Here is a 115343-nt window from a genome sequence, read left to right as displayed (position 1 = left end):
CTGCCTATGCTTTGGATTGGTACGGTTTTAACGGGGCTATTTTCAGTCGCAGCTCAAGTACTTATTCCCTTTGCTACCATGGCGGTTTCTCAAAAGAAAATTGGTGAAGTTATTGGCTTGCTCATGAGTGGTTTATTGGTTGGTATTTTATTATCGACAAGTTTGGCAGGATTACTTTCCAACCTATACAACTGGAAAGTAATTTATTTTGTTAGTGCTATTTTCATGCTGTTTCTGGCAATTTTTTTAAAGAAAAAGCTCCCTATTTTGCCTATTTCAAAACTGCATTATGGTGAAATTTTACTCTCCATGGGGCAACTACTAAAATATGAAAAGCGCTTAGTATTTCGTTCATTTACAGGTGCATTTGCATTTGCTTCTATGAGCGTATTATTTTCAACTATTGCCTTATTACTTAAATCTAAATTTTATTTGTCCGACATGCTTGTTGGTGTTGTGACATTAGTAGGGGTATTTGGTGCACTTTCCACTAAAAAAATTGGACAATTTGCAGATCGTGGCTTTACCCAAAAAATTACTTTACTCGGCTTATTGACGCTTGCAATTAGTTGGATTTTTCTCTATTTCGGAAAGTACTCATTAATGAGTTACATTTTGGGCTTTGGCGTAATTAATTTAGGTTTAGCTCTTATCCATACAAGTAATCAAAACATTGTTTTTCGCTTAAAAGAAGATGCAAAATCACGTATTAATTCCATTTATATGACGATGTACTTTTTAGGTGGTGCTACAGGTTCAGCTTTAGGCGTTTACGCATGGCAACATGGCGGTTGGGACACAAGTTGCATAGTTGGATTTAGCTTAGTGCTTTTATCTGCATGTTTTGCATTTCTAGATAAATATTGGTTATTTAAAACCAATCAGCCTTAACGCTTTTCATTAAAACAAGCTTTACCTAAAGGTACATATCTTTTATTAGCAATAATAAGTTTTTTATTATTTTTAATACTAATATCTGTAAAGCTTTCCCCTGGTAACATATAGAAATGGTTTGGATCATCATCTATACCCTTACAACCATTTGAATAATCACACGAAAAAAAGTATTTCCTGTATTTTTTATAATTAGCAGAGAATTCAGAAAGGATTGGATTTTAAGACACCAAATCAAATGATAGAAGACTTTTATAGGATGGCTGCCTAGAATCCCCCAAGTGATGTGTCCTCTTATTCCAGCACACATCACTTCCAAATGTACTGCTTTTATTTTTGTGATAATATTGCGCGCGATTGGTAACTTCTTAATTAAGAGCAGAGAGTAGCATTTCGTCCTTCTGTACTCGCTACCGACTTCATCCAAATATTTATCCATGGCATCAGATCAATCGACTTTTCTTTGCCAAGTAAAATGTCAGGATTTTCGTGAATTTCGACCTCTCTTTTCTTAACCTAGTTTTCAGCTCGTCTCTTTGAGTGAGATGTTTTACTTTCAGAAAAAATAGGAAAAGCCTTTTCGATTAATTCGAATTGCGACACGATAGTTAAATTTACCATTCGCACCTTTCCTTACAGTAATTAACCTCATTATTTACACCACAAACTTTTTTTCATTATGGTGTAAATGCAAACCAACCAACCCACCTAAACACAAGTTAAAATAGATTCGCGCAGGTTGCGAAATACAGATTAAAGGTATGATTTTTAATGACTATCATCAAAAACATTGAAAACACTCAATCTCCACGAATCAGCGTAGCTCCCATGATGGATTGGACAACAAAAGACTATCGTTTTTTTGCACGTTTATTTAATCCAAATATCATCATGTATACCGAGATGGTTACTACGGGTGCAATTTTATTTGGTGGTGCAAATCGTCATTTAGACTACAACAATGAAGAACACCCTATTGTTCTACAACTTGGTGGTTCAAACCCGAAAGACCTTGCAACCTGTACAAAAATGGCTCAGGACTGGGGCTATGATGAAGTAAACTTAAATGTAGGTTGCCCTAGTGACCGCGTACAAAATAATAAGATTGGCGCATGTTTAATGGCGGAACCAGATCTTGTTGCAGAGTGTATTGCGGAAATGCGTAATGCTGTCGATATTCCTGTTACAGTAAAACATCGCATTGGTATCGATGACATGCAATCTTATGAAGAAATGTTGTACTTTGTAGATACCGTAGCAAAAACTGGCTGTGATAATTTTATCGTGCATGCACGTATTGCATTATTACAAGGCTTATCACCAAAAGAAAATCGTGATGTTCCGCCTTTACGCTATGAAGATGTATATCGTTTAAAGCAAGATCGCCCAAATCTTCTAATCGAAATCAATGGTGGCGTAAAAACATTTGCTGAAACCCAAGAACATTTAAAGCATGTCGATGGTGTAATGATTGGTCGCGAAGCATATCACAACCCATATTTATTGGCAGAGTTAGGTCAATTGTGGAATTTAGATATGCCTGATCGTTTTGAAATTATGGATCAAATGATGCCATATATTGCAAAACGTATGGAAGAGGGTGCGCCTCTTTCAATTATCACACGTCATATTTTAGGTCTATTCCAAAACCTACCAGGCGCACGTAAATGGCGTCAATCTTTAAGTGGTGGTAATGCGAAAACTTTTGCCGATGTAGAAAATGCAATTGCCAACATTAAAGAAGCGATGCAGCGCACAGAAGAATATATTCAAAATAAACAAGCTGAAACATAAATAGTTTTTATTAACCAATAAAAAAATCGAAGCTTATTGCTTCGATTTTTTTTGATCTAGCTTTTTTAGTACTTCCGCAACAGCAACCATTGCAAAACTAGATGTCACCACAACAGCAGAACCATAGCCACCACAGCGTAAACCTGCACTTGGGCAAACATCCGCACTCGAAAATGGATTATCGATAGAATAGACACAAGTAATGCCAAATTTTTCTTTTGGCTTTTTACAAATACCCTTACTACGTAGTTGAGTACGTAGTTTTGCAAGCATTGGATCTTGTTCAGTTTTAGACAAATCTGCAACTCGAATTTTCAAGGGATCAAGTTTCCCCCCTGCTCCACCAGATACAATTAAGGGAATTTTATTAAAGCGGCAATGTAACATTAAAGCGAGTTTTGCTTTAACGTCATCAATACAATCTAAAATTAAATCTGGCGTATTTTCTAAAATTTCTTTGATGTTTTCAGGCGTTAAATAATCATCAATTAAATTAATTTTAATTCTTGGATTAATTGAACGGCAACGCTCAGCCATGACTTCAATTTTTTCATGCCCTAAAGTAGAGGTCATAGCAGGTAATTGACGATTAATATTAGATGCAGCGACTACATCCATATCAACCAAAGTGAGCTTGCCAATTCCTGTTCTTGCTAAGGCTTCAACAGCCCAAGAACCCACGCCACCAATTCCAATCACCATCACATGACTTTTTTCATAATGATTAAAGGAATCATCTCCATAAATTTTGGCTACACCAGCAAAACGGCGATCGTATTCATCATCTTGGAGAAGTTCAGTCATTGCGCTATAAAATCTAAATTAAAACTATAGTTATTTTACTGTGTTTCGCAGCTTTCGTCTTGCTTATCCACTTCATTATCGAGTGATATTCAAAGCTTCAAATGAATTGTGCCACAGTTGTTCTGCAAGCTTTTCTATATCTATATTTAAAGTTTGTGCTAAACCCTCTAATACAAAGGGTAAATTTGCTGGTGTATTCCTCGTTTTTATTCCATCTAAAGACTGACAGCATAATGGTGTCATATCAGGACAATCTGTTTCTATAACAAGGTTTTCAATACCTATTGCATGCACAACTTGATGCAGTTTTTTAGCATTAGGATTGGTAATTTGCCCCGTAACACCTATTTTAAAACCTAATTTAACAAATGCTTTTGCTTCTTCTACACCACCACTAAAGGCGTGAGCAATACCACCGTTTTTAAAATGATGTTGCTTCAACATTGCCAAAACATCTGCATGTGATTTGCGAATATGCAATAAAATAGGCTTATCAAATTGCTGAGCGAAATTGAGCTGTATATCAAAGAAATCTTTTTGTTTTTGATACATTTCAGGTGCTTTATGTTGCTTCAAAAAAGTATCTAAACCTATTTCTCCTATTGCAACACAATGCTCATTTCTCAATAATTTTTCTAAGACATCCAAATGCTGAATTTGATGATCTTCAATATAAAAAGGATGTAGACCAGGTGCAAAATGGCTTTGTGGTGCTAAATTTAGTGAATTCAAAAACTGATGTGTTTTCAATAAATCATGAAATCTAGATTCTAAAAAACCAATTAAAATTAAATGCTCAACACCTCGGCTTTTTGCAGTATATGCAAGATGTTCCCGATCCTGGTCAAAATCTGGAACATCAAAGTGCGTATGTGTATCAAAAAGCCGAATGCTCATGTGTCTTATTTACTTTCTTTGACTGCAACTTCGCTTGCTGCGGTCTTTTGAGTTTCTGTATTAGGTAAGTACTTAGCTTTTAGAATGCCTTGTAACTGATCATACGGAATAATTAAGCGTGGTAACCCTACAACATAAGGACCTATTTCATATTCACCATATTGTAAAATTAAGCCTTTTTTATCCAAATTAAAATTGTCTGATAATTTAAACTTCCAAGCCTGCTCATACTCATCAACATTTGTTGCAATTTCTGACTCTATAATCCAAGCCTTAAATGCCTCATATGCTTTTTCATCAAGTTGTTTTAATTTATCTTTTTCAATAATATCCTTTAATTGAACTTGTTTTTTAGTATCTAAATCGAAGTTCAAATAAGTTTGAGAAGTAGACCCATGTGCACCACCCAAATAATGACTACTATTAAGTACAACAGTCACTAAAGAACCTTCAGATTTTAAAATTTTTGGTTTAATCATTAAGCTAACACTATGATTGGCACTTAATGCTTTAATTTCTTCATCTAAGCTTAAAAAGGCTTTGGTATAAGGTGCAACTTTTTGTTCAAGCTCCATTTTAGGTGTTTGCACATCCTTTATACTGAGCTCTGAACTCGCTTCAGCAGTAGATGCACTTTTTTCCTCTTGTTCTTGGTTTGGAGCAAGTGTGACTACCTCTTTTAAGATCTCCAAAATTTTCTGATCAATGACTTGATCAATAAAGTTCTGATTACTACTTAAACGATAAATATCAAGCTCAGGACAGTTCTTTTCTTTGCATTCAGGTAAGTTTAGAGATAGCTTTTCAACATTACCTACAAGTTCCATTTTTTGCTGATCTACTTGCGTCTGTTGAGAATCTTCTTTTTTTTCCGTTTGTTTAGGCTGACAAGCACCAAGTGAAATTGCAACTGCCAGCGCACTCATAACGAATATAGTTTTGTTTTTTAACATTGAGTAAACCTACTTTTTTATCTCTCAATTATTTAATGCAATATCAAATAATTATTCAGACCTGAAACTAAAACATATTTTTATAGATTACAGGTTTTACAACTTGTTGAGTTTGTGCCTTAGTTAAGTAAATATCAAGCTGTTGTGCATCTTTAACGATTTCATTTGTTCTAAAGTGTAACCCCAAGCCTTCATGATCGAAAAACCAATCTGCCTGCCCCCATAATAATTTTTTAGGTGCTGTGCTTTGTACCGATAAAACTTGCTTTTCCAACCATTCCTGATATGCCTTTTGTACAAAATCATTCATATTAACTTGCTGCTTTGAATCAATAACATCTAATATTTTCAACGCTTTTTGCTGTTTTCGATCTGCTGCAAAAAAGTAATATCGCTCTGTAATATTTGTACCATCTTGTTTGGAATCCAAACCTATTTGTAATAAAACATACTGATTTCTTTGGTAAGCCATGCGTGTATAAATTGCTAGCTCATAGGCTTTATTTGTTTTTTCTTCTGCTTGCCAAGCATCAGATTTTTTTACATAAGCATTAATTGCTTGCTGTAAATTCATATCTTGCTTTAAACCAATTTGATCTTGAATAACCAGTGCCTGATTTTTTTCAATCCAAGCATTCATCCATTTATCTTGAGTGCTAATGGTTTGAATATCAATCTCAATACAATTTTTAGTTTCACAAAATGGTAAGGCAAAATCGGCACTTTGTTGCTTCATATTCAAATAAGGCAATATATCTGGATTCTCTGAATTTATAGATGCATCCATGTCCTGATCTAGTTTTTCTTTTTGTTCAGATGATGAATCACACGCGCTCAAGGTTAAACCTATTGCAAAAATCATTGTAAATGAAAGCTTTTTAAACATCTAAACTTCTCTTATCCATTTTTAAACCATACTACATAATAAAACAGCTTCCATTGGAAGCTGTTTATTTTTTATATCTAGATATTAGTGTTCACGCGTATTACGGAATTGAATATCTGGATATCGTTCTTGCATTAGCTGTAAGTTTACACGGCTTGGTGCAAGATAAGTTAAATGACCACCACCATCTACAGATAATTGGTCATGTGCTTTTTTCTTAAATTCGTTAAATTTCTTTTCGTCATCACAAGCAACCCAACGTACAGTATTAATGTTTACAGGCTCGTATACGCAATCGACCTTGTATTCTTCCTTCAAGCGATACGCAACCACTTCAAACTGAAGAACACCGACAGCACCTACAATTAAGTCATTACTGTTTTGTGGCATAAAGACTTGCGTTGCACCTTCTTCCGAAAGTTCTTTCAAACCTTTTTGAAGCTGCTTAGATTTTAAAGGATCTTTTAAGCGAACACGGCGGAACATTTCAGGTGCAAAGTGAGGAATACCTGTAAATTGTAATTTTTCACCTGAAGTGAAAGTATCACCAATTTGAATAGTCCCGTGGTTATGCAAACCAATAATATCACCTGGCCAAGCTTCTTCTAAATGCTGACGATCGCCTGCTAAGAATGTCAGTGCATCACTAATACGGACATCTTTATCTAAACGAACATGCTTCATTTTCAGACCTTTTTCATAACGACCTGAACAAATACGCATAAATGCAATACGGTCACGATGTTTCGGATCCATATTGGCTTGAATTTTAAATACGAAACCTGTGAAGCCTTCTTCTGTTGCTTCAACTTTTCTATCTGCTGTTGGATGAGCTTTAGGCTCAGGTGCATATTTGCTAAAAGCATCTAATACATGGTCTACACCAAAGTTACCTAAAGCTGTACCAAACAATACAGGTGTTTGACGACCCGCAAGGAATTCGTCACGATCTAACGGATCATTTGCCATTTGTACAAGTTCTAAAGACTCTTCAAATGCAGCCCAAGCCAACTCACCTACTTTTTCACGTAAGTCAGCATGATCATAACCATCGCGTACTTCAATATCTGTAATCACAGAACCAAAGCCAGCTTTATAAACATAAAACTTTTCTTCGATTAAGTTATACACGCCTGCAAAATCACGCCCTGTACCTAAAGGCCATGTTAATGGAACGCATTTAATTTTTAAGACATTTTCAATTTCATCTAGAAGTTCCAATGGTTCACGAATTTCACGGTCCATTTTGTTCACAAATGAAATAATCGGTGTGTCACGCATACGACACACTTCCATTAATTTAATGGTACGATCTTCGACACCTTTTGCACCATCAATAACCATTAATGCAGAGTCTACTGCTGTTAATGTACGGTAAGTATCTTCAGAGAAGTCTTCATGCCCCGGTGTATCAAGCAGGTTGATCATTTTGTCTTTAAATGGGAACTGCATTACAGAAGTCGTAATAGAAATACCACGCTCTTTTTCCATTTCCATCCAATCTGATGTTGCAGCACGATCAGACTTACGGCTTTTTACCATACCCGCAACTTGAATCGCTTGACCCCACAACAACAGTTTTTCTGTCATTGTTGTTTTACCAGCATCGGGGTGGGAAATAATAGCGAATGTACGTCGTTGCGTGACTTGTTCCGCTAGTTCTTGTTTAAAGCTCATGAAATACACCTACTGCTGAAAATCGCAGTGCAAAGATCAATACGATCAATATGAAAAATTGGCGATATTGTATCTGATTATCGATTTTGCATCCACGACGTTATGTATGCAAAAATCGCGTTTTTATTAGGGTCTATTTTTTTAATCGTTCTAAATCTTGTACTGGCATTGGCTTACCTAACAGAAAACCTTGTAACTGATGACAACCTAAGCGCTTAAGTACCTCTTTTTGAAAGTCTGTTTCAACACCTTCAGCCGTTATGGTTAAACCTAAATTACTCGCTAGCTTAATAATGCTTTCCAAAATAAGCTCATCTTTACTGTTTTGATCTAAGTCTTTAATAAATGCACGATCAATTTTAAGTTCGTCTACAGGCAGCTGTTTTAAATACAAAAAACTAGAATGACCTGTACCAAAATCATCAATGGCAAGCTTAATTCCCATTTGACGCAAACGAAGGAAGCTACGCAAGCTAGTGTCAATATGATGCATTGCTGTGGATTCAGTAATTTCTATCATTAAGCGGCCGCTTTTAATGTTATAGCGACTAAATAAGTTTTCCAAAATTGAAAACAAATGCTTATGTTCAAACTGAATAGCCGATAAATTCACAGCCAATGGGAAAAATTCCGTTTGCTTATTTTCTTCCCAAATTTGGATTTGTTTACAGGCTTCTTCTAAAACCCAATATCCGATTTGAATAATTAAGCCTGTTTTTTCCGCCCCACGAATAAACATATTCGGACCTAATAAACCATGTACAGGATGATTCCAACGAATCAGCGCTTCAACACCACAAATTTCCTCTGTACTTGTCATAAATTTAGGCTGATAAAACAATGTAAACTGTTGTTCTTCTACAGCTTTATATAAATCATTAATTAGCTTCGTTTGGCTTTTTGACTCAGATTGCACATCACTATAACTAAAAATACTATAAGTATTACGACCTTGTTTTTTAGAATGCAACATTGCCGAATCAGCATTCATCATTACATCTTGTAGGTTATTGCCATGTTCAGGGAATAAGGCTATTCCGATACTAACGGAAATATTAACTTCCTTACCTACAATTGAAAAACCTTCTTGGACAATTTGATGCGTACGTTCTGCAGTGTAAGTTGCATACTCGACTGTTGAATCTTCAATAACAAGTAAAAATTCATCGCCACCAATACGCATAAGCTTTTCATTACTTGCAAGTTGCTTATGAATTCTGTTGGCAAATTGAACAAGAAGCTGATCGCCTATATGGTGCCCAAATACATCATTAACAGCCTTAAAACGGTCTAAATCTATGTATAAAAATGCACTTTTACCCTGATTCAAGCGCTGCTGTGCAAAAAGAAGATGTGCATATTCAGTTAAAAATAATCGATTCGGTAATTTTGTTAAATTATCTTGGAGAGATTGGCTTGCAAGCTCTCGATTAGCACTTAATAACTCTTTGTTACGCTCTTCTAATCTTTGCTCAAGCAATGCAATAATAAAAGAAACCGCCAATACAAGGCTTGTAACAAAGACAATTAAAAAGAAAATAATACCCTGACTTTGCTGAGCAACAACATCTACATTAGATACAGAATTTAAGTGAAATGAAACAGCTGTCATTCCTGTATAATGCATACCAACAATAGTCAGCGCCATCATCACAGCTAATAAAAGCTTATACCAAGATTTATTTAAAACAGCATTTTTATACTTAAACCACAACCAAAAAGTAATGCCCGAACCCAAAATGGCAATAACGACAGAGAACGTAACAATTAATAAATTATAAAAGCCACTATAGCCTTCTATCACCAACCCCATCATACCTAAATAATGCATTCCAGAAATACCTAGCCCCATAAGAACAGAACCTAGTACTAATTTAGGAATGGTAAGGGTGTCTTGCGTTGTCAACCAAACAGCAAATGACGATGCAATAAATGCAACAAGTAATGAAACAATAGTTAGGGTGTAATCAAAATAATAACCACTCGGTAAGTGACATGCTAACATGCCAACAAAATGCATTAACCAAATAGCAATTCCAAAGAAAAAACCACTTAATACAATCACTATTCTTTTATATCGAGCACTATTTTTAACATTTTGTGAAACTGTGCTTTCTACAGACAAAGCAATATAGCAAGCCAAAATAGATACAACTACTGACCCTATTACCAAATCGACATCATAGTGGATTGGAAGCATCGCTCGCCTCTGTCGTTATTTTATTTTTGTTTTGCGCCACATTCACTTGTATGCACTCATCTATACGTATATTAACTATCATCAACAATTATAAAATACTCAACCTAGAATGTTATACAAGTCACTGAAGGTCAAGCACTTATCTCATTTTATTTCCAAATTTACACACCTTATAACTTAAAAATATCTCAAGAGTAAATACATAAAATGAAGAAGACCAGCATATTGCTGGTCTTCTTCATGTATTACTGAGTTACTGCTGTTTTATTCAACTGATTATAGTCTAGTAAAACATTTGCAGCTTCTGTCACAAAAGTTTCTTCTTCTGCCAATGGAGGACGTTTATTCGCTTTCATTTTTGCTCTAGATTCAGATAATGCATCTAAAGCAGCTTGGTAACTTTCCCAATTTGCATACGGTTTTAAACCTGTCTCCTGACGACGTAAATTTTCAGCAGCTAAAGTTTGAGCTTCAATTTCTTTAAGTTCAGCTTTGCGTTGGGTAATATCTAAAACAGCTGTTTTTTTATCATCAGCTTTTTTCACAATTGCAGTACGCTCTTCTAAATACTTAAATTGAGGATCGACCTTCACACGTTGCTGTGACAACTTCGTTAATTCAGAAATATAAGGTTGAACCGAACCCTCTCGTTTAAATGGTGCCGTTGGAATCGTGTCCCACTCTAAAGCATTTTTAGATTTACGCTCTCCAAATGCTTCATTATAAACATCTACCAATTTAATATCAGGCACTACGCCTTTGTTTTGCGTACTTCCACCAGTAATTCTATAGAACTTACGTTGAGTTAAAGTTGCTTGACCATGTGCCAAGTTATCCAACTGAACTTGCGCTGTTCCTTTACCTGTTGTTGTACTACCAATCACGATCCCACGTTCATAATCTTGAATTGCCGCAGAATAAATTTCACTTGCAGATGCAGATGCCAAGTTAATCATTACAGCCAATGGACCTGCATACGTTTGAGTACCGCCATCGGTATCTTCAAAAATATTTACATTGCCATTGCCATCACGAATTTGAACCACAGGCCCAGACTTAATCACTTGTCCAAGCATACGTGCAACTTCTTCTAACGAACCCCCTGGGTTATTACGTAAATCAATTAAAATACCATCTACATTTTTAGCGGCTAAAGACTTTAATGCGTTATTCGTGTCTTCAGAAACTGAGCGATACTCTGTACCCGCTCTACGTGCACGGTAATTTAAATAAAATGATGGTATTTCAATTACACCAAAAGTATGTTTTTTCCCATCTCGGGTAATATCAATAGTACGTGAGCGTACACCAGCATCTTCTTCCTGAATAACATCACGCACTAAAGGAACTGTACGTGCCTGATTCATAGATGCACCCGCACCAAGCAACTTAATTGTAACTTTGGTACCACGTTTACCACGGATTAACCCGACAATTTCATTGCTCGGCCAACCAATAACATCAACCATTTTTTCGCCATCTTGAGCAACCCCAATAATGCGATCTCCTGATTTAATTTGACCCGATTTACTTGCAGGCCCACCCTCTACAATAGTTTCAATTTTGGTGTAATCTTCATTGCCACGTTCAGGGCGAATAGATACACCAATACCTTCTAGTTGCAACGTTGTTTGACGATTGAGCTCCATTGCATCAACTGGTGGGAAATAATTACTATGCGGATCATAAGTCAATGTCATCGCATTTAATGTTTTATCTAAAACATCATCACTTTTAATACGACTCATTCGCTCAAGTTGACGGGTGTAACGCTTCGTTAAGGTTTGAACAGGCGTCAAATCTTCTGGTCCTGTTAAATCTTGACCATCTGCTAACTCAGGATTGTCTTTTAATGCTTTTTGTTTCGCCTGCTCTTCTTCTTTACTAATTGTTAAATTAATTAGCTGAGAAACAAGCATTTTATTCCAATGCGCTTTTTGCTCTGCTTCTGTTTTAAAGAATGGTGATTTTTCTCGATCAGTTTCAATTGTGACATTGGGTTGATTTAAGTTTTGCGGCTTTTTCAATTCTGCCAACATATATTCATAAAACTGCTTTAAACGATTACGATACTGCTCATGAATTGCATATGGAGCAGTTAAATCGCCAGCTTTTAATGCGACACCAAAATTATCACCGTACATTTTTTGATATTTTGCAACTTCAGGTGCTAAAAATAATGTGTGTTCAGGATCTAGACTATCTATGTAAAAATCTAAAATACGATTAGACGTTTTTGCATCTAAACGCTGATTTAAATAGTGTTGTCGATCTACCAAAGTCGCCAATTGACGAGAAACTAAAGCCTGCTCTTGAGTCGGAACAATTTTTTTCGTTGTTGCTATAGTTTCAGTTGCAGCTACAGCTTCGTTAACTGCATGGGTAAAGAAAAATCCCCCCATTGCTATTGCAACAGCACATGCGATTGTTTGAAGTTTCATAAATAATTTGTACTTCCTTGGTATTTGACCAAATTTCTTTGCTCATTTTGACTTGAAATTCGATAGATTCAATGACTTAAATAGCTTAAATTAGTTTTATAATGTAGTTTTATCATAAACTGTGCTGACAAAATGTAGCAAATCATTGCAAAATTCGGTTATTGTTTTTCCTGAAAAATTCCAAAAACGGATACCGATATGATTGGCGCATTGATGCTCGACATCGCTGGCACAGAACTTACTCAAGAAGATATTCAACTATTACAAGCTCCGCAAGTCGGTGGTGTCATTTTATTTGGGCGAAATATTGAATCGCCAAAGCAAGTTCGTGCATTAACAGACCACATGCGACAAATTAGACCTGAAATTTTAATCGCAGTCGACCAAGAAGGCGGACGAGTTCAGCGTTTAAAACAAGGTTTTACGCTGCTCCCTGCAATGGGACGCTTTGGCGAACTCTATAAAACCAATCCGAATAAAGCATTAGACTTAACAGAACAATGTGGATGGCTCATGGCAACAGAGGTTCTTGCTGTAGGCATCGACTTTAGCTTTGCACCTGTTTTAGATTTAAATGATATTAGCGATGTCATTGGTGATCGTAGTTTTGCAACCAATATTGATGACATCATTCCACTTGCTGAAGCCTTCTTAAAAGGTATGAAACGTGCAGGAATGGCATCTACTGGTAAACATTTCCCAGGTCACGGTTCAGTAAAAGCAGATTCACATGTTGCTGCTGCTATTGATTCAAGAAGCTTTGAAGAAATCCAACAAAAAGACATGCAAACATTTATTCAACTTAAACCACAGTTGGATGCATTAATGCCTGCACATGTAATTTACGACAAAGTAGATCCAAACCCTGCTGGTTTTTCCGAGTTTTGGATTCAACAAGTTCTACGCAAAGATTTAGATTTTGATGGTGTACTTTTCTCAGATGACTTAAGTATGCAAGCAGCATGTGTTGTAGGGGGTGCCGATTCACGTATTCAAGCTGCCTTAAAAGCAGGGTGTGATATGGGCTTAGTCTGTAATAACCGAGAAGCGCAATGTATTGCTTTGGAAGGAATTGTAGACTTACCTCTGCCAAATCAAACACGCTTAGAACGTATGCGTGGTCGTATTCCTGATATTCACATTGATGGTGAGTTATCACTCGGTACTGAATGGGAAAAGGTTCGCACCAATATTACCGAGTTTAAAAATTCAACAAATGCATAAAAATGAAAGCACCTTCTGGTGCTTTTTTTATTGACTCTAAAAGCAGATTGCACATATTTGATATTTCACATGAAATAACAACATCTCATCTATAGGATACTGATTTTTTATATTTTTCTTTTTTCCTGCTTCATTGTCCTGCTTAGGGCTGTTAATATCGAATAGAAATTTCTAAGTGATCAAACCGCTATGCAAGAGTCTATTGAACAATATATGCAAACGGTAGGACAGCAAGCTCGTCAAGCATCACGTGTGCTTGCAGGTGCGTCTACCCAAGTAAAAAATAATGCTTTATCTGCAATTCATGCAGCTTTATTAACCAATGAAGCGGCAATTTTGGCGGCAAATAAAACAGATATGACTAAAGCACATGCCAACAATTTGGACAGTGCCCTACTTGATCGCTTAGAACTAAACCCCGTACGCTTTAAAGGAATGCTTGATGGCTTAAAAGATGTCATCAGCCTTACCGATCCTATTGGCGAAATCACAGATTTAGCTTTCCGCCCTTCAGGTATCCAACTTGGTAAAATGCGCGTGCCTTTAGGCGTGGTGGGTATGATTTATGAATCACGTCCAAACGTAACGTTAGAAGCCGCCTCTCTTGCACTAAAATCAGGTAATGCCATTATTTTACGTGGTGGTTCAGAAGCACTCGAATCGAACAAAGCAATTGCTGAAGCGGTTCAGCATGGTCTTAAAGTTGCGGGCTTACCTGAAAATGTCGTTCAAGTAATCAATACATCTGACCGCGCAGCTGTTGGTCAACTCATTACTTTAACCGAATTTGTAGACGTGATTATTCCTCGTGGTGGTAAAGGTTTAATTGAACGCATTAGCAAAGAAGCACGCATTCCTGTCATTAAACATTTAGATGGTAACTGCCACGTATTTGTTGAAGCTCAAGCAGATTTCAATAAAGCACTTCCAATTGCTTTAAATGCAAAAACACACCGTTACGGCGTATGTAATGCAATGGAAACTCTACTTGTAGATGAAAAAGTAGCAGCCGATTTCTTACCTCTTGTCGCTGAACTTTATGCAGAAAAACACGTTGAGCTTCGTGGTTGCCCACAAACTCTAAATATTCTTGGAAGCACTGTCGTTACAGCAACAGAAGAAGATTGGTACACAGAATACCTAGGACCAATTTTAGCTGTTAAGGTTGTTTCAGGTATGGATGAAGCAATTGATCACATTAATAAATATGGTTCACATCATACAGATTCAATCATTACTGAAAACTTCAGCCTTGCTCGCCAGTTTCTTGCACGCGTAGATTCAAGCTCAGTGATGATCAATGCTTCTACTCGTTTTGCTGATGGCTTTGAATATGGACTAGGTGCTGAGATTGGTATTTCTACCGACAAAATTCATGCACGTGGTCCTGTTGGTTTAGAAGGATTAACATCTCAAAAATGGATTGTTTTTGGTGATGGTCAAATTCGCCAATAGATCAAATAAAAGACAAATAAAAAGGGTTAATTCTGAATTAACCCTTTTTTTATTTTTGAAAAAATTAAGTTTATAATTCTATGAAAGTTTATTAAAAAACCACTCAAATTTAACAAAAAATAATCACATAAAGTTTTTATGGATATTTTACAAACTATGCTATGTTAAATGTGTAATTCACTTGAAATGGTAGTATTTCAATAATAAATGAAATCTATAACTTCATAAATTTTAATTATTATTGGGTATTCGGTCGATTGTGCTTAAGTCTAATCTCCTAAAGTCTATCTAGGACAGGAAAACAGCACATGATACAAATATACACAGATCAAAAGATAATGAATATCAATGATCAAGGGTAATACAACAATTCAAGTACGATAATTTTTAGTTAAGGGAAAGGTTATGCCTAAATCAGTACTCGTAATCAATTGCGGCTCATCTTCAATTAAATTTGCACTTTTACTCGAAGATCAAGATTTCCGCATTCACGGTTTAGCTGAAAACTTAGGCACACCAGAAGCCCGAATTAAAGGCGTCACTATGGGTAATGAGCCTGTAGATATTCGTATTCCTAATGCTGACCACAGACAAGCTTTAGAAATTGGCTTAGAGCGTCTTGCAAACTATAAGCCTGATGCCATTGGTCACCGTATTGTACATGGCGGAACAATTACCAAAGCCGAACTCATTACAGACGATATTATTCAAACCATTCGTGAAGCAACACCACTTGCACCACTTCACAATCCAGCTCACTTAGTCGGTATTGAAGCGACTCAACGCCTGTTCCCAGACTTACCACAAGTTGCTGTTTTTGATACCGCATTCCACCAGACTATGCCTGCACATGCATATCGTTATGCACTACCTAAATACCTTTATACACAACACAACGTACGTCGTTATGGTTTCCACGGTACAAGTCATGCTTATGTTTCAGAACGTGGTTCGGAACTTGCTGGTAGCTTCAAAAAAGGTGGTTGGCTGACCGCACACTTAGGTAATGGTAGCTCAACTTGCGCTATTTGGAATGGTCAAAGTGTAGATACATCAATGGGCTTAACGCCACTTGAAGGCGTAGTAATGGGTACGCGTAGTGGTGATGTTGACCCAAGTATTCACAGTTTCCTTGCTTCAAACTTAGGTTGGGATATCTATAAAATTGACAAGATGCTCAATAGCCAAAGTGGTCTTTTAGGTTTGTCTGATCTTTCAAATGATATGCGTACACTCATTGAAGCTTCAGAACAAGGTAATGAAGATGCAACGCTTGCTATTGAAGTATTCTGCTACCGTTTAGCAAAATCTCTTGCCGCATTAAGCTGTGGTTTACCGCAACTCAACGGTTTGTTCTTCACAGGTGGTATTGGTGAAAACTCTGCATTTATTCGTGAAAAAACGCTCGCTTACTTACCTCACTTTGGTTTCAACTTAAGCAAAGAAGCTAACGACAGTTTAAAACGTGGAACTGAAGGTCGTATTGATGCAGGTACAGGTCCTCAAATTTGGGTTGTACCAACAGATGAAGAAGGACGCATTGCAAAAGAAACTGCTTTTGTTGTTCAAAATGAGGTGAATTCCATAACTGCAAAAAAGCTTGAGGCTGTATCGGCTTAACACATTAAATTTAGCTCATTTTTATTTAATTTTAAGATTTAGACATATATGAAAACGATTTTATTGGTTCCAACAGGTGAAGGCGTAGGTTTAACATCTGCGTGTTTAGGTCTCATTTATGCCTTAGAATGCCAAGGGATAAAAGCGGGTTTTTTAAAGCCCTTCTCTCAAGAGGCTCAAGCTAAAACTGAAGATCGTACAACAGCGCTTTATCAACATTTATTTAAAGATGAAACTGTTGAACCAATAAGTTTCGAAGCATTAACACAGCGTTTAAACTACGGTGAGAATGACGAGCTCTTAGAAGATGCTGTTCGCTTACATCGTGAAATTGCAAAAAAGCATGACTTAATTATTGTTGAAGGTATCGTACCAACCAGCAGAGATTCATTTGCAGCTGAAATTAACACCGCACTTGCAAAAGCACTTGATGCAAAAGTAGTGATTGTAAGCAATGCAAATATTCATCAAGCCCCTGCATCTGCTGAAAAAGTTGAAAATCTACTTCGTCAATATGGTGGTATTTCGGGTGGTCGCCTTTCAGGTGTTTTATTCATGCGTACCAAAGGCTTGTCAGAAGATTCTGCACAAATCCCTGTTACGTTAGACCCAAGCTTACGTTTAGTTGATGAAACCCAAAATTTCGTTGCACAAATTCAAAAAACACATGCACACATTGGTACTAAAGATTTACCCGTTATTGGCTTAGTTCCTTTTAGTAATACGCTAAGCGTGCCTCGTATTTCTGATCTTGCATCTCACATTCAAGCAAGCTGGATTAACCGTGGCGATGCCGATCAACGTCGTGTTTTACATAGCAGTTTAATTGCCTCAAACATTGAACATGAACTAACTAAATTTATTGCAGGCGAACTGATTATTAGTGCATCCGACCGCATTGATGTACTTTTAGCAAGTAGTCTTGCAAGTAGTAATGGTATTCCTCTTGCAGGTTTAGTTCTTACAGAACATCACCAACCCAACAATCAGGTTCTAAATTTCTGTCAATCTGCAATTAAGCTCGGCTTACCCATTTTACACACTACATTAAGCACGTTTGAAACTTCACAACGTCTTGCCAATTTCAGCAATGAAATTCCTGTAGATGATACAGAACGTGCAAAACAAGTGACTCGCTTCGTATCAAGCCATATTCATCCAGATTGGCTAACAAGTTTAATTAATGGTAAGCATCAACAACGTCTTTCGCCTTCTGCATTCCGTCATGAATTAGTACAAAAGTCGATTGCTGCGAAAAAGCGTATTGTACTTCCTGAAGGTGATGAACCTCGTACCATTCAAGCTGCGGCTATTTGTCAATCTCGTGGTATTGCACAATGTATTTTATTGGCTAAACCTGAAGCTGTACTTGATGTTGCCAAAGCACGTGGCATTGAACTACCAAGCGATTTAGAAATTGTTGATCCTGACCTGATTCGTGATAATTACGTTGGGAAAATGGTTGAGCTTCGTAAAGGTAAAATCAACGAACTTCAAGCAACAGAACAACTTCAAGATACCGTTGTTTTAGGCACAATGATGTTGGCTTTAGACCAAGTTGATGGTTTAGTTTCAGGTGCAGTTCATACAACAGCAAATACGGTTCGCCCTGCCTTTCAACTCATTAAAACAGCACCTGATTATTCACTTGTATCATCTGTTTTCTTCATGTTGTTACCAGATGAAGTTTATGTTTATGGTGACTGTGCAATTAACCCAGATCCAAATGCTGAACAGCTTGCGGAAATTGCAATTCAGTCTGCCGATTCTGCAAAAGCTTTTGGTATAGATCCACGTATTGCCATGATTTCTTATTCGACAGGGACTTCTGGTGCTGGTGCAGATGTTGAGAAAGTGGCTGAAGCAACACGTATTGCGAAAGAACGTCGTCCTGATTTACTTATTGATGGTCCACTCCAATACGATGCAGCATCGGTTGAATCTGTTGGACGCTCTAAAGCACCAGACTCTAAAGTTGCAGGTCGTGCCAATGTATTTATTTTCCCAGATTTAAATACAGGTAATACAACATATAAAGCTGTTCAGCGTTCTGCGAATGTAGTGAGTGTTGGTCCAATGTTGCAAGGTTTAAATAAACCTGTAAATGACTTGTCACGTGGTGCTTTGGTGGATGATATTGTATTTACTATTGCCTTAACGGCAATTCAAGCAGAGCAACAGTCTGCTTAAGCTTTACAAATTAGCGTCTCCGCATTCCCCACCTCATCGAAAGATGGGGTGTTTTTTTATTGACAAACAAAACTCTGAGTTTTACAAAACATTAATTCTTATCTTTCCAATATTTATACAAATTTGCTTTTCCATCCAACCGAACAGGTACATATTGAATTAGAACCTTTTGTTCATTAATCGGTTTTGCTAACTCTTTATATACAGCTTGACTCGACAACCCAAAAGGCTCTGCTTCTTCATTCGAATATGCATAATTTACTTCTGTAATTCCCGCTAAATGAATCGCAGCTAAACACATCGGACAAGGATGTCCACTTGCATAAACAGTACAACCATCTAAACGACTAGAACCCAAAATTTGGCTAGCTTTTCTAATAGCAGACAATTCAGCATGTGCAGTCGGATCATTCGTTGTCAAAATTTCATTAATACCAGAGGCAATAATTTTTCCATCTTTGACTACTACAGCCCCAAATGGTCGACCACCTTCATCCGCATTTTTATAAGCTAAATTCAACGCTTCTTGTATGAAAGATATTGTCTTCATTATTAACCTCTCCAAGCTAGTCATAGAATACATACTCTACCATCAAAGTTTTCAGGTATATGGCTTGTTCTGTAACGTAATAGGATTTGAGATTTGAGATTTGAGATTTGAGATTTGAGATTTGAGATTTGAGATTTGAGATTTGAGAAGAATATTATTTTTATAAAATTTTAAGCAAAAAAAAGAAGATAAAGCTTAAGCTTGATCTTCTTGCTGACCGTAGAACCACGTTGCTGCGATAAACATAGAAAAACCAACGACTGAAACAACTGCTGTAATCATAATTTCATACTCTAACTTTGATATAAACATTATCTTAAAGTTTTATGACAGTTATATGACAAATATGAAACATTCAAATAAACCGTTATAACAATGTAATTCAATAACTTAATACCAAAAAACACATTAAACTCTGTCATATATGACAAATATCGCATGAAATATGACAATCAATGCATATTCATTAGACAAAAAAATAGGAGCATATAGCTCCTATTTTTCATATTTTTTAATTATGCAAAGAACTTCAAAATTACTTGAATAACAGTCGCATTAATCAAGTCTACGAAGAATGCACCACATAAAGGAACAATCAAGAATGCTTTATGTGAAGGTCCATACATATTTGTAATTGCTTGCATGTTGGCAACTGCTGTTGGTGTTGCCCCCATACCGAAACCACAATGACCCGCTGCCAATACAGCAGCATCATAATTTCGACCCATTACACGGAAAGTTACGAATCCAGCATACAACGCCATTGTTAGCGTTTGTGCACCTAAAATCACAACCAATGGACCAGCCAAATCTGCTAATTGCCATAATTTCAATGAAAGTAAAGCCATTGCTAAATACAAAGACAATGAAGCATTACCAAAGACATCAATTGCACGATCAAAAATATGAACTTTGAATATGCTTTCAAGCACGTTACGTAAAATTACGCCACCAGCCAACGTCCAAACAAATGTTGGAAGTTCAAACCATGTTCCCTTACTAAAGCCAGTCATAAAGTCAGCAAATGCAAGACATGCAGCAAACATACCTAAAGTCGTAATTGCATTATCGGCAGTAATTAAACGAACTTGATGTGGAAATTCAAACTGAGTAAATTCAGCAGAGTCTTGATTTTCTGTTGACTCATTATCTTTAGTCTTCTCTTGACTTGTCATTGGTTGAGCAAGATTATGACGGTTAATCAATAGCTTAGCTAATGGGCCACCAATAATACCACCAATAATCAAACCAAAAGTAGCACTTGCCATACCAAGCGCTAACGCGCCTTGAATACCGTGCTGAACTTCTAAGATTTCACCCCAAGCACCAGCAGTACCATGACCACCAGTTAACGTAATAGAACCTGCGATTAAACCAATTAAAGGGTCAATACCTAACAAAGTCGCTAAACTAATACCAACAAAGTTTTGAACAATAATAAATATTGATACACAGACTAAGAAAATAACAAGACCAAGACCGCCTTCTCTTAACTTGGCAAAGTTGGCACTTAAACCAATAGATGCAAAGAAAATAAGCATGAAACTCGTTTGAAGTTCACTACTTGTAGTAAGACTGAAGCCCCAAATATTGTGTACAACCAAAGAAAGAATTGCTGCAACTAAACCACCAGCAACAGGCTCAGGAATATTATAACGTTTCAAAAAATCAATTTTATTGACCAAGAAACGACCTAATAAAAGTACAATCGTCGCCGCTATGAGCGTATAGAACGCATTAAAACTGAATTCCATAAGTATTTTCCATACAGTTTTGGAATTGTTCCAACTCTAAGATTTTCTGCCCTTTAATACAGCAAAAGACATTATCTATAAAAGTAAAAAAGAACAAATAGAAGAAGAAATTAAAAGAAATAAAGCAATGAAAGCTTATGATGATTTGATGGAACTTGAGTTAATACTATTAATGTTATTTTTATATTAAACAACCAAGTACTTACAAAAACTCATCAAAAACTAACGCGTTTGTCCATTTCAATTATATCTAAAATAGATAAATAAATAAATATACCCTCCTACTTTGTTCAGAAGATTAATAATTAATCATAGTTTTTACTACTTAATTGCATGAAATTTAAAAATAAATACTGCATTCTTTTGCGATTAAAAAATAAACAATTTATTCATTTGAGATTTGAGATTTGAGATTTGAGATTTGAGATTTGAGATTTGAGATTTGAGATTTGAGATTTGAGATTTGAGATTTGAGATTTGAGATTTGAGATTTGAGATTTGAGATTTGAGAAGAATATTATTTTTATAAAATTTTAAGCAAAAAAAAAAGAAGATAAAGCTTAAGCTTGATCTTCTTGCTGACCGTAGAACCACGTTGCTGCGATAAACATAGAAAAACCAACGACTGAAACAACTGCTGTAATCATAATTTCATACTCTAACTTTGATATGAACATTATCTTAAAGTTTTATGACAGTTATATGACAAATATGAAACATTGAAATAAACTATTATAACAATGTAATTCAACAACTTACCACTAAAACTCACATTAAACTCTGTCATATATGACAAATATTGCATGAAATATGACAATCAATGCATCAAAAAACCATCAAATATGACAGCGAAAATCACAATTATGACAACACATTAAACTTTCGCCCAAAGCTTGATCAAAACACCCACAAAACCTGCTTTTTATCTTATAATTTAGCCCGCTAGCTAACAGCCCGCTCAAGAGATTTTTGTATGACTACTATTATCAAGCAAGATGACTTGATCACATCGGTTAAAGATGCGCTTCAGTTCATTTCATACTATCACCCACAAGACTTCATCCAAGCGATGAGCCGTGCGTATGACCGTGAAGAAAACAAAGCTGCAAAAGATGCGATCGCACAAATCTTAATTAACTCTCGTATGTGTGCAGAAGGACATCGTCCAATCTGCCAAGATACTGGTATTGTAAACGTATTCGTTGAAGTGGGCATGGACGTTAAATTCGATTTAACGATGAGCTTAGACGACGCGATTAACGAAGGTGTACGCCAAGGTTACTTAGAAAACTCTAACGTACTTCGTGCATCTGTACTTGCTGACCCTGCATTTGGTCGTAAGAATACGAAAGACAACACCCCTGCTGTGATCTACCACAAACTTGTTCCTGGTAACAAAGTAGATATCACTGTTGCAGCAAAAGGTGGCGGTTCAGAAAACAAATCTAAACTTGCAATGCTTAACCCATCTGACTCAATTGTAGATTGGGTACTTAAAACTGTTCCAACGATGGGTGCAGGCTGGTGTCCACCAGGCATGTTGGGTATTGGTATTGGTGGTACTGCTGAAAAAGCCATGATGCTTGCAAAAGAAGCATTGATGGAAGAAATCAACATGGACGAATTACTTCGTCGTGGACCGCAAAGCAAACTTGAAGAACTTCGTATCGAAATCTTCGAGAAAGTAAATGCTTTAGGTATTGGTGCTCAAGGTCTTGGTGGTTTAACAACTGTTCTAGATATTAAAATTAAAGATTACCCATGTCACGCTGCGGGCAAACCAGTAGGTATGATTCCTAACTGTGCTGCAACTCGTCATGCACACTTCACATTAGATGGTTCTGGTGTTGCAAATATTATTGCACCTAAACTTGAAGATTATCCTGAAGTAACTTGGGATTCATCTACTTCTAAACGTGTTGATTTAGACAACATTACTCAAGAAGAAATGAATGCTTGGCAACCAGGCGATACATTACTTCTTAACGGTACCATCTATACAGGTCGTGACGCTGCGCACAAACGTATGGTTGATATGTTGAATAATGGTGAAGAACTTCCTGTAGATCTTAAAGGTAAGTTTATCTACTACGTTGGTCCTGTAGATCCTGTTGGTGATGAAGTAGTTGGTCCTGCTGGCCCAACAACTGCAACACGTATGGATAAATTTACTCGCCAAGTTTTAGAAGCGACTGGTCTTTACGGCATGATTGGTAAAGCTGAGCGTGGTCCTTCTGCAATTGAAGCAATTAAAGATACTCAAACAACTTATTTAATGGCTGTTGGCGGTGCTGCATACTTAGTGTCTAAAGCAATCCGTGAAGCAGAAGTTGTTGCATTTGCTGACCTTGGTATGGAAGCAATCTACAAGTTTGTTGTGAAAGACATGCCTGTATCTGTTGCTGTAGACGTAAACGGTACATCTGTTCACGCAACTGCACCAAAAATTTGGCAAGCAAAAATTGGGAAAATTCCAGTAACGGATGCTGCTAAATAAGTTTTAGCTCCGTAATACTAATGCTACCTTTCTTCGGATCGGTAGCATTTTTTTTGATTAAAGACATAAAATGACATTCGCTTTACTTACCCAAAACGCTACTATTCAACTAATAAGAATGAAAGATGAGCAATGATAAATGACATATTCAACAATTTTAAAATCAACTTTATTCAGCTTATGCTTTTTGGGCTCAATAAACATTTATGCCACTACAGCAACAGATTCAACCATTAATAAATTTATTCAACTGAGTGAGTTAAATAGCACGTTGAATAAAAATATTAATGAACTACAACCCTACTTTGACAGTCAAGCTGAACAAATTATTCAAAGTATTTCTCCAAATAATGAATTAGATGCAAATGAAATAACCATTTCACTTAAGCTCAGTCAAAAAATGTTTGATATGACAAAAAAAACTATTACGAGCCCTCAAGCAATAGCAACTGTAAAAAAAATTATTAAAAACATTTATACAGAAGAAGAAATTCAGGCTTATAACAAGTTTTTATCAACACCTGAAGGTAAATCAATTAACGAAAAAAGTACTCAAGCCATGATGGAAATTCAAATAGCAATTGAAGATCTTGCAACACAAACTATGAAAAACTCAGATTATGAAAAAGAAATTATTAAAATTATTGAACCCTTAGCACAGCAATAAATAAGAGCAAAAAAAACGCGCCTGAAGGCGCGTTTTTTAATACAAAAATTTAAATTAAGCAGATTTATTGACTAACTTAAGGTCAGCTTTTACATCTTCTTTAACTTCATTTTGCTTAGGTTGACGCTCAGCTTTAAGCTCTGGCTGAGCATTGTCATTAATAACCGCTTCATTCACCACAACAGTGCCAACATCTTCACGACTTGGTAAGTCATACATCGTTTCAAGCAAAGAGTTTTCTAAAATTGAACGTAAACCGCGCGCACCTGTATTACGCTCAAGAGCCTTTTTCGCCACCGCACGTAAAGCAGACTCTTCAAATACTAAATCTACATTTTCCATGTCGAATAAGTATTTATATTGACGCGTTAAAGCATTTTTTGGCTCAGTCAAAATTTGCAATAAAGCATCTTCATCAAGCTCATCGAGTGTTGCAATAACAGGTAAACGACCAATAAATTCTGGAATTAAACCAAACTTCACAAGGTCTGTTGCTTCAACTTGACGGAACAAATCAGACAGCTTTTTAGTTTCATCTTTTTTACGCACTTCTGCTGTAAAACCAATGCCACCCTTTTCTTGACGCTGTTGCACAATTTTCTCAAGACCTGAAAATGCACCACCGCAAATAAACAAGATGTTTGAAGTATCAACTTGAATCAATTCTTGTTGAGGATGCTTACGACCACCTTGAGGTGGAATTGCAGCAACTGTACCTTCAATCATTTTAAGTAAAGCTTGTTGAACACCTTCACCAGACACATCACGTGTAATTGATGGGTTTTCAGATTTGCGTGTAATTTTGTCAATTTCATCGATATAGATAATGCCCTTCTGTGCTTTTTCTACATCGTAATCAGCTTTCTGAAGAAGCTTTTGAACAATATTTTCAACATCTTCACCTACATAACCAGCTTCAGTTAACGTAGTTGCATCTGCCATTGCAAAAGGCACATCAAGCAAACGAGCAAGTGTTTGTGCAAGTAATGTTTTACCTGAACCTGTAGGCCCAACAAGCATGATGTTACTTTTCGAAATTTCAACACCATCTTCTGCTTTTTGACCGCTATTTTGCACTTTTAAACGCTTATAATGGTTATATACAGCAACAGATAAAGTCTTCTTCGCAACATCTTGACCAATCACATATTGATCTAACGCAGCACGAATTTCATGCGGTTTTGGTAAAGGCTTAGTCGCCCAATCACTTGATTCTACTTGCTGACTGGTTTGAACTAAATCTAGGCATACGTCCACACATTCATTACAGATATATGCGTCCTCACCTGCAATCAGTTTCCCGACTTCAGACTGCGTTTTACCGCAAAATGAACAATGCTTTTGTCCTTGAGGATGTTCGGACATATTTACTCCAATAACTAATCTTTTTTAAATTGATGGACGTTTAGATAAAACTTCGTCCACTAAACCGTATTCTTTTGCTTGCTGTGCAGTCATGAAGTTGTCACGATCTGTATCTTTAGCAAGACGTTCATAATCTTGACCGCTGTGTTCAGCCATTAAACGGTTTAAACGTTCTTTAATAAATAAAATTTCACGTGCGTGAATTTCAATATCAGATGCTTGACCACGGAAACCACCTAGTGGTTGATGAATCATTACACGTGCATTTTCAAGGCAATAACGCTTACCTTTTGCACCAGCATTTAATAGGAATGCACCCATTGATGCCGCTTGACCCATACAATAAGTCACAACATCAGGTTTAATAAATTGCATAGTATCGTAAATTGCCATACCTGCAGTTACAGAACCACCTGGTGAGTTGATATATAAATGGATATCTTTATCTGGGTTTTCAGCTTCTAAAAACAACATTTGTGCAACAATTAAGTTCGCCATATTGTCTTCAACTTCACCTGTTAAAAAGATGACGCGTTCACGTAAAAGACGTGAATAAATATCAAAAGAACGCTCGCCACGAGATGACTGCTCTACCACCATTGGAACTAAAGCGTTTTCAATTGTTGGAACATACATACGTTTATTTATTCCTAAATTTTTTGTGAGTTAACCCATAGCGACAATATGAGGGATATTTATCAAAATTGCAAAATATTCGAGCTTAAATAGTAGATTTTTTACATCAGACATATTAAATAAAAATGATTTCGATTATTCATTTTCATAAAAAAAGGCGCCTAAAGCGCCTTTTTTCTTTCAGCTAGAAATTAGCCTTGTTGACGAGCTTGTTGCTCTTTCAATAAGTCTTCATAGCTTACTTTTGTATCAGTTACTTTAGCAGATGCTAAAATATGATCTACAACTTGATCTTCTAATACAACAGCTTCAATTTGTTGACGTTGTTGCGCATCGTTTTTGAAGAATTCAATTACTTCGTTTGGATCTTCGTAAGAAGAAGCCATATCAGCAATGTAAGCTTCAACGCGAGCAGCATCTACTTCAATTTTAGCTTCAGCTAAAACGCGGCTTACTAATACGCCAAGTTTAACTGATTTTTCAGCTTGTTCTTTAAACAAGTCATCTGGAAGCATGCTGCTGTCAAATGCTTTAGCGCCTTGAGCACCAAACTGTTGAGTGAATTGTTGAATCATTTGTTGACGTTGACGGTCAATTTCTTGAGACAACATAGACTCTGGAATTTCTACTTCGTTAGCAGCTACAAGCGCATCAAAAGTTGCACCTTTAACTTGGTTGCGAAGACCGTTTTTAACTTCACGTTCCATGTTTTTACGAACGTCAGCTTTAAGTTTTTCAACGCCTTCTTCTTCAGTTAAACCAAATACTTTTAAGAATTCAGCATCAATTTCTGGAAGCTTTTGTTTTTCAACAAGCTTAACTGTAATTTTGAATTGAGCAGCTTTACCAGCAAGGTTTTCAGCTTGGTAGTCTTCAGGGAAAGTTACATCAATAACTTTCTCTTCGCCTTTCTTCATACCAACGATACCGTCTTCGAAGCCAGGGATCATACGACCAGAACCTAATACTAGTTTGAAGTCTTCAGAAGAACCACCTTCAAACTTCTCGCCATCAACAGAACCTTCGAAATCAAAAGTTACTTGCATGTCTTTTTTAGCCATGCCTTTTGTTTCAGTCCAAGAAGCGCGTTGCTTTTGAAGATTTTCGATCATTTGATCTACATCTTTATCATTTACTTCAGTTGCTTTACGTTCAACTTCTAAACCGTCAAATTTAACATCAACTTCAGGATAAACTTCTACAGTTGCTTGATAAACTAAAGCATCATCTTTCATTTCAGTTTTATCAATATTTGGCATACCAACAGCGTTAATTTTCTCTTGTTGGATTGCTTCAAAAACTGTGTCACGAATAATGTCGTTAACAACTTCTTGATAAATACCAGCACCGTATTCACGGCGAACAACGTTCACAGGTACTTTACCCGCACGGAAGCCGTTAATCTTTACAGTTTTGGCAGTGCGTTTCAAACGAGCTTCAAATTGCTCATTAATACGGCTCGTCGGTACAGATACGTTTAAACGACGGGCAACGCCCGAAACCGCTTCAGAAGTTACTTGCATGGCTTCCTCGATATAATTGGAAATAACAGTTTTTTAAAAAGTGCCACATTATATGACAACATTTAAAGATATACAAAAAAAAGGATTATAGCACCTTTAGTTAAAGTCTTTGTACAAAGCACTAGCTCATATTTCTTATGAAAGAAATCAAGATACGTTTGTATATATTTCATTGCAAATGATAATGTTTATCGTTAATATTGCGAACAATTATTATTCAAGTCTTTTTTCTCGTCCATTTTTGGAATTCTTTTATGAGTAAGTTCAACCTACATCCTTTATCTATCGCATTGCTTGGGGCAATGACAACTTCAGTTTTTGCAGAAACATCTACAGAAACACAAAATCATCAACTATCTACAATCGTAGTTTCTGCATCTGGTTTTGAACAACAAATTAAAGATGCACCTGCTTCAATCAGTGTAGTCACAAGAGAAGATATTGAACGTAAAAATGCCACTAGCATTGCAGATTTATTAGTAGATATTCCTGGGGTAGATGTTCGTAATGGTGTAGGAAAAACAGGTGGCTTAAATGTTAGCATCCGCGGTATGGCGGCAGATGATACATTAATTCTCATCGATGGTCGTCGTCAAACAACATCAACAGATGTAACACCAAATGGTTTTGGAGAAACTTCTACCAGTTTTATGCCCCCTCTGTCCGCTATTGAGCGAATTGAAGTCATCCGTGGCCCTATGTCAACTCTTTATGGCTCAGATGCTATGGGAGGTATCATTAATATCATCACTAAGAAAATATCTGATGAATGGAATGGAAATATCACTGTTAGTGGCAATGCTATGGAAAGTGGAGCAGAAGCAGATTCGTGGAAAACTAGCTTTTTACTTAATGGCCCCTTAATTAACAATAAATTAGGCTTACAACTGCGCGGTAGTTATTATGATCGCGGACGATCAGAACGAATTGAAGGCTCTACTGGTCGTGACCCACGCCCAACTACAGCACACAATTATGATGTTGGTGGAAAACTAACATTTAAAGTTGATAATCAAAACTCTTTTTGGTTTGATTCTTTCCACTCAAGTCAAAATTTTAAAAATGAAGATAACAGACTAGGAACGCTAGATTGGACAACTGAATCCAATATCGGCACTCAAGGGTCTCCTGTATATATTCCATCTGCATCTGGATACAAAGACGAATTAATTTTTAATCGAAGTCAATTTTCACTTGGTCACGATGGAGAATACAACTTTGGTAATTGGAAAACATATATCAGCCATTCTGAAACGGAAACAAAGGGAAGAACTATACCAACCGAAGCATTTCCAACAAATCAACAAGCAAATAATTCTATTATCGGAAGTGACCGCAAGCTTAAAAACACAGACTTGATTCTCAACAGCCATGTCATTTCTCAAATTAATGCTCACAAATTAACAGCTGGCATAGAGTACAAAAAACAAACGATAAAAGATAATATTGCCAAACACAAAAATGGTATAGATGAATTTGATCAAAACTCATTTTCTATATACGCTGAAGATGAATGGTCACTATTAGATAATTTAACCTTAACCTATGGCGGGCGAGTAGAAGATCACTCAGGATTCGGTTCTCATTTTAGCCCACGGGCCTATTTAGTTTGGAATACCAACGATATCCTAACAATAAAAGGTGGGGTTAGTACTGGCTATAAAGCTCCCTCTGCAAAATCTTTATCCAATAATTTAATTGGTATGGGACGTCAAGGTCGCTCTTTGACTTTTGGTAATCCAAATTTAAAACCTGAAACATCAACTAACTATGAACTTGGGTTCAATTTAGAGCCAAATGACAAGTTAAACGTCAACGTTACAGGTTTCTACAATCAAATTAAAGATGCTATTGTTTCCACAAATTTACCAATGTCAACTGAGTGCGTAACAGCTACAACATGCTCAAGTAGTATAAATGCAAATGAGGCTAAAGTTTATGGTGCTGAAGCTAGTGTAAACTATTCAGTATTACCAGAGTGGGATATTAAAGCCGCTTACACGTATACAAAAAGTAAGATTACCGATGGAGAAAATGAAGGTACTTATTATAATAACCAACCTAGAAATGCCTTCAATTTAACATCTACCTGGCATTTATCACCAGTTGTTGATTTATGGCTACAGTACGAATATAAATCAGAACGTCAACGCTTCTTAAATACTCCAAATATAGATGGTGTTGCTGTTGGACAAGGCTCTAGTGATCAAGAAGAATATAGATTATTTGGAGATAAACTCTCAGGCTATAGCCACTTTAATCTAGGTGCAAGCTATATAATATCTGATCAATTGCGTCTGAATGTCGCTGTTAACAATTTATTAGATAAAGATTTTACTGATGGTGCTCAATCTTATAACTACATAAGTAATAATGCCTCTCAAACTACAACTGGCTATAAATATTTAGATGTAGGATCTAGTACTTCGGGTACATATTTAGCTGGTCGTAACTACTGGCTATCTGTTTCATACGACTTCTAAGTTATCTACCTCAAATCCTAAAAAACCTGCTTCGGCAGGTTTTTTTATTAAAGCTTCTACATTCATATTCTCAATAATTAATTAAACTTAAAATGAAAATTCCTATTTTCTTAAAAAACATAAGTTTAAATACAATTTGTTACATTATTTCATTCAAACTTCCATATTATCTCCATTTGAGAATCGCTATTACCAATTCAAATTAAAAGACTTTATAAATAGGAATCATTACTATTTGCACTCAATAATCATCACATCCTTTGGGTTTGAAATGGCTTTCATCAAAACGCGTAAAAAAATCGTATCTTCTGCGATTGCTTCGTCTCTAAGTATTATGGCTGGACACGCAATTGCCCAAGATCAAGCAACTCAACTAGAAATAATTCATTCAGAAGCATCTTTAGAACAAAAACAAAGCTTAAAAGTAGATAAGTCTGCAAATACTAAATTTGTTGCTCCCCTACTAGATACACCAAAATCAGTATCTGTAATTTCACAACAATTAATTCAAGACACACAAGTTACAACACTAAGTGATGCTCTTCGTACAGTTCCTGGTATTACACTAGGTGCTGGTGAAGGTGGTAACCCAAATGGTGACCGTCCATTTATTCGTGGTTATAACTCAGAAAGCTCTATCTATGTCGATGGTATTCGTAATTCAACTTCACAAAACCGTGACATGTTTGCGGTAGAACAAGTTGAAGTAGTAAAAGGTTCTGGCTCATCTTTAGGTGGTGCTGGTTCTGTTGGTGGTAGCATCAACATGATTACCAAAGAAGCAAAAAAAGGAAGTTTCTTACAAGGTTCTGTTGAACAAGGTACAGATGATTACCGTCGTATTACATTAGACGGCAACAAAGATTTTGGTAATGGTATTGCGGCTCGTGTTGCTGTATTAGGTCATGAAAATAACAAACCTGGTCAAAGTAATGGTGCTGAATACAAACGTGCTGGTATTGCACCAAGTATTACTTTTGGTTTAGATACAGATACACGTGCTACATTAAGTTATTACTACTTAAAATCTAATGACACTCCAGATTCAGGTGTACCTTATTGGAATGGCTCTAAAGCTGAAGGCACACCACTAGATGTAAAACAAGGTGTTTACTATGGTTGGAAAGATCGTGATTTCCAAAAACAAGAAAATCAAATTGGTACAATAAAACTCGAGCACGACCTTACCGATAATTTAACAATTAAAAATATTGCTCAATATTCAAAAGCAAAAAATGATTATATTTGGACACAGCCAGATGATTCAAAACTAAACATTGCAAATGGTAGCGTTGCAAGACGTGCAAATACACGTATTACTGATACGAGTACATTTACAGATCAACTGTCTTTGGCTGGTAAATTTAACACTGGAGCATTTAAGCACTCATTTAATACAGGTGTTGAATATAGCCATCAAAAATCTGATAAAGGAAGCTATAATCTTACAAGCTTAGGTGTTACAACATCTACCCTTCCTAACGGAACACCAAACTTAAATAACCCTGATGCATGTAGCGGACTTATTGGTTCTGCATCAGACTATTGGTGTACTGATGCGTATAATCCAAATCCAAATGATCCATGGTTAGGTTCAATTACAGCAAATCGTGGTGTCACCACAACTACAACTAAAAATACATCTATCTATTTCTTAGATAATATTGAAATTAACCCACAATGGTTATTAGATTTAGGGGTTCGTTGGGATAAATTTGATACATCTGCTTATTACAACAAAACATCAGGATCAATTGCAGCAGGAACAACGTATAGCACAAAAGATGATTTCTTTAATTATCAAGCTGGTTTAACATTCAAACCAACTGAAAATGGTGCAATTTATATCAGCTATGCCACTTCATCTAACCCTGTTGGCGTTGATGCTGGTGATGGTTCTGAAAGTCTTGGTTCTGTTGGTAAAGGGACTACAGCAGCACAAGCCATACAAATCAACAATTTAAAACCCGAACGAACAAAAACATATGAATTAGGTACAAAATGGGACTTATTACAAGATCGTCTTAATTTAACAGCAGCTATTTTCCGTACAGAAAAGAAAAATACTCGTGTACTTGTTGATGCAAGTAACTATGCTAATGCTGGTGAGAGTAAAGTTGATGGTTTAGAAATTGGCGTAAATGGTAATATTACTCCTAAATGGGCAATGTCAGCTGGCTATACATATCTAGATAGTAAGTTAACCAAAGCAGCTTATGGTTCTAGTCAAGATGAAGGTAGACAGTTACCAAATGTACCGAAAAATTCAGCAACACTTTGGACAACATACCAAGTATTACCACAACTTATGATTGGTGGTGGTGCATATGCAATGGACAAAGTTTATGGAGCAAATACTGCAACTACTCAAAAATTTGTACCTGGATATGTTCGTTATGACTTAATGGCTCGTTATGACGTAACTAAAAATGTTAATTTACAAGTAAATGTAAATAACTTAACAGACAAACGTTACTTCACTAAAGCATACGGTTCACACTATGCAACAGAGGCAGATGGTCGTAATGCAGTATTATCTTTAAACTTTAAATACTAAGTTTTAAACATTAAATCCCATATTAAACCTATGGGATTTAAGCTAAAATAGCCTCTAACAATAGGGGCTATTTTTATATAGAACTGCTATAAATAATTCCATTATATTTTCAGAAGGTATTGCCGTGATTCATCATATTCCCAATGTCTTAACAAAAGAACAAGTTCAATATTTCCGCTCAGAAATGGATAAAGTCAATTGGGTTGATGGTAAAGTTTCGACAGGATCACTTTCTGCAAATGTAAAACAAAATCAACAATTACCAGAAGATCATCCTTTAACACATCATTTGGGCGATATCATTTTAGATGTGCTCTCAAAGCACCCTCTTTTTGTATCAGCAGCCTTACCACTCAATATTTTGCCACCTTATTTCAATCGCTATGAAAATGGTGAAACTTTTGGCTTTCATGTTGATAATTCAATTCGTTGGATTAAAGGCACACAGCAAAAAATACGTACAGATTTGTCTTGCACTATTTTCTTGAGTGAACCTGAAGAATATGAAGGTGGCGAGCTTGTTGTTGAAGATACTTATGGCTATCACGAAGTTAAACTGCCTGCGGGAGATTTAATTTTGTATCCATCTACTAGTGTTCATGAAGTTACACCTGTCACATCAGGATGTCGTGTAGGTTCTTTCTTTTGGCTACAAAGTATGATTCGTGATGATGCCGATCGACACATGTTATTTAATTTAGATCAAACCATTCAAAACTTAAGAATGCAATTGGGCGATGCCCATGAGGAAGTGGTTAAACTCACGAGTTTGTACCATAACCTCATGCGTAAATGGGCTGAAATTTAATTCACTATAACCGTCCCTGCTCCAAGGATTCCTCATGAAAAATAAAACTATTTTAGAACCGCTAACTCAAATTCCAGCGTATCTTCAAACCATTCATGATTATGAAATTGAAGCAGAGAAACACCTTTCAGAAATGGTATGGAGCTACTTACAAGGTGGCTCAATGGAAGAACATAGTGCTCAAGAAAATCTGACACTATTTAAAGATATTCAGCTTTTACCACGTGTATTAAAAGATCTTACACATGGCAACACAGAATGTGAAATTTTAGGTCAGCACTACCCTCACCCTATTTTTTTAGCACCTATTGGACATCAGCAACAGTTTCATCCTGAGGCAGAAGCCGCATCTGCTTTAGCCGCTGAAGTGATGGGCAGCAACATCATATTAAGCACCTTTACTAATACAGATATGCGTAGCCTTAAACAAGAAAATCCATACAAATGGTTCCAATTGTATTGGCAAGGTGATCGTGAAAAATCTTTAGCTTTGGTCAAAATGGCAGAAGCCCATCACTATAAAGCCATTGTGATTACAGTAGATTCTCCACATACAGGTATTAGAGATCGAGAACGTAAAGCTTTTTTCCATTTACCTGATGACATGCAACATCCACATACACCTACACATATTCCTCTACCTGAGTTAAACAAAGGTGAACACCCTGTTTTTAATGGGCTTATGCGTATAGCACCCACATGGGAAGATATTGCCTACATTGTCAAAAATACTGAGTTGCCCATCCTTTTAAAAGGAGTAACACATCCACAAGATGCTTTATTGGCTATTCAATATGGCGTTAAAGGTTTAATTATTTCCAACCACGGTGGACGTGTTTTAGATACGTGTATTTCACCACTTTTAGCCTTGCAAATGATTAAAAAAGTCGTACCTAGTAATTTCCCACTTCTTTATGATGGTGGTATTCGACGAGGTTCTGATATTTTTAAAGCGATTGCATTAGGTGCTTCTGCTGTATGTATTGGTCGTCCACAAATTTATGGATTGGCAAGTGCTGGAGCTTTAGGTGTTGCTCATGTCCTTAAAATTCTAAAAGAAGAATTTGAAATTACTATGGCACTTATGGGAACAGCTACCGTATCAGATATTAATAGTGAATATATTTTTCAATATTAATTAAATTATGAAAATTTTTGTCATATATTTTTCATTTAATGCAAAATACGGAATTTTTTCTCGGAATCAATCTATTAAAATTAAGTTATAGATTTACAAGATACATGGTAAAGCTAAGCGCTAAAAATACAAAAATATTTTTTACGACTTTCGCCTAACTCCATCATTATCACACTTGTAAATTGTTAAAATAGACACAATCTATATTCATAGTACCTCGCGTTATCCACGACAATTATTAAGGTGCTATAAAGGAGTTTTCACATGATGTTGGCAGATCCAAGCAAAAAATACCGTCGTATGTATCAACGTGTTGACTTACCAGACCGTCAATGGCCGAATAATGAAATCAATAAAGCGCCTATCTGGATGAGTACCGACCTGCGTGACGGTAACCAAGCGATCTTTGAGCCAATGAACATTGAACAAAAATTCAAAATGTTCCAAATGCTTGTGAAAATTGGTTTTAAGCACATTGAAATTGGCTTTCCTTCGGCATCTCAAATTGATTTTGACTTCACACGTAAATTAATTGAAGAAGGTCATATTCCAGATGATGTTTATATCGAAGTTTTAGTACAAGCACGTGATCACTTAATCCAACGTACTTTTGAATCTTTACAAGGTGCAAAACGTGCAATTGTGCATATATACAACTCAAACTCTCCAACATTCCGTACTAAGGTGTTGAATGTAGATGTTGCTGGTGCAAAAAGTTTAGCAATCAATGCCGCAACAAAAGTAAAAGAATATGCAGCGAAACAACCTGAAACTGAATTTATTTTCCAATATAGCCCTGAATGTTTTACAGCAACAGAATTAGAAGTTGCTAAAAATGTTTGTGATGCTGTGACTGAAATTTGGGAAGCATCCCCAACCAACAAAGTAATTTTGAACTTGCCTGCAACTGTTGAAGTTTCAGGACCACACGTTTATGCAGACCAAATCGAATGGATGCATCGTAACTTAGCACGTCGTGATGGTGTTATTATTTCTGTTCATTGTCACAACGACCGTGGCTGTGGTATTGCTGCTTCTGAACTTGCAATTATGGCAGGTGCAGACCGTGTCGAAGGCTGTGTCTTTGGTAATGGTGAACGTACAGGTAACGTAGACGTAGCAGCAATTGCTTTGAATATGTATACCCAAGGTGTTGCACCAGAATTAGATTTTTCAAACATTAATGAAATTATTGCAACCGTTGAAGAATGCACAGGCTTACCTGTACATCCTCGCCATCCGTATGCCGGCGACTTGGTGTTTACAGCATTCTCAGGTTCTCACCAAGATGCCATTAAGAAAGGTTTTGAATTCCAAAAGAACGAAGAAATTTGGGACATGCCTTACTTACCAATCGATCCTAAAGATTTAGGGCGCGATTACGATGCTGTGATTCGTGTGAACTCTCAATCAGGTAAAGGTGGTATTGCTTACTTGTTAGAATCAAATTACAACGTGGTATTACCTCGTCGTATTCAAATTGAATTCTCACAAATTGTTCAGCAAAAAACAGATGAAGATGGTACTGAAATTTCAGCACAAGCAATTTGGACATTGTTCAAAGACACTTATGTTGCAGCTAAAGATACTCACTATTCAACTAAAAACTACAAATTGTCAGATGAAAATGGCAACCAAGTGATTGAACTAGACATTGAAGTTAATGGTCAAGTACAGCACTTACGTGGTGAAGGTAATGGTCCAATTTCTGCAATTTTAGATGCATTACAACTTCCAATTGACGTATTAAGTTATGAAGAACGCAGCATTAGTTCAGGTGCACATGCAAAAGCATTGGCATTAATTGAACTTCAAGTAAAAGGCAGCGGTAAATCTGCATTTGGTGCGGGCGTACATGACAACATTGTTACCTCATCAATTGATGCAATTATTGCATGTACCAATCGATTAATTGATCAAGGTGTTCTTAGCACAGATCAAGTGATTGCTGCTGCAGTTTAAGCGATAAAACTGTTTTAAAAAGGATACCCCAAGTGGTATCCTTTTCTTTATTGATCCCAAAGATTTAAGGCGAATTATTCCTGTGTCTTTTCCAGCCGACTCAGTGGGTTTAGTTACCCCGCAAAAGTTCATTTTCGAAGAGCCTTTAGCGCTCGAATGCGATCGAATTCTTCCACGTTTTGAACTAATGGTTGAAACTTACGGCGAACTTAATGCCGATAAGTCCAATGCTATTCTTATTTGTCATGCGCTTTCTGGTCATCATCATGCTGCTGGCTATCATCATGAAGATGACAAAAAACCAGGTTGGTGGGATTCTTGCATTGGTCCAGGTAAAGCAATTGATACATCAAAATTCTTTGTTGTTGCCTTAAACAATATTGGCGGATGTAGTGGCTCTACAGGCCCAACATCACCAAATCCTGAAAATGAAAATCGTCCTTATGGTCCAGACTTTCCACTAGTCACCGTTCGTGATTGGGTAAAAACTCAAGCACTATTATCAGATCGTTTAGGTATTGATGTTTGGTATGCTGTCATTGGTGGCTCTTTAGGCGGTATGCAAGCTTTACAATGGTCTGTGGATTATCCTGACCGTTTACAAAAATGCGTTATTATTGCAAGCGCACCAAAGCTATCTGCACAGAATATTGCCTTTAACGAAGTTGCACGCCAATCTATTTTGTCTGACCCAGATTTTCACAATGGTCGCTATTTAGAAAACGATAGTTATCCAAAACGCGGACTGATTTTGGCACGTATGGTTGGTCATATTACGTATCTGTCTGAAGAGGCAATGAAACAAAAATTTGGTCGTGACTTAAAGTCTGGCAAATTCATGTATGGTTTCGATGTCGAATTCCAAGTTGAAAGCTATTTACGCTATCAAGGTGAACAATTTAGTCGTAATTTTGATGCCAACACTTATTTAATTATGACCAAAGCTTTGGATTATTTTGACCCTGCACGTGAATATGAACTTTCACTCAAAAAAGCAATGGCAAATACTAAATGTAAATTCTTAGTGGTTTCATTTACCACAGATTGGCGTTTTACCCCTGCTCGTTCACAAGAAATTGTAGATGCATTAATTAGCAATTTTAAACCTGTTAGTTATTTAGATATTGATGCAGAACAAGGTCATGACTCTTTCTTATTTCCTATTCCATTGTATGTAAAATCTTTACGTGCATTCTTAGGTGGTGAAGAACACCTCCAATCGACCAAGGAGGCTGTGTAATGCGTATTGATCATCAACTTGCAGAAAAATGGATTAAGCCCGATTCTAGCGTACTCGATTTAGGTTGTGGCGATGGTGAACTTCTTGCTCATATGAGTAAAAAGCACAATATCCGTGCATACGGACTAGAAATTGATCAAGAAAAGATTGCAATTGCTGTCAGTAGAGGGTTAAATATTGTTCAGCAGGACTTAAATTTAGGTTTAAGTCGTTTTGCCGACCAGTCTTTTGACTATGTTGTTATGGCACAAGCTTTGCAAGCTGTAGATGCACCAGACGTATTATTACGAGATATGGTGCGCGTGGGGAAACAAGCCATTATCACATTCCCTAATTTTGCACATTGGAAGACCCGCTCTTTCCTTGCGCTGAAAGGAATGATGCCTGTTTCAGATGCTTTACCCTATATGTGGTATAACACACCCAATATTCATTTATGTACTTTCCGTGACTTTGAAGCACTTTGTGCAGAAAACAATATACGGATTATTAATCGACTTTCGGTCAATGAAAACCAAGAAGATAGCTTGTTAAGCAAGCGTTTTCCTAATTTGTTTGGTGAAGTCGCTATTTATCGAGTGAGCGCTCTATGAAAAAACTATTATTAAGCACGACGCTTCTTGTTGGACTTTATAGCATACAAGCCCATGCAGATTATGTTGCTCCAAAGCCAACTATTTCAAGTCAAGCAGCTCAATATTCAGTTATGGATATGAATAATTTAATTAAAGCTGCAAAATCAGGACAACCTGGGGCACAATTTTACCTTGCAACCAAATATCAGCAAGGTAAAGATGTAAAACAAAATGATGCTCAAGCATTCGCTTGGTACAAAGCAGCTGCAGACCAAGGTCTATCGCCTGCTCAACTGAATGTAGGTCGCATGCTTGCAGATGGTATTGGCGTACGTAAAGATGAATCTTTAGCGCGTAAATACTTTGAAAAAGCGGCAAGCCATGGTGACAATCGTGCAAGTTTCAACCTTGCAATGATGGAAGAGCAAAAGAAAAATTACGTAGGTGCATACCAGTGGTATGAGTTGTCTACTCGTGATGGCATGCTCGACAACAAAGTAATTACGCTTTCTGAAGGTAAGAAAACTGCTTTAGCAGCAAACTTAACTCAAGATCAAATCCGTCAAGCACGTGATCGTGCGGATCAATGGATTCAAGCGCAATAAGCATATACTGCATGTAAAAAGCACCGTAAGGTGCTTTTTTATTACCATGAACTCCTTTCAAATTTGTTAAAATCCCCTTTTCATTTTCAATTTAAGAGCGAAATTATATGTCTTCTCAAGATTGGCTATCTCAAGGAACACTCGTACTTGCGAGTAATAACAAAGGAAAAATCGCTGAATTTGAAAAATTATTTGCTGAACTTCAACTTCCTGTAACAGTTGTTCCTCAAGGTCAATTGAATATTGAAGATGCAATCGAAGATGGTTTAAGCTTCATTGAAAATGCCATTATAAAAGCCCGTCATGCATCTAAAATTTCAGGAAAACCTGCTATTGCAGATGATTCAGGTATTTGCATTCCAATATTGGGAGGCGCACCTGGTATTTATTCTGCTCGTTATGCAGGTGATCATGGTAATGATGCTGCGAACAATGAAAAACTTTTAGCAGACCTCAAACCATTCCGTAAAAATGGTGAAATCATCGAAGGAATGTTTGTATGCGTATTAGCACTTGTTCAACATGCAGATGATCCATTACCACAAATTTTCCAAGGTATTTGGAAAGGCGAAGTTTTAGAACACGCACGCGGTGAAAATGGCTTTGGCTATGACCCTTTATTTTGGTTGCCTGAATTAGATATTTCGAGTGCTGAAATGAGCAAAGAAGAAAAGAATAAAATTAGCCATCGTGGTCAAGCAATGAAATTATTTAAGCAAAGCATTGCTCTGTAATTTTTAGATTCTTAGATAGTTTAAAGCCTCCCAAATGGAGGCTTTTTATTTCATAATTTTTTAAATGAAATGTAAAATTAAGCCATAACAAGAAACCAGCACACAGCTCATAATTGTTCCTGCAGCAATATAACGTGTCGATTCACCAGTTCCTAAATAATAAGTTTCCAAAGCGACAATATTCACGGCTGGCGGCAATAAGAAAATCAGGAACATCACCCCTATTACCGTTTCCATATTTGGAATTGGCAAGAAGTAATAACTCAGCCCACATACAACCAAGCCAATCACTATTCGCATTGCATACAATTTTGTACTACGTAGTAAATCGGCTATACCCACACGTGTATGTCTCAGCCAAACGCCCAATACACACATGCCTGTAAAAGTCATTCCTACTTTTGCAATCCAATATAATCCATCTAATATTTGATGATTTTCTAAATCCTGAATACCAATAATACGACAAATGGCAGCTATAAATAACGCAATAACTGGAGGAGATAACGCAACTTTTTTAATTAATTTTCTATAGTCCTGAGTATTGGAATCAAAAGCTAAAACAGCCCAAATATTGCCAAATATAGACCACCAATATACATAGCAACCATTGCTGCACTAATTGACGGACCAAATAAAGCTAAGGCAAATGGGAAACCTAACCATGCTAAATTTAAATAACTGACACATAATGCTCGAAGTTGATCTTTCAACAAATAGCGAAAGAAATAGAATATAAAAATTGCAGTACAAAAACTAAACAACATCAGGCTTAAACTTCCCGCCTGATAAAAAACCATATTATAAATAATTACATAGGGAATAAATGCACGTGATAAAACACTTGCGAATATTGTTTTAAGTTGTTGAGAAATAGAAAAAGAAGCGAGTCCTAAACCACACACAAAACCAAAAAGTGGTAGCAACAAAGCCACATGTTATTCCTCATATTTGAATAACATCATGCTATCACTTTTACCCAGAAACACTGTAAATAAAGATAAATTTTCCATCTTTATTTGTTCATTGGAATAGTGAAATGAACAACATTTCTCTGTACGTTATCTTGTTGTTTTTCTTGCCAATACCAAACATTACTGTTCAATCTTAAAAAATTTGAACATCTCGTTCCATAATTTGGACTCTGAATAAAAGTTGAAGATAATAATTTCTCTAATTCGATTGGAATACCTGTGTCGGGCAATAAATTCTCACCAATCTTACGTTCATCTTCAAGAATATCCCAAACAGCAAAATTTAAATCGGTTACTAAAGTTTCAGATTGTTGTAATAAGGGTAAAAGCTCCTGAGTAAATCGTTTTCTTAAGTGCCGTGTTTTTTCCCAATGCTCCGTCATCAAACCATTAGAAAGGACATATACTCCCTTTGGTAAAACTTGAGGTGCTTCACCACGGTTACTCATATAAACGGCTTGTTCGACATTACCCACTATTAAATTAAAACCAGCATAATCACATTGATTTTTCTCAAGTTGTTGTGAAAATCGAATAGGTGTCAAATCTGATTCTAAAAAACTTTGAATAATATGCCCACGCGAAGTCGGATACGTATTTTTATCTCTTGCATCTCGATAATTTGTAAGTACAGCCCATCTACCCGATGCTGTAACTCCCATCCATGTTCCACCCGACTGTAAATCTTGCCCTGCAATAATGGGGCTATTTTCCCATACAAATAATTTTTCAGATGAACGGTTATAAAACTCATCTCTATTCGAAATTAAACACATAGGCGTATTTTCAAGAACATGCCAAGCAAGAGCAACAATACACATTTTTCATACTCAAATTCTTTACACATTGAATGTACAACATTTTTCATATTATTCAGCTAAAATCTAAGCAAAGCATAATGACAAGGAGCAGCAATGCTGACCTATCCAAATATCGATCCCATTGCAGTAGCATTGGGACCGCTACAAGTTCATTGGTATGGACTGATGTATTTATTGGCATTTTTATTTGCCTGGGGGCTTGCTACATACCGCTCAAAACAACGTGGATGGACACCAGATATGGTGTCAGATCTCATATTTTATGGAGCACTAGGTGTTGTTATTGGTGGTCGTGTTGGTTATGTCTTTTTCTACGGATTTGACCAATTCCTAGCAAACCCGCTTTGGTTGTTCCAAGTATGGACGGGTGGAATGAGTTTCCATGGTGGCTTCCTCGGCGTTATGATTGCCATGCTATTTTGGTGTAAAAAATACAGCATGACATGGTTCCAAACCCTAGACTTTATTGCACCTTGCGTACCAACTGGTTTAATGTTTGGTCGCTTTGGTAACTTTATTGGTGGCGAACTATATGGTCGTGCAGTAACAGATCCAAACTTCGCTTTAGGCATGATTTTCCCGACAGACCCTCTACAAATTATTCGTCATCCATCTCAGTTATATCAAGCATTCTGTGAAGGTTTATTGCTATTTATTGTGTTGTGGTGGTTTAGCTTTAAACCTCGTCCACGTTATGCCGTTTCTGCTGTATTTTTAATTGGATATGGACTAGCACGTTTTGTAGTTGAGTTCTTCCGAGAACCTGATAATGGTCAACTATTTATTGGTTGGATGAGCAAAGGACAGTTCCTGACTGTACCTATGATTCTTATTGGATTATGGATGCTTTGGTATGCTTACCAGAAAAAAATATACGACTGGGGTCCATTAAAAAATTCATAAAATATGCGAGGCAATTGCCTCGCTTTTTTTATTCCCGTTTATGATAAAGTGATCTCAATCCAATAAAACTCTCCAATCAACATGCTCGAATTTTGGTTTAATCCTCAAATTTCTGTACTCAAAAAATTAGCGTTATTCATTACCATTGCTGTCGCAACAATTGTTCTTTATCGCATACAGCCTTTGAGTTTAGATTCCATTATGATGTTCTTAGGTACAGGTATTATTTTTCTAATTTGTCGTTATTGTAAAATCCATTTTGCAAGCAAAAAACCAACAGGCTTGCTTTATCGCATTCTTACATGGATTCCAATTGCACTCGTTCTAGGATTAGTATTTGTGAATATTAAAAATGGAGATATTCTCATTCCAGGTGCTCAAGGGATCTGCTTTATGGTTCTAGCTATTTGTATTTTCTCCCCCCTTTCTCTGTTGAATCAGAAAGAATCTTCTTAATGCTTAAGTTTTGGTATTCCGAAAAATGTACGCGTGAAATTAAACTGATGGTATGTATTATCACATGTATCATCATTTATTTTTGTTCTACCATTGCCCCACTCAAGCCTTTAGAGATTGGGCTCTGTTTAGTTGTAGGTATTTTATTTCATATCATTTATCAGGCAAAAAACAAGCTCAGTCCAAGCAATAAATATGCTCATGGCTTTCAAATTCTTTTCTTTGTCTTACCTATTCTTTTAATTAATTTTCTAATTATATCACCCCCCAAAATAGATAAAATTTGGCTGATAATACAAAGCCTAGGTTTTATTTGCCTAGGCTTGTTTATTGTTTCTATTCATGCAAATCGTGCGAAACGTTTCAAATAAAAATTACTTAGGTAATCGATAGTACTCATACGTTACTTTTTTATCTTTATAGACATCATAAGTACGCTGTTTAAAATCAGAAACCCAGTCTGAACCTGAATAGCCCGCAATATGACCATATGAGTGTTGTGATGTTGCTTTGATAATATAAATATCGCCTTTTTGAGGACGATCAAACTGAGGCATAATTTTTGTAAAACCTAATTTTTGCAGCGTGTTTCCCCAATCTGATGCTGCTATAGGATGTTTTTCAATTTTAGCTCCTGAATCTTGTAAGGCTACGCGAATACTTCTTGCACATTTTTGTGTGCTGGTCGTTCGCGTAATATTAGCCAATAACTGACCAAATTTACTAATATCAAGTTGAGTAAAATTACGTGGTTTTTCTGCAGCTTTTTTAGCAGCTTGAGATTTTTTTAAATATGCTTCGTAATCTGTATTTCTATTCGTATAAGCACTATCAGCGCCTAAGTTGTATTGTACAGCAGGAGCATCCATATCCTGTTGATTAATATAACTTACATCCCCAACCATAACGTCCTCTAAGCCCCTAAATTTAAACAAATTTATATTTAAACCAATGAAATATAATACTATTTCAAAATCCTTGGGCTCAAATACTAACGTGTATTGTGGCTTTTTTTAAGAAAATAAATGTAACTTTATACCATTTACTCAAAAAATGACTAATCGCAAGAAAAATAGAAAAATAATACATATAAAATTCATGTGATTATGCTTTTCACAGTAATCAGGTTCATTTCAATTTTATTAAAACTAAGGTTGTAACAATTTATTTAAGTCTTTTTAAGAGAAATCTAATTCTTCAATCATCTTAATTAAAATAACCTTATTTACAACACAAATAAGAATGATTATTATTTATATAAATTAATGAACACCTATTGGAGTATTATCATGGTTCATATTCAAAAATTTGTAGACCGTAATCAGCGAACGCTAAAGAAAACTTTAAGCTACTATTTCATGCACATTACAGTAGCAATGTTAGTTGGCTATTTCGTAACTGGTAGTATTTGGATGGCGCTTACTTTAAGTTTACTAGAACCTACCGTACAAGCTGTTGCATTCTTTTTCCACGAAAAAATTTGGGATAAAAAGTCACAGAAAAACGTTACAACCTAATTTAAATTTTCGTTAATACTCCAATAAAAAAAGATCACAATTTCTGTGATCTTTTTTTATTCCCTTTAAAATAATTTCCAATTCGCTTTTAATATAAATTTATTTTATAATTTAAGGATAATTTAATAACTTGAATTTCTTATGAATCTTGCAGCATTTGAAGCCTTTGTTAAGGTTATGGAAACTGGCTCTATCTCCCTAGCTGCCGACCATTTATTTATTACTCAACCCGCTGTAACAAAGCGTATTCATAGCTTAGAAGACTATTTTGGCGTGAAACTATTTGAATCTGCTGGTCGTGGTGTTCAAGCCACTCATGCAGCACATTCACTATTACCTAAAGTAAAAAATTGGCTGAATGAATTAGGTGATATTCACCATACGCTCAGTCATGAACAAGATCAGGTACAAGGTAAACTTAAAATTGGAACAAGCCATCATTTAGGCTTACACCACCTCCCTCATCATTTAAAAGAATATGTTCAACAATTTCCAAATGTAAAACTAGATGTGCATTTTGTTGATTCAGAACAAGCACATGAACAAGTATTAGCAGGTGATTTAGAATTGGCTTTCTTAACACTGCCACCTGAAGGTGATGACCGTCTTAACTATGTCACTATTTGGAATGATCCTTTAGTTTTTGTTGCTGCACCATTTCATCCATTAGCAAATAAACAAAACTTACAACTCGAAGATTTAATTCAATACCCAAGTTTATTACCTGCAGCTCAAACTTATACAAGCCAAATCACTTTAGCTGAGTTTGAAAAACAAGGGCTAAAACCTAAAATTACCATGAGTAATAACCCACTTGAATCAATTCGTATGTTGGCTTCTATTGGTTTAGGCTGGTCTGTTTTACCAAAAACACTCGTCAATAATGATTTAAAACAGCTCAATATTAAACTTGAGATGAATCGTCAACTTGGTATGGTTTGGCACCCTGGTCGAACTCAATCAAAAGCAGTAAAAGAACTCATTGAAATGATGAAATAATAAAAGCCACCGATAAGGTGGCTTTTTAAAATCTACTTAAAAGTTACATACTGATGTAAATTAAAATCACTATAAGAATGAGTAAACTCCATGCTGCAATTGAGTTTGTTCCACCTTTTTCAGCTAAGACTTCATTAAAATCAGCTGGATGATTTTCCGTAATGGTCTTAATTCGTCTTTCTACAAAGTATTTATAAAGACCATTGCCACCCAATCCCATTGTAATAGATAAGCCAATTGAAATAGCACGATCAATAGATTCTGGCATTTCAAAAATGCTAATCACCATACCTGATGCAAAAACAAAAGCGATGTATATGGCTCCATATACATACATTTTTCGATAAAAGAGCCAAATAGGTCCTAAAAAAAATGCAGCTATATGAAAACCTGCCATTTGCTTTTTAGGTGTTATTTGGTCAAATTTTTCTTTGTAATATCCAGCATATTTTTCCCCAACAAATCGTGCTTTTTTATCATCATCATTCAACTCATTATTCGATAATGGTAATGACGGTGGCAAATGACTATCCTCTTCAAATGACATATTTTTTCCTTTTTATTCAGTCAAGTATAAAAAACCAACGTTACTTAGATATTTCTTAATTTTTTAATCCAAATAAAAAGTTATTGAGATTTGATAAGCGAGTCTTCATGTAAAGATTCATTTAATTGATCAACAACTAATGCCCATGAACCATCCGATTTGATTTTTTCTGCTAAAAACTGACGCTGACTTTCACTCCAATAATCAGCTTCAGTAATTTTTGTTTGAGCATTTAGTTGATGTGTCACAATAAATAATGCGATTGCTTCTTCGCTTGAGTCTAAGCCAAGTTGTTCAAACAAATTTGTCATTCTTGGTTGCACGGTCATGGTCTTTTTCCTCTCAAATTATTTTCATTCTTAAAATAAACATAACATTTTCATTTAAAAATTAAATCATATTTTTGTGCCAAATTTTCTACACAAAAAAAAGAGCAGTACATTTGTACTGCTCTTATTCAATCTAACACGCTTAGATTGACCAATCTTGAATATCCCACCCCTGCTCAATGGCAAGCGCCTCTAAACGATCATCTGGATTAACTGCAATCGAATGATCTGCATATTCAAGTAAAAAACGGTCATTAATAGAGTCTGAATAAGCCCAAGACTCACCAACCTCACGCCCTTCTAACCATTGATCTAAACGGGCTAATTTACCTTTTTGATAGCATGGAATATTGGTTACTTTTCCTGTGTATTTTCCACTTACTACTTCGGCATTTGTCGCAATAATTTCAGTAATACCAAATTCACGAAAAATAGGTGCTGTAATAAAATCTGAAGTTGCGGTAATACCTACAAGTTGGTGACCTGCATCTTTATGACGCTGAATCGCTTTATAACCTTCAGGACGCATTTGTGGACGAATTACTTTTTGCATAAACAACTGATGTAATTCAGTTAAATATTCATTGTCGTGCTGAATTAAAAACTCAAATACAAATTCATTATACGCAATAGGATCGAGTTGCCCTGCTTTATAATCTTCATAGAATTTATTATTCATTTCACGATGACGAATAGGGTCAACCAAGCCCTCATTGACCAAAAACTCACCCCAAGAATGGTCTGAATCTGTATTAAGTAAGGTGTGATCTAGATCAAATAGCGCCAATTTCATGAAAATACTCGTAAAAACTGAAATTTAAGAAAAAAATTGTAAATCTATCTCCGCTAGTCGATAGAAATTCGTTAAGATCATAGCAATTTTAACATTTTTAAACTTTGCTTTTTTTGAGTTGGATGAAAGAAATAACAATCCCCAATGGCAAAGGTATAAATTAAACATTATTTAGGTAGCCAAATGATCGACTCCGAAGGTTTCCGACCCAATGTCGGGATCATTTTGGCAAATGAGTTTGGACAGGTTTTATGGGCAAAACGCATTGGACACAATGCTTGGCAATTTCCACAAGGAGGAATCCAACTTGGAGAGTCTCCCGAACAGGCACTTTATCGTGAGCTGAGAGAAGAAGTTGGCTTACTGCCCGAACATGTCGAAATTTTAGCGCAAACTTCAGATTGGTTGCGTTATCGTTTGCCAAATCGATTTATTCGTACAGACTCTGACCCTGTATGTATTGGTCAAAAACAAAAGTGGTTTTTACTGAAACTCACTGCTTCGGCACAGAATATTCAGTTAAATTTATCGGATCCACCCGAATTTGATCAATGGCAATGGGTAAGCTATTGGTATCCATTGGGTCAGGTTGTTAATTTTAAGCGCGATGTTTATCGTAAGGCCATGGTGGAGTTGTGCACACAGCTCCCCTTACAAAAACCTTAAAAAAATCGCATATTTATGCAGATTTTTCAGCCAAGTATTGTTATAAATAGACTGAAACTAGAATTCTGAATGGAGCAGGCTCAATGTCGAATATGCAACTGGATACATTAAGACGTATAGTTCAAGAGATCAATGCGTCAACCAGCTTGCATGAATCTTTAGACATTATGGTCAACCAAGTGGCTGAAGCCATGCATGTTGATGTCTGCTCTATTTATTTACTCGATGAACGTAATCAACGCTACTTACTTATGGCTTCTAAGGGTTTAAACCCTGAAGCTGTTGGTCATGTTTCATTGCAAACAAGTGAAGGTCTTATTGGCTTAGTTGGACAACGTGAAGAAATTGTCAATCTAGACAATGCTCCAAAACACGAGCGCTTCCTTTATCTTCCCGAAACAGGCGAAGAAATTTACAACTCATTCCTTGGCGTACCTGTCATGTATCGCCGTAAAGTAATGGGGGTATTGGTTGTTCAAAATAGAGAAACTCAAGACTTTAGTGAAGCAGCTGAATCATTCCTTGTTACCTTATGTGCACAACTTTCAGGTGTAATTGCGCATACACATGCGGTTAGCACCATTGATATTTTCCGCAAACCAAGTAATTTACCTGCTTATAAGACATTCCAAGGTGTTTCAGGCTCTGGTGGTATTGCACTCGGTCGAGCTGTGGTTTTATATCCACCTGCAGACTTAGGTGCGGTTCCTGACCGTGAAGCTGAAGATATTAGTGAAGAACTTGAATTGCTCGATCAGGCATTAGAATCTGTTCGTAATGAAATTCAATCGCTTGATGACAAAATGCAAGATGCCTTAATGGCAGAAGAACGTGCATTATTCAGCGTATTCTTACGTATGTTAGATGAAAATGCCCTGCCTGCTGAAATTAAAGAAATTATTCGAGATGGTAATTGGGCACAAGGCGCTGTACGTATTGTCATTGAAAACCATATTGCGCTGTTTGCTCAAATGGAAGATGACTATTTACGTGAACGCGTTTCCGACCTTAAAGATTTAGGTCGACGTATTCTTGCTTGCTTGCAAGAAGCAGATTCGAGCCATCGTGAACTGACCGATGAAAGCATTCTCATTGGCGAAGAAATTTCAACAGCTGCATTGGTTGAGCTTCCTGTCGATAAAATTGCAGCCATTGTGACCACTGAAGGCGCAATGAATTCACACATGGTCATTGTTGCACGTGCGCTAGGTATTCCAACCGTTGTGGGTGTAACCGAATTACCAATTAACACGCTTGATGATGTTGAAATGATTGTGGATGCTCATCAAGGACGTGTCTTTACCAATCCACCAAGACGTTTACGAACTCGCTATAAAGACATTCAAAAAGAAGAAGAGTTAATAGCAAAAGATTTAAAACAATATGAAACCAAGGATGCTATTACACCTGATGGCGTAGCAGTTAAGCTATTTGTAAATACTGGCTTAATGATTGATGTTGTACGTGGTGTACAGCGTGGTGCGAAAGGTGTTGGTCTATATCGCTCTGAAATTCCATTCATGCTTCGTGACCGCTTCCCTGGGGAAGAAGAACAACGAGCAATCTATCGTCAACAATTGAGCCACTTTGCGAATAAACCTGTCGTTATGCGTACCTTAGATATTGGTGCAGATAAAGACTTGCCTTATTTTTCGATTGAAGAAGAAAACTCAGCATTAGGATGGCGTGGAATTCGCTTCACACTAGATCATCCTGAAATTTTTTCTTCGCAAATTCGCGCTATGCTTAAAGCAAGCATTGGGCTCAATAATTTACATATTTTGCTTCCAATGATCACCAGTGTAAGTGAAGTCGAAGAAGCTTTGTATTTATTAAACCGAGACTGGATTGCTGTTCAAGAAGAAGAACAGGTTAAAATTAACAAACCTAAAATTGGTATTATGGTTGAAGTGCCAAGTGTACTTTTACAAATTGAAGAGTTTGCAGAACTTGTAGATTTCTTCTCTGTAGGCTCAAACGATTTAACACAATATTTATTAGCTGTTGACCGTAATAATCCACGTGTTGCAAATGTCTACTCCAATTATCACCCTGCTGTTTTACGCGCTTTAACTCGCTTAGTTAAAGAATGCCATAAATATGAAAAACCCGTGAGCTTATGCGGTGAAATGGCTGGTGATCCTTTATCTGCGACATTACTCATGGCAATGGGCTTTAATACGCTTTCTATGAGTTCAAGTAATATTTTACGTGTGCGTAAAGCCATTTGTCATATTCCAATGACGGATGCTCAAGAGCTATTAGCACGTGCTTTGAAAATGGATAATCCGCTTATTGTAAAAAGTATGATGGAATATTATTTTAAAACGCATGGTTTGGAAGATATGGTTAAACCTTCTACACGTATTGTGAGCGCTTAATTTTAAATTATTGTAAAACTATAAAAAATAAAAGGGAGATAATCATTTGAGTATCTCCCTTTTTTGTGTTTTGAATAACCACGTTTTGCATCTTTTTTCCGATCTACAAAAGTTTGGCTTTTGTTGAAATCATTCATGTGTTTTGCCACAAAGTTTCGCAGTTCAACTTCAGGCTGTAGCTTTTTCTTTGCCATTTGAATACCTTTTAAGTAAAACATCCTCATGATGTTGTCTATATATTGCGCCATTTTATGAAAATTTCAAGTTGAATATAAAACTGTGAGTTATAGAAAATAAAAAACCGCCCCTTAGGGCGGTTTTTATAACGATCTTTCTGTGAAACTTATTTCACATCAAAACGGTCTGCATTCATGACTTTAGTCCATGCAGCAATAAAGTCTTTAACAAATTTTTCTTTGTTATCATCTTGCGCATAAACTTCTGCATAGGCGCGAAGAATCGAGTTAGAACCAAATACTAAGTCAACACGTGTTGCAGTGTATTTTTCAGTACCTGTTGCACGCTCAACAATGCTGTATGAGTTCTTTCCTGTAGGTTTCCAGTTATAAGCCATATCAGTCAATGTTACGAAAAAGTCATTGCTTAACACGCCAACTTGATCTGTGAATACACCGTGTTTAGACTCACCGAAGTTTGCACCTAGTACACGTAAACCACCTACTAAAACAGTCATTTCTGGAGCGGTTAAACCAAGTAATTGTGCACGGTCAAGAAGTTGCTCTTCTGGTTGAACAGCATATTCTTTTTTCACAAAGTTACGGAAACCATCTGCTTTAGGTTCAAAATCTTCGAATGAGTAAGCATCTGTTTGTTCTTGAGTTGCATCACCACGACCAGCAAGGAATGGAACTGTAACATTCACGCCTGCAGCTTGTGCCGCTTTCTCAACTGCTGCTGTACCACCCAGTACGATTAAGTCTGCAATGCTCACTTTCTTCGCAAGGCCTAATTGAATTTCTTCAAGTTTAGCCAATACTTTTGCCAAACGAGTCGGCTCATTACCTTCCCAATCTTTTTGCGGAGCAAGACGGATACGACCACCATTTGCACCACCACGGTAATCTGAACCACGGAAAGTACGTGCGCTATCCCATGCAGTTGCAATCAGTTCAGCTGAAGTTAAACCGCTGTTTAATAATTTTGCTTTAAGATCTGCAACTTCTGCATCTGACAAGGTGTAATCTGCTGTAGGAATTGGATCTTGCCAAATTAAATCTTCAGCAGGAACATCTGCACCTAAATAACGAGTCTTAGGACCCATATCACGGTGAGTTAATTTAAACCATGCACGAGCAAATGCATCGTCCAACTTCGCTGGATTATGGTAGAAATCTTCAGCAATTTTGCGATATGCAGGGTCAAATTTAAGTGCCATATCGGCATCTGTCATCATTGGATTACGGCGTACATTCGGATTATGTGCATCAACAGGTTTATCTTCCTCTTTGATGTTCACAGGTTCCCATTGTTTTGCACCCGCTGGGCTTACTGTTTTTTCCCATTCATAAGTGAATAGTAAATACAGAAATTCGTTATCCCATTTATCAGGATGCGTTGTCCAAGCGCCTTCTAGACCACTAACAACAGTATTTGCACCATTACCAGTGCCTTCAGGATTGTGCCAACCTAAGCCTTGGAATTCAACATCTGCACCTTCAACATCTGCACCAAGTTTAGAGGCATCACCATTACCATGTGCTTTACCAACAGTATGACCACCCACTGTAAGCGCTACAGTTTCTTCGTCATCCATACCCATACGGTCAAAGGTTACACGCATATCTTGTGCTGTACGTAATGGATCTTGAACACCATCAACACCTTCAGGATTCACATAGATAAGACCCATTTGCACAGCAGCAAGCGGATTTTCTAAGCTTGCACGATCGGCATCACTGCTATAACGTTCTTTTGTAGGTGCAAGCCATTCACGCTCTTCACCCCAATAAATGTCTTTTTCAGGTGCCCAAATATCTTCACGACCACCACCAAAACCAAATGTTTTTAAGCCTGCCACATCATAAGCAACTGTACCTGCAAGGACGATTAAATCGCCCCAAGATAGTTTGTTACCATATTTTTTCTTAATGGGCCAAAGTAAACGACGACCTTTGTCTGTATTTACGTTATCAGGCCAACTATTTAAAGGCGCAAATCGCTGGTTACCTGTATTTGCACCACCGCGACCGTCTTGTTTACGATAAGAACCTGCCAAGTGCCAAGCAGTACGTACGAACATACCAATATAGCTACCATAGTCTGATGGCCACCAATCTTGGCTACTATTAATTAATGCGCGAAGATCAGCCTTAACTTCTTCTAAATTCAGAGAATTAAATGCTGCTTGATAATCAAAATCTGGATCTAAAGGATTTGTTTTTGTGTCATGTTGAGAAAGAATATCTAAATTAAGTGCATTCGGCCACCAATCTGCATTGTTAGTGCTGGCTACACTTGTTTGACCGCCTTCTAATTTATGAAAAGGACAACCTGTCGCTTGCGTATTTTGTGTCATTTTAAGCTCCAAATTAATAAACAATGATTATTTTGATGAACCATTAAAAATAGATTAACTACACTATTAACATAACTGTTTTAGTCACTAACCTAAAGTTGTTTTTACGAATAAACACAATCGAAAATTCTTATCATTTCAAAATATATAAAAACAAAATATTAATTTAAATAATAACTTACAATATCTAAAAAAATAATTCAGTTGATTGCTTTCATCTTTAAGATGCTTTGAACACCTTTACTCTCGCACCAATTCATTATCTTTAAAAAACGGCATAAATAGATTATTTTTTATACCTAAACCACCAACTTTTTTCCTTCACGAATACAATAAAATGGATTTACTAATATTGAAGAATGCCGCATGGCTTTGTGTAAGTCTTCCTCGGGTTGTTCTCGACTTTCATCAGTTAGCTGAAAAGTACGGTAATGAATTGCTAAAGAGCATTTTGCATGTAAATCTTGGTGTGCTTGAAAGGCATCTTCAGGATTCATATGTACATAACGCAAAACTGCTCTAGGCTCATAAGCACCAATTGGTAAAAGTGCAATTCTTGGAGCACCTAACTTTTGCTTAATTTCTTTAAAGTGCCCTGCATAACCAGTATCACCCGCGAAATAACAATGATCCGTTCCATTTGACACAGAAAAACCGCCCCATAAAGCCCGATTTTGATCACGAAATCCACGTCCTGAACCGTGTTGTGCTGGTGTATATGTAATTTTTAAATCATCTAAATAAATAGATTCCCACCAATCTAACTCAGTAATGTGAAATTCATTTGGTAAGTAAAAAGAGTTTCCTAATCCTGTGTAAATCATCATGCCAAACTTTTCATGCAACCATTTTAAAGTTGCAATATCCATGTGATCATAATGATTATGACTAAGCAAAATACCATCAATATGAGGTAAGTCTTCCAAATGAATGCCCGGAGGACAAACGCGACGTGGTCCCATTCCCTGCTTCGGGCTCACATAGTCAGACCAAACAGGATCGGTCAAAAAATTATATGGTCCTATCTGTATCAATGCTGTTGCATGCCCGATAAACCATACATTCCAATCATTTAAATTCGCATGCGGTCTTGCTTCAGGAATATTCTGAGTATGATGATCTATATTTTCATATTCTTTTTGAATATCTACATCCCATGTATAAGATTTCCGTGTAATAAGCCATTTATACAAATCTACTTTTGATGCTTTTTCTAATGAACTAGCTGCATTGAAAAAACATTCACCATCAAAATGTTCTGAATGGAGATACTCAAATTTAGGTTGTACCCATAAATGGCTTAGACTACTTTCCGTCGTTAAAGGTGTATGAATATTTTTTTCTGTCATAATTATTGGCAACTAAAATATTTATATATTGGATCTCCCTCCAGACGCACCTCAACAACGCTTTATCAAGGAGGAAAGCTTCAATCCATCATACTCAATTCAATAGCATTGTTTCTTGTGAGTTTTTGTTCATTTTTAGTACTTTAAGTTAACTTTCATATTATGAATTAAAATTTGAAATACTGTTGTTTCCATTCTGTCCAAAAGTACATAACAATCCCAAACATTACGACTGTTACGCCTAAAAATGTATGTGAACTAATATTCTCATGATTCAAAGTTGCACCTAAAATTAACGCAATTACAGGCGTCATCACATTGCTTAAAGATACTGTTGAAGCGCTTAATCGTTTAATTAGCCAAAAATAGCAAAGCATAGCAACAATAGATGACATGATCATCGTGAACAAAAAGCCTATCATGGCATGAGAGCTAGGTATCGTATTTGGAAACTCTTGCCAAATAAAAGGAATAATGAACATAGAACCCAAAGCAGAAACTATTAGGGAACCTGTTGCTTGAGACATAGGTTTTAGTGGGGCATTAATTTGTTTTACCCAAAAAATCGAACTGATATAAGACACCATACTAATAAGCATAAGCACAATACCAATAGGATTAACTTTCTCATCTGCCGAATCTGCAAAAACAAAACTCAGACCTGCCACAGCAACTGCCATACCCATCCACTGCAAGGTAACAAGCTTTTGTGTTTTTAATATGACATGTCCAATTAAACCCGCAATTAATGGCGAAAAACCAAAAATTAGAGCCATTAAACCCGATGTTAAATAATTCGCTGCAATATAAATAAATAACTGAGCACCAATTAAATTTAAGCTTCCTGCCACATAACTTTTTAATGATATTTGATCAAAAGGCAATGGATTTCGCATGATTAGCAAGAGTGCTATAGCAATGACACATGCACCAAAATAACGAATAATTAATACCCACATTGGGTGATATTCCGCAACGCTCCATACAATTGCTAAAGGCGTTGTTGCCCAAATTAAAACAAGCAATGCATAAATACTTGCTGTAAAAATTAATGGCGATGTATTTGAATTCATAAATATCTCAATAAAATTTCTTTAAGAATTGAACTTATTCACTGTTCAAATCCACAACCGAATAGGCATAAAAAAGCAGCCCTAGGTTACCCAAGGACTGCCCTATTTCAAACGAAGATTACTTCACAAGCTTACGAAGATCTTGGCTTAAATCTAAATATTTATCGGCTTCAAATGGCGCATTTTTAGCAATCAATTTTTTCAAATGACGCATTTCTTTCGCAGCATTTACAGTAATACCACCAACAATCACGCCATCCGTTATACCAAATAATACAAATGATGACTCTGCACGAAGTTCAGGATTAATTTCACTACGAACTTGCCATTCGCTTGCCGCCATATCACCTACAAATTGGTAGTTGATATTCAGTTGATCTGTCCAAAACCATGCAGGGTTTGGTGTAGGATGCTCAACATCCATCACGTGACGTGCAAAAATACCAGCTTGAAGATTAGCATTTTCCCAAGTTTCCACTCGACGGAACTCACCATCTGCACGAAGTTGAGTTGCGACATCACCTGCTGCATAAATATCAGAATGTGAAGTTTGGCAGTTTTCATTCACTTTAATCGCGAAATCAACGTCTAGACCTGCATCAACTGCAAGCTGAGCATTTGGCACAATACCAATACCATAAACCACAGCATCAGCACGTAGTTCTTCACCATCAGCCAAAGTTACAACAATTTCTTCGCCATCAAGCTTACAATCTGCAATTGATGTTGAAAGACGAACATCTACACCTGCTAATTTTTGCTGTTCAAGCAAGAATTCGCTCAAAATGCGTGGCGATGAACGACCCATCACCATTGGACCCATTTCGATTACAGTCACGTCACAATCTTTATAACGTGCGCTTGATGCAAGCTCTAATCCAATCACCCCACCGCCAATTAAAACGATACGTTGACCCGCCTGTAATACAGGAACCAATGCTTGTGAATCTTCAAGGTTGCGAAGCGTATAAACGTGTTTACCCAAAGCATCAAAATTTGGTAAACGACGTGCAGCACCACCAGTTGCAAGTAATAGCTTATCAAATGCAACGACATCACCTTTTTCAAGTTCAATCGTTTTCGCTTCACTATTGAGTTTCACAACACCGTTACCACGAATAACTTCGACACCTAAGTCTGCAAGTTTTTCTTCAGATAAAATTTCAATTTTGGTTTCATCTGGTTTCAAAATTACATCTTTAGATAAAGGCGGACGCTCATAAGGAAGATGCGTTTCATCACCTACAAGAATGATTTTGCCTTCATATTTATTTGCACGAAGTTCTAGAATTGCACTTGCACCTGCTTGACCAGCACCTACAATTACAACAGTTTCGATGTTGCTCATGCTTTCAACCTTAAAATTATTTCAATTCTGCGGATACGATACCGAAGCCGGCAATCCACTCACTAATATCTTCGTAACAATGAGTCGTCATTTCGTACTCACCCACTTCATGCAAGGCAGCAAATGCAGCCATCCATGAACGAACCTCTTGACCACCACGGCCGCCATCACGACGGATTTCCGCTTCTGTCATTGCTTCCATAGTTGCAAAATCAGCTTTCTTGAATGTTTCAAGTAAAGCACGATCCCACTCTGGGTTTAATGGCACAGCAACTGATTTGTCACCTGCAGCCAATTTTTGACCCACAGCAATGATTTTACCTTGACGTGTATTACGTGCCTCGATAGTTGGGTTACGACCTGCAATGAGGAATTCTTCAACTTCAGGAGGCACAGAACCCATTTGCGGTGTTGGTGGATCATGTGACAGACCACCAGTACCTAGAACAAGTACACGTTCATTTTCAAGGTTTAAAGACTTGATGAATTGACCAACAGCACGACCTAACGCAATCGTACGTTTTGTGGTTGGCATTGGTGCTGCTGCACCATTAATGAAAATAGGCACAGTTGGGTAACGATCTAAATGACCACCACATAAGAAATGTAATGGTTGCGTTACACCATGATCCGCTTGCATTCGATATGAATAAGCAACATCTACGCCTTCATCAAGTACACGGCGTACTAAATTAAGTGCCGTTTCTTCAGGAACATTAATATGGTCATTGTCTTTACCATAGTCCCAATCGCCTGCAGCTGTAGCACGAATACCGACACAGAAACTTGGCATAAGGTCATAGAAGAAACCATTAAAATGGTCTGGACCAAACGTAACGATAAGAGTTGGATCGTAAGCTTCTACTTCAGCAGCAAGCTTATCGAATGCTTGACGTACTGCTTGTTCTTTATGTTGTTCTTGTGGAGTAGCAAATTCCATAAGAGGACTGTGCGATGCACAAATGAGTTTAACGGCCATGTGTGACTCCTAAACGGAAGGTAGCCAAAAAGGCTACCGAATGAGTCCATATTATTTTAAGGCTTAAATTTCGTCGAAGAACCCAGCACGTGGTTGACGTAAACCACGAATACCCAAACCACACTCAGCATTAATTAAAACACCTGTAAGTGGACGGTTATTTTGACGAGATGCCAATAAAACGTATGAACCTGTCATATCTTCGGGTTCTGGCAAGAAGCCAAGTGGCATACCGCGTCCAATTTTTTCAGGATCACGGGCATCAAGTAAACCAAGATTTTCTTGACCTAAAGATGCAGCGCCTTTGATGTTGACATTCATACCTGATGGGGCAACGGCATTCACTCGTACTTTAGGCGCAAGTTCATAGGCTAATTCTTTCATCACACCAACACCAGCATGCTTAGAAGCCGTATAAATAGGGCCTCCACCTGCTGAATACAATGCTGAATTAGACAAAGTAAATATGATAGAACCTTCAGAAGCTATCAATGCATCAAGTGCAGCTTTCGCACCTAAGATGAGAGATTTAGTATTAATGCCCATAATCTCATCAAAGGCTTTTTCAAGCTGTTCACCCGATGTATTCACGATATCTGCATAATGGTCCCAAATACCTGCATTACCTACGAAGCAATCGAGCTTACCGAAACGCTCTACAGTTGCTTGAACTGCACGAACGTTATCCGCATAGTTGGCTACATCACCTTCGATCGCAAGAACTTTTCCACCGAAGTGTTCATTTAAAGCTGCGACTTTTTCTTTTGAGCGCTGAAGAACTGCAACTTGTGCACCTTCTTCTAAAAAGCGTTCAACCAAAGCCCAGCCTAAACCTGAACCACCACCAGTAATTAATGCAACTTCGCCTTGTAGCCAACCCATGCTTACTCTCCTGCCATCTCTACGAACAATTGACCATCCTCAACAATCACAGGGAATGTTTGGATTGGATCAGTTGCAGGCAGACATAATGCTTCACCTGTTTTTAAACAAAAACGTGCTGAATGAAGTGGGCACTCTACAGTACCGTCATCTTCTAAATAGCCTTCCGACATAGAAGCGTTACCGTGACTGCATTTATCATTCATCGCGAAGAATTCTCCGCCATTGTTAAATACAGCAAGCGCTTCGATACCATTTACGCCACAATCTACTTTTAGCGCTTCGCCTTCGTCTAGTTCATCAATTTGGCAAACAAAAATCTTATTCATTAGAAGAACACACTCAGGTTATGGGAGTTATAGGTAACTTGATCAAGCGTGATCTTACGGTTGAAGATTTGGAAGCCTAAGCCACCTTCAACTTTACGGAGCTTGTCATGACGTTTACCGCAATAAATGACAACGTCTTTCTCTTTTTGCGTACGATATAAGAGATAAGTTACGTACACATCGTATTCGCCTTCAACTTCAGTAGGTTCTACAATTACGTTTGATACCATGTGTGTGGTACGTGATGGAGGCTCTTCAGCCCAAGCCATACCCGTTTCAAGACGAGCAACACGACGCTCTAAAAGATCTTTCGAGTCGTTGAATACCCAAGTTGTAGGTGGTTCAACTGAACGACGACGGTCACGTGTTTGTGCATTTGGTGTAGTACGTAGCGTATAAGAAATATCTTCCGCTAACGTATCCAACCAATCACGGAATTTCCAATCGTCTAGCAATTTTGCTTCACGATAAAGAAACTGACTAATTTGATGATGAAGTTCTAAGCTGATTTGACTCATTTCATAAGCTCCTTCTCATATTCGTCAGCTGCTTTTTCCACGTCTTCCCATTTTTCATGGATTAATAAGTCTGCCCAACGGCGGTACATACCACGTGCTGCAGTTTCAGAGAAAATATAGTTGGTAATACCAGGAATACCATCTTCACGGATTTTCTCGTTACCTTTACCCATTTCCATAATGAGTTTGTTTTTACGTGCTTTATAACCACGTAAAACTTTTTGGATCTCAATCCAGTTTTCAGAGTCATCTTGCTCTAAGAAACCAGCAGGACCAAATGCACGTGTTGCAGAACGTTCAAATGCTTCTTTCACTTCTTGAGATGCTTCAGCATCTGCAATACAGAATGCCCAAACTTCAGTTTTGTTTGGACCACGTGGGTGCCATACGCGAAGTGTTGCAGTACCGTTCAACCAAGACAAAGTTGGGAACATGGTGTTATGACCTGCAAGACGAAGCGCACGTGTTTCACCTAAACGCTCTTTAACTTCGTCAAACGTTTCGCGGAAATAGTTTGCAACTTCACCATCAACCCATACGTTTGCATCTGGTTTTTCAGTGAAGAAGAAGCCTGAACCATGACCACGTGAACCATATTGGATCGCGTCTTTTGCAGTTTCCCAAACTGGGCGAGCTGTTTGTGCAGCACCAAGTTTCTTCGAAGATTCATCGTCTGGTTTTGCACCAAGAACTTGAATTGCAGATGCGTGAGAGAACAATGCGTGGTATTGGTCAGATGCGAACTGTTCAGCTGCAAATTTCCAGTTACACTCGATTTCCCACTTGTGTACACCACCAATAATTTCTGTACCACCCGGACGACGGTCAACAACACCATCTAAGTACCAAGCGATATCACCCATGTATTCTTCTAAGTCAGGCGTTGTTTCATCCCAACAAGCGAAAATTAAACCTTTGTAAGATTTAACACGGTTAACTTCAACAAGACCCCATTTCTCTTTGCATGCACCATGCGGATAAGCACGATCTTCAAGAGGAATATCTTTTAAAGAACCATCAACACCGTAAGACCAGCCATGATATGGACAAGTAAATGCACGTGTATTACCACAATCTGCAAAGCTCACACGCATTGAACGGTGACGGCATTGGTTTAAAAATGCTTTGATTGAGCCATCTTTTTGACGTGCCACAATAATTGGATCTTCACCCATATAGGTATTGAAGAAATCACCAGCTTTAGGGATTTGGCTCTCATGGCAAAGGAATAACCAAGTACGACCAAAAACACGTTCGAGCTCTAGCTCGTAAATGTCTGGATCAGTATAAATAGATGGCGTGATACGTCCATTTTGTGCATCGACTAAAGCGTCGATTTCGCGCACATCAATTTTTCCACTCATGAAAATCTCCTGTGACCAGTTCAATGGCACAAAGTCATAGACTCAAACTTTTCGTCGATGATGGATTTTCAAAGTATTTTGTGGAAATATTTATTTTGTTTTAATTAATATATTTTATAACTAAATTTAAATACCCTTCTTTATATTTAAAGACAATTATTAGCTCATAATCATTTAGTATCTAAATAATCGAATAACTTCACTCTATCGTTATTTGTAGATTATACTCGATGAGATATATAAGACTTTTTTTGGATTAATCTTTAGGATGGTTATATGGAATTACGTCATCTTCGGTACTTCATTACTGTTGCAGAAGAACTCAACTTCAGTAAAGCCGCACTCAAGCTTTACACTGCACAACCATCCCTAAGCCAACAAATTAAAGACTTAGAAGAAGATGTTGGAGTCAGACTCTTAAACCGAACTAAACGTAAAGTTGAGCTTACAGAAGAAGGCGCTGTTTTCCTCGAACAAGCTCGATTAACACTCGCACAAGCAGACAAAGCTGTAGCTATGGCACGTCAAGTGTCACAAGCAAAACAACAAATGCTTCGCATTGGTTTTGTACCTGTAGCGGAAATGAAAATATTCCCTTATGTTTTACCAAATCTACGCGTGCAAAGCCCTGATTTAAAAATTGATTTACTCAGCTTAAACAATAGCGAGCAAATGAAATTATTAAAGAAAGGCGACCTAGATATTACGTTTACTCGCCATAATTTCAATAGCGAAGAAATCGAAAGCTTATTCGTTTTACGTGAACCGTTAATGTTCATTTTACCTAAAGATCATCCTTTAGCTAAATACGACAGAATTCCAGTTAAAGCATTGAATGGTATAGACTTCATTATCCCTTCTGCTGACGAATCTCATACGCTTCACCATGCTATTTTAGACTTCGCTAAAGCCAATGATATTGAATTTAATATTGTTCAAACAGCAGATAATATTTTATTTAATATTAACTCTATTGGCATGGGCTTAGGTTGTACAATCTTACCTGGCTACATCACCCCACTTTCTATGAATAACTCTGTTATTCGACCATTAAGTGTTGAATTACCACAAATTGATTTGTACGTGAGTTACCGTAAAAATAGTACTTCAATTGCGGTACAGAAGTTTATGGATCTACTTACTAAAGTTTTTTACCTCGATTTTGATCGAAAATAATCATTAAGCGTTCTTTTTTTCAGTATTTGAAAGCACCATTATTTTATTTAGAAATATTGGTGCTTTTTTTTGTTTAAAAAATTAATAGATCATTTTTAAAAGATTAGACTTTTGTATTAGAAAGAAAATAAATTAATACATAAAAAATATTAAATAACTTTGTTAGATTTTAGTTTTAAACTACTTTTAAAAAATAAACATCGTCATTAATTACAACTTAAGTCTAATAAGATTCATTCATTTTAAAATATATTTTTCAACATACTTTAAATATAAAACAGATTCATTATATTCAAAGAATATCTAAATGATAATAATAACCAATTACAACTTTAATTCAAATAATAAAAAGGGAGATTAGAAATCCCCCCTTTATTCAAAAATATACTTATTTAACACCATGAACAGCTAAGTAATTTTTAATAACAGTATTGAATTCATCTGATTTCTCAACTTGAGACCAGTGACCACATTGACTGAAAATGTGTGCATCAGCATTTGGAACAATATTTAAAATATCCCAAGTACGTGAAACAGGAATCACCACATCTTGTGTACCGTGAATAAGAAGTACAGGTACAGTAATCTCTTTCATTTTTTCGAAGTCGAGCGGGAATTCGAAACGGTCACGGTCACGTGCGCCAACAACATCCATCAAACGGTTCGATGCATAGTCATTTGCAGCTGATTCATAACGAACTTTTACAAGTTCATCTGTAATCAAATCTTTGTTTACGACAAACATAGAAAGTGTCTTTTTAACACCTTCAACAGTCAATACTGGGTTTGCGTGAGCTTTAAGCGCAGCAGTTTGTACTGCACCGCCTGTACCCATAGATACAATACCTAAAATACGCTCAGGATAATCAAGCGCCATTTGGAACGCTAACCAACCACCCAATGAGTTACCTACTAACCAAGTTTTTTCAATACCAAGTGCATCTAAAGTACGAACAGCATGATCAACCCAAGCACGAATACCATAAGCAGTGTTTGGTGCAACAACTGTTTGACCATAGCCAATCGTATCAATAGCGATACAACGTGCTTGCTCACCAATTGATGGAAGGTTTAACCACCAGTTTGCTGCCGCAGATACACCCGTACCAGAACCATGTAAAAATAGAATTGGAGTACCTTCACCAATTTCATGATAATGCGTTAATTCACCTTCAGCAGTTTCAATCCATTTATCTTCTAAACCGAAGAATGCATCAGTGGTGTATTCAGGGATTTGAACAGTACTCATACCAATTCCTTATCTGGGCTTTAACCCCTAGCCTAGCGACTTTGAAGGTTAAAGTTCATTTATTAAAAATACTTTTTTACTGCCTTATATTACCGTTTTGATAGATTCAAACTCATACAAATTTCCAATCACAATCTATAAAAAAACGATTATCCAACACCCTGTTTTTTAAACAGATTTAAAAAAATATCATCCACATAACTTTAAAATAAAAAAGAGCGCCTCCGAAGAGTCGCTCTCATACTAAAATCACGAAATTAAAACTTATATGTATATGTTGTTGCGATTCGATGCTCTTGTAGATCTACAAAGTTTGGTACATTGTGATAGTTCACATCAATATACATGTATTGGAAACTAAGACCTTTTAAAGCACCCTGAGAAACGGTGTAATTTAAAATGAAATTGTTTTCATCTTCTTTACCACGCACTTTCCCTGCACCATTATCAATATTCCAACCATCATAATGACGAACAGTCGCAGTTAAACCCTGAAGTCCTACATTCTTAAAGTCGTAGGTATAACCTAAACTCCATGATTTTTCATCTTTACGAACAAAACTTGCAACAGACCAGTTCGCTAAATAAGGCTGTGGTACCCAACCCGCTAATGTTGGGAAAAATGCTGCATTATTACCATGATCTCCAAACATTTGTTGATAACCAACATCAACCGTATGAACATCGTAGGTCCAAGCACCTTTTAAAGACAAAGCTTGGTTGTCGATTTCACCATACAACGCATCGCCTGATTCACGATTATCAAAATAACGAACATGCGTAGCAAACTTATTTTTGTCGTCTAATTTTTTGTTATAAGCCACACCAAAATAATTTTGACGATAGATATTCGTCACATCACCATAAAAATAACTGAGTGATAATTCTTTATTAAGTTGATAGTCGATACCAGCAACATACATACCATCGCTGTCGCCTGATTTAATCTGACCCTTTTCAGTACCTAATTCATTTGGCCAAAGCTTGAAATCATGTACCTGATTTTCATAGCGTGCATTAATACCATCTAAATAACCTAAAGTCAGTTTGGTATTTTTAAGATCTTTAGATTCCAACCACACACCTTCATAAGTCGTAAGTAACTGACGAGATGGGTCAAAATACACAACTGGTGTTGCAGGTAAAATTTCGCCTACACGTAATTCTGTTTCACTAATTTTAGCTTTTAAAGTGACACCTACTTTTCCAAAATCACGCGCTTGTTCTTTTGTATTGTAGTTATAAGGCATGATGAAATCATTATCGTGTCGGTCATGACTTAAACGCACTGCATATTGTGCAAGTAAATCTACACCTACTTTTACAGGACCAATATCCATATAACCCGATTTGGCATCTAAAGTAATACCTTGTGACCAACTACCAAAATCTTGTACTTTTGTTCGATCAGGCTGATCGTACTGACGATCCAAATAAAAGTTTCTAAGCTTTAATTGAACATTACTATCATCAACAAAATTTGCATTTGTTGTCGTTGTACCGAATGCAGCAGTTGCTACACACATTGCTATCCATAGTGATTGGAGACGCATGACTAATTCCTATAATCATCAAACTTCGCTATGGCGCCATCATGCTGAACTATGGTTGAACATTAAATCAGACCACAGTAGTAAGATTTTAATTTTTAAAAACTAACAATTGAGTTTTCAATTCATTTATATTTTTTTTAATTTGTTTTAAATCTAACTGAAATTCACCATTTTTTTCGTATTTGTAATGGAACACGGTGTTATTCAGTTTGTTTTATACCGTATTTTAAATTTTCTACAAAAAACTACTTTTCACTTATTCATATTAAGTTTTAATCAGACAATAAGACATTGTTTATATAAATATTATTTATAAATATTTACTATTGATTCATAGCTAATAACTTTATAAAAGTAAAACAATAACCATAAAAAAGCACCCTTATGGGTGCTTTTTCCGTGCTTAAAATAAATTAAGCATTTGCTACTTTTGCTTTAGACATAGTTAATGCCAAATCTTCGATCATGTCTTCTTGACCACCAACCGTACCACGGCGACCAAGTTCCATTAAGATTTCACGTGCAGATACGCCATATTTCGCTTCAGCACGTTTAGCAAATAACAAGAATGATGAATAAACACCTGCATAACCTAATGTCGCAGCATCACGGTCAGCACGAATTGGGTTTAACATCATTGGAATCACTAAGTCTTCCGCAACATCTTGCACTTTGAACAAATCAACGCCAGTGTCCATACCCATACGGTTTGCAACAGCAATGAATAATTCAAGCGGAGTATTACCCGCACCTGCACCAAGACCCGCAGATGCTAAGTCAACACGAATTGCACCAGCTTCAACAGCAGCTACAGTGTTCGCAACACCCATACCTAAGTTGTGGTGACCGTGGAAACCAAGCTCAATACTTGAGTCTAAGTGCTGACGTAAATGACCAACACGATCAAGTACATCTTGCGGCAACATATAACCTGCAGAATCTGTTACATAGATACAGTTTGCACCGTAAGACACCATCTTTTTCGCTTCTTCAAGCAATTTTTCAGGAGATGCCATATGAGCTAACATTAAGAAGCCCACTGTATCCATTTCTAACTTACGTGCAGCAGTGATGTGCTGTTCTGAGCAATCTGCTTCTGTACAGTGTGTTGCAACACGAATAGTAGAAACACCAATTTCATGCGCCATTTTTAAATGATCGACCGTACCGATCCCAGGTAGAAGTAATGCAGAAATTTTTGCATTTTTCATACGTGACACAACAGCTGTCAAATATTCTTCGTCAGTTGCAGCAGCAAAACCGTAGTTTACAGATGAACCACCAAGGCCGTCACCGTGAGTTACTTCAATTAAAGGTACACCTGCATCATCAAGTGCTGTTGAAATTGCAATCATTTGCTCAACAGTGGTTTGATGGCGCTGTGGATGCATACCATCACGTAAAGTCATATCATGAACAATAATCTTAGACATGTGGTTGCTCCTTAAGCTTCTTTATTGAAAACGTGTTCTGCAAACATTTCTGCAGTACGTGCAGCTGCTGCTGTCATGATATCTAGGTTACCTGCATATTTCGGCAAGAAATCACCTAAACCTTCAACTTCTAAGTAAATCGATACACGGTTGCCATCAAAAACTGGTCCATTCACAAGTTTGTAACCTGGTACATATTTTTGAACTTCTTTAATCATCGCATGTACAGATTCTGTGATCGCCGCTTGGTCAGGCTCACCCTCAACTAAACAATGTACTGTGTCACGCATCATTAATGGTGGCTCAGCAGGGTTGATAATGATGATCGCTTTACCTTGTTTCGCACCGCCAACTTTCTCAATTGCGCCCGCAGTTGTACGTGTAAATTCATCAATGTTTTTACGTGTACCTGGACCAACTGATTTAGTCGATACAGTTGCAATGATTTCGCCGTATTCAACTGGTTGAACACGAGATACAGCAGCAACCATAGGAATCGTTGCTTGACCGCCACATGTCACCATGTTTACGTTTGGAACTTCACCAGCAGTAAGCAATGCTTCAAGGTTTACAGGTGGTACGCAGAACGGACCAATTGCAGCAGGTGTTAAGTCAATCATAAGCACGCCAAGTTCATTTAACTTACGGCTGTTTTCAGCATGTACGTATGCAGAAGTTGCATCAAATGCAATTTTGATATCATCTGCAAGAACATGAGGAAGAAGACCATCAACGCCTTCAGCAGTGGTTTTTAAACCCATTTTCGCAGCACGAGCCAAACCTTCAGAAGTAGGATCAATACCTACCATCCACACAGGCTCTAACCATTCGCTACGCTGTAATTTATAAAGCAAATCTGTACCGATATTACCCGGACCGATCATTGCACATTTAATTTTTTTCATGAATGTACTCTCTTAAATTCCGATTTATCTAACAATCTTATTCAGCAGCGAATGCAGCAGTAACCGAACCAAAACCTTCAATCTCAACCACAAACTCATCACCTGGTTGTGCAACAACCATTGGACCAAGCGCACCTGTCAAAATAATGTCACCCGCCAACAATGGACGACCACGACGAACCATTTCATCTGCCAACCAAACAGCTGCATTTAAAGGGTTAGATAAACAAGCTTTACCGACACCTTGAGAAACGACTTCATCACCACGTTTCATGGTCATTTTGCAGTTTGCAAGATCTAAGTTTTCAAGCTTTACAGGGCGTGAACCCAATACATAAGCAGCTGAAGATGCATTATCGGCAACGGTATCAATTAAACTGATTTTCCAGTTTTCGATACGGCTATCTACAACTTCAACAGCAGGAAGTGCATACTCAGTTGCGCTGATAATATCTGCGTAAGTATGTTTTTCTTGAGTCAAATCTTTATTAATAATTAATGCGATTTCTGCTTCTACTTTTGGCTGAATCAATAAACCAGCAGGAATTGCCTCGCCATCGCCATATGCCATGTCTGCAAACAACATACCAAAGTCAGGAGAATCAACACCCAATTGCTTTTGTACAGCAACTGAAGTTAAGCCAATTTTACGACCAGTTAAACGACGACCTTCGTTAAGCGCACGTACAGTATTTGCTTCTTGAACTGCATACGCGATATCTACATCGGCACCTTCACCACCAAGTTGCGGGCGGATTGGAGCAATCGCAGTTTTTGATAATTCAGCATCACGTAATGCTTGCGCAACCGATTCAACAACAGCAGAATTCGACATCAATGTTTCCTTAAACTGCAAATTTTTGAGGATGAATAACGTTGTTAAATTTTGAGGTTCAACCGTTGGCAAACAGCAATTTATTAAAAAAATTACTGTTAAAAGCTCTCAGTTAAAACCGCCTTAACAAACGCATATATCTATGAATAGCTCTAGAATCGGGATTTTATGGATAGATTACCAATACTTATTTTATTTTTAGCAATATTCAAAACCTATAATAAAATTTAAATTTATACATTTAAAAACAGCTATTTATTTAACTCGTTTTACTATTGTTATTCTTTTTTACCACGCTTTATACATACGTTTTTTTTAAGTTAATTTTATTCTACGACTAAAATACTAGACAAAAATAATGCCCAGTTAAAACTGAGCATACCTATTTCAACTTTAGATCAGCCTTAGGCTTTTACTTGTGTTAACAAAAATTGATGAAGTTCTGAGACATTTTGAGCAAGGTATAACGGAGAATATTGATTTAAGACATCAGGTGTATGCACACCATAAGTTACACCCACACGAGGCATTTCAATATTACGCGCCATCTCTAAATCGTAAGATGTATCCCCCACCATAATTGCATGTTCAGCTGAAATATTCGTTTCCCGCAAAATCTCTGCAAGCATCAGTGGATCAGGTTTGGACTTTGTTTCAGATGCCGCACGTGTTGCACTAAAAATTTCTAAACTTTGCGTTTGCCCAAGTACACGATCTAAACCACGACGGCTTTTCCCTGTTGCAACTGCAAGTTCAACACCTTGCACTTTTAAATCATGCAACATTTCAGACACGCCATCAAACCACTCATCACTTTTTGAATGTGCCACATAATGGTCTGCATAACTTTGCAAAATATCTTTATGGAGTTCAGGTACTTGAGGAAATAACACTTGTGCAACTTCAGGTAAACCCAAACCAATAATACTTTTTGCATCATCATCCGTTAAAGGTTGCTGAAACTGCTCAGCTGCATATTTTAAACTTGCAACAATTTGCCCAACCGAATCAAATAAAGTGCCATCCCAATCAAAAATAATAAGTTTTACCGCAGATTTCATAAAATTTCCTATATTTGATTCAAAGAAAGAAGCGTTATCACCTCTCTTGCATAGCAGTGCTACTCATCTCCTATTAAGGAGAGAGAAAACATTAATGCCTAACCTTTTAATCAATCAAAATAATAAATATATAACTTAAGTATGTGACGGAATATTTTAGATGACATCCTCTCTCCTGAACGAGTTTAAAACACTGTTTTAAACAACGTACAAGAAAAGAGACTTATATAGCAGTGCTACTAAGGGAGAGGATTCTTTATAAGAATCACTCATCATCCTTCACAGACGTAGTAACCTTATCTGCTTTTTGTGCGCGTAATTGAGCCACCACACTCTGCATATCTTCAGGCAAAGGTGCTTCAATCGTTGGATAACCTGGAATCTCTAAACGCATAGCATGCAAACATAAACGACGCGGCTTAGGACCTTTATATTCAGTCTCATGACCATATTTATCATCACCGATTAATGGGTGACCTATACTTAAACCATGGACACGAATTTGATGCGTACGACCTGAAAGTGGCGATGCATAAACTAAAGTTGCATGCATAAAACGTTCTGCGACATTCCATTGCGTCTTAGATTCTTTACCCTCTTTAGACACACGTACACGACGCTCACCATTTGACAACTCATAACGATGCAAAGGCGCATCGATCAGCTGTTTATCTAATGCAACCTTGCCTTTTACGACAGCTGCATAAGTCTTTTGGATTTTGTGTTCACGAAGCATATCTTGCAAAGATTTTAAGGTGCTGCGTTTTTTAGAAATCATCACTAGACCCGACGTATCACGGTCAATACGGTGAATCAATTCAAGATATTTTTTACCTGTTGCAGCACGTAATGCTTCGATTAAACCGTAAGCAACGCCACTACCACCATGAACTGCGATTCCTGATGGTTTATTCACCACCATTAAACCTTCATCTTCATATACCACACGGTTCAATAAACCTTGTGCAACTTTATCTGATACAGGTGCAGCAGATTCATCTTTTTGTTCATAACGTATTGGTGCAACACGAATTTGATCACCAATTGCGAGCTTAGTCTCTGCTTTTACACGCTTTTTATTTACGCGTACTTGACTCTCACGAATCAAACGATAAATACGACTTTTGGGCACGCCTTTTAATCGAGTAAATAAAAAATTATCGATGCGCTGACCCGCTTGATGTTCATCCACTTCAAACCAAGTGACATTTTGCCATTGTTGCGTAGAATTCATACAGTTACTGTGACCTAAAAAAATACTAAAATTGATTAAAAACTGATCATTCGAGCTATACTTTTCACAAGAAACATAAGCTTAGCCCATAGGCAGATGATACAAGGTTTGGTATAGTCAGCGTACGGAAACCACCGTTTGTGAGTTTGGTCTAATTTTTTCAGATTCATCTGAACTTAATTATTCACTTTAATACTCACATAATACGGAAAGGTCCCAAAAGAATTATGCCGACGCCGAAGGCTTATTATATCGGCAAAAACACAAACTGTTGCGTTTAATTGTACCTCAGGTACATAAATCAGTTTGTCTTAAAAAATATGTCGCCAACATAAGTTGGTTTTTAAACGTAAACTGATACACATCAGATGAGTCGCTCCCCTGATGCTAAATTCAGGCTACAGCGTTGATGTATTGGATCTGCACAGTTTGCAAAGGTACGATGATAATTCCGTACCAAGACACCTTGAACAAAGGAATGCGCTTCGAGCAATGTGACAGTGAAAGTTACAGACATCCAATACACCGCTAGTCCGCCAGTGAATTGCACAGGTGACTTTAATCGTTTACAGATTGAAGCCGTATTGTCATCATCAGTGCGTAAATCATAAACCGAAGCCCACCTAACAAAGGCCGGTAAAAAAGAGCTCAAATCACAATGTGTTTATTTGAGATTTGAGCAGTTGATTCGTAGTTTTTGATGTTCGCTGCGTGACCTAGCGATGCTTTGCTGTGTATCACTATAAGGTGTTACACCCATGAAACGTATGTTGATTAATGCAACACATGCCGAAGAAATTCGCGTTGCACTTGTCACTGGACAACGTCTTTACGATTTCGATTTAGAAAATCGTACCCGTGAACAAAAAAAATCAAATATCTATAAAGGTCACGTAACTCGCGTTGAACCTTCTTTAGAAGCTGTATTTGTAGAATATGGCGCAGGCCGTCAAGGCTTCTTGTCTATGCGAGAAATCGCAAACTCATATTACAAAGCAGACCCTCGCCAAACTTCTAATATTCGTGAACTTATCACGGAAGGTACTGAACTTTTAGTTCAAGTCGAAAAAGAAGAACGTGGTAATAAAGGTGCTGCTCTTTCTACATTTATCTCACTTGCTGGTCGTTATTTGGTACTTATGCCAAACAATCCAAAAGGTGGCGGTATTAGTCGTCAAATTTCTGGTTCAGTTCGTGAAGAACTCAAAGAAATGTTAGCGTCACTCAATACTCCACGTGGTATGAGCGTGATTGTTCGTACAGCGGGTATTGGTCGCTCTAAAGAAGAATTACAACTTGACCTTCAACATTTGTTAGATCTTTGGGCTCAAATCCAAACTACTGCAAATTCAGGTCCATCTCCAATGTTGGTTCACCAAGAAGCAGGCGTTGTGACTCGTGCTATTCGTGACTACTTACGTGATGATGTTGCTGAAATTCTAATTGATTCTGAGCAAGCGTATAACGAAGCGTATAACTTCGTGAAAGCTGTAATGCCACGCCAATTAGACAAGCTAAAAACATATACATTAAATGAGCCTTTATTTGCTCATTTTGGTATCGAGAGCCAAATTCAAACTGCTTATGAACGTGAAGTAAAACTTCCTTCAGGCGGTTCTATCGTAATCGATCAAACTGAAGCTTTAGTATCTATCGATATTAACTCTGCAAAATCGACTCGTGGTCACGATGTTGAAGAAACAGCACTAAATACAAACTTAGAAGCTGCTGAAGAAATTGCACGTCAATTACGCTTACGTGATATTGGCGGTTTAGTTGTGATCGATTTCATCGACATGACGAAAGACCGCAACCAACGTATGGTTGAAGCAAAACTTCGTGAAGCAACTCAAAGCGACCGTGCTCGTATTCAATTCGGTCAATTATCTCGCTTTGGTTTGATGGAAATGAGCCGTCAACGCTTACGTCCATCGTTAGAAGAAGCAACAGGTTATGTATGCCCTCGCTGTCATGGTACAGGCATGGTTCGTGACCTTCGTTCTCTTTCGCTTTCTATTATGCGTAAAGTAGAAGAAATTGCTCTTCGTGAACGCCAAGGCGAAGTTCAAGTTCAAGTTCCTGTTGAAATTGCAGCATTCATGCTCAATGAAAAACGTCACAGCCTTGTTTACTTAGAACAAACTTCAAATGTACGTGTGACTGTATTACCTCACCCGCATTTAGAAACGCCACACTATGAAATTTCATTTAACCCTGAAGGCTTTGCGCCAACAAGCTACGAACGCACTGAAGCGACTCGTAACAGCGAAAAAGAATTGGGTTATGAGTCTTCTGAGTGGCATTTAGAAGAAGAGCAACACGCTCACGCTGCAGCACCTGCTCCTGCACAGCAAAATGGTCATAAAAACCAAAACAACAAACGTCGTCCGCAGCATGCGAACCAACAACAAGCTCAACAACAGCAAGTAAAAGTCGCTCCTGCTCAAGCATCGGCTAGCCCTTGTGCTTGGTTAGAGAACTTGTTTGTTCAAAAGCAAGCAGCAACTATTGATCAATCTCGCACAGCAAACAATGCTGCATCCGCAATTGAGCAAATGGTAAATGGTGGTGCTGTAAGTCGTGGTCAATTTGGTCAAGTAAATAGCCAAGTTCCAGCTCAGCAACAACGCACCCCTGCTGTACAAGCAAATAATGCTTATTTAGCACCTTCAAGTGTTGCGAATAAGTCTGAACAGCGCGATCTAATGGATAAACCTTTAGAGCGTGAAGAGAAGACTCAACGTCCAAACAACAAGAAGCCACGCAACAACAAGCACAAAGAAGTACGTGAACAAACACAACAAGATAATGTACAACACCATGTACATGAAGAAGTTGTACAAGTTTCACGTCAAGAGCAACGCCAAGAAGCACGTGAAAACAAACGTAATTCTCGTCGTCAACACAGCAATAACGATCAACAACAGCATCAAGATGTTCTAAGCAATGAACAACAAAATGCTGTACCACGTCGTGACCGCAATAATCAGCAACGTCCAAACCGCCCAAATCGTCATCGCGATCCAAGCGTATTGAATGAGCAGACTGTTGCGCCTGCTGCTCCTGTTGTAGAAGCTGTAATCGATCAAAATCAAGTTAAAGTTGAAATGATTGATACACCTCAACAAGAAGTTATGCCAACTGCTTTAGTTGTAAACATTGATCAAGCGCAAAGTGAAATTATTGCGATAGGTCAAGCTCAAGCAACTCCTGCACCTGTAGACACTGCTATTGTTGAAGAAACAAAACAAGTGCCTGCACAAAAAGAAGTTGCTGAGAAGAAACCTCATGCACACAAAAAAGCTGATCATGCGAACAAACAAGCGCAACAACCAGCAAAACGTGCAAGCAATGACCCACGTCAGAACCGTCGTCAACGCAATGAGCAAGCCCAAGTTCCTGAGTTAAAACCAACTCAAGTTCCTACACTTTCTCTTTACACTGTGGATTCATTAATCCGCCATGTATACGGCAATGACTGCTCTGTCTTAATTGAACAATTTGGTTTAATTCCAACGTTCAATCGTGCTTTGGCAAAATTCACAAGTGAATATGCTGCAAGCTTAGCTTCTCAAAATACAGCGCCTGCTGCCGAGAAAAAGCCTGTAACACGTGATGTAGTTGTTACAAAAGCAACACCTGAAGCAGAACCTGCTCCAGTGCTTGACTTAACACCACCAAAGCCTGTTTCGGATAATCGTGTTGCAAATGATCCGCGTGAGCGTCGTCGTTTAGCAAAACTTGCTGCCGAACAAGCACATGAGCAAGCAAAACAAGCTCATATTGAAGCAGACAAAGCTCAACAAGCTGAAGTAACTCCTGCAGTTGATGTTGTTGCAACACCTGTGGCAGAAGAAACTACAGCTCAAGCAGTAGAATCAGTTGAAGCGACTGTAGCAACCCCAACAGAAGCAACTGTAGAACCAGTTACCGAAGTTGAAACTGCAGTAAGTGAAGTTGCTCAAACAACTGAAGTTGCGGAAGAACAATCTGCTGAAGATGCCGCAACACCAACCAAAGACAAACCAGCAAGACCGCGTCGTCCTCGTGGTCGTCCACCGAAAAAAGTAGACACCGCAACAGAGTCTTAATTTGCTTTTTTGCAGGTGATAAAAAACTCCAGTCATTCCGATGACTGGATTTTTTTTTGAAAGTTTTTGTCAATTTAGGTTGATTGCACTAGTTAGAAGCGATTAAAAGACAAGTGTATCAACTCATTGAAATAAACCGTAAATAAATAAACACGATACTGATTTACGAAAATAATAGGATTCTTATGAGCCATAATCCAAAAAGCGACCTCATTGGTTTTGCAGAAGTTGCTGCCAAAATCCCTAAATTCATGAGTAAGCTACCTCATTTAATGACCGGTCTTAAGCAAGCTTATTTACGTACATCAAACTCTCCCACAGGCTTAGGTATTGCATTTGAAAATGCGGTTAAACGAAATCCTCATGGTTGTGCTTTAAAGTATCAAGACCAAGCCTTTTCATACAAAGAACTCAATGATTGGGCAAATCAGATTGGACATTTCTATCTTTCTATAGGTGCAAATAAAGGCGATGTTATTGCGTTAATGATGGAAAATCGCCCAGAAATGTTGGCAACTGTTTTAGGTTTAGCAAAAATTGGCGTCACAATTGCGCTTGTAAACACCTCTCAAACTGGCAAAGTGCTTGCACATAGCATTAATCTTGTGAAGCCTATTGCGGTTATTACTGGTGAAGAATGCTGTGCTTCCGTAGATGAAATTCGCAATGACTTAAATATCTCTGAAGATCACTTTCATTGGTTTGCAGATCAAGAAACATTAAAAAATGCAGGTGAAGCACCAACAGGTTTTATCAACCTTGCAAGTACAATTGTAAATTTTCCAACCTTCAACACACCAACAACACGTACAGTTCAAGGTAAAAACGGATTATTTTATATTTATACCTCGGGCACCACCGGCTTACCTAAAGCGGTTATTTTTAGCAACAGTCGTTGGACATTAGCTTATGGTACATACGGTCATGTTATAGACCTTAAACAAGATGATGTTATGTATTGCACCCTACCCCTTTATCACGCAACAGGCATTGTTGTATGCTGGTGTGGCGTTATTGCAGGTAGTGCGACTCTTGCAATTAGACGCAAATACTCAACCTCATCTTTTTGGAAAGATGTGCAAAAATTTGATGCTTCAGCCATTGGATACGTGGGTGAACTTTGCCGCTACCTTATGGATGCACCCGAATCAGAACTCGAAAAAGGTCATCGTGTTAAAAAGATGATTGGTAACGGAATGCGTCCTAATATTTGGGATAAATTCAAATCCCGTTTTGGAATTGAAGAAGTTTTAGAACTTTACGCATCCAGCGAAGGTAATGTCGGTTTTAGTAATGTTTTCAACTTTGACAACACCGTAGGATTTTCCCCAACACCGTATGCAGTTATTCAATACAACAAAGAGAAAAATGAACCTGTTCGTGACAAAAATGGCTGGTGTATTCGTGTTAAAAAAGGTGAAGTTGGCTTATTGATTGGAAAAATCACACGTCGCTCACCTTTCGATGGCTATACAGATCCTGAAAAAAATAAGGCTGTTGTCATGACCAACGTATTGAAAAAAGGCGATGCTTATTTCAATACAGGCGATTTAGTTCGTGATATTGGCTTTAGACATGCTCAATTTGTAGATCGCTTAGGTGATACATTCCGCTGGAAAGGCGAAAATGTATCAACAACACAAGTTGAAAATATTGTTTCTGAATACGAAAAAATTACAGAAGCAGTCGTATATGGTGTAGAAATCCCAAATACCAATGGTCGTGCGGGTATGGCTGCCATTACCTTACAAGATGATATACAGCTTAATTCTCAAGATTTATGTGATATGTACGCTGAATTTAAAAAATCTTTACCTGCTTATGCCATTCCTATATTTCTACGCATTCAACATGCTGTCGAAACAACAGGAACATTTAAGTATCAAAAGAGTAAATTAAAAGCACAAGCCTTCAATATTCATGAAACTGATGAGAAAATTTTAGTACTTTTACCAGGATGTGATGCCTATTGCGAACTTACACCTGAAATTTACAACAACATTGAAAGCTATAAATATCGCTTTTAATGGCAAAAGTTGTCTGTTTTTTGATTACATGATGTATTTTTGTTTTATTTATAATCAATCACAGACAACTTTCTAATTTTTTACTTGCGCTCGTTTCATATCTTGCTACAATACGCTCCATCAAATGATATGGGTCGTTAGCTCAGTTGGTAGAGCAGTAGACTTTTAATCTATTGGTCCCGCGTTCGAGTCGCGGACGACCCACCATTTCATTTGACACTCCTTGATGGGTCGTTAGCTCAGTTGGTAGAGCAGTAGACTTTTAATCTATTGGTCCCGCGTTCGAGTCGCGGACGACCCACCATCATTCTAAAACGTCTGTTTTAGAAACCATCAAATTTTATTTGATACCAAACCTTAGAATGGGTCGTTAGCTCAGTTGGTAGAGCAGTAGACTTTTAATCTATTGGTCCCGCGTTCGAGTCGCGGACGACCCACCATTCTTTCTTAGGGCTTCTTTCTTCCAGCTTGCGAAGATAACGAAACCTGCATATTCCGACCAAGACAATAAACCATTCGGTTTTACTTGCCATTTCTCGAAATTTTGCTTATCGATATTGCAAACTAAGTGCTTAACACACTTTTTAAAATCTTAGATTTTAATTTGCATTCGAGTGAAATACTTTTTTCACTAATCCTTACTTAGGGTTGTTAGCTCAGTCGGTAGAGCAGTAGACTCTTAATCTATTGGTCGTGGGTTCGAACCCCACACAACCCACCAACTTTTTTATTTAAATTAATTACTTAAAAATATTTTTAGACTAAAAGTTACTTTTCTGATTTTAATACGTAAGCTTCATGCGGAAATGCATTCCCCTCTTGGAAAAATTTACGATTCACATCACTTCCATTCGCAATTTTATTTAGATTCATCGTTAAGTTTTTATTTTTATCAATATCGTAAAAAAATTCGACACCATTACTTCGTTGTAAAATAATTTGATGATTTATTTCATCATATTTCCAGTGATCTTGACGGTATTGTTGTGCTGTTGCAAAAGTAATTGTCCCCGAATGAATAATTGTTCTATGTGCGGTTCCATCTGCCAATAAATTCATAACGAAATCTGCAGTACCATCTTTGCAAAAAACAATAGGATCCTGACAACTCACAACAACATGATACCGCCCCACGTAAGGTAGTGCATTATCAGTTACCACTTGACCAATACTCTCTTCACTTCCCACTGGAATAGCAGCTTGTCCTGCAACATCGGTCAGCTTTCTACCTGTTACAGGCTCATAATCATCTTTACTTGCCCCTTGAAACGTTTCCTTCGTATTATTCACCATACTCTCTGAATGATCTTGATCACATGCGGTAATTCCCACTATCAAAAAAGGAACCATGCAAATTTGATATATCGTATGCCTCAACATTCATTCATCCTTTTATATAATACTGAGCCAGAATTCATTCATAAAATAAACCACAAATCACTTAATAATGAAATATTTATAATCAAATTATTAAAGGTTAATTGCATTCTAAGATGATATAAAAAACACAGATAGATACAGTTACACATTTTTACGATTTTATGTATTTCATAACTTTAAATCTAACAAAACATCTCCATATTTATTATACAGCCTACTGATTTATTTGATTTTAAGGAGAACTCAATGACCAATGTTGGTTTATATCGCTCAAATCGCTCAAGCATGATTGCAGGTGTAATGGGGGGTATTGCTGAACGTTTTGGTTGGAATGCAAACTTGCTTCGTATTATTTTTATTGTGGTTTCTTTAATGAGCGCAGCATTTCCCGGTATTTTGGTCTATCTCATTCTTTGGTTTGTAATGCCTAAAAAGCAAGTTGAATTACAGCACTCACCTACTCATGAATCGCCAATGCGTACAGTAGGTAACGACCAACCCTAATCTTTTGACCTCATGGTCGCTACGGTATTTTCCCCAAGATATCGTAGTTTTTTTTATAATTTTATAAAATATCTAAATAACTTAAGTAAAATAATCTATTTATTGATGATCGATATTTTACTATATCAACCACACACCAAGCACAATAAAAATCTCCTTTAAGTTAAATAACTTACATTCAAATATAATACTTCAACTTTAGTTAATAAAAGCAATATTACGCTCGTATTACCTTCAATGTTTAGCCTTTTGTTCCATTTTTTGCATATTGAAATAATCTATCCCTATCTTCCCTGTCATTATCCATCTCAACTTTGTAGTAGGTATCTCTACTAATACCCTTCTGTTCACAACTTGCCATTCTTTCTTCAAATAATGGAAACATTCCAGAGCCATACTTATTGCCAGAGCATGACGTTATATCCATAAAAATTATAAAAATGTGCTCCGCTCTGCTATTCAGTTTTATTATTTAATGCATGAATCACCATCTTAAAACTTAAAAAATATGCTGTTCCCACCACAACGTGAATTTTTAAATAAGCACTTTATGCCAATTCAACTTTTTACGATTTAAAGATATCGATTAAACCTTCACCATTTCATTCATAACCTTTGCCACACCTCCTTAAAATCCTTATAATTGAGGGTAATTTTTCTCTAATTTTAAGTGGATGACCATGAGTCGCGCCATATCGCATATTGATACCTTCCAAGGCTTAATTCTTGCCTTACAAAACTACTGGGCTGAACAAGGCTGTGTAATTTTACAACCTTACGATATGGAAATGGGCGCAGGCACATTCCACACAGCTACATTCTTACGTGCTTTAGGCCCTGAAACTTGGAATGCTGCTTATGTTCAGCCTTCTCGTCGCCCTAAAGATGGTCGTTATGGTGAAAACCCAAACCGTCTACAGCACTACTACCAATTCCAAGTTGTGCTTAAACCAAACCCAGACAACATCCAACAGCTTTATTTAAATTCTTTAAAAGCGATTGGTATTGATACGCTTGTACACGACATCCGTTTTGTAGAAGACAACTGGGAATCTCCAACACTAGGTGCTTGGGGCTTAGGCTGGGAAGTTTGGTTAAATGGTATGGAAGTGACTCAGTTTACTTACTTCCAACAAGTCGGTGGTGTTGAATGCTACCCTGTAACTGGTGAAATCACTTACGGTCTTGAGCGTTTAGCCATGTACCTTCAAGGTGTAGATTCAGTTTACGACTTGGTTTGGACTAAAGGTCAATTTGGTACAGTTACTTACGGCGATGTATTCCATCAAAATGAAGTTGAGCAATCGACTTATAACTTCGAATACGCAAACGTAGAAAAAATGTTTGAATTGTTCGACTTCTATGAAGCTGAAGCAACTCGCTTAATGGAAGCGGAACTTCCACTTCCTGCATACGAACAAGTAATCAAAGCATCTCATAGCTTTAACTTGCTTGATGCTCGTGGTGCAATTTCGGTGACTGAACGTCAGCGTTATATTTTACGTGTACGTACATTAGCTCGTGCTATTGCACAAAGTTATGTTGCTGCTCGTGCGAAACTTGGTTTCCCAATGGCAGAACCTGAACTTCGTGATGAAGTACTTGCACAGTTAAAGGCACAAGTTGAAGCGGAAGCAAAAGTTGAATCTAAGGAGAGCAAATAATGTCTAAACATACAGTATTGTTCGAATTAGGCTGTGAAGAACTTCCACCAAAAAGCTTAAAAAAATTACGTGATGCATTACAAGCTGAAACTGTAAAAGGCTTAAAAGATGCAGGTCTTGCATTCGATTCTATCGAAGCTTATGCAGCACCACGTCGTCTTGCACTTAAAATTGTAAATGTAGATGCTGCTCAAGCAGACACACAAAAACGTTTTGACGGTCCTGCAAAACAAGCAGCCTTTGATGCTGAAGGCAACCCAACTAAAGCTTTAGAAGGCTTTATGCGTGGTCAAGGCATTACTGTAGATCAAGTAACAACATTCCAAGCAGGTAAAGTTGAAAAAGTTTGCTACTTAAAAGATGTGAAAGGTCAAAGCCTTGATGTTTTACTTCCGCAAATTTTACAAGCTGCTTTAGATAACCTTCCAATTGCAAAACGTATGCGTTCTGCGGCTAGCCGTACTGAATTTGTACGTCCTGTAAAATGGGTTGTGTTGTTAAAAGATAACGATGTAATTGATGCAACAATTCAAGATCACAAAGCGGGTAACGTGACTTATGGTCACCGTTTCCATGCGCCTGAAGCAATCACACTTGCAAATGCAGATGCTTACTTAGATGCTCTTCGTACAGCTTACGTTGTGGCTTCTTTTGAAGAACGTCAAGCAATCATTGATGGTCAAGTAAAAGCATTGGCTGATGAAGTAAATGCAATTGCGATTGTGCCTGCGGATCTTCGTGACGAAGTGACTGCATTGGTTGAATGGCCTGTTGCGCTTCGTGCAAGCTTTGAAGAACGCTTCCTAGCAGTTCCTCAAGAAGCATTGATTACAACTATGCAAGACAACCAAAAGTACTTCTGTTTGGTAAACAGCGATAATAAACTTCAGCCGTACTTCATTACTGTGTCAAACATTGAGTCGAAAGATCCTGCTCAAATTATTGAAGGTAATGAGAAAGTTGTTCGTCCACGTTTGTCGGATGCTGAATTCTTCTTTTTACAAGACCAAAAGCAACCGCTTGCTTCTCGTAAAGAGAAACTTGCAAATATGGTTTTCCAAGCAGAATTGGGTACGCTTTGGAATAAATCTGAACGTATTGCAAAGTTGGCTGTAGCGTTATCGCCTATTACTGGTGCTAACCCTGCCGATGCTGAAAAAGCTGCGCTTCTTGCTAAATGTGACCTAACATCTGAACTTGTGGGTGAATTCCCTGAACTTCAAGGTATTGCGGGTACTTACTACGCACGTATTGAAGGCGAAAATGATGAAGTTGCAGAAGCTTTAGGCGAGCAATATTTACCTAAATTTGCGGGTGATGTTTTACCTCAAACTAAAACAGGTACAACCATTGCCCTTGCTGACCGTTTAGATACGCTCACAGGTATTTTTGGTATTGGTCAAGCGCCTACAGGTTCTAAAGACCCGTTTGCGCTTCGTCGTTCTGCCATTGGTATTTTGCGTTTAGTGACTGAAAACAACCTTGATGTGTCTATTGAAGACTTAATCAAGCTTGCTTTAGCTGCTTATGGCGATGTATTGAAAGATCACGATAAGACTTTAAATGATGCTGTTGCATTCTTAGAAGGTCGTTACCGTGCGAAATACGAAGACCAAGGCGTTGCGGTTGATGTAATTCAAGCGGTTCAAGCGTTGTCTCCAAAATCACCACTTGATTTTGATAAGCGTGTAAATGCAGTAAATCATTTCCGTGCGCTTCCTGAAGCTGCTGCGCTTGCTGCTGCTAACAAGCGTGTTGCAAACATTCTTGCAAAAGAAGCTGCACCTGCAGGTGAAGTTATTGAAGCAAACTTGGTTGAAGATGCTGAAAAAGCATTATTCGCTGAACTTGCGAAAATTACGCCTGTAGTTGAGCCGTTATTTGCTGCCAAAGACTACACTGCTGCGTTGTCTGCACTTGCTGCACTTCGTGCGCCTGTAGATGCGTTCTTTGACGGTGTAATGGTGATGGCTGATGATGCTGCGCTTAAATCAAACCGTTTGTTGATGCTTGCACAATTACGTGACTTGTTTACGAAAGTCGCTGATATTTCGGTGTTACAGCACTAAGTATTAATCATTAAAAAAACCCGCTTTCGAGCGGGTTTTTTTATATAGTTACAGACCGACTTCGATTAGAAGCCTTTATTTCCCTTCCTGCTTGTCTTGCTTCATCCTCACCTGAATCAGCTATCATTGATATAACATCTTCAATATCATTCGGATACATTGAAAACTCAATCGATATACAAGTACCTTTTAAACCGTTCACCATTTCGATTTCTTCCGTATTTCTCTTAATAATTCTTGTTTTATTGGAGCTAGATAAAGTCATCTTTCCATAGTTTTTCGCTAAATGCGAAAGTACATATAAACCAAACCCTGAGTTACCATGAATATTTAAATGCTCTTCTAAATTTAATGTTCTTGATAACCCAGCTTCTAAAGACTTAGCTAAAAAACTATCAGTATTTACATTAATTTCTGCATTAATTAATGATTGATAAATTCCAATACCTTCATCAATTACTGCAATTTGCGCTCTATTATTCTTCCACCTCTGACCACATACGTAGCAAACATCTACTTCTGAATGCTCTAATGCACTTCTAATTGCTTCACGTATAGAATACGCAATAGTTAAATATACTTGTTGCTTATTAGACAAGTTATACCCAACCAAGATTCTAGCTAAATGCGCTGCCTCTTCCTGAATTAAATCTTGTAGCGTTTTCCCTGTTTCAAAGCTCTGCTTCTGTAATTCTTTTTTTTCAATTTTTCTAATTGGTATATAACTATCGGTAGAGTTTGAACCACCAATTTTTTTCCCAAAATTCATACCTATAAAATCAAAAAAGCCTATATGTGATAAATATCCTATGACATTACTATTAGGCTCAATGCAAATAGCAGTATCCCCCTTTCTTCTCTGATCGAAATCTCTTAACAACACGGCTAAACATAAGATACTTTCTGGCTCACAAAAACCTAGTTGCGTTAAGTCAATTTCTAATTCCTTTTCATATAGATTGCTTTGAAGAAGATCATTAAAAGTATTTAACTTTGACAATGAAAGGTAATATGGTGGAATTTTGATAATTTTTTTCATAAGTTTATTAATTTAAATATTTATGGTTATCAAAAAAGATATCAAATTTTAACGCTTTAACAATAGGCAATTATTCATGAATTGCCTATACTCAAGTGAATTACATTCAAAAAGAAATGGAACTTATGAAACTAAATGCCATCATTTTGACAGCACTTGCTGGTTTCGCACTTACTGCGTGTTCAACAACACCTACAATTCCACACATTAAAGCAGGCGCTTTACAGGAAGTAGAAAACCTAAAAGTACACCCAGAAACCACAAACAATAAAGCCCAACTCAACAAATTCGCAGACAAATGCGTCATTGAATTTACAGGACAACTTGAGTCAGGAAAAATTGTAGAACAATGGTCATTTAAAGGCTTAACTCTTATTTCAGCAGGTACAGCAACCTTCGAAAAAGATGGAACAAGTACAGCATCAAATTTTGACTTATACTCTCCAGAAGTACAAAAGAACTTCCTATCGCTACGCAACAACTTTGCAAAAGAAGCATTAGCACAATGTGAATAACTCACAATCTGCTCAAAAAGCCTTTGTTATTAATCACTAATCGAATTAAAACAAAGGCTTTTTTACATGTAAAATAAAAGCATAATGTAAAACTCGTGTAACTAAGCTGTATGGTTTTAATCTCAAACTAACATCATGCAAAAAAAAGCCGATAAGATTATTTTGTTAATAAAACCCAATATAGAAAAAGAGGATCCATCTAAGTGATCAATCCATCCAAAGCAGCACTATTTGTTTCGGCAATTCTTGCAACTACTCCCTTATTCGCCCAAACCAACACCACGCAAACAGCACAACCTGTAAAGCACTCTCCTGCTTATGGAGATAATCCAAATATTTTTGTCGTTTTGGGGCATAAAACCAAAGAAAAAGTTGAAACTACATTTTCAAGAATTGGCAATGCCACCGAACGTGGTGTAAACAAAATTAAACCGACAGCCCAAAAAACTGCAGACATCGCAGAATACTCTGCAGAAAAAACAGTTGATAAAACCATAGATAAAACAACGGTTTTTGCTGAAAAAACCAAAGACTTTGCCGAACAAACAGTAGAAAAAACTGCAAGTGGTATTGAAAACACCACGAACAAAGCAAAAGAAGCTATTTTTGGCAACCCAGAAGACAAAGCACCAATTATTCAACATTCACTCAGTCAGTCATCTACAGACAATCCACCAAAAACATTTTTAGACATTATTCCTGCACCACAACCAAAAATTATTGAACCGACACAAACAGCAACACCTCAGCCTGAAGTTCAAACACCTACAAGCTCAGATACACCATCCAATACAACACAAAATATCAGCTCAAATAACGAAGACTCAGATTCATCTCTTCCCCGATAAATTTAAAGTACATATACAAAAGAAAGCCCATCTTCTGATGGGCTTTTTTATTCTTTCAATTAAGCATTCACTTGTCGTATTGGCTGACCTTTTTTAAAGGCTTCTACATTTTCAACCATCTGTTGAACAATACGCTGACGTGCATCTACACTCCCCCACGCACTATGCGGTGTAATTAATAAATTGGGAATTTCGGGGTTTAACAACACATTGCCATCTTTCGGAGGTTCAACCAAAAGCACATCTGTTGCTGCACCTGCAATTTTTCCTGTAATCAAAGCATCTGCCAAATCTTGTTCATTCACAATACCGCCACGCGCACAGTTAATTAAAAATGCACTCGATTTCATGACATCAAAGGCTTTAGCATCTATTAAATTTTGCGTATCTGCACTCAATGGGCAATGCAAAGTTAGAAAATCAACCTGAGCTAACAATTCATTAAATGGAATACGATTTTCACCAGTCGGGCGATTTGGCAACGCTCCCACTAAAACTTTCATACCAAAAGCTTGTGCTAATTTCGCAACAGCTTTGCCCAATTCGCCATAACCTAAAATACCTAAAGTTTTGCCTTCAAGTTCTACAATTGGATAATCAAGCAAACAAAATTGCGATGCTTTATTCCACTCACCCTTTTGTACAGCATGATCATATTGTCTAAAAGATGTTGCCAAGTTAAGCATGAGCATAAGCGTATGTTGCGCCACAGCAGATGTACCATAAGCCTGACAATTACACACCACAATGCCCTGTCTTTTGGCTTGTGCTAAATCAATATTATTGGTGCCTGTCGCTGAAATTAGAATGAGTTTAAGTTTTGGACATTGTTGGATTGCTTCTGCATTCACCACAACTTTATTGCTAATAATGACATCAACATTTTGAATTCTTTCTAATAATTGTTCTGAAGATGTACTTGGATAAATGTCCCATTCATCGAAGATATTTTCTAAATTTTTAAAATTTAAGTCATTTTGATCTAAAGATGCGTAATCTAAAAATACGGCTTTCATGCTGCATTCCTTGCTTCATTCATGGAATTTTAAGGGATAAAAACTCCCTGTTCATTGCAAACAGTTTAAGCATATTTAAAATATTTAATAGAGCTGTTTTCACACATATCGATTTTTTATTTCTCATATACATTAAGCAATAAAGCATCAATAAGATATTGAAAGTCTTTTAAATATTCATTCTAAGAATATAAAAAAGCCTGCTATTTTACAGGCTTTTTATCGCAGTGATTTCGAATAGATAGAATGCTTTGTTTCACAACATAAATTGCGAGTCCCAACACCACCAAAATACCACTACCAAAAAAAACATAAGCAGGATACATGGTCGCCTGAGCAAAGGCAGGATTTGAAACAGTTAAACAAAATAGCGTGAACAATGAAATATTCAGAACATTTTTTGTCATAACACGACTCTTATCTTCCAATGATATTTTTATCGTTAAATTCATCTTAGATCGAATTAAAAATAAAGCAATAGTACAAAACTAGACCAAAGCCGTATTTAAAATTGCGATCTGTGATAGAGATTACATACTCAAAAAATATATTTGTAACTTAAGCTTCGCTTTCTAATTCCAATACAAATTTTGCAATTTCAGGAACATCTTCCACAAAGTCGTTACCGCCAAACTCATCACTCGCAAGGTTTAAGTTTTTATAGCTAACAACAAAGTAATCTTCATATTTTTTAATAATAAGTGGGCTCATCCCCACACCTAAGGCATCTTGTTCCTTAAATAACTTCATGACCAAACGATCATTCATTGCCACAATGTAGCGCTCATCATTCAAATGAATTTGTACTAAGCCTGTGCCCTTTGCATAAATTGGAATAAGCAATTTATGATTCAATGCAATCGCTTTTTCTGCGTAACTCTCAATTTTCTGGCTAATGACATTAAACACTAAGCCATGACCGTAATTGTCGAGTAACAAACTTCGGCTTTCTTGCGGTATATTAATTTGTACACCAAGCTTACTTAAATCACGCTCATCCACTTGTTTATTGCTGAGTAACGAGCGAATAAGTTGTTGTTTTTGCTTAGCATCAAAGAAATTACTATCGAGCTGTAAATCATTATTTTTTAGAATTTTCCCTAAAGATGCGCGGTGCTCTCTCAGTGATTTTTCAATCACTTTACGATAATAAAATTTACTGTTCTTTTTCACCTGACGAATCTTTTTATAGAAATAAGTTTCATCAAATTCTTGGGTTAAAAAGTCATTTAAAAGTTCTGAGCTTGCCAAAATTGCAACAGCATCATGCCCTGTAAATGGCAAATGCAAGGTATGAACTTGAGGCAATACTTCTTGAAGTTTAACGTAATGCGCGCGGTCTTCATCATAATAAGGATCGTACACCATAATATATTCACGATCGGCAGATACATCTTTAGCTTGCACTTTCATGTCTTGGTTTACATCTGCATGAAAGAACATGTTGTAGCGTAAATCGGTGACATCTTCAGGATTAATTGAAAATTGTGGCACAAGCGCAATCACACGTTTTAAATTCAAAAGGTTTGAATATTTAATTGCAGCATAGCCCCCCATTGAACCGCCATAACCTAGGCGTGTTTCAAATGGTGCAATCAGATCTGAAATAGCCTCTAGCATGTTGCGAATAGAGCTTTCAGGAAACCATGATTTTTCTTTTGGCATCACGCCAATCACATTGTATTGAAACTTTTCTAAAGATTTTTCGGCATTAATAGACAGACCCTTAGCGCGAGTAATTAAATCGCCAAAGGAAAAAACCAGTTCTTTTGATGAACCTTTTAGAAAAATAGCGCGAATATGTCCGTCTTCAAAAATTATCTGTTTGTCCATTCTCACACCAAGCAATAAGTTCGTTCTATTGCATATTAAGTTTACAATTCAATGCTATTGCGATTGATCAAAAGTGAATATGTTATTTTATAGATGCACGAAAGATAAAGAATCGCAAAATATGACACAATCTTTACATTCTTCCGCACAAAAAGGCTTCAGCTCGGCTGCTGAGCTTTATCAGCAAGTTCGTCCAAGTTATCCACAAAGTATAGCACTTTGGTTGCAAGATCGACTCCAACTTAGTACAGAAAGCAAGCTCTTAGACCTTGGTTCTGGGACTGGCAAATTCTTACCCTATTTACAACAAATAACACAGCAGATTACTGCTGTAGAGCCAATTGCTGAAATGTTGGCACAATTAAAACAGACTTATCCAAATGTGCAAACTTTGCAAGCATTTAGCCATAAAATCCCGATTCAACCACAAACGATAGATGTTGTGACATGTGCTCAATCATTTCATTGGTTTGCCAATCTAGAAACCTTAACAGAGATTCATCGTATATTAAAACCCAACGGCTATTTGGTTCTCATTTGGAATCAGCGAGATATTAATGTTCATTGGGTGAAAGCACTGGCAGATTTAATTTCACCTTTTGAAGGTGACACGCCGCGTTACCACAGCAACCAATGGAAAAATGTTTTTCAAGAACAGGAATTATTCAAACTTTTCCAAGAAACTACAATTCAACATTTGCATCATGGTACAGTGGAACACGTTGTTTCAAAACGCTTACTTTCAACCAGTTTTATTGCGGCAATGCCCCAATCAAAACAACTTGAGTTTAAAGCACAATTTGAAAAAATCGTACATGAACATACAGGGAAATCTGCACAAGATAATATCGATTTTCCATATACCACACATGTATATGTCTTTAAAAAAATAGCGACAGAATAGGATAATCTTCTCATGAATATTTTACTGAAACGTATGGCTTTTCCTGTACTTATTTGCTCTACATTATTTTTAAGTGCTTGTAATAATAAAAATGCTGAACACTCAGATGAAATAACTCCAGAAGATAAAGTCATGCAAGAACTATCCTCTGAAGCTGTTCGTCATTTTGATAAAACACCAAATGATCAACACGATATTCTTTTACTTGTGGACTATGACAACCGTTACACACAAGTCAGCGATGAAATGGAAGATGAACTTACCAAGCTCGCTAAGGCTGGAAACTTAACAGCTGAATTTTCATATACACGTAAAAAAGATAATTTAACCTCTGCTTCTGAAATGCTCAAAGCTTTAGATTTAAAAACCGAACAAGGTCGTTATATTCAAGGTCTGATCGCCAGTTATTGGGATAAGCAGCTTCAACTTTTAGAACAACATAAAGATAAGGCACTCGACGATAAAAGCCTCTCTGATGATAAATTAAAAGACTTAGGTTCTTATTTACATGCACAAGATCAACTTGAAAATTGGCGCTCTCAATATCCTGAAATGGAATCTCAACTTGATCAATAAATCAGGTTAAAGAGGAAATAAAAAAGGAATCACATTCGATTCCTTTTTTATTTCCTAGATTCGCATTTGAACGACATTTTCTATTTACTTAAATAAGAATGTACGCCTTCACCCGCTGCTCTACCTGTAGCAAAACAAGCGGTAAGTAAATACCCGCCTGTAGGCGCATCCCAATCGAGCATTTCACCACATAAGAATAATGTAGGATTTGATTTCAACTGCAAGTGTTCAGTTAATGCTTCTTGCTTCACTCCACCTGCACAGCTAATCGCTTCTTCAATGGGTCTAAAACCTGTTAATGGAATAACTAAGTTTTTTACTTTTTGCGCCAATGCATGTGCATCTGTCCAAATATTTTTCGCAACAAGTTCTCGAACTAAATTTGCTTTTGCTGTATCTAAACCTGCTTTACGCCAAATATTGCTTAACGATTGTTTTTTACTTGGCTGTAATTTTTTCGTGAGTTGCTCAATACTTTGATCGGGCAATAAATCCAAAGTTAATGCCATATATTGACCACATTTCACTTGCTCACGTAAAGCTCGACCTTGTTTATATACTAGTCCACTTTCTAAACCGTAATGGCTAATAACAATATCACCACTCGCTTTATCACCACTATTTACCCATGCTTCAACGCGCTTTAATGGTTCGCCAAATACAGGTTGCATAAACTTAGACCACGCAATTTCTACGCCTGCATTACTTGCCTGGAAGCTTTCAATATCAGATATATTCAACCATTTTTGCCATGCTCCATCACTTCCTAGCTTTGACCAAGACACTGCACCACAAGCCAAAACAATCGCATCGAACTTTTCTTCTAATGTTTGCCTCAATACAAGATTCTGAATGCTTAATGTCGCATCAGTTAAATCTGAAACTTGGTGTCTATAATGAAATTTAACACCATCGTCCATAAGGCGTTTTAACCACGCCCGAAGTAAAGGCGCAGCTTTCATTTCAATTGGAAATACGCGCCCCGATGTACCAACATAAGATTCAATTCCCAAGCTTTTCATCCAAGCTTGAATCCAATGGGCATCCCATTTTTTTACCCAAGGACTTAGCCATTCCACCCGATCATAGCGCTGTACAAATAGATCTACAGGTTCTGCATGTGAAATATTTAAACCTGTTTTTCCAGCCATTAAAAATTTACGTGCAGCAGATGGCTTTTGCTCATACACATGAATATCGTAGTTATACTGACTGAGCACTTCAGCAGCCATAAGCCCCGCAGGGCCCGCACCAATAATTGCAACACGCTTTTTCATGACTAAATTAATCCACTTTCTCTGCTGTAGCATTTACCCCTTGTAGAGGCTGAAAGTCATCAAAACGGGTGTTGTAATCGGCAGGTTTGGTCATCACAAGTTGTTGGCACAATTCACCGCGTTCTAAATATTTAATTTCAAAATGGGTACGTGCCGATGTTGCAGGAATAACTTCTTTTACAAACGGAAGCTTCCATACATCAATCAATTGCTTTTGGGCTTCTTCAATATATTCGGGAATATTACTGGCTAAAGTAATTGTACCGCCCACTTGTAAGCGAGAAATTAAAAACTCAAAGAACGGCATATTGAGCCAACGCTGTGCAGGATTATGCGGTTCTGGGTTTGGGTACAAAATAAAAAATTGTTCAACTTGTGCAGGAAACAATGCATGCACCACCCAAGGTAAAGCATCTGCATGAACAGGCTGAAAATTGCTTTGACCTTCAATACCATGTTGTTTTTGCATAGCTAAAAACTTTTCGCGTGTACGCTCAACCGCAATTAATTTTTTATCGGGATTTTGCCCACTAAAAAGTAGCGCGTGCTTCCCCTTTCCAGCACCAATTTCAATACAAATAGGTTCCTTTGAAATAGGTTTAAAGTCACGGGGAGCATGCATACGATGTGCTTGAAATTGACGAATTGGCATAATCAGATCAAACTAATAAAATTCTGCACAAGTCTAACAAGTGCAATCGATTTTGCCTAATTGAATCATCCATTTTCGTTTGGAGCTTATACATGACGACTTTAAATTGCCCACGCTGTGGGGAACTCACCCCTTGGGAAAATAATGAATATCGTCCTTTTTGTTCTGAAAGATGCAAACTGATTGACTTTGGTGCATGGGCAAACGAAGGCTATAAACTCCCAACTCAAGATGCGCCACAAGCCGATGGCGGACGTGAAGAAGATCAGTATTAATTTAAAAACTGCAAATAAAAAAAGGGCTGAATATTCAGACCTTTTTAATGCAGATATAAAATTAGCCAGCTTTACTTGCTACAAATGGATTGTGCTGTTTTTCAAAACCAATGGTACTCAATGGTCCATGACCTGAAATAAACTGAGTTTCATCTGGCAAGCTAAAACATTCGCGCTGAATAGAATCTAACAATTGTTGATGGTTTCCACGTGGAAAATCTGTACGTCCTATCGAGCCTTTAAAAAGCACATCACCTGTCCACAACAAACTGTAGTTTTTGTTATAAAACATGACATGACCTGGGGTATGTCCTGGTGCAAAGCGAACTTCAAATTCTTCCTCGCCTATTTTCAACACCTCCCCACCTTCAAGCCACTGGTCAACCTCAACCTTTTCAGGAATTGGAAAGCCATAACGTGCCGAAACTTCTTGAATTTGATCTAACCAAAAAGCATCTTCTTTATGTGGACCAATAACAGGAACAGACCAGACTTTTTTCAATGCACCAACCGCACCTGCATGATCTAAATGTCCATGCGTTAACCATAATGCTTTAACAGTTAAGCCAAGCTCTTCTACTTCAGCTTTAAGCTTTTCAGCATCGCCACCTGCATCAATCAAAATTGCTTCTTTGGTTTCCGAATCCCAAACAATTGAACAGTTTTGTTGGAATGCCGTGACAGGCACAATTTTGACTTGCAACATATGGCGAAAACCTCAATTTTTAAATGGCTAATGTTTGCTTTAAGGCATCAAGATTAGCTTGAACCAAGTGATTGAGCAATTGCAAATGATCATCACGCGAATTTAGCGCAGGAATATAAGCATAACTTTCACCACCTGCATCTTTAAATACTTCTTCATTTTGAATCGCTAATTCTTCAAGCGTTTCTAAGCAATCTGCTGAAAAAGCAGGGCTCATAATTTGCACCGACTTCACACCTTGCTTACCCCAATCTTCAAGCAGTACATCGGTATAAGGTTTTACCCATTCTTGCTTACCAAAACGCGATTGGAAACTAATAGCCCATTCATTTTCAGATAAACCTAGCGCTTCTGCGACCAATTTTGCTGTTGTACGACAACGGTCTGCATAAGGGTCACCCTTATCTGCATAAGGCTGAGGAATACCATGAAATGACATCAATAATTTTTCAGCTTTACCATGTTGAGCTTGATATTCACGCACACTTTGCGCTAAGGACTGAATATAAAGTGGATGCTGATAATAATCGCGAATAATGGTTAGACCTGGCAAATTGCGTTGCTGTGGAATCCATTTCGCAAAAGCATCGTACAAAGGAGCAGTCGATGTTGCTGAATACTGTGGAAACAACGGAAACAAAATAACGTGATCTTGCTGATTTTGACTTAAGCGCTCTAAAGCAGATGCAATTCCTGGATTACCATACGTCATGGCAGGAACAACAGTCAGCTCAAATTCAGGATACTGCTTTGTCAATGTTGTTTTAACACGCTCAACTTGTTGAAACATGATTTCACGCATTGGTGAATCTTTTGACCATACCATTTCATACGCATGTGCCACGCGCTTGGGACGAAATGGCAAAACAAATACATTTAGAATGATTTGCCAAATGGGTTTTGGAATTTCAATTACACGCTGATCGGACAAAAACTGTTTCAGGAATCGACGAACTGCTGGCACCGTGGGTGCATCAGGCGTACCTAGATTAGCCAAAATCACGGTCACTTTGGGTTTAGTTGCAGTCATCATCAAGCCTTTTTCTTATTCAGTTTGAATAAGCTTACTTTAACAGCTTTCTAGACATTCTTGATATTGATTAATTCTAAGATCTAAATTGTAAAGTCCGATCACTATCTAATAAATTACTTTCTAAAAGACGTTTTGCTTTCGGAGAAACTTTCCACAGCATACGTTGGCGATCATCACGCCCTGTCGGCACAATCCAATCATTTTCACGCATTTGCATTTTAATGGTGTGTAAAGCACGAATATTGATTTGTGCACGTGCAACTGCATGCGCTCGTGGCATCTCTTCACGCGCATCTGCAAGTCCAGTTTCATTTAAATATTCATTCATACTCTTAGAAAAGAAATCTTCTGGAGTAGGATTAATAAATGTTGTACCCAAAACACTTAATAACTGCGCCCATGTCATACGGCGCTGTACTTTTAGCTCTTTAAAATTACCGTCTTGATAAGCGTGCATTCGATATTCAAAAGAAAAATCTTCATGCATCGAAACTTTTTTAATATTCAAAAATGGATCTGCTTCACGCGTACCAGCATTTGTTTCTAATTGAACAATAGTCGCTTTCAGCGCTTCAATTTGATCATGTAAAGCTTGTGTATTTTGAGGACGAACCCAACCAGAAACGGGATAACGCTCTAAAATTTGAGACATATTTAAACGTACAGCAAGCTCTAAATCTCGCATAGTTCGATATGTAAAAATTTGATCAACGTCTTGCATAATCAACTTACGAAATTCTTTGAATTTCTCTCTTAATTCTGGCTTTTCATCATGCAAAGATTCATCACGTGCATCTGGATTTTCATGTACAAAGGCAATAATTGGCTTTTGCTTGGTCACAGCATAAATGTACTCAAGATGCATATAGCCAACACCAGAGACTGACTGCTCTCCATATTGACTACCTAATATCACCACCACATAATCACAATCATCAATTTGGCGACGTGCAAAAGTCGTACTTAAAGGTGTACGTTGCTCTAATCCCCAAGAGAAAAAACCCATACCAACCAGAGTTTGGGACAATACAATTCGTTCTGGTTGCATTTCACGGCCAGAAGTAGAGATAAAAACCTGATAACGCTTATCGAGCATTGGGTTTCCTTTCTATATTATGTATTTTTAAATTCAATCAACACTTAAATCTTAAAATATAAATTTTAAATGTTTTTTATTTCCCATGTTAAATCAGATGGAATAAGGTGCTGTAACACTGTTGTTAATTCAGCTGCATTATTTCCACTCACATAACAGGAAACACGAAAGTCTGACTTAAGATTCCGTTCAAATAATAACGCATTTTTGATTAGAATGCGGGAAGTTTGTCGCGCTACAGCCTGTCCAGAGTCAATTAATTTTAATTTTTCACCAAAAATATGTTGAATTGCAGGCTTTAAAAATGGGTAATGCGTGCAGCCTAAAACTAAAAAATCTGCACGTTGATTGACTGCAGGTTGTAAAATTTCTTGCAATGCTGATAAGCATGCTTCACTCATTTGCTCTCCTGCTTCAACAAATGGCACCAAATCTAAACAAGTAATTGGAAGCACAGATACATGAGCAGGAATGGCAAAACGCTGAATAACGTCTTTAATAAGTTTGCCACGAAAAGTTGCAGGTGTTGCTAAAACTGCGACTGTTTTTGTTGTTGTTTGAAGAACAGCTGGTTTAAGTGCGGGAACCAAGCCCACTATAGGAAAGTTCTCACCATAATGTTCACGTAAATAATCTAAACTAAATGCGGAAGCTGTATTACACGCCACTACGGCAATTTTACATCCCTGACGATACAACCACTCAATGGCATGAGCCGTAAGTTCACGAATATTTTGATCACTACGTGGACCATAAGGCACATTAGCAGTATCTGCATAATAAACAATACGTTCATTTGGCAAATATCGTGCAATTTCAATTGCTACAGACAAGCCACCAATTCCCGAATCAAAAATACCAATAGGCGCACTCGGCTTTGCCTTAGGCATTGGTTCATTTAAAGGGTAAATAGGATGAATGGCTGTCATATCTTTAAATTCAAAAGTTCGAAATAAGATCGCTAAAGCTTAAACCTCAGGTGCCTAATTGCAAGTGTAAATCACCACTTTTAAGCAATAAAAATGCTTCACCTTGTTCATTTTCTTTCAACTCCCCCATTTCGACTAAATGAAAAAATGAAGATCTTTGAATTAATGCATTAATCCCAAAACGAACATGTACATAAGGACGCAACTCACCTGCGTATTCACGCATAAAAATGGAATGTTCTTTATCAACAATAATAACATCGTCTGTTGTAGTACTAAGTTGCAAATAATCTTGCCCCTCAATTTCTACTCGATCGACCTGATTTACAAATAAAGGTTCATCTTCAACTTCAATTTCTATTTGCTCTACAGGCGTTTTTAAATAGAACTTTCCATTCTCTTTCCAAAGTACTGTCGAAAAGAGATCAATCAATGCTTTTCTTTTGATTAATTGACCTTCGTGCCACCATTCTCCATTGGCTTTTATTATCAAATTCATTGTGCCACAATGCTTTGGGTGCCATTGCTCTAAAGGCGGAATTGACTTTTTGTGACCGGACTGTCCACCTTTTAAGTATTGTGCAACATCCATTAAATTCTTATGATCAGAAATCGCTAGTTTTTTCGTCGGATTTGATGAATTATTTTTGTGTGCCATAAATGCATACCTTACTGACGGAAAAATAATATGATTTAGCCAATTGGCTAGATCAAGGTTTAAAACTATACTAGCCCATATTATAAAAGACACGATCTTTTTGTGTCTGGGAACCGAACACTCATGGCAGCACCGAATTGAAAAATTACGGATGCCACCTTCGTTATATATGAGGAGTCCTACATGGAGCACATCGAACGTGAATCGATGGAGTTTGACGTAGTCATTGTTGGTGCAGGCCCTGCGGGTCTTTCTGCAGCAATTAAAATTCGTCAACTTGCAATTGAAAATAACCTGAACGATTTGTCCGTTTGTGTCGTAGAAAAAGGCTCCGAAGTTGGTGCGCATATTCTGTCTGGTGCTGTTCTAGAACCACGCGCAATGAATGAATTGTTCCCAAATTGGAAAGAAGAAGGTGCGCCTTTAAATGTTCCTGTAACTACAGATGAAACATACTTCTTAACTTCTCCTGAAAAATCACAGTTAGCTCCACATTGGATGGTTCCAAAAACCATGCATAACGAAGGTAACTACGTTATTTCATTGGGTAACGTAGTTCGTTGGTTAGGACAAAAAGCTGAAGAATTAGAAGTTTCCATTTTCCCAGGTTTTGCTGCTTCTGAAATTCTTTATCATGAAGATGGTACTGTTAAAGGTATCCAAACAGGTGATATGGGGATTGGTAAAGATGGTGAACCTACGCATAACTTTGCACCAGGTTACGAACTTCATGCCAAATACACTCTATTTGCTGAAGGTTGCCGTGGTCATTTAGGTAAACGCCTGATTGCGAAATTCGACCTAGATAAAGATGCCGATCCACAACATTATGGTATTGGTATCAAAGAACTTTGGGAAATTGACCCTGCTAAACATAAAGCAGGTGCAGTAATGCACGGTGCAGGTTGGCCGTTAAGTGAAACTGGTTCTGCTGGTGGCTGGTGGTTATATCACGCTGAAAACAACCAAGTTACCTTAGGTATGATTGTTGATCTTTCTTACCAAAATCCACATATGTATCCATTTATGGAAATGCAGCGTTGGAAAACGCATCCACTAATCAAACAAGTGCTTGAAGGTGGTAAACGTATTTCTTATGGCGCACGTGCCGTAGTAAAAGGTGGTTTTAACTCACTTCCTAAATTTACATTCCCTGGTGGTTCTTTAATTGGTGATGATGCAGGTTTCTTAAACTTTGCAAAAATTAAAGGTTCACATACTGCCATGAAATCGGGCATGTTATGTGGCGAAGCTGTATTTGAAGCCATTCAAGCAGGTGTAGAAAAAGGTGGTGACCTTGCCATTGCTCGTGTAATTGAAGGTGAAGACTTCTTTACTAAAGAATTAACGTCTTACACTGAAAAATACAACAACAGCTGGTTAAAAGAAGAGTTATACAATTGCCGTAACTTTGGCCCAGCAATGCATAAATTTGGTACTTTCGCTGGTGGTGCGTTCAACTTCATCGACCAAAATGTATTTAAAGTTCCATTTACACTGCATGACTTAGTGCCTGACTTCAGCGCATTAAAAACTGTAGATGCTGCAAGTGTTAAACCAAACTATCCAAAACCAGATGGTAAGCTTACATTTGACCGCTTATCTTCTGTATTTGTATCGAACACCGTACATGAAGAGAATCAGCCTGCTCACTTAAAACTGACAGATGCATCTATTCCAGTAAATGTAAACTTGCCAAAATGGGATGAGCCTGCTCAGCGCTACTGCCCTGCTGGTGTTTACGAAATTATGGAAGAAAATGACGGTTCTAAGCGTTTCCAAATTAACGCTGCAAACTGTGTTCACTGTAAAACTTGTGACATTAAAGATCCATCTCAAAACATTACTTGGGTAACACCTGAGGGTGGTGGTGGTCCTAACTATCCAAATATGTAATTTGGACAGTTCTTGCGCGAGCTCATACCCTAACATGTAATGTCTTTGCGGCAGATAAAACTATGTTTTACCTGCCTCATCTTGCGAAGCAGTGCTTCTCATATCCAAATATGTAATTTGAATCAAATCGTGTAAGAGAAAAATTATAGATTTCTCTCTTACAATAAAAAAATCCCTACTAAATGCAGGGATTTTTTTATTGCTTAAAAGTTTTAGCCTTTTTTAACTAAATAATGAAATTCTTTATTACCTTCTTCATCTAATTTTTCTTCTTGCAGTAATAGTTCATGACCTAAATGCATACAAAACTTTGGAATATCCCAAGAAGTCGAATTATCTGTAGCAAAAACCTCAACAATATCGCCAGATTTCGACTTACGAATAGCCTGATGAAGCATCATCACAGGTTCAGGACAGCGTAGTCCACGTGTATTTAATTGAATACTTGGTTCAATAAATGAATCAGACATCACTATACTCAAAAATTTAAACTTTTTACATTCTAGCACAACGCAAGAATTCCCCATGCAATACAAACTGTTGCGTATTTGAAAAGTACTCAACAAAAATGACGACTATCCAACTATTTAATAGATAGACATCTATATTTTCTTCGGTATGATAAAATTACATTTTTGAAATTTTAAGAGTCTTTAGGAAAGATCATGCACGAGGAATCCGGCACATCGTGGGGAATGCGTGGCTTACGCAAATGGTTAGGTACTGCACCAGAAACTCGCGATGAGCTATTAAAACTAGTACAAGATTCACGTCGTTTTTTAGAGCCCGATACCGTGGCAATGCTTGAAGGTGTTTTTGACCTGCCTGCAACAAAAATTCGTGAAGTTATGACTCCACGTACAGCAATGATTAGCCTACAAGAAGATGATGAATTACTTGATATTTTACATGTTCTTGTAGAGTCAGCACATTCACGTTTCCCCGTATTCTCTTCAGATCAACCCGATAATGTTGTCGGAATTTTATTGGCAAAAGACTTATTGCCATTTCTTACAGAACCAAACACAAAGGTCGATATTCGCGCGCTTATGCGTCAGCCATTATTTGTGCCTGAAAGTGCACGTTCAGACCAAGTTCTTCGAATGTTAAAAAACACTCAAACACATATTGCAATTGTGATTGATGAATATGGCACAACTTCAGGTTTGGTCACGTTAGAAGATATTCTTGAAGAAATTGTCGGTGAAATCGAAGATGAACACGACAAACTAGATGAAGAAGCTGAATATATTGTTCCCGATCAGGATCCCAAAACAGCAAATACTTGGATTGTTCAAGCACTCACACCAATTGAACACTTCAATGATGTTTTAAGTTCAGAGTTTTCAGATGATGAAGTTGAAACTGTGGGTGGATTATTATTACAGGAAATTGGTCTAGTTAGTGATTTACAAGGTCAAGTTGTTGAAATTGATGATTGGGAATTTACAATATTAGAAGCTGACTCACGTACCATTCACCTCATAAGAGCCAAACATAAATGAGGACATTTTTTAATAAATTGTTAAAACCGTCTGAACAACAAAAACAATTACCCTTCATTTACCCTTTGCTAATATCCCTATTAGCAGGGGGAATTTTTAGTTTTGCCTTAGCACCATACCACTATTGGTGGCTTGCGATTTTATCCCCTGCCTTACTTTATGCAACATTACATCGTCGCACTCCAAAGCAAGCTGCTGTTTTAGGCTGGGCGTATGGTTTTGGTTTATGGTTTGTTGGCGCATTTTGGCTTTACACCTCCATCCACGTTTATGGTGATACCAATTCTGCTTTGAGTGTTCTACTCATTGCGCTTATGGCAATTGCAATGGGACTGTTTACTGCAGTTCAAACTTGGATGTACCGTCGTTTCTTTCCTGAAACCCCACTCACATTTGCTCCGCTTTGGGTATTCTTTGAGTGGGCAAAGACATGGGTATTTACAGGTTTCCCATGGCTCTTTGTTGGTTATGCATTTACCGAAAGACTACTCGATAACTACGCACCATTATTTGGTATTTTTGGCGTTTCTTTTGTTGTCATTACCATTGCTTGTGCATTGGTCGAAATACTACAAAAACGGTTTTTCTGGATCATTCCTATTGCAGTTTTATTAATTGGGGCTTGGGCTGCATCATTTATTCAGTTTGTTCATCCTAAAAATACTAAACCTCTGACCGTTTCTTTAATTCAAGGCAATATTCCTCAAGATTTAAAATGGTTAACAGAATACCAAGCTAAAACTTTAGAAATTTATACAGAATTATCACAGCGTGAATGGGGTCGTGATTTAATAGTTTGGCCTGAATCTTCAATTCCATTACCACAAACTGAAATTCAACCCTTTTTAGATGCTGTTAGCTATAAAGCACAAAATATGCATTCTGCATGGGTAACAGGCTTGGTATATATTGATCAAGAAGAATCCCAAGAAACAAATCGTTTGATGTATTACAACACGATTATGGCTTCGGGTTACGATACAGATGGACTCTATAAGAAACAGCGCCTTGTGCCTTTTGGGGAATATATTCCACTATCAGGTTTATTAAGTTGGGTACTTCCCGCTTTCCAAAATGACCCTGCTGCTGCGGGCTTCTCACGCGGTGAAAGCAACCAACACGCATTAACTGTTCAAAAGCATCAATTAGGAACAGCCATTTGCTATGAAGTGGCATATCCAAACCTAACGCGTCGTAATGCATTAAATAGTGACTACCTTGTTACCGTCTCAAATGATGCATGGTTTACAGGTACAGCTGGTCCTCAACAACATTTACAAATGGTACAAATGCGTGCCAAAGAAAATGGGCGTTGGTTTATTCGTGCAACCAATACAGGTGTGACTGCGTTTATTAATGAACAAGGTCATATCGTCAGCCGTGCACCTATGGACCAAGCAACGGTTTTACGTGGCAATCTACCAGCAATGGAAGGTCAAACGCTATATAGCCGATTAAGCGATTGGCCAGTGCTTATTTTCTCTGCACTGCTTTTACTTTTAGGTTTAAGGTTCCGCCCACGAGTTGTAGATGTTTCATTTAAATCCCGTCGATAACAAATAATGATAAAAAAAACCGAGCGATAGCTCGGTTTTTTTTATCAACATTGATTTATAACAAAGTCACTAAATAAGACATCATTGCTGCAAGTGAAACCATTGGAACATAGCGATATAGTCTAACAATACGATGTTCAAATGTTGTTGAATTATCTTCTTTTAATTTTAAAACAGTGGCTTGTAATGCAGACCAAAAACTTAAAATAAACATAGAGCTTAATAAGCTCAATGCAAAAAAACCAACCATAATTTGGCTGCTACCCTCTGTTGCCTGCCATACATGTGCAATGCCTTGACTAAGAGGAAGTGTGCTTAAAATCAAAAGAACAGACTTGAGCACAGACCAATGAAATTGATTGATTTCATCCGACATCATTAATGCTTTCATACAATTCTCCTGAGTAAATTGGATACCATGTAGACATTATGCAAGTTTTTAAATAAATAAAAAGTCTATATTTCTCCATATTTAACTTAGATTGTAATCAATAAATATGGGAATAATTCTTATTATAAATACCAAATACATGATATTATATAAAAATAATAATTATCAATTACTTATATTATATTTTATAATTAATATTTATTATCATTTAACTCAGTATTGAATAATTCAATTATTAGAAATGATATATTCCATAATTGAATAATTTAGAATAATTCTCATTTAATAAATATAAATACATTTTCCAAGAAAAATACCTTCAAACCAGGAGATCCCTCCCACAAAGTCTATCTACTTTATACTTAAAATATTCACATACAAGAACTCAACATGTTTTTTAAGATATAAACCTTGATAATTTCTTTATTTGATATATCATTAAGTCAACTAGAAAAATTCTTGTTTAGTAACCTTCTTTAAGTATCGCAGTTTTAGTCATAATCCTTCGTTTTTTCAGATATTAAACTTTCTTTATTTTTCAAAGTTATTATCAGCCACCTAAAAATGGCTAAAAGTCATCAAATTTATGTAGGATATATCATGTCTAATACAGTTACTGGTACAGTTAAATGGTTCAACGAAACTAAAGGTTTTGGTTTTATTCAACAAGAATCAGGTCCAGACGTTTTTGCTCATTTCAGCGAAATCACTGGTTCAGGCTTCAAAACTTTAGCTGAAGGCCAAAAAGTTTCTTTCAGCATCGCTCAAGGTCAAAAAGGCCCGAACGCTGTAAACATCGTTGCTCTTTAATTAGTAACGAATAAAAAAAGCACTTTATAGTGCTTTTTTTTTGCCTATTGCTTTATACACAATCTTATTTTTCCTAAATATATTCGCTGCTATTTTTTAAAATTATAATTTTGCTCTATGCTGTTGCATTCAAATACCAAAATCATTCATATTCTTATTATCATATCAATAGCTCAGCTATCGATCCCCATGCCTTACTCTTAAATAAATAAGGACTTAACTTAGCATTATGCAAAATGTCTATTCAAACAGTTCAGGCACTCATCGTATTCGCGCTGCTGTCCCTGTTTATTTATACGATTGTTTTGACTACATGCTTAGTCCTGAACAGTATCAACAAGCTGAAATTGGTGCTCGTGTTTTAGTTTCTTTTGGGCGTCAAAACTTAGTGGGCATTATTATGGAAAAGCTTCCATTAGATGCCCCTATTGATCCTTCATTTAAACTTAAAGCTATCACTGAATTATTAGATGATCATGCAATTTTAGATGCGAATGTACTGAAATTACTGCGTTGGTCAGCCCAATATTATCAATTTCCAATTGGCGAAGTCATACAAACAGCGCTTCCCACCTTACTTCGCCAAGGCAAACCTGCCGACATTTTGGCACGCGTTTGGAATTTATTAGATTTTGATGCAGAAAATAAACTTAAGCGCTCAGAAAAACAACAAGAAGCTTATAAAATTTTAAAGTTACACCCTTCAGGTACAACTGAAAATGTCCTAAACCTAGCAGGTATTGAAACAAGTACTTTAAAGGCGCTAGAAAAGAAAGTAATTTGCGAATGCGTATTGGAAAAACAAGATCAAACACCTATACCTATGAGCATGGCACAAATGCCCTTGACTGCAAATCCAGAGCAAAAAGCCGCTGTAGATGCTGTTCTAAAATATCAAAATAAGTATCAGGCTTTTTTATTAGATGGCTTAACAGGGAGTGGTAAAACCGAAGTCTATTTGCAAATTATGCAAGAAGTCTTAAAAAAAGGAAAACAAGTATTAGTACTTGTACCTGAAATTGGTTTAACACCTCAAACAATCAGCCGCTTCCAATCGCGCTTTCACTGTAATATTGCTTTATTACACTCTGGTTTAAATGACACAAAACGCTTACAAGCTTGGCAACATGCGCAATCGGGTAAAGCATCTATTATCCTTGGTACACGTTCTGCAATTTATACACCTTTACCTAACTTAGGCTTAATTATTTTAGATGAAGAGCATGACCTTTCTTTTAAACAACAAGAAGGTTTCCGCTATCACGCACGTGATGTTGCTTTATATCGTGCACATTTAGAAAGTTGCCCTATTGTTCTTGGTTCTGCTACACCAAGTATCGACAGCTATGCTTTAGTAGATGCGGGTAAAATGCAAAAATTGGAGTTAAATCAGCGTGCAGGCTCTGCTGTCATGCCTAAAATCCATATTTTGGATTTAAAAATCGCGCAAAAACAACATGGTATTAGCCAAGTTCTGATTCAAGAAATTCAAAAACGCTTAGATAAAAAAGAACAAGTTTTAATTTTTTTAAATCGTCGGGGTTATGCACCTGTTCTTATTTGTGATAGCTGTGCTTGGCAAGCAAAATGTCCAAATTGCGATGCCAATTTTACATTACATACAAAACCGTACTCTCATTTGCACTGTCATCATTGTGGAACCATTCATCGCAAGCCCGATCATTGCCCACAATGTAACCATACTGAACTTAAACCAATTGGGATGGGAACAGCTAAAGTTGAAGACCATTTAAATGAACTTTTCCCCGACTTTGATGTAATTCGTGTCGATCGTGATTCAACGAGTCGCGTAGGAAGTTGGCAAAAAATTTATGACCGCATTCAAACCAGTGAGCCCGTTGTTTTACTTGGTACACAAATGTTGGCAAAAGGTCATCATTTCCCTTATGTCACATTAGTTGCGATTTTAGATATAGACTCAGGCTTACTCAGCGTTGACTTTAGAGCACCTGAACGTACAGCTCAGCTCATTGTGCAAGTTTCAGGACGTGCAGGGCGTGGTGAACACAAAGGCGATGTATTTTTACAAACCTTGCGTCCAGATCATCCATTACTCAATACATTAGTTCAGGAAGATTATCGTCGATTTGCACAGCAAACTTTAGCTGAGCGAAAAATGGCATTACTCCCCCCTGCTCGCTATTCTGCATTAATTCGTTGTGAATCTAAAAACCAAGATACGAATCAAGACTTTCTCAAACAACATGCTCAAATATTACGTGAACACTCTGAAAATTTAATTGATATTTGGGGACCTATTCCTGCCCCAATGGAACGTAAAGCTGGACGCTTTCAAGCACATATGGTTCTTCTTTCAACCGATCGAGCTCGCTTACATTTTTATATTCATCAATGGTGGCAAAATATGTTGCAACAAAAACCATCAGGCATGAAACTAAGTTTAGATATCGATCCACAAGAACTCAGTTAATTTTTTCAGATTGTATCAATTAAAAAAATTATTTGTATCGTCATAAAACACACTAGGACGCCCCATGTCACTACTGCTGCAAGTTACTATTTTTCTAGGAGCATCTTTAATCTTGGTACCATTACTTAAACGTTTTGGTATTGCCACAGTATTGGGTTATTTATTTACTGGCATTGTGCTTGGACCAAGTGTGTTTAACATCGCTAGTGACCATGAATCTATTAAAAGCTTGGCTGAATTTGGTGTCATTCTTTTAATGTTTATTATTGGTTTAGAGTTACGCCCACAGCGGTTATGGGAACTTCGCAAATCTATTTTTGTAATTGGCAGTGCACAAGTAGGTATAACAGGGATTATTCTTGCTGTACTCGCCTTTTTTGCTTTATCACAAGGTATTGCAACAAGTGTCATTATTGGCTTTGCACTTGCCTTATCTTCTACAGCATTCGCACTACAACTACTAAGTGAAAAACAACAACTCAACACCACTTATGGTCAACAATCATTTTCAATTCTGTTATTCCAAGATATTGCAGCAATTCCCCTTATTGCCATTATCCCACTACTTGCAGGTGGTGAATCGGCTCATCATGGTATTGCTTATTTCGCTGCAATTATTGCAACATTTTCAGGACTATTTTTATTTAGTCGCTATTTAATGCGCCCCTTTTTCCGTTTTGTTGCAAAAAGTGGTGCATCCGAACTCATTACAGCAGTGGGTTTATTTATTGTTCTTGCCGTAGTCATGCTAATGGATGTACTTGGAATTAGTACAACATTAGGAGCATTCTTAACGGGTGTTTTACTTGCAGACTCGGAATTCAGACATGAGTTAGAAGCAAGTATTGCACCCTTTAAAGGGCTCCTATTAGGCCTATTCTTTATGACAGTAGGTATGACCACTCAACTGTCATTACTCATGGATATGCCTGAACTTATCATTGGAGGAACTTTAGTTTTACTAACTGTAAAACTTGCATCCCTAACCGCAATCGCACGTTATTTTCAATATTCATGGCGTAACAGCTTACTGCTTGCAACCTGCTTAGCACAAGGTGGCGAGTTTGCCTTTGTCATTCTAAGTGTTGCACAATCTGAAAATGCACTCAGTCAAGCAATGATGGAGCCATTGACCTTAATTGTGACCTTATCGATGGTGTTAACACCATTGCTATATTGGCTCATCAATGAACACATTATTCCGCTTATCGACAAAAAAACTGAGCCTGTATACGATGATATTCCAAACGAACATCCAGCCATGATTATTGCTGGCTTTGGACGTATGGGGCAAATTATTGCGCGTATTGCACATTTACAACACCTCCCTTTTACAGCAATTGACATTAGTTTAGATAAAGTCGATTTTGTCCGTAAATATGGCGGCAAACTTTATTATGGCGATGCTGCTCAACCTGAAATTTTACGCTCAGCAGGCATCGAACATGCCAAAATTTTCATACTTGCAATTGATGATATTGAAGACTCAATGAATGTTGCACGCCACATCCGTTTAAACTATCCAAACTTAAAAATGTTAGTCCGTGCTCGCGACCGCCACCATGTACATTTACTACGTGATTTAGGTGTAGAGTTTATTTGGCGAGAAACCTATCTTTCTTCATTAGGTATGGCATATCGTGCTTTATGTGACTTAGGCATTAGTGAAGAAGATGCACATAAAAGTATTGAGTTATTCCGAGATTATGACGAGCAAGTTCTCGCTCAACAGCAACAAGTCTATACCGATGAACAAAAAGTATATGAGTCTTATCGCAATACCTTAGCTGAACTTGAACACCTATTTGAACGCGATACAGAATTACGTGAAGAGCCCATAGGTGTAGACTTAAAACGTGGATTAGAAACACACCGTATTGATGTTACACGTGATGAATTGAAATGACTTGTGTTTTAAAATATCGCCACCATTAAGTAAGGGTTATGGAGAATTTTATGTCTGATTTACGTCAACGCTTTTATATTGAAGATAGTCCTATCCGTGGTGAAGTCGTTCATCTTGAAGAAGCATTGCAAACAATCCTTGCTCAACGTGACTATGCACCGGCAATCCAAGTTTTAATTGGTGAAATGCTCAGTGCAACTGCATTACTTGCAAGTACTTTGAAAATTAAAGGACGCATTAGTCTTCAAATTCAAGCATCAGGCACACTCAGATGGGCAATGGCTGAATGTAACCATCTTGGTGAAGTTCGGGCTTTAGCTGACTATGAATCTGACCCTGTTTTTAATCAAGCTGAAGACAGCAGCACTGTTTTTAAAACTCTTGTAAGCCCTGTTCTTTTTATTAATATTGAACCTGAATTTGGTGAACGCTATCAAGGTATTGTACCGTTAGACAAACCTGATTTAGCTGGTTGCTTAATGCAGTATTACGATTTATCTGCACAGCTTCCAACACGTATTACCTTGGCAAGTAATACTGAGCGCACAGGTGGATTACTGATTCAATTATTACCACGTAATAATGAAGAAGAACAAAAAATTGTAGATGAAGACTTATGGCCTCGTATGACCATGTTAACCTCAACATTGAAAAAAGATGAGCTTACAGATCTTCCTGCAACAGAAATTCTTTATCGTTTATACAACGAAGAAGAAGTTCGCCTCCCTGATGCTGAACATCTTAAATTTGGCTGTACATGTTCAAAAGAGCGCTGTGAAGTAGCACTTGAACAAATTGGTGTAGATGCTGTACGTGAAACATTAGAACATCAAAATCCAATTGAAATGGATTGCCAATTTTGCAATACCAAATATCAATTTACAGCAGAAGAGGCTTTAGCTCTTTTTGGTGAACACCTCAGCTAAGCGACTTTCTAAAAAAAGGATGATTTATATCATCCTTTTTTATTTGTCTAAAATTAAAACAACAAACTCGCACTTATGTGAATAACTTAACAATTCTTAAACTTATTCCTACTTCAACAAAAAGAATAACGATATAAATACACCCGATTCCTTTTACAGATTTTCTTACAAGAATAATCTTTTTATTTTTAGGTACATTCTCCCATGTATAAAAAACTCCTAAAGCCTATCGCTATCATCGGTATGCTTATCTTTTCACATCATGCTTATGCAAGTAATGATCCTCTTATTGGAACATGGAAAATGATTGATGAACGCACAGGATATTCACTTTCTGATACCAATATCAGCAAATTAAAAGATGGCACTTATAAGGCTACTATTATTGCAATACGTGCAGTTCCAGGCGCTCCTATCACTAGTAAGTGCTCGGAATGTATAGGACAGCTCAAAAACAAACCTCTTATCGGGTTTTCACCTTTGTATGGCTTAGAAGCATCAAATACAAATAAAACAGAATTTATAAATGGAATATTTATCGATACAAAAACAGGGATTAAATATCAAAGTCATGTCCGCCTAAGTAACAATGGCAAGTACCTAAATATACGTAACACCCAACCCAACAGTACTGTTGGTAGAAATTTAACATGGGTAAAATATTAAGCAATTTTAATGAATTAAGTAAATTTTCACTGTACCTTTTGTCACATTTTGAAACAATAAGGTACAGTTCAACAATATTGTAATATGTAAAAATCGCTTAATAATAATTCTAATAAGAGAACTTACTTGTCTAGCTACACATACTTAAAATAGTAAATAAAAAGCTAAAAATAGTAAAAGCTTAGTTAAAACATGACATATATTCTCCGTATGTCATTCCTATCACTCAAATGAGGGTTTAGATGGCTTATGAACATTAAAGAATGTAATAAAAAACTGAAAAATATGTTTCCAGAATTTAGAGAAATCATTCAACAACTTCGTGAAGACAATGCACATTTTGCAAAAATTTTTGAAGAGCATGAAGAGTTAGATAAAGAAATTATTCACCTAGAACAAAATCCTGTAAATTTAGTGAATGATTCGATCGAACTATTGAAACGTAAAAAATTAAAACTAAAAGATGAGATGTATCAACTTCTAAATCAATTTAAATCTGCCTAAATGATTTAAACGATACAAAAAAACCGCAAATTCTAAAATTTGCGGTTTTTTCTAAAATTAAAATTTCTTTTCAACTGATAATAAGAAACTTGGAATAGACTCACTTATTCGTGCCTCATACACACTGCCATCCGACACATTATTCAAACGCTCTTTATAATCTGTACTGAAAATATTACGGGCGCTAAATGTTGCAGCTAAGTCATAATCAAAGCGCTTGGTCACACTCAAATCTATATTTACACGCTCATTTGTTGTACGTGTGTAGGGCTGATTATCTAGAGTTCGTGTAAACTCTGGTGTGTAATTTACATTGATACTTGTTGCTAAACGCCAAGGTTGATAATTATATGAAAGACCCGTGCTTGCCGTATAAGGTGCTACGCCGCTCGCTAAACGCTCCTTACCATTACCTTCATCAATCGTTGCATGTACAGTTGATACTTGCCCATTCAACATAAACGAATGACCATTTTCAGTTTGCTTTAACGCATAACGCCCTGCCAACTCAAAACCATAAGTTGTAGCATTGTCCTGATTATGTGGACGCTCCACAAAACGACCATTTTCTTCACGAATCACTTTCTCAATATAGTCATCTATTTTACGATGGTAAGCCGTTAAATTTACACCACCTGCCGAGGTGTTATAACCTAAAGTTGTTTCCAACGCTGTAATGGTTTCAGGTTTTAAATATGGGTTACCACCACGATCAGGATTATTTAATGAACCTGAATCTGAATCTGTAGAAATGGTAATTGTCGGCATCAAATCATCGGCACGTGGCGTTTTAAATGAACGTGAAAAATTAGTTTGTAATGACCAACGATCATCAAAATCAAAACGGTGTGCCAATACAGGACTTAAATTACTCGCAGTATAATCGACCAATCCTGAGCGATCTAACCACTCTTGACGAGCACCAATCGTCATAGTCTGACGATCTGTAAAGCGCCAACTTCCTTCTAAATATAATGCGTATTTTTGCTCATCCAAAGTATCTGCAACATTACTTTTTAATTCATTGATACGTGAATCAACACCAAATTTGAGTTGTTTCGTTTCATCAAATTTACGCACACCATCGTATGCCAAGCCATATTCATTCACGCTTTCATCGATATAGTCGATACGTGAACCCGTAGTTTTCTGAGTTTCATTTTGTTTTTCTGCACTAAAACGAACTTTATCAGTATTTCCTTTATCTTTACGTTCATAACGCGTATTTAAACGTAAACTATCATTGGTATCATGCTGAAACTGCCCATCACTTTGACCTTTATTTGTGCTATCACGATAAAACATTTCTGCAATTAATTTTTGCTGATCATCAATTTCATATTCAACACGCGGTGTAAGCATTAAAGATTGACGATCCATAATACGTGTGCGGGTATTCACGTTACCTTGCTTTTCAGTTTGTGTAATGGTCGTTGAATCTGTCCACATCTGATTAGCAGACATACTGTAGATCCAACCATTATTGCGACCATCCATTTGTAAACTTAAATTTTTACGTTCTTCTTCTTTGGCATCTGAACGAGTTAAACCATACCCTGCACGTACAGTACCGCTAATAAGATTATTTTCTAAAGGCTCTTTTAAAATAATATTAATCACAGCTGATGATGCAACCGAAGCTTGTGCAACGCTTGGCTGTTTCACAATTTCAATTCGTTCAATCATATCTGGTGTAATGCTATCAATAATTGATGCACCACTACGTGGACCACCCTGAATAGGTTCACCATTCACAAGAAATACAGGAGCACCACCTCCTCGAAAACGCATTGCCCCATTTCCACCACGGGGTCCTTGCCCTGGTGCTCCTATCTGAATTCCGGCTGCACGTCTTAAAGCATCATTTACAGATTGATCACCAAATTGAAGCATTTCTTCACGGCTAATGATTGTTTTTGGAATTGCACTTATATCAGGATCTTTTGCTACCGCAGGCTGTGCTTCAAACTTCAATGTCTGTAAAGTTTGAACCGATGACTGTTCTACATTTTCTAAACTATTTTGAGAGCTTTGCTCTGCTTGAGCATAGTGAGATAATCCCATTACCCCCAAAGTTAAAGCACTCAACTTAAGCGATTTTTTTAGATAAAGCATGACGATAACGCCTGATATTTATTTTTTCGCTAGCATAAAACAGAATCATGGAGAAATTTAGAGTATTAAAAATATTCCCACTATTTATTTAAACTTTGTAAATTTCTCTACTGTTTTTATGGTCTGCTTAATAGGCGTTTCATCTAAAAACCAAAATAAACTCATGTGCTGATCTTTATGCTGTTGTGCAAGCATATCAATCACACTTTTCTCTCCGCGCCCAACCAAGTGACGACGGTAAAAATAATAAAGTAGCAATAATGTAGTTCCAAACATAATTGCCAACATCACCCAAAAACCTGTTGGTGATTTTAGCCCTGGAATAAATACAAAGTTCATTCCATAAATACCAGTTAATAAGGTTAATGGTGCAAATACAGCTGTAATAATCGCCAAAATCCGCATGTTTTCATTGGTCTGGTTTGCTACTGCTGAAAAATGTAAATCGATTGCTGCTTGTACTGCACTACGTGAACGCATCGTATATTTTTGAATACGCTCAATATGACTCGATAAATCATTCATACGAATTAATAGAATGTCATGCTTTTCATTCCGTTTTTTCACTTTCAAATGACTATAGTTTTCTACAAGTTCATCTCTTAATTTTTGCAAACATTCAATTTGCTCTTCACATAAATTTTCTATTTGTTGAAAAGCCATATTTTCTTGTAGCAACTGATGCCACTTGGTAAATCTTTTATGTCCTTGCAATAACTCTTGCTGCCAATGTTCTATTCGTCTTGTCAATGGAACGCGCAAATCCAAATAATCATCAACTATTACATTTAGTAAACGTAAAGATAAATCCACAGGATGATTGGGCAATTTGCGGGGCTTATTTTGCTCTTCAATTGCTTTCATTGATGCTATTTCAATACGCTGCACATAACTTTCCGTAGCTTTATTCCCCGCCTCTCTAACGGTTATTAATACTTGTGGTGTCATAATAAAACTAATAGGTGTTGTACTTAATCCAAATATCTGCTCATGGACTTCTAATGATTCATCATTTGTTTTTATCTGGTCATCTCGAGTAATGAGTTTTCTAAAAATCAACAAGTCATAATCATCTAGAGTATCGAATATACAAGGATGATCTAAATTTAGAATATCTTTTAAGTGATATTCATTTATTAAAATATTAGTTTTGACTTGTATTTTTTTTTTGCCAGATATCAGCTTTTCCTACAACATCTTCACGTAAGCAATCAATCCAAATATATTCAGGCTCTAATGCTTCTTCCCTATTTTTTCTAACATAAATAGTTTGTTGTTCAGGATGTAAATAAAAATAATAGACTTGCATAAATTCACTCATTGAATATATGTTTTACTTTAACTAATTGTTCAATCATAAGTTATTTTCTAAAACTTATTTGTAGTTTAAGTTTTTATAATCTTTTTTAGCTCACAAAACTACATAATTCATTGATTACACTTACTTTTAAAACAAATAATAAAACTTACAATCAAGCAACATAATCTCTTATATTTCATTAAGCCTTTTCTAAATCAAAATGCTAATCTTAAAGAATAAACAGAAATAACTCAGCCTAGTTTCAATTGTATAGGCACTATTTTCTAGCTCAATGAGGTAATGCAATGTTTCCAGAATACCGTTCATTAATTAGCAAACTTAAGCAAGACAACTTACATTTCTCAAAAGTTTTTGAAGAACACAATGCGATAGATCATGAGATTATTCGTTTAGAAAAAGATCCTATAACGAGTAATGCTGATGATATCGATCTACTGAAAAAGAAAAAGCTCAAACTAAAGGATGAAATCTATACCATGCTTAAACAAGCAGAAACTTCAACCGAATAATCTAAACTTCAATTAATCTTTTCAATAAAAAAGCCCGCATAATGCGGGCTTTTTTAAACAACTAAAACAAGAAACAATTATGCTTGTTCGATGTCTTTCATTGTTAATTTAATACGACCACGGTTATCAACATCCGCAACCTGTACTTTAACTTCTTGACCTTCTTTCAATACATCTGCAACGTTCGCAATACGTTCGTTAGAGATTTGAGAAATATGAAGTAAGCCATCAGTACCTGGAAGGATGTTTACAAACGCACCGAATTCAACGATACGAATCACTTTACCCGTGTAAAGTGTACCTGGTTCGATTTCAGCAGTAAGTGCTTGAATTTTTGCAATTGCAGCAGAAGCAGCAGCTTTAGTTTCACCAAATACGCGAACTGTACCGTTATCTTCGATATCGATTGCAGCTTTAGTTTCTTCAGTGATTGCACGAATAGTCGCACCACCTTTACCAATTACATCACGGATCTTATCTGGGTTGATATTGATCACTTGGAATGTAGGCGCGTGCATAGAAATTTCAGGACGAGCGCGTGAAATAACTTGGTTCATTTCATTTAGGATGTGCATACGACCAGCATAAGCTTGGTTTAATGCAGACTCCATGATCTCTTCAGTAATACCTTCGATCTTGATGTCCATTTGAAGCGCAGTAATACCGTTTGCAGAACCTGCTACTTTAAAGTCCATGTCACCAAGGTGATCTTCATCGCCTAGGATGTCAGAAAGAACAGCGAAACGCTCACCTTCTTTTACTAGACCCATTGCAATACCCGCAACTGGTGCTTTAAGTGGAACACCTGCATCCATAAGTGATAATGAAGCACCACATACAGAAGCCATTGAAGATGAACCGTTAGATTCTGTAATGTCAGATACGATACGGATTACGTACGGGAAGCGATCAGCAGCAGGAAGAACAGCTTGAACACCACGACGAGCCAAACGACCATGACCAATTTCACGACGCTTAGGACCAGATTCACGACCAGTTTCACCTACTGAGTATGCAGGGAAGTTGTAGTGAAGCATGAAATTATCAGTTTTAGTACCTGCAAGAGTATCAACCATTAACGCATCACGAGTATTACCAAGTGTAGTTGTTACTAATGCTTGAGTTTCACCACGTGTGAACAATGCAGAACCGTGTGCACGACCTAATACACCCACTTGTACGTCGATTGCACGAACAGTTTTAGTGTCACGACCATCAATACGTGGCTTACCAGACAAAATGTTGTCACGTACTGTGCGGTATTTAAGGTCTTCGAATAATTCGTTAACTTCGTCAGCGATACCAGTTTCGTCATTTTCAGGAACGAACTGAGCAACAGCTTCAGCGTGAAGTGCATCAAGTGCTGCATAACGGTCTTGTTTAACAGCAATTGTGTAAGCTTCCGAAATTTTCGCTTCGAATGCTTCTTTCAATTTACCAAGAAGTTCTTCATTTTTAACTGGAGCAGTCCAAGTAGACTCTGTTGCACCCGCAGCTGCAGCAAATTCTTTAATTGCTTGAATCGCGATTTGCATTTCGTCATGACCGAACAATACAGCACCTAGCATTTGGTCTTCTGAAAGTTCTTTCGCTTCAGATTCAACCATAAGCACTGCAGATTCTGTACCTGCAACCACTAGGTCAAGGTCAGATTCTTTAAGTTGTTCGTGATTTGGGTTAAGAATGTATTCACCATTGATTAAACCAACACGTGCACCACCGATTGGACCACGGAATGGTGTACCTGCAATCGCAAGTGCCGCTGAAGTACCTAACATTGCAGCAATGTCAGCATCCATTGTTTTATCAGAAGAAATAACAGTCGCTGTTACTTGGATTTCGTTATAGTAACCCTCTGGGAACAATGGACGAATTGGACGGTCAATTAAGCGTGAAATTAAAGTTTCAGCTTCAGATGCACGACCTTCACGTTTACCATAACCACCAGGGATACGACCTGCTGCATATTGTTTTTCTTGATAGTTAACAGTCAAAGGGAAAAAGTCTTGACCTGCTTTAGCAGTTGGTTGAGCAACTACAGCAACAAGAACTTGAACACCACCCATCGTAATTACAACAGTGTTTGCTTGGCGAGCAACACGACCTGTTTCTAAAATTACATTATGTTGACCGTATTGGAATTCTTTACGAATAATATTAAACATTGACATGTATTTTTGTTTCCCGAAATTATTCTAGTGGAGACCCCTAAGGTTTGGCATTCACAACAACTAAAATAGTCTTGTAGCATAAATGACAAAGCTTAGAAGCCGACCTCACCAGAATCAAACATACTAATTTTAAACACAAAGAAGGAGCGAACATTCGCCCCTTCCCCATTACTTAGCCGAGACTAAGTATTCTTTTGTTTTCTGTACTACAGCATATAACATGCAATAATCCGAAAAACAAAGTTTAAATCGAATTAACGACGTAAACCTAAAGCAGCAATCAAAGCGCTGTAACGAGTAGCATCTTTACCTTTAAGGTAATCAAGAAGCTTACGACGTTGGTTAACCATACGGATAAGACCGCGACGGCTATGGTGGTCGTGTTTATGCTCTTTGAAGTGACCTTGTAAGTCATTGATTTGAGCAGATAAAAGAGCTACTTGAACTTCTGGTGAACCAGTGTCGTTTTCAGCGCGAGCGAATTTTGCAATGATCTCTGCGCGATCTGCGTTTGTTAAAGCCATTCGATTTCTCCGAGATGCTTATATAAGTTTCATTTGATACAAATCAAATTGATTCTTCAAAACCAATTTGACTGCCGTGCATCACTACAGCAAGTGAAATATTTTAAGGGAAAAAGCATTGAATTGCAAAAGAGAAATTTGAATGCTATTTAAACACTTAAAGAAAGGTACAAAAATTTTCCGTGTTTATATAAAAACCACAAAATGTACAAACTTTAACCCAATAATTACATTTAGATAATTTATTTATTTACTTTGCAAATATATATTAACACTTAAATATATAAAGCGGCTTGGGCAAGCCCAAACCGCTTTATAAGTGCGCTGTAGTTTCTTATTTTTTCGTTATTATTATTTAATTTATTGTTGTTATTTTTCGTTTTATACTTTTAATTTAAATAGCGATATTAATAATCTACTAATTGCTATCGAGTGAATGACATTATCTTGACACATTTAATTATGTGACGTAATCGTCATTTTATTAATGTTTTGTAAGTTTTTTCTTACAAAGAGTGATTGGCTTTTATGATTTATTTTTAGATAAAGAAAAGCCTTGTAGTCTCTCCCAAAACTACAAGGCTTAGCGGCTGTAAGTTTCCTCTTTCACTTACTTCAATGTAAGCTCGTTGTCTAATGACGTTATTCTTATACTTTTAC

The 115343-nt window shown here is 37.1% G+C and carries 97 protein-coding genes, 4 tRNA genes and 3 pseudogenes (1 of these 104 only partly in view); 49 read left to right on the top strand and 55 right to left on the bottom strand.

Annotation, left to right across the window (positions count from 1 at the left end; all coding sequences use genetic code 11):
• Window positions 1-891, top strand: partial view of an MFS transporter gene (locus tag AC5YDH_RS00790; RefSeq protein ID WP_496116346.1) — the 3' portion only. Its footprint begins 297 nt before the window's first position; only the last 891 of its 1188 coding nucleotides appear in the window; its start codon lies beyond the left edge, outside the window; the stop codon is at window positions 889-891.
• A 280-nt stretch (window positions 892-1171) separates the two neighbouring features.
• Here AC5YDH_RS00790 and AC5YDH_RS00785 read toward each other — a convergent pair.
• Window positions 1172-1546 (bottom strand): annotated as a pseudogene (locus AC5YDH_RS00785) (integrase); the annotation flags it as partial.
• 119 nt (window positions 1547-1665) lie between these two features.
• Here AC5YDH_RS00785 and dusA point away from each other — a divergent pair.
• Window positions 1666-2688: a tRNA dihydrouridine(20/20a) synthase DusA gene (gene dusA, locus AC5YDH_RS00780; RefSeq protein WP_496116345.1), complete on the top strand. Its 1023-nt coding sequence runs from the start codon at window positions 1666-1668 to the stop codon at window positions 2686-2688.
• 33 nt (window positions 2689-2721) lie between these two features.
• On the opposite strand, the gene AC5YDH_RS00775 is transcribed toward dusA, so the two are convergent.
• The 7 genes from AC5YDH_RS00775 to AC5YDH_RS00745 all read right to left on the bottom strand — a co-directional run bounded on the left by AC5YDH_RS00775 (window position 2722) and on the right by AC5YDH_RS00745 (window position 12546).
• Complete coding sequence (locus tag AC5YDH_RS00775; RefSeq protein ID WP_496116344.1) at window positions 2722-3492, bottom strand: tRNA threonylcarbamoyladenosine dehydratase; 771 nt, start codon at window positions 3490-3492, stop codon at window positions 2722-2724.
• A gap of 75 nt (window positions 3493-3567) precedes the next feature.
• Window positions 3568-4389, bottom strand: a complete 822-nt coding sequence (locus AC5YDH_RS00770) for a TatD family hydrolase (protein ID WP_496116343.1) — start codon at window positions 4387-4389, stop codon at window positions 3568-3570.
• A gap of 5 nt (window positions 4390-4394) precedes the next feature.
• Window positions 4395-5342, bottom strand: coding sequence for an RsiV family protein (locus AC5YDH_RS00765; protein ID WP_496116342.1), 948 nt, complete (start codon window positions 5340-5342; stop codon window positions 4395-4397).
• Between the two features lie 67 nt (window positions 5343-5409).
• A complete protein-coding gene (locus tag AC5YDH_RS00760; protein ID WP_496116341.1) occupies window positions 5410-6228 on the bottom strand; it encodes a hypothetical protein in 819 nt (272 codons plus the stop codon).
• An 84-nt stretch (window positions 6229-6312) separates the two neighbouring features.
• A complete protein-coding gene (locus tag AC5YDH_RS00755) occupies window positions 6313-7905 on the bottom strand; it encodes a peptide chain release factor 3 (RefSeq protein WP_496116339.1) in 1593 nt (530 codons plus the stop codon).
• A 133-nt stretch (window positions 7906-8038) separates the two neighbouring features.
• A complete protein-coding gene (locus AC5YDH_RS00750; protein WP_496116338.1) occupies window positions 8039-10105 on the bottom strand; it encodes a bifunctional diguanylate cyclase/phosphodiesterase in 2067 nt (688 codons plus the stop codon).
• 245 nt (window positions 10106-10350) lie between these two features.
• Window positions 10351-12546 (bottom strand): carboxy terminal-processing peptidase, encoded by a 2196-nt coding sequence (locus tag AC5YDH_RS00745; protein ID WP_496116337.1) that lies wholly within the window; start codon window positions 12544-12546, stop codon window positions 10351-10353.
• A gap of 198 nt (window positions 12547-12744) precedes the next feature.
• On the opposite strand from AC5YDH_RS00745, the gene nagZ reads away from it, so the two are divergent.
• The 4 genes from nagZ (at window position 12745) to pta (ending at window position 19035) form a co-directional block, all read left to right on the top strand.
• Complete coding sequence (gene nagZ / locus AC5YDH_RS00740) at window positions 12745-13770, top strand: beta-N-acetylhexosaminidase (RefSeq protein WP_496116336.1); 1026 nt, start codon at window positions 12745-12747, stop codon at window positions 13768-13770.
• A gap of 189 nt (window positions 13771-13959) precedes the next feature.
• Window positions 13960-15225: a glutamate-5-semialdehyde dehydrogenase gene (locus tag AC5YDH_RS00735; RefSeq protein WP_496116335.1), complete on the top strand. Its 1266-nt coding sequence runs from the start codon at window positions 13960-13962 to the stop codon at window positions 15223-15225.
• 405 nt (window positions 15226-15630) lie between these two features.
• A complete protein-coding gene (locus AC5YDH_RS00730) occupies window positions 15631-16845 on the top strand; it encodes an acetate/propionate family kinase (protein ID WP_496116334.1) in 1215 nt (404 codons plus the stop codon).
• 48 nt (window positions 16846-16893) lie between these two features.
• Window positions 16894-19035 (top strand): phosphate acetyltransferase, encoded by a 2142-nt coding sequence (gene pta / locus AC5YDH_RS00725; RefSeq protein ID WP_496116333.1) that lies wholly within the window; start codon window positions 16894-16896, stop codon window positions 19033-19035.
• 91 nt (window positions 19036-19126) lie between these two features.
• Here pta and AC5YDH_RS00720 read toward each other — a convergent pair whose 3' ends face one another.
• Together AC5YDH_RS00720 and gltS are read right to left on the bottom strand one after the other, a co-directional pair.
• Window positions 19127-19585: a nucleoside deaminase gene (locus AC5YDH_RS00720; RefSeq protein WP_496116331.1), complete on the bottom strand. Its 459-nt coding sequence runs from the start codon at window positions 19583-19585 to the stop codon at window positions 19127-19129.
• Between the two features lie 515 nt (window positions 19586-20100).
• Window positions 20101-21339, bottom strand: coding sequence for a sodium/glutamate symporter (gene gltS, locus AC5YDH_RS00715; protein WP_496116330.1), 1239 nt, complete (start codon window positions 21337-21339; stop codon window positions 20101-20103).
• A 973-nt stretch (window positions 21340-22312) separates the two neighbouring features.
• Here gltS and AC5YDH_RS00710 point away from each other — a divergent pair.
• A complete protein-coding gene (locus tag AC5YDH_RS00710; RefSeq protein WP_496116329.1) occupies window positions 22313-23836 on the top strand; it encodes a fumarate hydratase in 1524 nt (507 codons plus the stop codon).
• A gap of 139 nt (window positions 23837-23975) precedes the next feature.
• The gene (locus AC5YDH_RS00705; RefSeq protein ID WP_496116328.1) at window positions 23976-24503 is read left to right on the top strand and encodes a DUF2059 domain-containing protein; all 528 of its coding nucleotides are present in this window, start codon (window positions 23976-23978) and stop codon (window positions 24501-24503) included.
• A gap of 54 nt (window positions 24504-24557) precedes the next feature.
• On the opposite strand, the gene clpX is transcribed toward AC5YDH_RS00705, so the two are convergent.
• From clpX to tig, 3 genes are all read right to left on the bottom strand, one after another.
• A complete protein-coding gene (gene clpX, locus AC5YDH_RS00700) occupies window positions 24558-25868 on the bottom strand; it encodes an ATP-dependent protease ATP-binding subunit ClpX (RefSeq protein WP_496116326.1) in 1311 nt (436 codons plus the stop codon).
• 24 nt (window positions 25869-25892) lie between these two features.
• Entirely contained in the window at window positions 25893-26504 is a 612-nt protein-coding gene (gene clpP / locus AC5YDH_RS00695; RefSeq protein WP_496116324.1) for an ATP-dependent Clp endopeptidase proteolytic subunit ClpP, read from the bottom strand.
• 191 nt (window positions 26505-26695) lie between these two features.
• Window positions 26696-28027, bottom strand: coding sequence for a trigger factor (gene tig / locus AC5YDH_RS00690; RefSeq protein WP_496116323.1), 1332 nt, complete (start codon window positions 28025-28027; stop codon window positions 26696-26698).
• Between the two features lie 254 nt (window positions 28028-28281).
• Between tig and AC5YDH_RS00685 the strand changes: the two genes are divergently transcribed.
• The 9 genes from AC5YDH_RS00685 (at window position 28282) to rdgB (ending at window position 40129) form a co-directional block, all read left to right on the top strand.
• Window positions 28282-30510, top strand: a complete 2229-nt coding sequence (locus AC5YDH_RS00685; protein WP_496116321.1) for a TonB-dependent receptor domain-containing protein — start codon at window positions 28282-28284, stop codon at window positions 30508-30510.
• 271 nt (window positions 30511-30781) lie between these two features.
• Window positions 30782-33067: a TonB-dependent receptor gene (locus AC5YDH_RS00680; RefSeq protein WP_496116320.1), complete on the top strand. Its 2286-nt coding sequence runs from the start codon at window positions 30782-30784 to the stop codon at window positions 33065-33067.
• 124 nt (window positions 33068-33191) lie between these two features.
• Window positions 33192-33875, top strand: coding sequence for a Fe2+-dependent dioxygenase (locus AC5YDH_RS00675; RefSeq protein ID WP_496116319.1), 684 nt, complete (start codon window positions 33192-33194; stop codon window positions 33873-33875).
• 34 nt (window positions 33876-33909) lie between these two features.
• The gene (locus tag AC5YDH_RS00670) at window positions 33910-35013 is read left to right on the top strand and encodes an alpha-hydroxy acid oxidase (RefSeq protein WP_496116318.1); all 1104 of its coding nucleotides are present in this window, start codon (window positions 33910-33912) and stop codon (window positions 35011-35013) included.
• 264 nt (window positions 35014-35277) lie between these two features.
• Window positions 35278-36975, top strand: a complete 1698-nt coding sequence (gene leuA, locus AC5YDH_RS00665) for a 2-isopropylmalate synthase (protein ID WP_496116317.1) — start codon at window positions 35278-35280, stop codon at window positions 36973-36975.
• 82 nt (window positions 36976-37057) lie between these two features.
• A complete protein-coding gene (metX, locus tag AC5YDH_RS00660) occupies window positions 37058-38215 on the top strand; it encodes a homoserine O-succinyltransferase MetX (RefSeq protein WP_496116316.1) in 1158 nt (385 codons plus the stop codon).
• Window positions 38215-38808 (top strand): methionine biosynthesis protein MetW, encoded by a 594-nt coding sequence (gene metW / locus AC5YDH_RS00655; RefSeq protein ID WP_496116315.1) that lies wholly within the window; start codon window positions 38215-38217, stop codon window positions 38806-38808. Before metX ends, metW begins: the two co-directional genes overlap by 1 nt.
• Window positions 38805-39395: a tetratricopeptide repeat protein gene (locus tag AC5YDH_RS00650; RefSeq protein WP_496116314.1), complete on the top strand. Its 591-nt coding sequence runs from the start codon at window positions 38805-38807 to the stop codon at window positions 39393-39395. Before metW ends, AC5YDH_RS00650 begins: the two co-directional genes overlap by 4 nt.
• A gap of 107 nt (window positions 39396-39502) precedes the next feature.
• On the top strand, window positions 39503-40129 hold the full coding sequence (gene rdgB, locus AC5YDH_RS00645; RefSeq protein WP_496116313.1) for an RdgB/HAM1 family non-canonical purine NTP pyrophosphatase: 627 nt from the start codon (window positions 39503-39505) through the stop codon (window positions 40127-40129).
• Between the two features lie 60 nt (window positions 40130-40189).
• Here rdgB and AC5YDH_RS00640 read toward each other — a convergent pair.
• Together AC5YDH_RS00640 and AC5YDH_RS00635 are read right to left on the bottom strand one after the other, a co-directional pair.
• A pseudogene (locus tag AC5YDH_RS00640) lies at window positions 40190-41064 on the bottom strand (AEC family transporter).
• An 80-nt stretch (window positions 41065-41144) separates the two neighbouring features.
• Window positions 41145-41924, bottom strand: coding sequence for an NRDE family protein (locus AC5YDH_RS00635; protein WP_496116312.1), 780 nt, complete (start codon window positions 41922-41924; stop codon window positions 41145-41147).
• A 93-nt stretch (window positions 41925-42017) separates the two neighbouring features.
• Between AC5YDH_RS00635 and lgt the strand changes: the two genes are divergently transcribed.
• From lgt to AC5YDH_RS00620, 3 genes are all read left to right on the top strand, one after another.
• Entirely contained in the window at window positions 42018-42827 is an 810-nt protein-coding gene (gene lgt / locus AC5YDH_RS00630) for a prolipoprotein diacylglyceryl transferase (RefSeq protein ID WP_496116311.1), read from the top strand.
• Window positions 42828-42908: 81 nt separating this feature from the next.
• Window positions 42909-43283, top strand: a complete 375-nt coding sequence (locus tag AC5YDH_RS00625; protein WP_496116310.1) for a hypothetical protein — start codon at window positions 42909-42911, stop codon at window positions 43281-43283.
• Entirely contained in the window at window positions 43283-43654 is a 372-nt protein-coding gene (locus AC5YDH_RS00620; protein WP_496116309.1) for a hypothetical protein, read from the top strand. The genes AC5YDH_RS00625 and AC5YDH_RS00620 overlap by 1 nt, the downstream gene beginning before the upstream one ends.
• 3 nt (window positions 43655-43657) lie before the next feature.
• Here AC5YDH_RS00620 and AC5YDH_RS00615 read toward each other — a convergent pair whose 3' ends face one another.
• Window positions 43658-44188 carry a CHAP domain-containing protein gene (locus AC5YDH_RS00615; protein ID WP_496116308.1) on the bottom strand — a complete coding sequence of 177 codons (531 nt, stop codon included), beginning with the start codon at window positions 44186-44188 and terminating at the stop codon, window positions 43658-43660.
• 378 nt (window positions 44189-44566) lie between these two features.
• Here AC5YDH_RS00615 and AC5YDH_RS00610 point away from each other — a divergent pair, with 378 nt between their 5' ends.
• Window positions 44567-44800, top strand: coding sequence for a DUF2061 domain-containing protein (locus AC5YDH_RS00610; protein WP_496116400.1), 234 nt, complete (start codon window positions 44567-44569; stop codon window positions 44798-44800).
• Between the two features lie 141 nt (window positions 44801-44941).
• Window positions 44942-45799, top strand: coding sequence for a LysR family transcriptional regulator (locus tag AC5YDH_RS00605; RefSeq protein ID WP_496116307.1), 858 nt, complete (start codon window positions 44942-44944; stop codon window positions 45797-45799).
• 43 nt (window positions 45800-45842) lie between these two features.
• Here AC5YDH_RS00605 and AC5YDH_RS00600 read toward each other — a convergent pair whose 3' ends face one another.
• The 3 genes from AC5YDH_RS00600 to AC5YDH_RS00590 form a co-directional block, all read right to left on the bottom strand.
• Window positions 45843-46346 (bottom strand): DUF2628 domain-containing protein, encoded by a 504-nt coding sequence (locus tag AC5YDH_RS00600; RefSeq protein ID WP_496116305.1) that lies wholly within the window; start codon window positions 46344-46346, stop codon window positions 45843-45845.
• Between the two features lie 80 nt (window positions 46347-46426).
• Window positions 46427-46675 (bottom strand): DUF2789 family protein, encoded by a 249-nt coding sequence (locus AC5YDH_RS00595; RefSeq protein ID WP_496116304.1) that lies wholly within the window; start codon window positions 46673-46675, stop codon window positions 46427-46429.
• Between the two features lie 142 nt (window positions 46676-46817).
• Window positions 46818-47468, bottom strand: a complete 651-nt coding sequence (locus AC5YDH_RS00590; RefSeq protein ID WP_496116303.1) for an HAD family hydrolase — start codon at window positions 47466-47468, stop codon at window positions 46818-46820.
• Window positions 47469-47651: 183 nt separating this feature from the next.
• On the opposite strand from AC5YDH_RS00590, the gene AC5YDH_RS00585 reads away from it, so the two are divergent.
• Together AC5YDH_RS00585 and ptsP are read left to right on the top strand one after the other, a co-directional pair.
• The gene (locus AC5YDH_RS00585) at window positions 47652-48134 is read left to right on the top strand and encodes an RNA pyrophosphohydrolase (protein WP_496116302.1); all 483 of its coding nucleotides are present in this window, start codon (window positions 47652-47654) and stop codon (window positions 48132-48134) included.
• A gap of 83 nt (window positions 48135-48217) precedes the next feature.
• Window positions 48218-50515 (top strand): phosphoenolpyruvate--protein phosphotransferase, encoded by a 2298-nt coding sequence (gene ptsP, locus AC5YDH_RS00580; protein ID WP_496116300.1) that lies wholly within the window; start codon window positions 48218-48220, stop codon window positions 50513-50515.
• 2 nt (window positions 50516-50517) lie between these two features.
• Here ptsP and AC5YDH_RS00575 read toward each other — a convergent pair whose 3' ends face one another.
• The 10 genes from AC5YDH_RS00575 to hcaE form a co-directional block, all read right to left on the bottom strand.
• Window positions 50518-50709 (bottom strand): DUF7230 family protein, encoded by a 192-nt coding sequence (locus tag AC5YDH_RS00575; protein ID WP_496116298.1) that lies wholly within the window; start codon window positions 50707-50709, stop codon window positions 50518-50520.
• Between the two features lie 149 nt (window positions 50710-50858).
• Window positions 50859-53051 carry a catalase/peroxidase HPI gene (gene katG / locus AC5YDH_RS00570; protein ID WP_496116297.1) on the bottom strand — a complete coding sequence of 731 codons (2193 nt, stop codon included), beginning with the start codon at window positions 53049-53051 and terminating at the stop codon, window positions 50859-50861.
• A gap of 299 nt (window positions 53052-53350) precedes the next feature.
• Window positions 53351-54400: an MBL fold metallo-hydrolase gene (locus tag AC5YDH_RS00565; protein ID WP_496116296.1), complete on the bottom strand. Its 1050-nt coding sequence runs from the start codon at window positions 54398-54400 to the stop codon at window positions 53351-53353.
• A 167-nt stretch (window positions 54401-54567) separates the two neighbouring features.
• Window positions 54568-55473 (bottom strand): DMT family transporter, encoded by a 906-nt coding sequence (locus AC5YDH_RS00560; protein ID WP_496116295.1) that lies wholly within the window; start codon window positions 55471-55473, stop codon window positions 54568-54570.
• 118 nt (window positions 55474-55591) lie between these two features.
• Entirely contained in the window at window positions 55592-56821 is a 1230-nt protein-coding gene (hcaD, locus tag AC5YDH_RS00555; protein WP_496116293.1) for a 3-phenylpropionate/cinnamic acid dioxygenase ferredoxin--NAD(+) reductase subunit, read from the bottom strand.
• Window positions 56822-56837: 16 nt separating this feature from the next.
• Entirely contained in the window at window positions 56838-57800 is a 963-nt protein-coding gene (locus AC5YDH_RS00550) for a 3-carboxyethylcatechol 2,3-dioxygenase (protein ID WP_496116292.1), read from the bottom strand.
• A gap of 63 nt (window positions 57801-57863) precedes the next feature.
• Window positions 57864-58682: a 3-phenylpropionate-dihydrodiol/cinnamic acid-dihydrodiol dehydrogenase gene (gene hcaB / locus AC5YDH_RS00545; RefSeq protein ID WP_496116291.1), complete on the bottom strand. Its 819-nt coding sequence runs from the start codon at window positions 58680-58682 to the stop codon at window positions 57864-57866.
• A 2-nt stretch (window positions 58683-58684) separates the two neighbouring features.
• Entirely contained in the window at window positions 58685-59011 is a 327-nt protein-coding gene (gene hcaC, locus AC5YDH_RS00540; protein ID WP_496116290.1) for a 3-phenylpropionate/cinnamic acid dioxygenase ferredoxin subunit, read from the bottom strand.
• The gene (gene hcaF / locus AC5YDH_RS00535; protein ID WP_496116288.1) at window positions 59011-59529 is read right to left on the bottom strand and encodes a 3-phenylpropionate/cinnamic acid dioxygenase subunit beta; all 519 of its coding nucleotides are present in this window, start codon (window positions 59527-59529) and stop codon (window positions 59011-59013) included. Before hcaF ends, hcaC begins: the two co-directional genes overlap by 1 nt.
• A complete protein-coding gene (gene hcaE / locus AC5YDH_RS00530; RefSeq protein WP_496116286.1) occupies window positions 59526-60893 on the bottom strand; it encodes a 3-phenylpropionate/cinnamic acid dioxygenase subunit alpha in 1368 nt (455 codons plus the stop codon). Before hcaE ends, hcaF begins: the two co-directional genes overlap by 4 nt.
• Before the next feature lie 276 nt (window positions 60894-61169).
• Between hcaE and hcaR the strand changes: the two genes are divergently transcribed.
• Window positions 61170-62069, top strand: coding sequence for a DNA-binding transcriptional regulator HcaR (gene hcaR, locus AC5YDH_RS00525; protein ID WP_496116285.1), 900 nt, complete (start codon window positions 61170-61172; stop codon window positions 62067-62069).
• A gap of 388 nt (window positions 62070-62457) precedes the next feature.
• Here the strand turns inward: hcaR and AC5YDH_RS00520 are convergent, their stop codons facing one another.
• From AC5YDH_RS00520 to AC5YDH_RS00490, 7 genes are all read right to left on the bottom strand, one after another.
• Window positions 62458-63318 (bottom strand): alpha/beta fold hydrolase, encoded by an 861-nt coding sequence (locus AC5YDH_RS00520; protein WP_496116284.1) that lies wholly within the window; start codon window positions 63316-63318, stop codon window positions 62458-62460.
• Between the two features lie 257 nt (window positions 63319-63575).
• Window positions 63576-64871, bottom strand: coding sequence for an OprD family outer membrane porin (locus AC5YDH_RS00515; protein WP_496116283.1), 1296 nt, complete (start codon window positions 64869-64871; stop codon window positions 63576-63578).
• 413 nt (window positions 64872-65284) lie between these two features.
• A complete protein-coding gene (dmpG, locus tag AC5YDH_RS00510) occupies window positions 65285-66304 on the bottom strand; it encodes a 4-hydroxy-2-oxovalerate aldolase (protein ID WP_496116282.1) in 1020 nt (339 codons plus the stop codon).
• An 11-nt stretch (window positions 66305-66315) separates the two neighbouring features.
• Window positions 66316-67209 carry an acetaldehyde dehydrogenase (acetylating) gene (locus tag AC5YDH_RS00505; RefSeq protein WP_496116280.1) on the bottom strand — a complete coding sequence of 298 codons (894 nt, stop codon included), beginning with the start codon at window positions 67207-67209 and terminating at the stop codon, window positions 66316-66318.
• Between the two features lie 37 nt (window positions 67210-67246).
• On the bottom strand, window positions 67247-68044 hold the full coding sequence (locus AC5YDH_RS00500) for a 2-keto-4-pentenoate hydratase (protein WP_496116279.1): 798 nt from the start codon (window positions 68042-68044) through the stop codon (window positions 67247-67249).
• 404 nt (window positions 68045-68448) lie between these two features.
• Window positions 68449-69105 carry an HAD-IA family hydrolase gene (locus tag AC5YDH_RS00495; protein WP_496116278.1) on the bottom strand — a complete coding sequence of 219 codons (657 nt, stop codon included), beginning with the start codon at window positions 69103-69105 and terminating at the stop codon, window positions 68449-68451.
• A gap of 265 nt (window positions 69106-69370) precedes the next feature.
• Window positions 69371-70339 carry an RluA family pseudouridine synthase gene (locus tag AC5YDH_RS00490; RefSeq protein WP_496116276.1) on the bottom strand — a complete coding sequence of 323 codons (969 nt, stop codon included), beginning with the start codon at window positions 70337-70339 and terminating at the stop codon, window positions 69371-69373.
• Between the two features lie 758 nt (window positions 70340-71097).
• On the opposite strand from AC5YDH_RS00490, the gene AC5YDH_RS00485 reads away from it, so the two are divergent.
• The 6 genes from AC5YDH_RS00485 (at window position 71098) to AC5YDH_RS00460 (ending at window position 77178) form a co-directional block, all read left to right on the top strand.
• Window positions 71098-74430: an Rne/Rng family ribonuclease gene (locus AC5YDH_RS00485; RefSeq protein WP_496116275.1), complete on the top strand. Its 3333-nt coding sequence runs from the start codon at window positions 71098-71100 to the stop codon at window positions 74428-74430.
• A gap of 185 nt (window positions 74431-74615) precedes the next feature.
• A complete protein-coding gene (locus AC5YDH_RS00480) occupies window positions 74616-76457 on the top strand; it encodes a long-chain-acyl-CoA synthetase (RefSeq protein ID WP_496116274.1) in 1842 nt (613 codons plus the stop codon).
• Window positions 76458-76588: 131 nt separating this feature from the next.
• Window positions 76589-76664 (top strand) — tRNA-Lys (locus AC5YDH_RS00475).
• A 21-nt stretch (window positions 76665-76685) separates the two neighbouring features.
• A tRNA-Lys gene (locus AC5YDH_RS00470) sits at window positions 76686-76761 on the top strand.
• Between the two features lie 60 nt (window positions 76762-76821).
• A tRNA-Lys gene (locus AC5YDH_RS00465) sits at window positions 76822-76897 on the top strand.
• Between the two features lie 205 nt (window positions 76898-77102).
• Window positions 77103-77178 (top strand) — tRNA-Lys (locus AC5YDH_RS00460).
• 47 nt (window positions 77179-77225) lie between these two features.
• Here AC5YDH_RS00460 and AC5YDH_RS00455 read toward each other — a convergent pair.
• On the bottom strand, window positions 77226-77807 hold the full coding sequence (locus AC5YDH_RS00455; RefSeq protein ID WP_496116273.1) for a hypothetical protein: 582 nt from the start codon (window positions 77805-77807) through the stop codon (window positions 77226-77228).
• Window positions 77808-78083: 276 nt separating this feature from the next.
• On the opposite strand from AC5YDH_RS00455, the gene AC5YDH_RS00450 reads away from it, so the two are divergent.
• On the top strand, window positions 78084-78341 hold the full coding sequence (locus AC5YDH_RS00450; protein ID WP_496116271.1) for a PspC domain-containing protein: 258 nt from the start codon (window positions 78084-78086) through the stop codon (window positions 78339-78341).
• 241 nt (window positions 78342-78582) lie between these two features.
• Here AC5YDH_RS00450 and AC5YDH_RS00445 read toward each other — a convergent pair whose 3' ends face one another.
• Window positions 78583-78726 carry a hypothetical protein gene (locus tag AC5YDH_RS00445; RefSeq protein ID WP_496116270.1) on the bottom strand — a complete coding sequence of 48 codons (144 nt, stop codon included), beginning with the start codon at window positions 78724-78726 and terminating at the stop codon, window positions 78583-78585.
• A 295-nt stretch (window positions 78727-79021) separates the two neighbouring features.
• Here AC5YDH_RS00445 and glyQ point away from each other — a divergent pair, with 295 nt between their 5' ends.
• Together glyQ and glyS are read left to right on the top strand one after the other, a co-directional pair.
• Window positions 79022-80005 carry a glycine--tRNA ligase subunit alpha gene (gene glyQ / locus AC5YDH_RS00440; protein ID WP_496116269.1) on the top strand — a complete coding sequence of 328 codons (984 nt, stop codon included), beginning with the start codon at window positions 79022-79024 and terminating at the stop codon, window positions 80003-80005.
• On the top strand, window positions 80005-82074 hold the full coding sequence (gene glyS / locus AC5YDH_RS00435; protein WP_496116268.1) for a glycine--tRNA ligase subunit beta: 2070 nt from the start codon (window positions 80005-80007) through the stop codon (window positions 82072-82074). Before glyQ ends, glyS begins: the two co-directional genes overlap by 1 nt.
• A gap of 40 nt (window positions 82075-82114) precedes the next feature.
• Here the strand turns inward: glyS and AC5YDH_RS00430 are convergent, their stop codons facing one another.
• A complete protein-coding gene (locus AC5YDH_RS00430) occupies window positions 82115-83113 on the bottom strand; it encodes a hypothetical protein (RefSeq protein ID WP_496116267.1) in 999 nt (332 codons plus the stop codon).
• A 125-nt stretch (window positions 83114-83238) separates the two neighbouring features.
• Here AC5YDH_RS00430 and AC5YDH_RS00425 point away from each other — a divergent pair, with 125 nt between their 5' ends.
• A complete protein-coding gene (locus AC5YDH_RS00425; RefSeq protein WP_496116266.1) occupies window positions 83239-83628 on the top strand; it encodes a hypothetical protein in 390 nt (129 codons plus the stop codon).
• A 203-nt stretch (window positions 83629-83831) separates the two neighbouring features.
• Entirely contained in the window at window positions 83832-84476 is a 645-nt protein-coding gene (locus AC5YDH_RS00420; RefSeq protein ID WP_496116265.1) for a hypothetical protein, read from the top strand.
• Window positions 84477-84535: 59 nt separating this feature from the next.
• On the opposite strand, the gene AC5YDH_RS00415 is transcribed toward AC5YDH_RS00420, so the two are convergent.
• The 3 genes from AC5YDH_RS00415 to AC5YDH_RS00405 all read right to left on the bottom strand — a co-directional run bounded on the left by AC5YDH_RS00415 (window position 84536) and on the right by AC5YDH_RS00405 (window position 87325).
• Window positions 84536-85492: a 2-hydroxyacid dehydrogenase gene (locus AC5YDH_RS00415; protein WP_496116264.1), complete on the bottom strand. Its 957-nt coding sequence runs from the start codon at window positions 85490-85492 to the stop codon at window positions 84536-84538.
• A gap of 203 nt (window positions 85493-85695) precedes the next feature.
• Window positions 85696-85899, bottom strand: a complete 204-nt coding sequence (locus tag AC5YDH_RS00410; RefSeq protein ID WP_496116262.1) for a hypothetical protein — start codon at window positions 85897-85899, stop codon at window positions 85696-85698.
• A 151-nt stretch (window positions 85900-86050) separates the two neighbouring features.
• On the bottom strand, window positions 86051-87325 hold the full coding sequence (locus AC5YDH_RS00405) for a hypothetical protein (RefSeq protein WP_496116261.1): 1275 nt from the start codon (window positions 87323-87325) through the stop codon (window positions 86051-86053).
• A gap of 121 nt (window positions 87326-87446) precedes the next feature.
• Here AC5YDH_RS00405 and AC5YDH_RS00400 point away from each other — a divergent pair, with 121 nt between their 5' ends.
• Window positions 87447-88229: a class I SAM-dependent methyltransferase gene (locus AC5YDH_RS00400; protein ID WP_496116259.1), complete on the top strand. Its 783-nt coding sequence runs from the start codon at window positions 87447-87449 to the stop codon at window positions 88227-88229.
• Window positions 88230-88241: 12 nt separating this feature from the next.
• Complete coding sequence (locus tag AC5YDH_RS00395; protein ID WP_496116258.1) at window positions 88242-88805, top strand: hypothetical protein; 564 nt, start codon at window positions 88242-88244, stop codon at window positions 88803-88805.
• A gap of 80 nt (window positions 88806-88885) precedes the next feature.
• Here the strand turns inward: AC5YDH_RS00395 and AC5YDH_RS00390 are convergent, their stop codons facing one another.
• Both AC5YDH_RS00390 and AC5YDH_RS00385 read right to left on the bottom strand, forming a co-directional pair.
• The gene (locus tag AC5YDH_RS00390) at window positions 88886-90082 is read right to left on the bottom strand and encodes a TIGR03862 family flavoprotein (RefSeq protein ID WP_496116399.1); all 1197 of its coding nucleotides are present in this window, start codon (window positions 90080-90082) and stop codon (window positions 88886-88888) included.
• A gap of 7 nt (window positions 90083-90089) precedes the next feature.
• Window positions 90090-90740: a class I SAM-dependent methyltransferase gene (locus AC5YDH_RS00385; RefSeq protein WP_496116398.1), complete on the bottom strand. Its 651-nt coding sequence runs from the start codon at window positions 90738-90740 to the stop codon at window positions 90090-90092.
• An 86-nt stretch (window positions 90741-90826) separates the two neighbouring features.
• Here AC5YDH_RS00385 and AC5YDH_RS00380 point away from each other — a divergent pair, with 86 nt between their 5' ends.
• Entirely contained in the window at window positions 90827-91009 is a 183-nt protein-coding gene (locus tag AC5YDH_RS00380; RefSeq protein ID WP_496116257.1) for a DNA gyrase inhibitor YacG, read from the top strand.
• Between the two features lie 61 nt (window positions 91010-91070).
• On the opposite strand, the gene AC5YDH_RS00375 is transcribed toward AC5YDH_RS00380, so the two are convergent.
• The 5 genes from AC5YDH_RS00375 to AC5YDH_RS00355 form a co-directional block, all read right to left on the bottom strand.
• Window positions 91071-91715 (bottom strand): MBL fold metallo-hydrolase, encoded by a 645-nt coding sequence (locus AC5YDH_RS00375; RefSeq protein WP_496116255.1) that lies wholly within the window; start codon window positions 91713-91715, stop codon window positions 91071-91073.
• A 19-nt stretch (window positions 91716-91734) separates the two neighbouring features.
• Complete coding sequence (gene hemH, locus AC5YDH_RS00370) at window positions 91735-92748, bottom strand: ferrochelatase (protein ID WP_496116254.1); 1014 nt, start codon at window positions 92746-92748, stop codon at window positions 91735-91737.
• A 73-nt stretch (window positions 92749-92821) separates the two neighbouring features.
• Window positions 92822-93844, bottom strand: a complete 1023-nt coding sequence (locus AC5YDH_RS00365; protein ID WP_496116253.1) for a DUF4062 domain-containing protein — start codon at window positions 93842-93844, stop codon at window positions 92822-92824.
• Window positions 93845-93909: 65 nt separating this feature from the next.
• Window positions 93910-94773 (bottom strand): glutamate racemase, encoded by an 864-nt coding sequence (gene murI, locus AC5YDH_RS00360; RefSeq protein WP_496116252.1) that lies wholly within the window; start codon window positions 94771-94773, stop codon window positions 93910-93912.
• Between the two features lie 46 nt (window positions 94774-94819).
• The gene (locus AC5YDH_RS00355) at window positions 94820-95431 is read right to left on the bottom strand and encodes a DUF1285 domain-containing protein (protein WP_496116251.1); all 612 of its coding nucleotides are present in this window, start codon (window positions 95429-95431) and stop codon (window positions 94820-94822) included.
• 183 nt (window positions 95432-95614) lie between these two features.
• On the opposite strand from AC5YDH_RS00355, the gene AC5YDH_RS00350 reads away from it, so the two are divergent.
• Window positions 95615-97327 (top strand): electron transfer flavoprotein-ubiquinone oxidoreductase, encoded by a 1713-nt coding sequence (locus tag AC5YDH_RS00350; protein ID WP_496116250.1) that lies wholly within the window; start codon window positions 95615-95617, stop codon window positions 97325-97327.
• 212 nt (window positions 97328-97539) lie between these two features.
• On the opposite strand, the gene tusA is transcribed toward AC5YDH_RS00350, so the two are convergent.
• Complete coding sequence (gene tusA, locus AC5YDH_RS00345; RefSeq protein WP_496116249.1) at window positions 97540-97797, bottom strand: sulfurtransferase TusA; 258 nt, start codon at window positions 97795-97797, stop codon at window positions 97540-97542.
• A gap of 195 nt (window positions 97798-97992) precedes the next feature.
• On the opposite strand from tusA, the gene AC5YDH_RS00340 reads away from it, so the two are divergent.
• Both AC5YDH_RS00340 and lnt read left to right on the top strand, forming a co-directional pair.
• Window positions 97993-98832, top strand: coding sequence for a CorC family transporter (locus tag AC5YDH_RS00340; RefSeq protein WP_496116248.1), 840 nt, complete (start codon window positions 97993-97995; stop codon window positions 98830-98832).
• Window positions 98829-100388, top strand: a complete 1560-nt coding sequence (lnt, locus tag AC5YDH_RS00335) for an apolipoprotein N-acyltransferase (protein ID WP_496116247.1) — start codon at window positions 98829-98831, stop codon at window positions 100386-100388. Before AC5YDH_RS00340 ends, lnt begins: the two co-directional genes overlap by 4 nt.
• A 55-nt stretch (window positions 100389-100443) precedes the next feature.
• On the opposite strand, the gene AC5YDH_RS00330 is transcribed toward lnt, so the two are convergent.
• Window positions 100444-100779, bottom strand: coding sequence for a hypothetical protein (locus tag AC5YDH_RS00330; RefSeq protein WP_496116246.1), 336 nt, complete (start codon window positions 100777-100779; stop codon window positions 100444-100446).
• A gap of 600 nt (window positions 100780-101379) precedes the next feature.
• On the opposite strand from AC5YDH_RS00330, the gene AC5YDH_RS00325 reads away from it, so the two are divergent.
• The 6 genes from AC5YDH_RS00325 to AC5YDH_RS00300 all read left to right on the top strand — a co-directional run bounded on the left by AC5YDH_RS00325 (window position 101380) and on the right by AC5YDH_RS00300 (window position 108043).
• Window positions 101380-101589: a cold-shock protein gene (locus AC5YDH_RS00325; RefSeq protein WP_154772038.1), complete on the top strand. Its 210-nt coding sequence runs from the start codon at window positions 101380-101382 to the stop codon at window positions 101587-101589.
• A 229-nt stretch (window positions 101590-101818) separates the two neighbouring features.
• The gene (locus AC5YDH_RS00320) at window positions 101819-104041 is read left to right on the top strand and encodes a primosomal protein N' (RefSeq protein ID WP_496116245.1); all 2223 of its coding nucleotides are present in this window, start codon (window positions 101819-101821) and stop codon (window positions 104039-104041) included.
• Window positions 104042-104105: 64 nt separating this feature from the next.
• A complete protein-coding gene (locus AC5YDH_RS00315) occupies window positions 104106-105947 on the top strand; it encodes a monovalent cation:proton antiporter-2 (CPA2) family protein (protein ID WP_496116244.1) in 1842 nt (613 codons plus the stop codon).
• A gap of 50 nt (window positions 105948-105997) precedes the next feature.
• Window positions 105998-106873, top strand: coding sequence for an Hsp33 family molecular chaperone HslO (gene hslO, locus AC5YDH_RS00310; RefSeq protein WP_496116243.1), 876 nt, complete (start codon window positions 105998-106000; stop codon window positions 106871-106873).
• 204 nt (window positions 106874-107077) lie between these two features.
• Window positions 107078-107539, top strand: a complete 462-nt coding sequence (locus tag AC5YDH_RS00305; protein WP_496116241.1) for a DUF2147 domain-containing protein — start codon at window positions 107078-107080, stop codon at window positions 107537-107539.
• A gap of 249 nt (window positions 107540-107788) precedes the next feature.
• Entirely contained in the window at window positions 107789-108043 is a 255-nt protein-coding gene (locus AC5YDH_RS00300; RefSeq protein WP_496116240.1) for an HP1242/YdcH family protein, read from the top strand.
• Window positions 108044-108100: 57 nt separating this feature from the next.
• Here AC5YDH_RS00300 and AC5YDH_RS00295 read toward each other — a convergent pair whose 3' ends face one another.
• The gene (locus AC5YDH_RS00295) at window positions 108101-110158 is read right to left on the bottom strand and encodes a TonB-dependent receptor plug domain-containing protein (RefSeq protein ID WP_496116239.1); all 2058 of its coding nucleotides are present in this window, start codon (window positions 110156-110158) and stop codon (window positions 108101-108103) included.
• 84 nt (window positions 110159-110242) lie between these two features.
• Window positions 110243-111467 (bottom strand): annotated as a pseudogene (locus tag AC5YDH_RS00290) (magnesium transporter CorA family protein).
• 296 nt (window positions 111468-111763) lie between these two features.
• Here AC5YDH_RS00290 and AC5YDH_RS00285 point away from each other — a divergent pair.
• Entirely contained in the window at window positions 111764-111988 is a 225-nt protein-coding gene (locus tag AC5YDH_RS00285; protein WP_496116237.1) for an HP1242/YdcH family protein, read from the top strand.
• Between the two features lie 77 nt (window positions 111989-112065).
• On the opposite strand, the gene pnp is transcribed toward AC5YDH_RS00285, so the two are convergent.
• Window positions 112066-114153 carry a polyribonucleotide nucleotidyltransferase gene (pnp, locus tag AC5YDH_RS00280; protein WP_496116397.1) on the bottom strand — a complete coding sequence of 696 codons (2088 nt, stop codon included), beginning with the start codon at window positions 114151-114153 and terminating at the stop codon, window positions 112066-112068.
• A gap of 260 nt (window positions 114154-114413) precedes the next feature.
• Window positions 114414-114683, bottom strand: coding sequence for a 30S ribosomal protein S15 (gene rpsO, locus AC5YDH_RS00275; RefSeq protein ID WP_154772030.1), 270 nt, complete (start codon window positions 114681-114683; stop codon window positions 114414-114416).
• Window positions 114684-115343 lie beyond the last annotated feature (660 nt).

Source organism: Acinetobacter sp. FY683 (assembly GCF_059515885.1).
The sequence above is the reverse complement of the archived record's forward strand: the minus strand, read 5'-3'. Positions and strand labels throughout refer to the sequence as shown.

Coding starts and splice junctions, on each gene's coding strand:
- AC5YDH_RS00355 (WP_496116251.1), bottom strand. CDS start 95,431: ATGGCACACAAAAATAATTCATCAAATCCGACGAAAAAACTAGCGATT.
- AC5YDH_RS00425 (WP_496116266.1), top strand. CDS start 83,239: ATGAAACTAAATGCCATCATTTTGACAGCACTTGCTGGTTTCGCACTT.
- AC5YDH_RS00735 (WP_496116335.1), top strand. CDS start 13,960: ATGCAAGAGTCTATTGAACAATATATGCAAACGGTAGGACAGCAAGCT.
- AC5YDH_RS00615 (WP_496116308.1), bottom strand. CDS start 44,188: ATGGTTGGGGATGTAAGTTATATTAATCAACAGGATATGGATGCTCCT.
- AC5YDH_RS00325 (WP_154772038.1), top strand. CDS start 101,380: ATGTCTAATACAGTTACTGGTACAGTTAAATGGTTCAACGAAACTAAA.
- AC5YDH_RS00365 (WP_496116253.1), bottom strand. CDS start 93,844: ATGCTCGATAAGCGTTATCAGGTTTTTATCTCTACTTCTGGCCGTGAA.
- AC5YDH_RS00315 (WP_496116244.1), top strand. CDS start 104,106: ATGTCACTACTGCTGCAAGTTACTATTTTTCTAGGAGCATCTTTAATC.
- AC5YDH_RS00320 (WP_496116245.1), top strand. CDS start 101,819: ATGCAAAATGTCTATTCAAACAGTTCAGGCACTCATCGTATTCGCGCT.
- lnt (WP_496116247.1), top strand. CDS start 98,829: ATGAGGACATTTTTTAATAAATTGTTAAAACCGTCTGAACAACAAAAA.
- AC5YDH_RS00330 (WP_496116246.1), bottom strand. CDS start 100,779: ATGAAAGCATTAATGATGTCGGATGAAATCAATCAATTTCATTGGTCT.
- lgt (WP_496116311.1), top strand. CDS start 42,018: ATGCTGACCTATCCAAATATCGATCCCATTGCAGTAGCATTGGGACCG.
- clpP (WP_496116324.1), bottom strand. CDS start 26,504: ATGTATGTTCCAACAATTGAAAACGCTTTAGTTCCAATGGTGGTAGAG.
- hcaF (WP_496116288.1), bottom strand. CDS start 59,529: ATGAGTCAAATCAGCTTAGAACTTCATCATCAAATTAGTCAGTTTCTT.
- tusA (WP_496116249.1), bottom strand. CDS start 97,797: ATGTCTGATTCATTTATTGAACCAAGTATTCAATTAAATACACGTGGA.
- AC5YDH_RS00490 (WP_496116276.1), bottom strand. CDS start 70,339: ATGAATTCTACGCAACAATGGCAAAATGTCACTTGGTTTGAAGTGGAT.
- AC5YDH_RS00445 (WP_496116270.1), bottom strand. CDS start 78,726: ATGTTTCCATTATTTGAAGAAAGAATGGCAAGTTGTGAACAGAAGGGT.
- AC5YDH_RS00285 (WP_496116237.1), top strand. CDS start 111,764: ATGTTTCCAGAATACCGTTCATTAATTAGCAAACTTAAGCAAGACAAC.
- AC5YDH_RS00375 (WP_496116255.1), bottom strand. CDS start 91,715: ATGTTGCAAGTCAAAATTGTGCCTGTCACGGCATTCCAACAAAACTGT.
- AC5YDH_RS00560 (WP_496116295.1), bottom strand. CDS start 55,473: ATGAATTCAAATACATCGCCATTAATTTTTACAGCAAGTATTTATGCA.
- AC5YDH_RS00600 (WP_496116305.1), bottom strand. CDS start 46,346: ATGTCATTTGAAGAGGATAGTCATTTGCCACCGTCATTACCATTATCG.
- AC5YDH_RS00515 (WP_496116283.1), bottom strand. CDS start 64,871: ATGCGTCTCCAATCACTATGGATAGCAATGTGTGTAGCAACTGCTGCA.
- hcaR (WP_496116285.1), top strand. CDS start 61,170: ATGGAATTACGTCATCTTCGGTACTTCATTACTGTTGCAGAAGAACTC.
- AC5YDH_RS00635 (WP_496116312.1), bottom strand. CDS start 41,924: ATGTGTATTGTTGCTCTTGCTTGGCATGTTCTTGAAAATACGCCTATG.
- AC5YDH_RS00650 (WP_496116314.1), top strand. CDS start 38,805: ATGAAAAAACTATTATTAAGCACGACGCTTCTTGTTGGACTTTATAGC.
- dmpG (WP_496116282.1), bottom strand. CDS start 66,304: ATGTCTAAGATTATTGTTCATGATATGACTTTACGTGATGGTATGCAT.
- AC5YDH_RS00770 (WP_496116343.1), bottom strand. CDS start 4,389: ATGAGCATTCGGCTTTTTGATACACATACGCACTTTGATGTTCCAGAT.
- hcaE (WP_496116286.1), bottom strand. CDS start 60,893: ATGAGTGGAAAAATTGATGTGCGCGAAATCGACGCTTTAGTCGATGCA.
- murI (WP_496116252.1), bottom strand. CDS start 94,773: ATGACAGCCATTCATCCTATTTACCCTTTAAATGAACCAATGCCTAAG.
- AC5YDH_RS00450 (WP_496116271.1), top strand. CDS start 78,084: ATGACCAATGTTGGTTTATATCGCTCAAATCGCTCAAGCATGATTGCA.
- AC5YDH_RS00670 (WP_496116318.1), top strand. CDS start 33,910: ATGAAAAATAAAACTATTTTAGAACCGCTAACTCAAATTCCAGCGTAT.
- AC5YDH_RS00595 (WP_496116304.1), bottom strand. CDS start 46,675: ATGACCGTGCAACCAAGAATGACAAATTTGTTTGAACAACTTGGCTTA.
- AC5YDH_RS00605 (WP_496116307.1), top strand. CDS start 44,942: ATGAATCTTGCAGCATTTGAAGCCTTTGTTAAGGTTATGGAAACTGGC.
- AC5YDH_RS00455 (WP_496116273.1), bottom strand. CDS start 77,807: ATGGTTCCTTTTTTGATAGTGGGAATTACCGCATGTGATCAAGATCAT.
- AC5YDH_RS00760 (WP_496116341.1), bottom strand. CDS start 6,228: ATGTTTAAAAAGCTTTCATTTACAATGATTTTTGCAATAGGTTTAACC.
- hcaD (WP_496116293.1), bottom strand. CDS start 56,821: ATGAGCAACATCGAAACTGTTGTAATTGTAGGTGCTGGTCAAGCAGGT.
- AC5YDH_RS00565 (WP_496116296.1), bottom strand. CDS start 54,400: ATGACAGAAAAAAATATTCATACACCTTTAACGACGGAAAGTAGTCTA.
- hemH (WP_496116254.1), bottom strand. CDS start 92,748: ATGATGACTGCAACTAAACCCAAAGTGACCGTGATTTTGGCTAATCTA.
- AC5YDH_RS00305 (WP_496116241.1), top strand. CDS start 107,078: ATGTATAAAAAACTCCTAAAGCCTATCGCTATCATCGGTATGCTTATC.
- AC5YDH_RS00505 (WP_496116280.1), bottom strand. CDS start 67,209: ATGAAAAAAATTAAATGTGCAATGATCGGTCCGGGTAATATCGGTACA.
- rdgB (WP_496116313.1), top strand. CDS start 39,503: ATGTCTTCTCAAGATTGGCTATCTCAAGGAACACTCGTACTTGCGAGT.
- AC5YDH_RS00415 (WP_496116264.1), bottom strand. CDS start 85,492: ATGAAAGCCGTATTTTTAGATTACGCATCTTTAGATCAAAATGACTTA.
- AC5YDH_RS00720 (WP_496116331.1), bottom strand. CDS start 19,585: ATGAAGACAATATCTTTCATACAAGAAGCGTTGAATTTAGCTTATAAA.
- AC5YDH_RS00390 (WP_496116399.1), bottom strand. CDS start 90,082: ATGAAAAAGCGTGTTGCAATTATTGGTGCGGGCCCTGCGGGGCTTATG.
- AC5YDH_RS00495 (WP_496116278.1), bottom strand. CDS start 69,105: ATGAAATCTGCGGTAAAACTTATTATTTTTGATTGGGATGGCACTTTA.
- AC5YDH_RS00395 (WP_496116258.1), top strand. CDS start 88,242: ATGAATATTTTACTGAAACGTATGGCTTTTCCTGTACTTATTTGCTCT.
- AC5YDH_RS00485 (WP_496116275.1), top strand. CDS start 71,098: ATGAAACGTATGTTGATTAATGCAACACATGCCGAAGAAATTCGCGTT.
- AC5YDH_RS00620 (WP_496116309.1), top strand. CDS start 43,283: ATGCTTAAGTTTTGGTATTCCGAAAAATGTACGCGTGAAATTAAACTG.
- AC5YDH_RS00745 (WP_496116337.1), bottom strand. CDS start 12,546: ATGAAACTTCAAACAATCGCATGTGCTGTTGCAATAGCAATGGGGGGA.
- AC5YDH_RS00755 (WP_496116339.1), bottom strand. CDS start 7,905: ATGAGCTTTAAACAAGAACTAGCGGAACAAGTCACGCAACGACGTACA.
- AC5YDH_RS00480 (WP_496116274.1), top strand. CDS start 74,616: ATGAGCCATAATCCAAAAAGCGACCTCATTGGTTTTGCAGAAGTTGCT.
- AC5YDH_RS00410 (WP_496116262.1), bottom strand. CDS start 85,899: ATGACAAAAAATGTTCTGAATATTTCATTGTTCACGCTATTTTGTTTA.
- AC5YDH_RS00550 (WP_496116292.1), bottom strand. CDS start 57,800: ATGGCCGTTAAACTCATTTGTGCATCGCACAGTCCTCTTATGGAATTT.
- AC5YDH_RS00350 (WP_496116250.1), top strand. CDS start 95,615: ATGGAGCACATCGAACGTGAATCGATGGAGTTTGACGTAGTCATTGTT.
- leuA (WP_496116317.1), top strand. CDS start 35,278: ATGATGTTGGCAGATCCAAGCAAAAAATACCGTCGTATGTATCAACGT.
- hcaC (WP_496116290.1), bottom strand. CDS start 59,011: ATGAATAAGATTTTTGTTTGCCAAATTGATGAACTAGACGAAGGCGAA.
- AC5YDH_RS00575 (WP_496116298.1), bottom strand. CDS start 50,709: ATGGCAAAGAAAAAGCTACAGCCTGAAGTTGAACTGCGAAACTTTGTG.
- glyQ (WP_496116269.1), top strand. CDS start 79,022: ATGAGTCGCGCCATATCGCATATTGATACCTTCCAAGGCTTAATTCTT.
- hcaB (WP_496116291.1), bottom strand. CDS start 58,682: ATGGGTTGGCTACAAGGCGAAGTTGCATTAATTACTGGTGGTGGTTCA.
- glyS (WP_496116268.1), top strand. CDS start 80,005: ATGTCTAAACATACAGTATTGTTCGAATTAGGCTGTGAAGAACTTCCA.
- AC5YDH_RS00400 (WP_496116259.1), top strand. CDS start 87,447: ATGACACAATCTTTACATTCTTCCGCACAAAAAGGCTTCAGCTCGGCT.
- AC5YDH_RS00705 (WP_496116328.1), top strand. CDS start 23,976: ATGACATATTCAACAATTTTAAAATCAACTTTATTCAGCTTATGCTTT.
- AC5YDH_RS00750 (WP_496116338.1), bottom strand. CDS start 10,105: ATGCTTCCAATCCACTATGATGTCGATTTGGTAATAGGGTCAGTAGTT.
- clpX (WP_496116326.1), bottom strand. CDS start 25,868: ATGTCCGAACATCCTCAAGGACAAAAGCATTGTTCATTTTGCGGTAAA.
- AC5YDH_RS00430 (WP_496116267.1), bottom strand. CDS start 83,113: ATGAAAAAAATTATCAAAATTCCACCATATTACCTTTCATTGTCAAAG.
- AC5YDH_RS00340 (WP_496116248.1), top strand. CDS start 97,993: ATGCACGAGGAATCCGGCACATCGTGGGGAATGCGTGGCTTACGCAAA.
- hslO (WP_496116243.1), top strand. CDS start 105,998: ATGTCTGATTTACGTCAACGCTTTTATATTGAAGATAGTCCTATCCGT.
- AC5YDH_RS00585 (WP_496116302.1), top strand. CDS start 47,652: ATGATCGACTCCGAAGGTTTCCGACCCAATGTCGGGATCATTTTGGCA.
- tig (WP_496116323.1), bottom strand. CDS start 28,027: ATGCAAGTAACTTCTGAAGCGGTTTCGGGCGTTGCCCGTCGTTTAAAC.
- dusA (WP_496116345.1), top strand. CDS start 1,666: ATGACTATCATCAAAAACATTGAAAACACTCAATCTCCACGAATCAGC.
- AC5YDH_RS00405 (WP_496116261.1), bottom strand. CDS start 87,325: ATGGACAAACAGATAATTTTTGAAGACGGACATATTCGCGCTATTTTT.
- AC5YDH_RS00730 (WP_496116334.1), top strand. CDS start 15,631: ATGCCTAAATCAGTACTCGTAATCAATTGCGGCTCATCTTCAATTAAA.
- AC5YDH_RS00765 (WP_496116342.1), bottom strand. CDS start 5,342: ATGTTAAAAAACAAAACTATATTCGTTATGAGTGCGCTGGCAGTTGCA.
- AC5YDH_RS00680 (WP_496116320.1), top strand. CDS start 30,782: ATGGCTTTCATCAAAACGCGTAAAAAAATCGTATCTTCTGCGATTGCT.
- AC5YDH_RS00590 (WP_496116303.1), bottom strand. CDS start 47,468: ATGAAATTGGCGCTATTTGATCTAGATCACACCTTACTTAATACAGAT.
- AC5YDH_RS00300 (WP_496116240.1), top strand. CDS start 107,789: ATGAACATTAAAGAATGTAATAAAAAACTGAAAAATATGTTTCCAGAA.
- gltS (WP_496116330.1), bottom strand. CDS start 21,339: ATGGAATTCAGTTTTAATGCGTTCTATACGCTCATAGCGGCGACGATT.
- AC5YDH_RS00380 (WP_496116257.1), top strand. CDS start 90,827: ATGACGACTTTAAATTGCCCACGCTGTGGGGAACTCACCCCTTGGGAA.
- AC5YDH_RS00500 (WP_496116279.1), bottom strand. CDS start 68,044: ATGTCGAATTCTGCTGTTGTTGAATCGGTTGCGCAAGCATTACGTGAT.
- AC5YDH_RS00295 (WP_496116239.1), bottom strand. CDS start 110,158: ATGCTTTATCTAAAAAAATCGCTTAAGTTGAGTGCTTTAACTTTGGGG.
- AC5YDH_RS00775 (WP_496116344.1), bottom strand. CDS start 3,492: ATGACTGAACTTCTCCAAGATGATGAATACGATCGCCGTTTTGCTGGT.
- AC5YDH_RS00710 (WP_496116329.1), top strand. CDS start 22,313: ATGACTACTATTATCAAGCAAGATGACTTGATCACATCGGTTAAAGAT.
- metW (WP_496116315.1), top strand. CDS start 38,215: ATGCGTATTGATCATCAACTTGCAGAAAAATGGATTAAGCCCGATTCT.
- pta (WP_496116333.1), top strand. CDS start 16,894: ATGAAAACGATTTTATTGGTTCCAACAGGTGAAGGCGTAGGTTTAACA.
- ptsP (WP_496116300.1), top strand. CDS start 48,218: ATGTCGAATATGCAACTGGATACATTAAGACGTATAGTTCAAGAGATC.
- pnp (WP_496116397.1), bottom strand. CDS start 114,153: ATGTTTAATATTATTCGTAAAGAATTCCAATACGGTCAACATAATGTA.
- katG (WP_496116297.1), bottom strand. CDS start 53,051: ATGACACAAAATACGCAAGCGACAGGTTGTCCTTTTCATAAATTAGAA.
- AC5YDH_RS00625 (WP_496116310.1), top strand. CDS start 42,909: ATGCTCGAATTTTGGTTTAATCCTCAAATTTCTGTACTCAAAAAATTA.
- AC5YDH_RS00520 (WP_496116284.1), bottom strand. CDS start 63,318: ATGAGTACTGTTCAAATCCCTGAATACACCACTGATGCATTCTTCGGT.
- rpsO (WP_154772030.1), bottom strand. CDS start 114,683: ATGGCTTTAACAAACGCAGATCGCGCAGAGATCATTGCAAAATTCGCT.
- nagZ (WP_496116336.1), top strand. CDS start 12,745: ATGATTGGCGCATTGATGCTCGACATCGCTGGCACAGAACTTACTCAA.
- AC5YDH_RS00685 (WP_496116321.1), top strand. CDS start 28,282: ATGAGTAAGTTCAACCTACATCCTTTATCTATCGCATTGCTTGGGGCA.